At 68.4% G+C, this 113,916-nt stretch carries 102 protein-coding genes, 4 tRNA genes, 2 pseudogenes and 2 riboswitches (1 of these 110 only partly in view); of the genes and pseudogenes, 41 read left to right on the forward strand and 67 right to left on the reverse strand.

Going from position 1 to position 113,916, the window contains the following annotated elements:
* Positions 1-400: 400 nt before the first annotated feature.
* Positions 401-664, reverse strand: a complete 264-nt coding sequence (locus ACIN94_RS24515; RefSeq protein WP_400710187.1) for a hypothetical protein — start codon at positions 662-664, stop codon at positions 401-403.
* A 354-nt stretch (positions 665-1,018) separates the two neighbouring features.
* Here ACIN94_RS24515 and ACIN94_RS24520 point away from each other — a divergent pair, with 354 nt between their 5' ends.
* Both ACIN94_RS24520 and ACIN94_RS24525 read left to right on the forward strand, forming a co-directional pair.
* Positions 1,019-1,249 (forward strand): hypothetical protein, encoded by a 231-nt coding sequence (locus ACIN94_RS24520; RefSeq protein WP_400710190.1) that lies wholly within the window; start codon positions 1,019-1,021, stop codon positions 1,247-1,249.
* A 370-nt stretch (positions 1,250-1,619) separates the two neighbouring features.
* Positions 1,620-2,582, forward strand: a complete 963-nt coding sequence (locus tag ACIN94_RS24525; protein ID WP_400710600.1) for an IS110 family transposase — start codon at positions 1,620-1,622, stop codon at positions 2,580-2,582.
* Positions 2,583-2,834: 252 nt separating this feature from the next.
* On the opposite strand, the gene ACIN94_RS24530 is transcribed toward ACIN94_RS24525, so the two are convergent.
* Both ACIN94_RS24530 and ACIN94_RS24535 read right to left on the reverse strand, forming a co-directional pair.
* Complete coding sequence (locus ACIN94_RS24530) at positions 2,835-3,494, reverse strand: response regulator (protein WP_400710193.1); 660 nt, start codon at positions 3,492-3,494, stop codon at positions 2,835-2,837.
* Positions 3,491-4,636, reverse strand: coding sequence for a sensor histidine kinase (locus tag ACIN94_RS24535; protein ID WP_400710196.1), 1,146 nt, complete (start codon positions 4,634-4,636; stop codon positions 3,491-3,493). The genes ACIN94_RS24530 and ACIN94_RS24535 overlap by 4 nt, the downstream gene beginning before the upstream one ends.
* Before the next feature lie 180 nt (positions 4,637-4,816).
* Here ACIN94_RS24535 and ACIN94_RS24540 point away from each other — a divergent pair, with 180 nt between their 5' ends.
* Complete coding sequence (locus tag ACIN94_RS24540) at positions 4,817-5,404, forward strand: hypothetical protein (protein ID WP_400710199.1); 588 nt, start codon at positions 4,817-4,819, stop codon at positions 5,402-5,404.
* Between the two features lie 89 nt (positions 5,405-5,493).
* Here the strand turns inward: ACIN94_RS24540 and ACIN94_RS24545 are convergent, their stop codons facing one another.
* Complete coding sequence (locus ACIN94_RS24545; RefSeq protein ID WP_400710202.1) at positions 5,494-5,826, reverse strand: hypothetical protein; 333 nt, start codon at positions 5,824-5,826, stop codon at positions 5,494-5,496.
* A 26-nt stretch (positions 5,827-5,852) separates the two neighbouring features.
* Between ACIN94_RS24545 and ACIN94_RS24550 the strand changes: the two are divergent.
* Positions 5,853-7,191, forward strand: a pseudogene (locus ACIN94_RS24550) (ISKra4 family transposase).
* Entirely contained in the window at positions 7,188-7,574 is a 387-nt protein-coding gene (locus ACIN94_RS24555; RefSeq protein ID WP_400710205.1) for a hypothetical protein, read from the forward strand. The pseudogene ACIN94_RS24550 and the gene ACIN94_RS24555 overlap by 4 nt, the downstream one beginning before the upstream one ends.
* 88 nt (positions 7,575-7,662) lie before the next feature.
* On the opposite strand, the gene ACIN94_RS24560 is transcribed toward ACIN94_RS24555, so the two are convergent.
* From ACIN94_RS24560 to ACIN94_RS24575, 4 genes are all read right to left on the reverse strand, one after another.
* Positions 7,663-7,736 (reverse strand) — tRNA-Phe (locus ACIN94_RS24560).
* Between the two features lie 28 nt (positions 7,737-7,764).
* Positions 7,765-7,839 (reverse strand) — tRNA-Asp (locus ACIN94_RS24565).
* 107 nt (positions 7,840-7,946) lie between these two features.
* A tRNA-Glu gene (locus tag ACIN94_RS24570) sits at positions 7,947-8,019 on the reverse strand.
* A gap of 91 nt (positions 8,020-8,110) precedes the next feature.
* On the reverse strand, positions 8,111-9,610 hold the full coding sequence (locus ACIN94_RS24575; protein ID WP_400710208.1) for a metallophosphoesterase: 1,500 nt from the start codon (positions 9,608-9,610) through the stop codon (positions 8,111-8,113).
* 33 nt (positions 9,611-9,643) lie between these two features.
* On the opposite strand from ACIN94_RS24575, the gene ACIN94_RS24580 reads away from it, so the two are divergent.
* Together ACIN94_RS24580 and ACIN94_RS24585 are read left to right on the forward strand one after the other, a co-directional pair.
* The gene (locus tag ACIN94_RS24580; protein ID WP_400710211.1) at positions 9,644-9,994 is read left to right on the forward strand and encodes a metallopeptidase family protein; all 351 of its coding nucleotides are present in this window, start codon (positions 9,644-9,646) and stop codon (positions 9,992-9,994) included.
* Positions 9,995-10,163: 169 nt separating this feature from the next.
* Positions 10,164-11,459, forward strand: coding sequence for an MFS transporter (locus ACIN94_RS24585; RefSeq protein WP_400710214.1), 1,296 nt, complete (start codon positions 10,164-10,166; stop codon positions 11,457-11,459).
* A 1-nt stretch (position 11,460) separates the two neighbouring features.
* On the opposite strand, the gene ACIN94_RS24590 is transcribed toward ACIN94_RS24585, so the two are convergent.
* Positions 11,461-11,868, reverse strand: a complete 408-nt coding sequence (locus tag ACIN94_RS24590; RefSeq protein WP_400710217.1) for a PspC domain-containing protein — start codon at positions 11,866-11,868, stop codon at positions 11,461-11,463.
* Positions 11,869-11,989: 121 nt separating this feature from the next.
* Between ACIN94_RS24590 and ACIN94_RS24595 the strand changes: the two genes are divergently transcribed.
* Positions 11,990-13,147, forward strand: a complete 1,158-nt coding sequence (locus tag ACIN94_RS24595; RefSeq protein WP_400710220.1) for an acyl-CoA dehydrogenase family protein — start codon at positions 11,990-11,992, stop codon at positions 13,145-13,147.
* A gap of 52 nt (positions 13,148-13,199) precedes the next feature.
* Here the strand turns inward: ACIN94_RS24595 and ACIN94_RS24600 are convergent, their stop codons facing one another.
* On the reverse strand, positions 13,200-13,823 hold the full coding sequence (locus ACIN94_RS24600) for an exonuclease domain-containing protein (protein WP_400710223.1): 624 nt from the start codon (positions 13,821-13,823) through the stop codon (positions 13,200-13,202).
* 117 nt (positions 13,824-13,940) lie between these two features.
* On the opposite strand from ACIN94_RS24600, the gene ACIN94_RS24605 reads away from it, so the two are divergent.
* A tRNA-Lys gene (locus tag ACIN94_RS24605) sits at positions 13,941-14,016 on the forward strand.
* Positions 14,017-14,121: 105 nt separating this feature from the next.
* Here ACIN94_RS24605 and ACIN94_RS24610 read toward each other — a convergent pair.
* The 3 genes from ACIN94_RS24610 to ACIN94_RS24620 all read right to left on the reverse strand — a co-directional run bounded on the left by ACIN94_RS24610 (position 14,122) and on the right by ACIN94_RS24620 (position 16,487).
* Positions 14,122-15,108 (reverse strand): tyrosine-type recombinase/integrase, encoded by a 987-nt coding sequence (locus ACIN94_RS24610; protein ID WP_400710226.1) that lies wholly within the window; start codon positions 15,106-15,108, stop codon positions 14,122-14,124.
* A 35-nt stretch (positions 15,109-15,143) separates the two neighbouring features.
* Complete coding sequence (locus ACIN94_RS24615) at positions 15,144-15,404, reverse strand: hypothetical protein (RefSeq protein WP_400710229.1); 261 nt, start codon at positions 15,402-15,404, stop codon at positions 15,144-15,146.
* A 93-nt stretch (positions 15,405-15,497) separates the two neighbouring features.
* Positions 15,498-16,487 (reverse strand): NAD(P)H-dependent oxidoreductase, encoded by a 990-nt coding sequence (locus tag ACIN94_RS24620; protein ID WP_400710232.1) that lies wholly within the window; start codon positions 16,485-16,487, stop codon positions 15,498-15,500.
* 131 nt (positions 16,488-16,618) lie between these two features.
* On the opposite strand from ACIN94_RS24620, the gene sigJ reads away from it, so the two are divergent.
* Both sigJ and ACIN94_RS24630 read left to right on the forward strand, forming a co-directional pair.
* Complete coding sequence (sigJ, locus tag ACIN94_RS24625) at positions 16,619-17,587, forward strand: RNA polymerase sigma factor SigJ (protein WP_400710235.1); 969 nt, start codon at positions 16,619-16,621, stop codon at positions 17,585-17,587.
* A complete protein-coding gene (locus ACIN94_RS24630) occupies positions 17,584-17,955 on the forward strand; it encodes a hypothetical protein (RefSeq protein WP_400710238.1) in 372 nt (123 codons plus the stop codon). The genes sigJ and ACIN94_RS24630 overlap by 4 nt, the downstream gene beginning before the upstream one ends.
* A gap of 135 nt (positions 17,956-18,090) precedes the next feature.
* Here the strand turns inward: ACIN94_RS24630 and ACIN94_RS24635 are convergent, their stop codons facing one another.
* Entirely contained in the window at positions 18,091-19,032 is a 942-nt protein-coding gene (locus ACIN94_RS24635) for a DMT family transporter (RefSeq protein ID WP_400710241.1), read from the reverse strand.
* Positions 19,033-19,092: 60 nt separating this feature from the next.
* Between ACIN94_RS24635 and ACIN94_RS24640 the strand changes: the two genes are divergently transcribed.
* A complete protein-coding gene (locus ACIN94_RS24640; RefSeq protein WP_400710244.1) occupies positions 19,093-19,608 on the forward strand; it encodes a MarR family winged helix-turn-helix transcriptional regulator in 516 nt (171 codons plus the stop codon).
* Positions 19,609-19,941: 333 nt separating this feature from the next.
* On the opposite strand, the gene ACIN94_RS24645 is transcribed toward ACIN94_RS24640, so the two are convergent.
* Positions 19,942-20,226, reverse strand: coding sequence for a hypothetical protein (locus ACIN94_RS24645; RefSeq protein ID WP_400710246.1), 285 nt, complete (start codon positions 20,224-20,226; stop codon positions 19,942-19,944).
* Between the two features lie 83 nt (positions 20,227-20,309).
* Here ACIN94_RS24645 and ACIN94_RS24650 point away from each other — a divergent pair, with 83 nt between their 5' ends.
* On the forward strand, positions 20,310-20,813 hold the full coding sequence (locus ACIN94_RS24650; RefSeq protein WP_400710249.1) for a GNAT family N-acetyltransferase: 504 nt from the start codon (positions 20,310-20,312) through the stop codon (positions 20,811-20,813).
* Positions 20,814-21,126: 313 nt separating this feature from the next.
* Here ACIN94_RS24650 and ACIN94_RS24655 read toward each other — a convergent pair whose 3' ends face one another.
* Positions 21,127-21,321, reverse strand: coding sequence for a hypothetical protein (locus tag ACIN94_RS24655; RefSeq protein ID WP_400710252.1), 195 nt, complete (start codon positions 21,319-21,321; stop codon positions 21,127-21,129).
* A gap of 252 nt (positions 21,322-21,573) precedes the next feature.
* On the opposite strand from ACIN94_RS24655, the gene ACIN94_RS24660 reads away from it, so the two are divergent.
* From ACIN94_RS24660 to ACIN94_RS24675, 4 genes and pseudogenes are all read left to right on the forward strand, one after another.
* The gene (locus ACIN94_RS24660) at positions 21,574-22,050 is read left to right on the forward strand and encodes a hypothetical protein (RefSeq protein WP_400710255.1); all 477 of its coding nucleotides are present in this window, start codon (positions 21,574-21,576) and stop codon (positions 22,048-22,050) included.
* A gap of 246 nt (positions 22,051-22,296) precedes the next feature.
* Positions 22,297-22,842 carry a DUF2243 domain-containing protein gene (locus ACIN94_RS24665; RefSeq protein WP_400710258.1) on the forward strand — a complete coding sequence of 182 codons (546 nt, stop codon included), beginning with the start codon at positions 22,297-22,299 and terminating at the stop codon, positions 22,840-22,842.
* Positions 22,842-23,657 (forward strand): cytochrome c oxidase assembly protein, encoded by an 816-nt coding sequence (locus ACIN94_RS24670; protein ID WP_400710261.1) that lies wholly within the window; start codon positions 22,842-22,844, stop codon positions 23,655-23,657. Before ACIN94_RS24665 ends, ACIN94_RS24670 begins: the two co-directional genes overlap by 1 nt.
* Positions 23,658-23,673: 16 nt before the next feature.
* Positions 23,674-23,928 (forward strand): annotated as a pseudogene (locus ACIN94_RS24675) (SDR family oxidoreductase); the annotation flags it as partial.
* Between the two features lie 16 nt (positions 23,929-23,944).
* On the opposite strand, the gene ACIN94_RS24680 reads toward ACIN94_RS24675, so the two are convergent.
* The 3 genes from ACIN94_RS24680 to ACIN94_RS24690 all read right to left on the reverse strand — a co-directional run bounded on the left by ACIN94_RS24680 (position 23,945) and on the right by ACIN94_RS24690 (position 26,921).
* Complete coding sequence (locus tag ACIN94_RS24680; protein ID WP_400710264.1) at positions 23,945-24,508, reverse strand: hemerythrin domain-containing protein; 564 nt, start codon at positions 24,506-24,508, stop codon at positions 23,945-23,947.
* Between the two features lie 53 nt (positions 24,509-24,561).
* Entirely contained in the window at positions 24,562-24,972 is a 411-nt protein-coding gene (locus ACIN94_RS24685; RefSeq protein ID WP_400710267.1) for an integrase core domain-containing protein, read from the reverse strand.
* 593 nt (positions 24,973-25,565) lie between these two features.
* On the reverse strand, positions 25,566-26,921 hold the full coding sequence (locus ACIN94_RS24690) for a molybdopterin-dependent oxidoreductase (RefSeq protein ID WP_400710270.1): 1,356 nt from the start codon (positions 26,919-26,921) through the stop codon (positions 25,566-25,568).
* A gap of 664 nt (positions 26,922-27,585) precedes the next feature.
* On the opposite strand from ACIN94_RS24690, the gene ACIN94_RS24695 reads away from it, so the two are divergent.
* Positions 27,586-29,169 (forward strand): hypothetical protein, encoded by a 1,584-nt coding sequence (locus ACIN94_RS24695; RefSeq protein WP_400710273.1) that lies wholly within the window; start codon positions 27,586-27,588, stop codon positions 29,167-29,169.
* A 1,077-nt stretch (positions 29,170-30,246) separates the two neighbouring features.
* On the opposite strand, the gene ACIN94_RS24700 is transcribed toward ACIN94_RS24695, so the two are convergent.
* Positions 30,247-31,332: a hypothetical protein gene (locus tag ACIN94_RS24700; RefSeq protein ID WP_400710276.1), complete on the reverse strand. Its 1,086-nt coding sequence runs from the start codon at positions 31,330-31,332 to the stop codon at positions 30,247-30,249.
* Between ACIN94_RS24700 and ACIN94_RS24705 the strand changes: the two genes are divergently transcribed.
* Entirely contained in the window at positions 31,331-32,173 is an 843-nt protein-coding gene (locus ACIN94_RS24705) for a LysR substrate-binding domain-containing protein (protein ID WP_400710279.1), read from the forward strand. The genes ACIN94_RS24700 and ACIN94_RS24705 overlap by 2 nt on opposite strands.
* 205 nt (positions 32,174-32,378) lie before the next feature.
* Here ACIN94_RS24705 and ACIN94_RS24710 read toward each other — a convergent pair whose 3' ends face one another.
* From ACIN94_RS24710 to ACIN94_RS24725, 4 genes are all read right to left on the reverse strand, one after another.
* On the reverse strand, positions 32,379-32,645 hold the full coding sequence (locus tag ACIN94_RS24710; RefSeq protein ID WP_400710282.1) for a hypothetical protein: 267 nt from the start codon (positions 32,643-32,645) through the stop codon (positions 32,379-32,381).
* Between the two features lie 87 nt (positions 32,646-32,732).
* The gene (locus tag ACIN94_RS24715; protein ID WP_400710285.1) at positions 32,733-33,287 is read right to left on the reverse strand and encodes a DUF6529 family protein; all 555 of its coding nucleotides are present in this window, start codon (positions 33,285-33,287) and stop codon (positions 32,733-32,735) included.
* Between the two features lie 93 nt (positions 33,288-33,380).
* A complete protein-coding gene (locus tag ACIN94_RS24720) occupies positions 33,381-35,156 on the reverse strand; it encodes a phosphatase PAP2 family protein (RefSeq protein ID WP_400710288.1) in 1,776 nt (591 codons plus the stop codon).
* Positions 35,157-35,903: 747 nt separating this feature from the next.
* The gene (locus ACIN94_RS24725) at positions 35,904-36,386 is read right to left on the reverse strand and encodes an HIT family protein (protein ID WP_400710291.1); all 483 of its coding nucleotides are present in this window, start codon (positions 36,384-36,386) and stop codon (positions 35,904-35,906) included.
* A 158-nt stretch (positions 36,387-36,544) separates the two neighbouring features.
* Between ACIN94_RS24725 and ACIN94_RS24730 the strand changes: the two genes are divergently transcribed.
* A complete protein-coding gene (locus ACIN94_RS24730; protein WP_400710294.1) occupies positions 36,545-38,467 on the forward strand; it encodes a multicopper oxidase domain-containing protein in 1,923 nt (640 codons plus the stop codon).
* A gap of 44 nt (positions 38,468-38,511) precedes the next feature.
* On the opposite strand, the gene ACIN94_RS24735 is transcribed toward ACIN94_RS24730, so the two are convergent.
* From ACIN94_RS24735 to ACIN94_RS24750, 4 genes are all read right to left on the reverse strand, one after another.
* A complete protein-coding gene (locus tag ACIN94_RS24735) occupies positions 38,512-39,201 on the reverse strand; it encodes a hemerythrin domain-containing protein (protein WP_400710297.1) in 690 nt (229 codons plus the stop codon).
* Positions 39,202-39,341: 140 nt separating this feature from the next.
* Positions 39,342-40,100, reverse strand: a complete 759-nt coding sequence (locus ACIN94_RS24740; RefSeq protein ID WP_400710300.1) for a maleylpyruvate isomerase family mycothiol-dependent enzyme — start codon at positions 40,098-40,100, stop codon at positions 39,342-39,344.
* The gene (locus tag ACIN94_RS24745) at positions 40,100-40,705 is read right to left on the reverse strand and encodes a TetR/AcrR family transcriptional regulator (RefSeq protein WP_400710303.1); all 606 of its coding nucleotides are present in this window, start codon (positions 40,703-40,705) and stop codon (positions 40,100-40,102) included. Before ACIN94_RS24745 ends, ACIN94_RS24740 begins: the two co-directional genes overlap by 1 nt.
* A gap of 233 nt (positions 40,706-40,938) precedes the next feature.
* A complete protein-coding gene (locus tag ACIN94_RS24750) occupies positions 40,939-43,206 on the reverse strand; it encodes a bifunctional polysaccharide deacetylase/glycosyltransferase family 2 protein (protein WP_400710306.1) in 2,268 nt (755 codons plus the stop codon).
* A 63-nt stretch (positions 43,207-43,269) separates the two neighbouring features.
* Between ACIN94_RS24750 and ACIN94_RS24755 the strand changes: the two genes are divergently transcribed.
* On the forward strand, positions 43,270-43,719 hold the full coding sequence (locus tag ACIN94_RS24755) for a hypothetical protein (RefSeq protein WP_400710309.1): 450 nt from the start codon (positions 43,270-43,272) through the stop codon (positions 43,717-43,719).
* Positions 43,720-43,983: 264 nt separating this feature from the next.
* Here ACIN94_RS24755 and ACIN94_RS24760 read toward each other — a convergent pair whose 3' ends face one another.
* Together ACIN94_RS24760 and ACIN94_RS24765 are read right to left on the reverse strand one after the other, a co-directional pair.
* Positions 43,984-44,640: an alpha-lytic protease prodomain-containing protein gene (locus ACIN94_RS24760; protein ID WP_400710312.1), complete on the reverse strand. Its 657-nt coding sequence runs from the start codon at positions 44,638-44,640 to the stop codon at positions 43,984-43,986.
* A 545-nt stretch (positions 44,641-45,185) separates the two neighbouring features.
* The gene (locus tag ACIN94_RS24765) at positions 45,186-48,596 is read right to left on the reverse strand and encodes a discoidin domain-containing protein (RefSeq protein ID WP_400710315.1); all 3,411 of its coding nucleotides are present in this window, start codon (positions 48,594-48,596) and stop codon (positions 45,186-45,188) included.
* 368 nt (positions 48,597-48,964) lie between these two features.
* On the opposite strand from ACIN94_RS24765, the gene ACIN94_RS24770 reads away from it, so the two are divergent.
* The 4 genes from ACIN94_RS24770 to ACIN94_RS24785 all read left to right on the forward strand — a co-directional run bounded on the left by ACIN94_RS24770 (position 48,965) and on the right by ACIN94_RS24785 (position 55,849).
* Positions 48,965-50,314 carry a DUF1996 domain-containing protein gene (locus ACIN94_RS24770; RefSeq protein ID WP_400710318.1) on the forward strand — a complete coding sequence of 450 codons (1,350 nt, stop codon included), beginning with the start codon at positions 48,965-48,967 and terminating at the stop codon, positions 50,312-50,314.
* 90 nt (positions 50,315-50,404) lie between these two features.
* The gene (locus tag ACIN94_RS24775) at positions 50,405-50,992 is read left to right on the forward strand and encodes a DUF305 domain-containing protein (RefSeq protein ID WP_400710321.1); all 588 of its coding nucleotides are present in this window, start codon (positions 50,405-50,407) and stop codon (positions 50,990-50,992) included.
* Between the two features lie 137 nt (positions 50,993-51,129).
* Positions 51,130-53,592, forward strand: a complete 2,463-nt coding sequence (locus ACIN94_RS24780) for a glycoside hydrolase family 3 C-terminal domain-containing protein (protein WP_400710324.1) — start codon at positions 51,130-51,132, stop codon at positions 53,590-53,592.
* Positions 53,593-53,683: 91 nt separating this feature from the next.
* On the forward strand, positions 53,684-55,849 hold the full coding sequence (locus ACIN94_RS24785; RefSeq protein WP_400710327.1) for an ATP-dependent RecD-like DNA helicase: 2,166 nt from the start codon (positions 53,684-53,686) through the stop codon (positions 55,847-55,849).
* A gap of 23 nt (positions 55,850-55,872) precedes the next feature.
* Here ACIN94_RS24785 and ACIN94_RS24790 read toward each other — a convergent pair whose 3' ends face one another.
* From ACIN94_RS24790 to ACIN94_RS24800, 3 genes are all read right to left on the reverse strand, one after another.
* Positions 55,873-57,216 (reverse strand): hypothetical protein, encoded by a 1,344-nt coding sequence (locus tag ACIN94_RS24790; protein WP_400710330.1) that lies wholly within the window; start codon positions 57,214-57,216, stop codon positions 55,873-55,875.
* A 21-nt stretch (positions 57,217-57,237) separates the two neighbouring features.
* Entirely contained in the window at positions 57,238-57,636 is a 399-nt protein-coding gene (locus tag ACIN94_RS24795; RefSeq protein WP_400710333.1) for a hypothetical protein, read from the reverse strand.
* Between the two features lie 152 nt (positions 57,637-57,788).
* Positions 57,789-58,601 carry a class I SAM-dependent methyltransferase gene (locus ACIN94_RS24800; protein WP_400710336.1) on the reverse strand — a complete coding sequence of 271 codons (813 nt, stop codon included), beginning with the start codon at positions 58,599-58,601 and terminating at the stop codon, positions 57,789-57,791.
* A 208-nt stretch (positions 58,602-58,809) separates the two neighbouring features.
* Between ACIN94_RS24800 and ACIN94_RS24805 the strand changes: the two genes are divergently transcribed.
* Positions 58,810-60,543 (forward strand): pyruvate dehydrogenase, encoded by a 1,734-nt coding sequence (locus ACIN94_RS24805; RefSeq protein WP_400710339.1) that lies wholly within the window; start codon positions 58,810-58,812, stop codon positions 60,541-60,543.
* Between the two features lie 329 nt (positions 60,544-60,872).
* The gene (locus ACIN94_RS24810; RefSeq protein ID WP_400710342.1) at positions 60,873-61,502 is read left to right on the forward strand and encodes a hypothetical protein; all 630 of its coding nucleotides are present in this window, start codon (positions 60,873-60,875) and stop codon (positions 61,500-61,502) included.
* Positions 61,503-61,550: 48 nt separating this feature from the next.
* Here the strand turns inward: ACIN94_RS24810 and kynU are convergent, their stop codons facing one another.
* Positions 61,551-62,771 carry a kynureninase gene (gene kynU / locus ACIN94_RS24815; RefSeq protein WP_400710345.1) on the reverse strand — a complete coding sequence of 407 codons (1,221 nt, stop codon included), beginning with the start codon at positions 62,769-62,771 and terminating at the stop codon, positions 61,551-61,553.
* An 83-nt stretch (positions 62,772-62,854) separates the two neighbouring features.
* Complete coding sequence (locus tag ACIN94_RS24820; protein WP_400710348.1) at positions 62,855-64,033, reverse strand: low temperature requirement protein A; 1,179 nt, start codon at positions 64,031-64,033, stop codon at positions 62,855-62,857.
* A gap of 385 nt (positions 64,034-64,418) precedes the next feature.
* On the opposite strand from ACIN94_RS24820, the gene ACIN94_RS24825 reads away from it, so the two are divergent.
* Together ACIN94_RS24825 and ACIN94_RS24830 are read left to right on the forward strand one after the other, a co-directional pair.
* A complete protein-coding gene (locus tag ACIN94_RS24825) occupies positions 64,419-65,171 on the forward strand; it encodes a GntR family transcriptional regulator (protein WP_400710351.1) in 753 nt (250 codons plus the stop codon).
* A gap of 130 nt (positions 65,172-65,301) precedes the next feature.
* The gene (locus ACIN94_RS24830; RefSeq protein WP_400710354.1) at positions 65,302-65,523 is read left to right on the forward strand and encodes a hypothetical protein; all 222 of its coding nucleotides are present in this window, start codon (positions 65,302-65,304) and stop codon (positions 65,521-65,523) included.
* A 162-nt stretch (positions 65,524-65,685) separates the two neighbouring features.
* Here ACIN94_RS24830 and ACIN94_RS24835 read toward each other — a convergent pair whose 3' ends face one another.
* A complete protein-coding gene (locus ACIN94_RS24835; RefSeq protein ID WP_400710357.1) occupies positions 65,686-67,008 on the reverse strand; it encodes a hypothetical protein in 1,323 nt (440 codons plus the stop codon).
* A 140-nt stretch (positions 67,009-67,148) separates the two neighbouring features.
* Here ACIN94_RS24835 and ACIN94_RS24840 point away from each other — a divergent pair, with 140 nt between their 5' ends.
* The 3 genes from ACIN94_RS24840 to ACIN94_RS24850 all read left to right on the forward strand — a co-directional run bounded on the left by ACIN94_RS24840 (position 67,149) and on the right by ACIN94_RS24850 (position 69,464).
* On the forward strand, positions 67,149-67,703 hold the full coding sequence (locus tag ACIN94_RS24840; protein WP_400710360.1) for a gamma carbonic anhydrase family protein: 555 nt from the start codon (positions 67,149-67,151) through the stop codon (positions 67,701-67,703).
* Positions 67,704-67,726: 23 nt separating this feature from the next.
* A complete protein-coding gene (locus tag ACIN94_RS24845; protein WP_400710363.1) occupies positions 67,727-69,070 on the forward strand; it encodes a hypothetical protein in 1,344 nt (447 codons plus the stop codon).
* A gap of 205 nt (positions 69,071-69,275) precedes the next feature.
* Complete coding sequence (locus tag ACIN94_RS24850; protein WP_400710366.1) at positions 69,276-69,464, forward strand: hypothetical protein; 189 nt, start codon at positions 69,276-69,278, stop codon at positions 69,462-69,464.
* Positions 69,465-69,553: 89 nt separating this feature from the next.
* Here ACIN94_RS24850 and ACIN94_RS24855 read toward each other — a convergent pair whose 3' ends face one another.
* The 6 genes from ACIN94_RS24855 to ACIN94_RS24880 form a co-directional block, all read right to left on the reverse strand.
* A complete protein-coding gene (locus ACIN94_RS24855; RefSeq protein WP_400710369.1) occupies positions 69,554-69,835 on the reverse strand; it encodes a metal-sensitive transcriptional regulator in 282 nt (93 codons plus the stop codon).
* 24 nt (positions 69,836-69,859) lie between these two features.
* Positions 69,860-70,927, reverse strand: a complete 1,068-nt coding sequence (locus ACIN94_RS24860; RefSeq protein ID WP_400710376.1) for a glycosyltransferase — start codon at positions 70,925-70,927, stop codon at positions 69,860-69,862.
* Positions 70,924-71,718, reverse strand: coding sequence for a hypothetical protein (locus tag ACIN94_RS24865; protein WP_400710379.1), 795 nt, complete (start codon positions 71,716-71,718; stop codon positions 70,924-70,926). The genes ACIN94_RS24860 and ACIN94_RS24865 overlap by 4 nt, the downstream gene beginning before the upstream one ends.
* Positions 71,719-71,873: 155 nt before the next feature.
* Positions 71,874-74,024, reverse strand: coding sequence for a (Fe-S)-binding protein (locus ACIN94_RS24870; protein ID WP_400710382.1), 2,151 nt, complete (start codon positions 74,022-74,024; stop codon positions 71,874-71,876).
* A gap of 178 nt (positions 74,025-74,202) precedes the next feature.
* A complete protein-coding gene (locus tag ACIN94_RS24875) occupies positions 74,203-74,829 on the reverse strand; it encodes a TetR family transcriptional regulator (RefSeq protein ID WP_400710385.1) in 627 nt (208 codons plus the stop codon).
* A 51-nt stretch (positions 74,830-74,880) separates the two neighbouring features.
* Positions 74,881-75,693 (reverse strand): sugar phosphate isomerase/epimerase family protein, encoded by an 813-nt coding sequence (locus ACIN94_RS24880; protein ID WP_400710388.1) that lies wholly within the window; start codon positions 75,691-75,693, stop codon positions 74,881-74,883.
* 160 nt (positions 75,694-75,853) lie between these two features.
* On the opposite strand from ACIN94_RS24880, the gene ACIN94_RS24885 reads away from it, so the two are divergent.
* The 3 genes from ACIN94_RS24885 to disA all read left to right on the forward strand — a co-directional run bounded on the left by ACIN94_RS24885 (position 75,854) and on the right by disA (position 79,183).
* Positions 75,854-76,552 (forward strand): class I SAM-dependent methyltransferase, encoded by a 699-nt coding sequence (locus tag ACIN94_RS24885; RefSeq protein ID WP_400710391.1) that lies wholly within the window; start codon positions 75,854-75,856, stop codon positions 76,550-76,552.
* Positions 76,553-76,621: 69 nt separating this feature from the next.
* Positions 76,622-78,022 (forward strand): DNA repair protein RadA, encoded by a 1,401-nt coding sequence (gene radA, locus ACIN94_RS24890; protein WP_400710394.1) that lies wholly within the window; start codon positions 76,622-76,624, stop codon positions 78,020-78,022.
* 78 nt (positions 78,023-78,100) lie between these two features.
* On the forward strand, positions 78,101-79,183 hold the full coding sequence (gene disA / locus ACIN94_RS24895) for a DNA integrity scanning diadenylate cyclase DisA (protein ID WP_400710397.1): 1,083 nt from the start codon (positions 78,101-78,103) through the stop codon (positions 79,181-79,183).
* Between the two features lie 96 nt (positions 79,184-79,279).
* Here disA and ACIN94_RS24900 read toward each other — a convergent pair whose 3' ends face one another.
* A complete protein-coding gene (locus tag ACIN94_RS24900; protein ID WP_400710400.1) occupies positions 79,280-79,945 on the reverse strand; it encodes a hypothetical protein in 666 nt (221 codons plus the stop codon).
* Positions 79,946-80,057: 112 nt separating this feature from the next.
* On the opposite strand from ACIN94_RS24900, the gene ACIN94_RS24905 reads away from it, so the two are divergent.
* Positions 80,058-80,933 (forward strand): A/G-specific adenine glycosylase, encoded by an 876-nt coding sequence (locus ACIN94_RS24905; RefSeq protein ID WP_400710403.1) that lies wholly within the window; start codon positions 80,058-80,060, stop codon positions 80,931-80,933.
* Positions 80,934-80,938: 5 nt separating this feature from the next.
* Here ACIN94_RS24905 and ACIN94_RS24910 read toward each other — a convergent pair whose 3' ends face one another.
* From ACIN94_RS24910 to ACIN94_RS24930, 5 genes are all read right to left on the reverse strand, one after another.
* Complete coding sequence (locus ACIN94_RS24910; RefSeq protein ID WP_400710406.1) at positions 80,939-81,889, reverse strand: TIM barrel protein; 951 nt, start codon at positions 81,887-81,889, stop codon at positions 80,939-80,941.
* Between the two features lie 349 nt (positions 81,890-82,238).
* Positions 82,239-84,743 (reverse strand): ATP-dependent Clp protease ATP-binding subunit, encoded by a 2,505-nt coding sequence (locus ACIN94_RS24915; protein WP_400710409.1) that lies wholly within the window; start codon positions 84,741-84,743, stop codon positions 82,239-82,241.
* A 265-nt stretch (positions 84,744-85,008) separates the two neighbouring features.
* Complete coding sequence (locus ACIN94_RS24920; protein ID WP_400710412.1) at positions 85,009-85,341, reverse strand: Lsr2 family protein; 333 nt, start codon at positions 85,339-85,341, stop codon at positions 85,009-85,011.
* Between the two features lie 1,134 nt (positions 85,342-86,475).
* Complete coding sequence (locus ACIN94_RS24925) at positions 86,476-87,711, reverse strand: RDD family protein (protein ID WP_400710415.1); 1,236 nt, start codon at positions 87,709-87,711, stop codon at positions 86,476-86,478.
* 120 nt (positions 87,712-87,831) lie between these two features.
* Positions 87,832-88,476 (reverse strand): amino-acid N-acetyltransferase, encoded by a 645-nt coding sequence (locus tag ACIN94_RS24930; RefSeq protein WP_400710418.1) that lies wholly within the window; start codon positions 88,474-88,476, stop codon positions 87,832-87,834.
* A 339-nt stretch (positions 88,477-88,815) separates the two neighbouring features.
* Positions 88,816-88,963: riboswitch (cyclic di-AMP (ydaO/yuaA leader) on the forward strand.
* A 5-nt stretch (positions 88,964-88,968) separates the two neighbouring features.
* Here ACIN94_RS24930 and ACIN94_RS24935 point away from each other — a divergent pair.
* Positions 88,969-90,015 carry an NlpC/P60 family protein gene (locus ACIN94_RS24935; RefSeq protein WP_400710421.1) on the forward strand — a complete coding sequence of 349 codons (1,047 nt, stop codon included), beginning with the start codon at positions 88,969-88,971 and terminating at the stop codon, positions 90,013-90,015.
* 15 nt (positions 90,016-90,030) lie between these two features.
* Here ACIN94_RS24935 and ACIN94_RS24940 read toward each other — a convergent pair whose 3' ends face one another.
* The 6 genes from ACIN94_RS24940 to ACIN94_RS24965 form a co-directional block, all read right to left on the reverse strand.
* A complete protein-coding gene (locus ACIN94_RS24940; RefSeq protein ID WP_081453369.1) occupies positions 90,031-90,279 on the reverse strand; it encodes a LuxR C-terminal-related transcriptional regulator in 249 nt (82 codons plus the stop codon).
* 672 nt (positions 90,280-90,951) lie between these two features.
* Positions 90,952-92,454 carry a bifunctional lysylphosphatidylglycerol synthetase/lysine--tRNA ligase LysX gene (gene lysX / locus ACIN94_RS24945; protein ID WP_400710425.1) on the reverse strand — a complete coding sequence of 501 codons (1,503 nt, stop codon included), beginning with the start codon at positions 92,452-92,454 and terminating at the stop codon, positions 90,952-90,954.
* 24 nt (positions 92,455-92,478) lie between these two features.
* Positions 92,479-93,261: a type III pantothenate kinase gene (locus ACIN94_RS24950; RefSeq protein WP_400710428.1), complete on the reverse strand. Its 783-nt coding sequence runs from the start codon at positions 93,259-93,261 to the stop codon at positions 92,479-92,481.
* Entirely contained in the window at positions 93,261-95,870 is a 2,610-nt protein-coding gene (locus tag ACIN94_RS24955; protein ID WP_400710431.1) for an L-aspartate oxidase, read from the reverse strand. Before ACIN94_RS24955 ends, ACIN94_RS24950 begins: the two co-directional genes overlap by 1 nt.
* Before the next feature lie 179 nt (positions 95,871-96,049).
* On the reverse strand, positions 96,050-96,904 hold the full coding sequence (panC, locus tag ACIN94_RS24960; RefSeq protein ID WP_400710434.1) for a pantoate--beta-alanine ligase: 855 nt from the start codon (positions 96,902-96,904) through the stop codon (positions 96,050-96,052).
* Positions 96,895-97,785 (reverse strand): Rossmann-like and DUF2520 domain-containing protein, encoded by an 891-nt coding sequence (locus ACIN94_RS24965; protein ID WP_400710603.1) that lies wholly within the window; start codon positions 97,783-97,785, stop codon positions 96,895-96,897. Before ACIN94_RS24965 ends, panC begins: the two co-directional genes overlap by 10 nt.
* 166 nt (positions 97,786-97,951) lie before the next feature.
* On the opposite strand from ACIN94_RS24965, the gene ACIN94_RS24970 reads away from it, so the two are divergent.
* Positions 97,952-98,923: an SAM-dependent methyltransferase gene (locus tag ACIN94_RS24970; protein ID WP_400710437.1), complete on the forward strand. Its 972-nt coding sequence runs from the start codon at positions 97,952-97,954 to the stop codon at positions 98,921-98,923.
* A gap of 40 nt (positions 98,924-98,963) precedes the next feature.
* On the opposite strand, the gene ACIN94_RS24975 is transcribed toward ACIN94_RS24970, so the two are convergent.
* Entirely contained in the window at positions 98,964-100,163 is a 1,200-nt protein-coding gene (locus ACIN94_RS24975; protein ID WP_400710440.1) for a cytochrome P450, read from the reverse strand.
* A gap of 74 nt (positions 100,164-100,237) precedes the next feature.
* Positions 100,238-100,353, forward strand: a riboswitch (SAM riboswitch).
* Between the two features lie 52 nt (positions 100,354-100,405).
* On the opposite strand from ACIN94_RS24975, the gene ACIN94_RS24980 reads away from it, so the two are divergent.
* The gene (locus ACIN94_RS24980) at positions 100,406-101,692 is read left to right on the forward strand and encodes an aminotransferase class V-fold PLP-dependent enzyme (protein ID WP_400710443.1); all 1,287 of its coding nucleotides are present in this window, start codon (positions 100,406-100,408) and stop codon (positions 101,690-101,692) included.
* A 17-nt stretch (positions 101,693-101,709) separates the two neighbouring features.
* Positions 101,710-102,906, forward strand: coding sequence for an NADH-quinone oxidoreductase subunit D (locus tag ACIN94_RS24985; RefSeq protein WP_400710446.1), 1,197 nt, complete (start codon positions 101,710-101,712; stop codon positions 102,904-102,906).
* 15 nt (positions 102,907-102,921) lie between these two features.
* Here ACIN94_RS24985 and ACIN94_RS24990 read toward each other — a convergent pair whose 3' ends face one another.
* From ACIN94_RS24990 to dacB, 11 genes are all read right to left on the reverse strand, one after another.
* A complete protein-coding gene (locus ACIN94_RS24990; protein ID WP_400710449.1) occupies positions 102,922-103,377 on the reverse strand; it encodes a DUF3180 domain-containing protein in 456 nt (151 codons plus the stop codon).
* On the reverse strand, positions 103,374-103,871 hold the full coding sequence (gene folK / locus ACIN94_RS24995) for a 2-amino-4-hydroxy-6-hydroxymethyldihydropteridine diphosphokinase (RefSeq protein WP_400710453.1): 498 nt from the start codon (positions 103,869-103,871) through the stop codon (positions 103,374-103,376). The genes ACIN94_RS24990 and folK overlap by 4 nt, the downstream gene beginning before the upstream one ends.
* Positions 103,868-104,230, reverse strand: a complete 363-nt coding sequence (folB, locus tag ACIN94_RS25000) for a dihydroneopterin aldolase (protein ID WP_400710456.1) — start codon at positions 104,228-104,230, stop codon at positions 103,868-103,870. The genes folK and folB overlap by 4 nt, the downstream gene beginning before the upstream one ends.
* Positions 104,227-104,664, reverse strand: a complete 438-nt coding sequence (locus ACIN94_RS25005) for a nuclear transport factor 2 family protein (RefSeq protein WP_400710458.1) — start codon at positions 104,662-104,664, stop codon at positions 104,227-104,229. Before ACIN94_RS25005 ends, folB begins: the two co-directional genes overlap by 4 nt.
* Entirely contained in the window at positions 104,661-105,512 is an 852-nt protein-coding gene (gene folP / locus ACIN94_RS25010) for a dihydropteroate synthase (protein ID WP_400710460.1), read from the reverse strand. The genes ACIN94_RS25005 and folP overlap by 4 nt, the downstream gene beginning before the upstream one ends.
* A 271-nt stretch (positions 105,513-105,783) precedes the next feature.
* Positions 105,784-106,359, reverse strand: a complete 576-nt coding sequence (gene folE / locus ACIN94_RS25015; RefSeq protein ID WP_400710606.1) for a GTP cyclohydrolase I FolE — start codon at positions 106,357-106,359, stop codon at positions 105,784-105,786.
* Between the two features lie 8 nt (positions 106,360-106,367).
* Entirely contained in the window at positions 106,368-108,338 is a 1,971-nt protein-coding gene (gene ftsH, locus ACIN94_RS25020) for an ATP-dependent zinc metalloprotease FtsH (protein WP_400710463.1), read from the reverse strand.
* Positions 108,339-108,620: 282 nt separating this feature from the next.
* Positions 108,621-109,178 (reverse strand): hypoxanthine phosphoribosyltransferase, encoded by a 558-nt coding sequence (hpt, locus tag ACIN94_RS25025; protein ID WP_400710466.1) that lies wholly within the window; start codon positions 109,176-109,178, stop codon positions 108,621-108,623.
* Positions 109,179-109,189: 11 nt separating this feature from the next.
* Complete coding sequence (gene tilS, locus ACIN94_RS25030; RefSeq protein WP_400710469.1) at positions 109,190-110,203, reverse strand: tRNA lysidine(34) synthetase TilS; 1,014 nt, start codon at positions 110,201-110,203, stop codon at positions 109,190-109,192.
* Between the two features lie 22 nt (positions 110,204-110,225).
* The gene (locus ACIN94_RS25035) at positions 110,226-111,374 is read right to left on the reverse strand and encodes a zinc-dependent metalloprotease (protein WP_400710609.1); all 1,149 of its coding nucleotides are present in this window, start codon (positions 111,372-111,374) and stop codon (positions 110,226-110,228) included.
* Positions 111,375-111,426: 52 nt separating this feature from the next.
* Positions 111,427-112,809: a D-alanyl-D-alanine carboxypeptidase/D-alanyl-D-alanine-endopeptidase gene (gene dacB, locus ACIN94_RS25040; protein WP_400710472.1), complete on the reverse strand. Its 1,383-nt coding sequence runs from the start codon at positions 112,807-112,809 to the stop codon at positions 111,427-111,429.
* Positions 112,810-112,914: 105 nt separating this feature from the next.
* On the opposite strand from dacB, the gene ACIN94_RS25045 reads away from it, so the two are divergent.
* The gene (locus tag ACIN94_RS25045) at positions 112,915-113,403 is read left to right on the forward strand and encodes an inorganic diphosphatase (protein WP_400710475.1); all 489 of its coding nucleotides are present in this window, start codon (positions 112,915-112,917) and stop codon (positions 113,401-113,403) included.
* Between the two features lie 3 nt (positions 113,404-113,406).
* Here the strand turns inward: ACIN94_RS25045 and ACIN94_RS25050 are convergent, their stop codons facing one another.
* Positions 113,407-113,916: the 3' end of a C40 family peptidase gene (locus tag ACIN94_RS25050; protein WP_400710478.1), read on the reverse strand. Its footprint extends 765 nt past the window's final position; the window shows 510 of its 1,275 coding nt (coding positions 766-1,275); its start codon lies off the right edge, out of view; it ends in the stop codon at positions 113,407-113,409.

Here is a 113,916-nt window from a genome sequence, read left to right on the forward strand (position 1 = left end):
CCGCCTGACCCCAATTCCCACCCCGCAGACCCTGCCCCGACATCACTGGCCAGGGTTCGCTGCCGCCTGCCCACTAACTCACCGATTTTCGAGCCAGGCGGACCGACCGCCCTGCTCCGCTCAACGGACACGAGGTCAGGGGGCTGTGGACAACTATCGCCGTGCGCCTGTGGTGGCCGATGTTGTCGTCACCGTTGTCGTCAGCCCCATATCTCGTAGCCGGCGGTGCAGACTCGAAGCGTTCAGAGAACCCACGGCGTCAACACCAGCCTCCGCCGTCCAAGGAAGAGCTCACGTCGGTGGGTTTATCACCGCCGTCTTGCCGCCGACGTGGGCCGCAACGCCGCGCAGAAGACGTCGACATCGATGGCGGCGGTGCACCAACGCCTCGGCCTGAGGTTCAGCTATGCGTGGAAGCCACCACCGGGCCGACGGCACGGAAGACGATCGTGAAAGAGCCCACTGCCGCGTCGATTTGGTAGGCGTAACAGCCAGGAGTTCGTAATCGGGTCAAGGATGGGTAGTCTCGCCAGCCGCCGGGCAGTGCATCCTTGGTCGGATCGAGTAGGAGTTCTTCGACGGCTGGGTCGTCGAACCTGACGTCGCCAGGCCCGTCGAGTTGCCGGCCGCGGATCAGAACCGGTGTGGTCAGCGCGGGATTCACCGCCCACGCCACTTTCTGACCAGCCCAGGTAGGGTCTGCCCACCCGTCTGCGGGATCGGGTGCAAGGTAATCCAGGCGGCCGTCTCCCAGCCCTATCGGCCCGACCAGCCATCCGCCCTGAACCGGCCCCAGGGCCTTGTCCGGTCGCGTGGCATTGGTGGTGACCGGACATCGCGTTCCCGGTTGATGACGCTCAACCGTCCAAGGGCGACGTAGTTGCGCTACGGGATCCGGTCCGGCATTTCCATGCCTGCTTTCGGCCGGTGGAGCGGGACTTGCGCTGCAACTGACCATCACGAGAGCCAGCGCAACGACCAGGAAGGGGAGCCAATACCTCACGAATCCTCCTACACCATGGGGTCTCGGAAGGTTCCGGGTTCACAGCGTCGCCGCGGCTACCGCTGGGGACGGACCCACCTTGCACTCGCCGAGGCCGACCGCCTGGGCACCCTGGCCGAGGCCGCGCGCTTCCGGCTGCGGCTGGTGTCAGGCCAACCCGAGCCGCTCGCCGACGCCGCCTTCGCACACATGGACGCGCTGCGCGGCGCGACCGACCAGATCGCCCCGGCCACTTACGACGAGTAGCGAAGTCAGCGATCGTCACGGCCGTAACTCGAACACTTCATTACGAGTTAGAACACGACGGTCCAGGACTGTCCACGGCCGTCTTCCAGGCCTGGCCGGGCGGCCTCTGCGGAGTCCTTCAGTCCACGGTCGTCCAGGATTGTCCAGACCTGTTGTTAGTCCTCGATATCCCTGGCGGGATGCCCGTTCCGGGGTGAAAATCGGGTTGGTTGCTCGCCGACGTCGTAGGTGCTTGGTCTGGTTGAGGCCGTTTGTTAGTCGAACGCCGGGAGCCGCGCTGTGGGCCCTTCACTGTGCTTTGAGCACGCGGATTAGATTCGCTTCGTCCTTGCGGCTCTTGCGGGCAGCCTGTGCAGGGTGCTCGTAAGCTCTGCCCGGCCGTCCCAAGACCGACCGGCTGGACGCGGTCTGGCTGGCCAAGGTCGCCGAGCGGCAGATGCTGCGCGCCAGCTTCGTCCCCCCGCCGCAGATCCGCCGGCTCCGGGACCTGACCCGGTATCGGATCGACCTGGTCGGTGCACGGACCGCCGAAAAGCAGCGGGCGGAAAAGCTGCTGGAAGATGCGCAGATCAAACTGTCGGTGGTGGCCTCCGACATCTTCGGGGCCTCCGGGCGGGCGATGATGGCCGCCCTCATCGCCGGGGAACGCACCCCGGCGGCGCTGGCGCAGCTGGCCCGTACCAGCCTGCGCAAGAAGATTCCCCTGCTGGAAGAGGCCTTCACCGGTCACTTCACCGATCATCACGCCTTTTTGCTGGGCAAGATGCTGGGCCGGGTCGATGCGATCAGCAGCGACATTGCCGACCTCGACGCCAAGATCGAGGAGTTGGTGGCGCCCTTCGCCTCAGCGGCGGCACGGTTGGATGAGATTCCCGGCATCGGCCCCACCTCGGCCGCGGTAATCCTCGCCGAGATCGGCACCGATATGAGCCGCTTCCCCACCCCGGGGCATCTGGCCTCCTGGGCGCGCTTCGCCCCCGGGGTCAAGGAGTCAGCCGGACGCAAGAAGGGCCACGCCGGGACCGGGCACGGCAACCCCTACCTGGCGCGCATCCTGGGCGAGGCAGCGGTGATCGCCGGCAGAACCAACACCTTCCTCGGCGAACGCTATCGGCGCATCGCCCGCCGGCGCGGAAAGAAACGCGCGATCGTCGCGGTCGGTCGTTCCCTGCTGACCATCATCTGGCACCTGCTGTCCGACCCCGACGCCCACTTCATCAACCTGGGAGCCGACTACTACGCCAACCGCATCGGCCCGGAACGCAAAAAGCGCAACCACATCCGCCAGCTCGAAGCCCTCGGCTACCAGGTCATCCTCGAACCCACCGCCTGACCACCCGAGCCGATCACCAACCCCGACGCGTCCCGACGCCGGGGTTCGCTACCGCCTGCCCAGTGACGCTCCGATTTTCGGATTAGAGCCGGGATGCCGTCGGCTGTGGCGAATCGCCCAGAACCTGACCCGCCCGTGACAGATGATCACCCGCCATGATTACCGGGCACCAGCAGCACGAGTACACCCAACCGCGATCACACCAGACCCCTGACCTGCGGGTTCAAGTTGAAACGAGCCCAATGTGACGGGCTATGCGCCCCAGCCTCGGTCGCCGGCTTGGACGAGGCCTGATTCGTACGCGAGGACTGCGAGTTGCACGCGGTCGCGGAGGTTCAGCTTGGTCAGCAGACGGGAGACATAGGTCTTGACCGTGGCCTCGGTGAGGAACAGTGCGCTGGCGATCTCGGTGTTCGATCGACCTCGTGCGACCTGCCGCAGCACGGCCGCTTCTCGTTCGGTCACGTTGGGCAGCGGAGCTGGACTGGTGGAAGGCGCGGTGGCGAACCGGTCGAGTAACCGGCGGGTGAGTTTGGGAGCGAGCATCGCCTCGCCCCGGGCCACGACGCGCACCGCGTGTACCAGGTCATCGGGAGGGACGTCTTTGAGGAGGAACCCGCTGGCGCCCGCCCGCAGGGCGCCGTACACATACTCATCGAGATCGAAGGTGGTCAGCGCCATCACGCGGACGCCGGGCTGCTGCGTCACGATCCGCCGGGTGGCTTCGATGCCGTCCAGCCGGGGCATCCGTACGTCCATGAGGACGACGTCGGGGCGGTGTTCGGCGCAGGCGGTGATGGCTTCGATTCCGTCTCTGGCCTCGGCGACGACCTCCAGGCCGCTTCTTTCGAGGATGAGTCGGAAGCCTTCCCGTAGAAGCGCCTGGTCGTCGACGATCATCACGCGGGTCATGCCGGTTCCAGGGGAAGGACGGCGGCGACGGCGAACCCGCGGTCGGGTAGTGGGGCGGCTTGCAGCGTTCCGCCGTACAGCGCCGCGCGTTCCCGCATTCCGATCAGGCCGTGTCCGGTTCCAGCGGTGCCCGGGCGCCCGCAGCCGTCGTCACGTACATCGATGCGCAGCTTGTCGGTGCTGAATGTCACTCCCACGCTGACCTCGGTGGCGGCGTTGGCGTGGCGGCGCGCGTTGGTCAGCGCCTCCTGCACGATCCGGAATGCTGCGAGGTCGAGGCCGGCGGGCAGTGCCCGCGGCGCGCCGGCCACGGCGAACTCCACGGGGAGCCCGGATTTCCGAGCGTCGTCGACCAGTGTCTGCAGGCCCGACAGTCCGGGCTGGGGTGAGAGCAGGCCGACCTCGTCGGTGTCGCGAAGCATGGTGACTACCCGTCGCATTTCAGCGAGGGCGCTGTTGCCGGTGCGTCGGATAGTGGCGAGAGTACTGCGTACCCGGTCGGGGTCGTCGGTGACCATCTGTTCGGCCGCGCCCGCCTGTACCACCATCACGCTCATCGCGTGTGCGACGATATCGTGCAGCTCGCGGGCGATGCGGGTGCGTTCCTCGATGACGGCCTGTGCCGCCTGTTCGGCTGCGGCGACCTCGGCCGCCACCGCCCGCCGCTGGGAGGACTGGGCGTGGCGGGCCATGATGGACTGCCAGCGCCCGAAGGCGAAGCAGACGCCCACAACACCCCAGTGGTACAGCATTTCGTTGAACCCGCCGAGCAGCTCAATGAACAGGTCGGCGTAGATGAGGGCCGCGCTGGCCATAGCCGCACCGATCCACGGTTCGCGTCCCTTGCCATGGCGCGCCACCGAGAACACGGCGATCAGGAACGGCACGAACTGCCCGAAGAACAGCAGGAACCCAAGCTGGCCCGAGGCGCATAGCCCGGCAATCGTCACGGCGATCGTCGGGATCGGGTGGGTGCGTCGCCACCACAGCGAAGCCGCGACGACCAGCACCTGCACGCTCGTCGCGAGCGGATCCCCGTCGCCCTGCCGCGATTCGAGCGGAAGCCACACCTCGGTGAGGCCCGTGACCAGTACGGCCAAACACAGGCCGGCATCGACGGCCCGGCGCCACCACACGTCCATGGGGGTCAACTGTAGGGGACGGGGAGGTCGAAGACATCAGTCCGGAGTTGACATGTGCCGACCACTTTCGGCCGACTACAGCGACGGGCCGCTCAGACTTGACTGTTGCACATGACACGACACCTTCGATTTCTCGTAGCGGTCTGCCTCCTCGCGTTTGCCCTGCTCAGCGTTGGCTTCATGGCCTTGCAGCCCGAGCTGCCCGATGACCGGGCGCAGTGGCTCGCCACGATCGCTGACGCACGTGCGGGCGCGTCGGCCGCCGCCCAGATGTTCCTCTGGTCCCAACTGCCGTTCGCGGTCTCGGTCGTGGGGCTGGTCGCCTGGCTGCGGCCGAGGTTCCCGCGGCTCACGATCATCGGTGGCGTGTTCGGGGTGCTCGGCGCGTTCGGCCACACCGTAGCCGGCGGTTGGACGCTCACCCAGATCGTGATGGCCGACGAGCCTGCCCACCGTGACGCCTACTCCCAACTGATCGCCGCGCAGGAGCAGTCGGCCCTGATCCTCTCGTTCCTCATGATCGGTGTGGTCGGCACCGTGGTGGGCATCCTGCTGCTGTCGATCGCCCACTTCCGTTCGCACGTGCATCCGCGATGGGTCGGCCCGGTGCTGTGGGTGTGGCTCGTGGTGGAGTTCGTCGGCAGCGGCATCAGCCCGTGGGCGACGTACCTGTCCGGGCTGCTGCTCCTTGCCGGTTGCAGTGGGCTCGCGGCCGGCCTGCTCGCCGCACGCCAGGACGGGTGTAGGTCTTTTGCAGTGACTGGCTGAGCTGGGCGTTCGCTGTCCTGGCTGTTTGATCGTGAAACCGCCTTCTACTGTGGGTGCAGGCGCGCGAGGCGGTGGTGGCGATGGGGTCGTTACTGGAGGAACTGGCGCGGCGGCAAGCCGAAGCCCGCCAGCGGATCGAGGAGCTTGGCCAGCAGCTCGCCGAGGTGCAGGCGCGGCTGGAGGCCGAGGAAGAGGGGCTGTCTCGGCTGCTGATAGCCCACGAGGTGGCGGAGGAGATCCTGAGCGGGGAGGGCCGGCCCGCCACCGATGGACGAGCCCGGGCTGTTCGCCCTGGCCGAGCCGGTCCATCGGCAGGTCGCCCGGTAGCGGGTAGGGGCGGGCGGCGGCTCGTCACCGTGATGTGCCGGTGGTGGTGGTTGGCGGGGGCTCTTGCTTGCCGGAGGTTCGAAGGTGCGACCCAATCGAATCGACCGGCAAGGAAGAGCCGATGACACCGTACGACACCGCGGTCAGAGCTGACTGCTTTGCAATCTCGAGGAATCTGTTCGATTTCTTGCTCGCCGAACTGGCCGATCCGGTCACGGGCGAGCTGTCCCATGCCGAGCTGGAAGTTTTGTGTGAGGGGCGGGGCCGCCGGCTGGTACGGCAGCTGCTGCAGGATCATCTGGATCTGCGCGCGGAGCGGGAGGAGGCCCGCCTGGCGGCCGCACATCCGCCGGGACGACTGGAGAAGGGGCACCAGCGGCTACTGGCCACGGTGGTGGGCACAGTGACGGTGCGCCGCTGCGCGCTGCGCCTGCCGGGCCGGCGCAATCGGTATCCGGCCGATGACCTGCTGGCCTTACCCGCGGGCCGGCAGCCACGGGCTGGCACGGCTGGCCGTTGCCGAGGCGGTGCGCGGCTCGTTCGACGCCGCCCATGCCGCGATCACCGACCGGTGTGGGAATGTGATCGGCAAAAGACAGATCGAGGACCTGGTGGCCGCTGCCCGGCATCGCGGACGCTTCCGCACCCGCCTGACCTCCGGCGAGAAGCCGCATCGCAAACGCATGGCCACCCTGGCGGTGGTCTACGACGCGGTGCCCGCGCCCCGCCGCCCCCACGACGTGATCAGCCTCGGCGAGCGCAGCGGCGACCGCCAGGTGCGGACCGGGCCGCGCGCGTCCGGCAAGTGGGTCTACGCCTCGGTCATCGACTCTGCCGAGCAGGTGATCACCTTCATGTTCGACCAGGCCGAGGCCCGCGACAGCCTTCATGCGCGCACCTGGGTGGTGCTGGCCGACGGCGACCACCACCAGATCCACCTGCTGCAGGCCGAGGCCGAGCGCCGCCGCGTACCGATCCATATCGTCTGCGACCTGATCCACGTGCTGGAATACCTCTGGCGCGCGGCCCGCTGCCTGCACACCGCCGACGATCCGGCCGCTGAGCACCGCGTCGCCGGCTGGGCGCTCGCCCTGCTGGCCGGCCGCATCGAGGAGGTGATCGCCGATCTGCAGGCCCGGACGACCAGCCGAGGTGACGCTCTCACCGCCGCTGCCCGCTATCTGACCAGCCACCGGCCGTTCCTGCGCTATGACCAGGCGTTGGAGCAGGGCTGGCCGATCGCCACCGGCGTCGTGGAGGGAAGCGCCCGCTACCTGATCGGTGACCGTCTGGACATCACTGGAGCCCGGTGGGGACTGGCTGGAGCCGAGGCCATCTTGAAGCTCCGCGCCCTGATCGCCAACAACGATCTCGATCAGTACTGGACCTTCCACGTCGACCGCGAGAACCAGCGTGTCCACCACCGCCGCCACCAGGACGAATACATCCTCAGTGCTTGATCGAATCAGTCACTACGGAAGAGCTACACCCAAAGGATTTTGCTATGCCCCCTCAACTCCTCACAGACAGCCCGGATCGTGACGCACTAGTGAGGGCGCTGGTAGCCATCGGAAGTCACACCCATGGGAGACCACTCACATCTGACGATCTCCGACACAGCCAGGAAGAGACACTGGCAGGGATGCTCCTAGCAGCCGCAGAAGGCATCGTTGATCAAGGTCGCACAGGAAGCAGAGGCAAGAGCCGGGGCCACCTGGCCGTCAGGGGCTACATGAAGTACCTCGGCGTGGACAATCTAAGAGCCTTCTTCGCCGCCAGGGCCACCCGTCTCGGCGCCGACATGAACTCGTACGAGTCCATGTACACGAACCCCCACCGCTAGGGCACGTTGTCGTCAGCGTTGTCGTCAAGCACAACGAAGAACGCCCCGGCCGTGATCGGCTCGGGGCGTTTGTGCTGTTCAGCTGCTGTGGTCAGGGGCGGGGTCGAACCGCCGACCTTCCGCTTTTCAGGCGGACGCTCGTACCGACTGAGCTACCTGACCTCGGTGGTGGATCGAACACCTACCAGAGCGGTCCTGACGGGACTTGAACCCGCGACCTCCACCTTGACAGGGTGGCGAGCACTCCAAACTGCTCTACAGGACCTTGCTTTGGTCGGAAGTTTTTGCTTCCGCCGTTCTTGCCTTGCTTAGCTTACCAGTTCTTCGGAGGTCTGCGACCTGCCGTTTCCCCGGTGAGCATCTGCTCGACCGTGCCCCCAACGGGATTCGAACCCGTGTCGCCGCCTTGAAAGGGCGGTGTCCTAGGCCACTAGACGATGGGGGCTCGGAATTCTCATTCCGTTCCGTTGCCGTCCTCTGCTGGAGACCTCTGAAGCATAGGGGACTTTTGCCCCGATGCCAAAGCGGCTTTCCAGCTAAGGCGTCATGGTGCCATCGGCCGATCCCGTCGGAGACGGGGCGGTCGCTGGCCCAGGAGAAATTGTACGGCCAGGGTCGGTCTCAACGTGACGTTCGATCTGAACCGACTGCTCACCGAGGCCCCCGAGGGTGATGTCGTCCCAGGCCCGCAGGCGATGCGTCTTCCGATCGAAGTACAGAACCGAGGCCGCGACGGGGGTCGGTTCGTCGTGTTCCAGGGCACGCAGGCCGGCGCCGCCGGTGGAGCCCTGGACGAGGATGCGGGTCCCCGAGGGGAGCAGTTCGGTGGACCGTTCGTGGGTGTGGCCGGAGAGAATCATCGGCACCGTGCCGGAGAACTCCCTGGCGATCGACGGGTCGTGCACCGCCACCAGGTCAACCGGCTTGAACACCTGACCGAGCCGCGTGGCGTGGGCACGCCCCAGAGCGGCGAGGGACTCGGGGTCGGAGTCGACGGACACGGACTTGTCCGGGGTGAAGCGGGGATCGGCCAGGCCGTAGATGCGCAGCCCCGCCACCTTCTTCACGGAGTCATCGAGGACGACCGCGTTCTTCTGCTTGCTCACGGCACGCTGGGTGGCCTTGGAGTCATGGTTGCCCTTGACGAAGACGTACGGCACGTCAAAGCTGCCGATCTCCTGGACGAACCTGTCCTCGGGACCTGTCCCGTGGTCGGTCAGGTCGCCGGTGTCCACGATCACGTCGACCTTGAACTGCTTGGTGACCGAGTGCATGAGGTTCCACGCTATGGGGCTGAGGTGGATGTCGGAGACGTGCAGCACCCGGATCGACTCGGGATCGGAGTCGTAGACCGGCAGGGCGGAGACCGCGTCGTAGAGCTGGGAGACGTTGTTGACCAGCTTGGCGAGCTGGGCCCGGTAGGACTCGAACCTGGTCACGATCGACTCGGCGTCGCCCACCAGGGACGGCGCCCCGGCGAGCAGGCCGGTGTATTTCGGTTCCACCACCGAGTTCGGCCGGAACGTCAGGGCGACGGCGGCGCCCGTACCGGCGATCAGGACGGCGGCGCTCAGCAGGCCCGCCAGGGCGGGCCCGGGGCGGTGAAAGACGATCAGCGAGGTGAGCAGGGCTCCCGCCAGACCGCAGAGGACGGCACGCAGGATGAGTGTTTTGACCCCTTCGAGCAGTTCCTTCTCCAGCAGCGCGGGGATCTGGTCGGCGAACTTGGGGTCTTCCAGCAACATGCCGGCCCGGGCGGTGTTGATGTTCTGAAGGGTGATGCGCAGACCGACCGGGGCGTCGTGGGTGTCGAACAGCAGGGTGCCCAGCGGATGGGCGTCCACAACCGTCTCCCCCGTCCATGAGGGTTCCGCCGACATACCGACCTCAACGGGGCCGACGTTGGCGCGCACCGTACCGCCGAGCATGATGCCCAGCCAGGCTCCGCCCGTGGCGACGACGACGACCGCCAGCGCGCGGATGGTCCGCCCCGTCGCGAAGCGACGGAGCCTCTGGACCCAGGCAGTGATATCCATGCGGCTCCCCCCTACCCGAAAACACAGGGCACAATGGCAGGTGTGATCGAGGTCTCGAGAGAGAAGTTCGAAGAGCTCGTGGCCGACGCACTGGACACGATCCCTCCCCAGTTGACGAGAGTCATGGACAACGTGGTCGTGGTGGTCGTGGACGATCCGCCTGAGCCAGACCTTCTGGGTCTGTACACCGGAATACCGCTCACCGAGCGCGGCGATTGGTACGCGGGAGTGTTACCCGACCGGATCGAGATCTACCGCAACCCGATCTGTTCGATATGCGAAACCGAAGATGAAGTGGTGCAAGAGGTGCAGATCACCGTGGTTCACGAGATCGCCCATCATTTCGGCATCGACGATGACAAGCTGCACACCCTCGGCTGGTAGTCGGAGCGGCATTGCATATCGGCCCTTATCGCGCCCGATATTTCACAATTTGTGATTACAGCTTGCATGAGTTTGATTGCTTTCAGTTGCGCGCCGGCAATTCAACGGGCACCGTAGGTTACGCACCGAACACCCACAGTCAATATGCCTGTAAGCCCAGCGGAGTCCTATGGCGGCCACCAGGCCCGGCCGGCTACCCGGGCGGCACCGCCGCCCGGCTGAACGCCAAGCTACCTATGGCGAAGTCATCGCCATCAGGGAGTTCCGCGCGTTGTGGATCGGTCAGGCACTCTCTCTCCTCGGCGACCAGCTCTCGCGCGTGGCGCTGTCCGTACTCGTATTCGAGAGGACGGAATCACCACTGGCCACCGCGTCTGTATACGCGCTGACCTACCTGCCACCGATCATCGGCGGCCCGCTGCTCGCGGGTCTCGCCGACCGCTACGCCCGGCGGCACATCATGATCGTCTGCGACCTGCTCCGGGCCGGCCTGGTCGCGCTGATGGCCATCCCCGGGACCTCGTTCACCGTACTGTGCGCGCTGGTCTTCTGGGTGGTGCTGCTCAGCGCCCCGTTCTCGGCCGCCAGGGCGGCGCTGCTCCCCGAGCTCCTCCAGGGCGACCGCTACGTCGCGGGCTCTGCCCTGCAGAACATGACCAACCAGGGCGCGCAGATGCTGGGCTTCGCCGTCGGTGGCGCCTTGATCATGACAATGGGTCCCTACCGCGCGCTGGCGCTGGACGCGGCCACGTTCCTCGCCTCCGCACTGTTCCTGGTCTCCGGAGTACGGCGGCGCCCCGCCCCCCTCGGCACCGACAGCGACCGGCCCTCCATGTGGACCATGACCCGTGCCGGATCCAGAATCGTCTTCGGCGACTCCAGGCTGCGGACGCTGGTGCTCTTCGCCTGGCTGTGCGGCTTCTACGTGCTTCCCGAGGGGATCGCGACCCCCTACGCCGCCACCCTGACAGACGATCCACAGCAGATCTCGTTCGTCGCCGGTCTGCTGATGGGCGCCATGCCGACCGGGACGGTCATCGGCGCGTTCCTGTTCAGCCGGTATGTCACACCGTCAAGACGGCTCCGCGCGATGGGCCTGATGGCGATGCTGACCTGCGCGCCATTGATCCTGTGCGCGATGGAGCCGCCGCTCCCCCTGGTGCTGGTCCTGTGGTGCGTTTCAGGCGTCGGAGGCGCCTACCAGCTCGCCGCCAATGCCGCGTTCGTACAGTGCGTTCCCGCCGAGCGGCGGGGCCTGGCCTTCGGGCTCGTGCAGTCAGGCCTGCTGGCCTCTCAGGGCGTCGGCATCCTCATCGGCGGCGCCGTCGCCGACCGGATCGGCCCCGCACCCGTGGTGGCACTGGCCGGCGTGGCTGGGCTGTGTGTCGCAGCCACGCTGGCCATGTTCTGGGCCGGATCCTGTAAGGAGATCATCGAGAGGGTTCGCACCGAGGTGACCGTCTGAGTCACACCTGCGGCTTCGACTCGCCGTCGTGCCGCGGCGCCGGGTCCTGGTAGGTGGGGTACTGCGGAGCCCGGTCCTGGCTGGTTGCCCTGGACCAGCTCTGCTCGGCCTTGGCCCAGCCCTGCTCGGCCTTGGAGCGCGCGTCCTGCCAGACGGGGTTGTCCTTGTTCTTGTCGACCAGGTCCTGGACAATCGACCTGTCCTTGCCCTCGTCGGGCAGGAGCAGCCAGCCGATCGCGTAGATCCCCACACCGAGGCCACCGAACAAGGTGGCGATGGCGAGGGCCACGCGGATGATGTTGGGGTCGATTCCGATGTAGCGTCCGAGACCGGAGGCCACACCAGCGATGATGCGCCCGTCCCTGGTCCTGCGAAGCTGCCTGACACCCGAGAAGTCGTTTTCGTTCATGCCTTAAGACTGCCCGGTAAGAAGGCTCGATCACATCGGGATTTCCCCTGACGGCACCCTGACATCCCTCCCCGGAACACCAGCAATACCCTGACAGGATCCGATGAGAGAGGAACCTCCCATGAACGACCTTCTGCGCATCGACGATGAACTCTCCGAGGAGCAACGTCTCATCCGCGACACCGTGAAGGAGTTCGTGGCGGAGAGGATCCTCCCCCACGTGGGCGACTGGTTCGAGGAAGCCGCCTTCCCCGCCCGTGAGATCGCTCCGGTGCTCGGCTCGCTCGGCGTGCTGGGCATGCACCTTGAGGGGTACGGCTGCGCGGGGCTGGACGCCGTCTCGTACGGCGTCGCCTGCCGGGAACTGGAGGCCGGGGACTCGGGGCTGCGGTCGTTCGTCTCCGTGCAGGGCTCGCTGGCCATGTTCCCGATCTGGAAGTACGGCTCCGCCGAGCAGAAGGAGGAGTGGCTGCCCCGGATGGCCGCGGGAGAGGCGATCGGCTGCTTCGGTCTCACCGAGCCCGACCACGGCTCCGACCCCGCGAACATGCGCACCCACGCCAAGCAGGACTCGTCCGGCGACTGGATCCTCAACGGCGCCAAGATGTGGATCACCAACGGCTCCGTCGCCGACGTCGCGGTGGTCTGGGCCCAGACCGAGGACGGCATCCGCGGCTTCGTGGTCCCCACCGACACGCCCGGCTTCTCGGCGCCGGAGATTCACCGGAAGATGTCCCTGCGGGCCTCGGCGACCTCGTCGCTGTACTTCGACGACGTCCGTCTTCCCGCGTCAGCCGTACTGCCCGAGGTCCGTGGCCTGAAGGGCCCGCTGTCGTGCCTGTCCGAGGCCCGTTACGGCATCCTGTGGGGCGTCGTGGGCGCCGCCCGCGCCTGCCTGGAGTCGGCCATCGACTACTCCAGGACCCGTATCCAGTTCGACCGGCCCATCGGGGGCTTCCAGCTGACCCAGGAGAAGCTCGCCTGGATGTATGTGGGTCTTGGCCAGGCCCAGCTCACCGCCCTCCACCTGGGCCGCCTGAAGGACGCCGGAGCACTCACCCCGCAGCAGGTCAGCTTCGGCAAGCTCGCCAACGTCCGAGCCGCCCTCGACATCGCCCGCCAGTCGCGTTCGATCCTGGGCGCCAACGGCATCACGCTGGAGTATCCGGTGATCCGGCACATGAACAACCTGGAGTCCGTACTGACGTACGAGGGCACCGAAGAGATCCATCTCCTCACCCTGGGCAGGGCGCTCACCGGCCTGGACGCCTTCCACTGAGGCAGGCGCCCCCGCTACCGTCACCGGGGCCGCCGTTGGGGCAGGCGCCCCGCTACCGCTGCCGGGCCTGCCGCTGGGGCAGGCCCGAGGGGCGCCAGCCGGGGGCCAGCGCCGCTCTGTCGAGCTCGCTCTTCCAGGAGAGGCCACGGCGCAGGTAGAAGCGGAGCAGCTCGGCGGTGGCCTGGGCGTCGGCCAGCGCGGCGTGGGCGTTCGAGAGCGGAATGCCCGCGCGTTCGCAGCAGGCGCCGAGGGTCCACTTCCCGCCGGGGACGAAGTCGGGCGCGAGCCGCTGTGTGCACAGGGTCTCGGTCAGCCAGTGACTGCCCGGAAGCACTTTGAGGAAGCGCAGGTCGAAAGAGACGTTGTGAGCCACCAGGACCCGCCCGGCGATGCGCTGCCACACCTCGTCCAGCACCTCCTCGATCACCGGCGCGCCCGCGACCATCTCCTGGGTGATGCCGTGGACGTGCACAGCCCCGGTGCCCCGGCGAGGGTTGATCAGTGAGTGCCACTCGTCGACGGTCGAGCCGTCGGTGTCCAGGGAGACAAGCGCGATCTCACAGATCTGGTCCCCTTTCGCCGGTGAGAAGCCCGTGGTCTCCACATCGACCACGACATACCCCTGCCTCGCGGCCACGCGGGCACCGCCGGCGGGCTCAAGCCCCGAGCTCGTCATGATGGCCACTGTACGAGAGTCGGACCCCGTCCCGACTGCCATCAGACAGACAGGCAGTCGCCCCCAGGTCTGGCAACGGGCGTTAGTGGACACTATCCTCGGTACGCTGTCTTCATCGGGGCGTTAGCTCAATGGTTAGAGCTGCGGACTTTTAATCCGTAGGTTCTGGGTTCGAGTCCCAGGCGCCCTACCAGCAAAAACGGCGGTTATCGATCTTGTTCAAAAGGGCGATGACAGCCATCTTTGACAGCCAAGAGGCCGGATCCCGCCAGGAGTCCGGCCCTCACGCTCTCTCTGGTCACCCGAACAGCTTCTTCGCGACCGCGTCGACGGCCGCTCGTTCGATGTCCGGGAGCACGTGCGTGTACGTGTTCATGGTCAGCCCGATCTGACTGTGACCTAACGTCTTCATCACGGTCCGAGGTGAGGCCCCGGAGGCGAGCAGGAACGAGGCGCAGGCATGGCGGAGATCATGAAGCCTCAGCCAGTCGAGCCCCGCTCTCTTCCGAGTGGCCCGCCACCGGGTACTGAGATTGCCCGGTTCGATGGGCGTTCCGATCGTGGATGGGAAGACGAGCCCGAGGTTCTGCCACCGCTTGCCCGCGGCGAGCAGTCCGTTGGCGAAGTCGATGTCCTCCCAGCGGAGCCCGAGGAGTTCCCCGCGTCGCAGACCAAGCGTCAGCGCGCAGATCCAGAAGGCTTCGAGCCGATCATCTTTGATCACGGCGAGCAGCCGCTTGGCCTCCTCGATCGTGAGCACTTTGGCCTCCTCCCTGCGCAGGGCCGGGGGCTTGACGAGCTTGGCAACGTTCCGATGCATCAACTCTTCCCGCTCAGCATCGGCCAGTGCGTTCCGGATCAGCCCGTGGATCTGCTTGACGGTGGCAGCCGACAGCCCTGATTCGGCCTTGGCTTCGACGAGCCGGCGGACATCGGTGGGCGCGAGCTTGTCGAGCTGCTTGCGGCCGAGCGCAGGCTTGACGTGGTCCTTGATCAGTTGCCGATAGCCCCGGAGGGTCAACGGCCGAGCCCCCTGCCGCCGCTTCATCTCGATCCACTCGTCAAGGTGCCGGCGCTCCGCGCCGCCGCACGGCCCGCAGCCCGCCCGCCGTCCGGACGTGCGGCGTGGGCGCCGGTCCCGGCCGGCGGCGGGAACACGGGCCGCCCGCCGCACAAAGCACCCGCCGCACAAACGCACACCCGCCGCCCCAGGGCGCGCCGTCGCCGACCACACCACCCACACCACCGATCGAGATGTAGGTCCTTTGTCGATCAGACACGGCATAGCACGCCGTCCTGCGCACTCCCGTAGCGATTGGTCTACCAGATCCACAAAGCGTGTTGACGGCCCTCGGCAGCGTCTTCAGGGATCACGAGATGCGCGGCCTCTGGCCCTTTGCGGGAGCCAACGTCCAGTGGAACGGCAAACCGGTGCTCACCGGAGTCGACCGCAAGGAACTTATCGGGCAGCAGCTCGTATGCGTCGATCACCTTGTCGATGTACTGGTAGTCTCGGCGACGCGAAAAGAGGGGAACCGTGCCGCGCCGGGTGTAGGCGCGACGGACCACCTTGGTCGTCATCGCAAGCCGGAAGCTCACTTCCGAAGTCGCTGGGTCCGACTCGCCACAAGCAGCCATACTGGTCGGTCCTGGTTCCGCTGGGATCCGGCGCACTCAGGGTTCGAGGTCGGCGATAACCCGGCCGGTCAGCACGTCGACCGGCACCGAGGCCTGGTCGTGGACGATCAGCCACGCGCCGCCGACGCGCCGGAAGCAGAACGTCGCGCGCACCCACATCCCGTCGGTGGCGGCACCGGTCGCGAGCTTGCCGCTCAGCCGCCCGAAGGCGTGCCCGAACGCGATGTCGACGCCGACGGCGATGCTCAAATCGCGCAGTTCGTACGAGACGTCCTCGAAGACCGTGAACACCCGGGCCCAGTTCTTCAGCTTGGCGTCCACACCGATGTGCTGGAGTGGGGGCTCCACGTCGAAGGAGACGACGTCCGGCGCGTAGATCCGGCGCAGCGCGTCGAGGTCTTTGGCGTGGATGCCGTCGATGATCGCGGCGATCCGCGCGCGGATCTCGGCCTCGGCGCCCGGCCCGGAACGCAGCATCGACATCGCGGTGGACCAGGCGAGGACCTTGTCCAGCATCAGGTCCAGCGACGTGACGGCGGCCTTTCCGGGCCGGAGCGCCGCTTGACCCTCGAACTCGGTCGCGAACGGCAGGATGACCGGCGCGGCCACCACCGCCAGCTGCAGGGCCGTGCTGACCAGCTTCAGTTGCTCGACCGCCCGCACACCGCCGTTCACGCCGTACGAGACGAAGCCGGCTGCCTTGTCGTTCCATTCCACGTAGAGGTGGTCCAGGGCGTTCTTCAAGGCGCCGGGCATGGAGAGGTTGTGCTCCGAGGTCACGACCACGAACCCGTCGCAGGCGGCGATCGCGGCGCTGAAGGCCTGGGTGCGCTCGTCGTCGTACACGCCCCGGGCCGCCATCGCCGGTATCGGCGCGGTCAGGACCGGCAGCTGGTAGTCCTGCAGGTCGATCAGTTCGAACTCGGCGTCGGTCCGCTGCCCGGCGCGCTCCAGGACCCACTGCGCGACCTGGCCGCCGCGGCGGCCGGAGCGCACGCTGCCCAGGATGATCCCGATCTTGGTCATCGTCCACCTCTTCCATCGTGTCGTACTCGTGCCTGGAGGTGAGTCCTCCGATCGGTATGACGACGCGGCCCGGCAGAGTGTCAGGCGGGACGGCGGGCTGACATTTCGCGCGGTTGGATCGTCATACAGGTATGACTGATCCGACGGAACCTGCCGACGCCGCGGCCGCCGCCCTCGACGTGATCTCCGGCGAGCGCCGCCACCTGCTCAATCTCGGCTACTGGCTGCTGGGCTCGCTCGCCGAGGCGGAAGACGCGGTGCAGGAGACGTATGCGCGGTGGTACGCGATGTCCCGGGAGCAGCAGGACACGATCACCTCGCCGGCCGCGTGGCTGACCCGGGTGGCGGGGCGGATCTGTCTGGACTTGCTGGGGTCGGCGCGGGTGCGGCGGGAACGGTATGTGGGGGAATGGATTCCGGAGCCGGTGCCGGGCCCGGCCGAGTGGCTGACCGGCCGGGCAGGCCCGGGCGCGGCATCGGCCGAGACGGCGGACCCGGCGGACCGGGTCACCCTGGACGAGTCGGTCGGCGTGGCTTTCCTGGTCGCGCTGGAGGCGATGACCCCGGCGCAGCGGGTGGCGCTGATCCTGCACGACGTGTTCGAGTACCCGTTCGCCGAGGTGGCGGCGGTCACCGGCCGGACGCCCGCGGCCTGCCGGGAGCTGGCGTCCTCGGCCCGCCGGAGGGTACGGGCTGCCCGCCCAGGCGGCGCCGCCTTCGACTCTGCCGCCTCCGCCCCCGACCAGGCTGCCCTGGTCCGCGACTTCCAACGCGCCTGGCACACCCAGGACCTCAACGCCCTGCTGGCCCTCCTCGACCCCGCCGCCGTCTTCACTGCCGACGGCGGCGGCCTCGCGACCACCGCCCCGCACCCGATCCACGGCGCCGAGCAGATCGCGCGCTTCGTCATCGAGGTGACCCGGCAGATCCAGGCCACGGTGACGCTGCACGAACGGCTGGTCAACGGCCGGCCGGGACTGCTGGTACGGAAGGGGGGCGAGACGTCGGCGGTGTACGCGTTCGATGTGGCGGCCGGACGGATCACCCGGATCTGGGTGGTGCGGAATCCGGAGAAACTGCGGTTGTGGGGTGCCGGGTGAGCCAGTCGATCCGTCACCCAGGTCTCCACGGTTGGCTGGACAGGCCCGATCTGAGCGATGCCTGGACCGACGAAGTGGTGACGCATGCCCTTGCGGTCTCGGATGAGACGCTCGGCATCGGCACCGAGGTCAATATGTACGTCGAGGTGACGGTCGAGTTTCTCGACCAGACGCCGTCCTACACGTGCGACGCTGGCGAGGAGTTCGACCACGTTGTTGAGGCCGGCATCGAGGTGCCCGCTGGCCGCATCGCAATCCTGGGCTGCACCGACTACCTTCCGGATGCCGCACGGTACGAGGTCCCCAAGGGCTTCGTGCGCGTCCGCGCATCGCGCGCGAACCTGGCCCCATGTCCGCCAGCCGGGTGAAGAGGGGCGCGACTCGCGGCAGAAGAGGACGTACGGGACAGACATGGTGCAACCGTCAGGGCTTCTGATCCCTGTCAAGAGTTGTGAGCACCGGCACGGAGGTTCCGGCAAGTCGGCCTCGACACGGTGCATGGCTCATTGGCAATCAGGGATGGGCTCGACCAACCCGTGGTCGCGGTGCGTCGCGCCCGGGGCGGGTGCGTGCGATGTGTCTTGATCGGTCCGTGTGTATCGAAGGGGCGCGAGAAGTCGCGCCGTGACGGGTTGTCCGAGGAGGATTCCGAGGAAGACCAGTACAAGTCCACAGATTTGGTGCACCGCGAGCATTTCACCGGCGATCACGGTACCGAGCAGAACACCGGCTATCGGGTTGAGCAACCCGATGAGCCCCACTGTTCCGGTGCTCAGGTGTCGCAATCCGGTGAACCAGACGGCGAAGGCGAGAGCGGTCGCAACGACCGTGACATAGCCGAAGCCCACAATCGCGCGTCCGTCCAAGGTCGGCGGCGACCCCTCCATCACGACGGCGACGGGCGTCAGGATGGCTCCCCCAGCGATGAGCTGCCATGAGGTCAGCGAGAACACATCGACGTCCGCGCTCCACTTCTTGGCGAGCACATAGCCAAAGGAGGACATCACCATCGCCGTGATGGAGGCGAGTACGCCGGAGGCGTCGATGGCGACCGCGCCGTTGAACAGCATGAGAAAGACCCCGCCGATCCCGACACTGGCTCCGACCACGTGCGCCGCCTGCGGGCGATCGGCAAGCGCCGCCCAAGCGAGCAGCATCATCACAACTGGCGAGGTCGCCATGATCGTCGAGGCAATGCTCGTCGGAAGCGTCTGCGCCGCCAGGTAGACCAGTGCGAAGAACGCGCCCATGTTCAGGGTGCCGAGTACCAGCGATTTCCACCACCACGATCCGTGGGGAAGCTTCCTGCGCACGACGAGGAGCAGCAGGCCCGCGGGCAGCGCTCGGATGGCCGCCCCGTACAGCGGGTAGTCGGCCGGCAGGAACCGATGGGTAACGAAGTAGGTGGTACCCCACGCTACGGGCGCGATCGCGGTGATGGGCACCCACCGCAAAGTAGCTTCCACGGAAGCCATTATAGCTTCCACGGAAGATATAATGGGGGCATGAGTGAGCACCTCGACCATGTCGCCCGCATCCAGCAGGCATGGACCCGCGAACGACCGGACGTGGACGTGAGGCCGCAGGGCGTAATCGGACGGCTCCACCGCCTCGCCGACCACCTCACCGAACAACTCTGCACCGTCTACCGGCGATACGGGCTCGGGGAGGGGGAGTTCGACGTCCTCGCCGCCCTCCGGCGCGCCGGCGAACCCTTCGAACGTGCACCCGGACAACTCGCCGCGTTCACCATGGTCACCACTGGGGCTATGACGAAACGTATCGACCGGCTCGAACGCGATGGGCTGGTCACCCGTCGTCCCGACACGAACGACGGCCGAGGGCGGGTCGTCGCACTCACCAAAGCCGGCCGGGACCTGATCGACCAGGCATTCACCGAGCACATGCGCAATGAACGCCGTCTGCTCGACCACCTGACGCCGGAAGATGCCGCCCAGCTGGAATCGCTTCTCACCACCTGGCTCGCGTGCTTCGAAACTCCGCTTCAGACAGAGACCTGAGCGCCACCATCTGCCGGTGGCGATCGTCCAGCCCGACCAGTGACATCAGGTGCCGGCATGAACGTCGACTTGACAGCGACCGCCGGCCAGGCACCGCACACCAACGCACTCGGCCGTCGACTGTTGTCGGCGACGCGTGAGCACGCGGGACCGAGACGTTCCGAATCTTGCCAAGCGCCCGCCTGTCCGGCAGGTCCGCGTCGACGAGCGGCACCGAGGATGCGTGGCATTTGGCGTAAGGAGATCCGTCGAGCGCACCAGCATCCGCTATTCGGCAGAGTCGAGCACCTGTGCGTGCTCCCGCCCGATCAGCGGCAGATGAGGATGCCGTCGTCAGCGACCAACGTCGAATGCGGTTATTGCTCTGGCGACAGCGCGAGTGAGATCGGAATCGTCGAACCGAATCGGACCGGCGCCGCCCGCACCGCCCGAGATCACGACGGTGAAGACCGACGGGTTCACACCCTCTACCCTCTCGCCGTCCACCTTGATCAGCATTGACGAGCCTGTCGCCGCCACCGCATGAAGGAGCGGCTGCAGCTCCATCAGCGCCAACTCAACCCCGTCCATGTCGACTGATTGCCGCCATGCCGGTGTCGTAGCCTCTGAGTCGCCCATCGGTCGATCATGACGGTGCACGAGACCTCGTGTCACATCAGCTACACCCGAGCAGAGGCGCGCTCGACTAGTGGCATGAGCGGATGTTCGGCTACCGGTATGGTGTCGACTCACAGCGTGAGGTCTCGCCGGACATCCAGGAGAGGACGGGCATGGTCATCGTCGGCGCGCTCCGGCCGGAGGACCGCCCAGCCTGGCAGGAATTGTTTCAGGGCTATAACGCCTTCTATGAGCGCATCCTGCCCCCGGACATGTACGACCGGGCCTGGAGGGAGTTCCAAGAAGCTGACAGGATGCACGCGCTCGGCGCACGGCTCGATGGCCGCCTGGTCGGAATCACCCACTTCCTGGTGCACGCCAGCACCACCGCACCCGATGTCTGCTATCTCCAGGACCTTTTCACTGCGCCCGAGGCGCGCGGCAAAGGAGTGGGGCGCACCCTGATACGGGCGGTCGAAGACTGGGCCCGCGACCAAGGTTGCGCTCGACTGTACTGGCACACGCGGGAAGATAACCACACGGCCCGGCGGCTCTATGACCAGGTCGCCGAGAACCGGGGCTTCATCCAATACGTGCTTCCGCTGTAGCCCTCTCCTCGGCCGAGCGCGTGGCGGTGGCACGGTCTTGAGCACTGCGCAAGATCGCCCAGCAAGCGCGGACTGCGGCAGATGAGGACGTTTTCCGCCGCCCGGCCAAGGCTGTCGGGCTACGGCAAGTTCACACGGTGCCGACGCCCGAGCATTCCCGCTTGTGGAGTTGGGTCTCGTTGGCGGGCGCTTGCGTCACCGCCAGTTTCGTCATGGGGGGCTCCGCCACTAGAGACGCGGATGCCGTAGCGCCGGAGTAGCGCGACGCTACGCCTTTCCGTGCTCGTCCAGCACCCGCCAAAGCACCTGGTCCTCAGTCGTCGACATCGTCAGCGTCACCCTCGTAGAAACCCAGGCCTCCGCAGCCGGAACACTCGGCGCTGACGCTGGTGGACTCATCGAGTCCGTCTGGGACGTTTACGGCCCCCGCGCCCTCGCAGTCCTCGCACTCGAACCAGTACTCGTCCGGGTCGTCTCCCGGCCCGTCGACGTTGATGCGCTTGGCCACTAACCCTCCTTAGAATCTCGATCTGAATCTAGCGCCTGGCAGCGGAAGCACACCTACTCGGTCCCGCCATGACCCGATCTTGTCCCCTTGATCAAGCGCCGCCGTGCGCCCGCTCGAACAGCGGCATGAGAGCGCGTTGCGCTTGAGGGCGTTAGGCAATGCTCGGACGCTCGGCTCAAACGTCATGTCGTACTCACGATCGTGTCGCTTGGACCGTTCACGTCCAGGGAGATGGTGTTAGCCACCGCGGCCATGAGCGTTGTCATGCCGGCCGGTCGCCGGATCGGTGTTATGGAAGAGCATCCGCCCAAACACATCACCCGCGACCTGCTGCCGGGACCGGCACATCGTCCCAAGCCGGGCGAGAACGTGCTCAGTTTCCTGTCTCACTTCGGCTTCGGTGCCGTGGCCGGCAGCGCGTTCGCCGCGATGACCCGGGACCACCGGACGTCCGCGCCGATCGGCACGGCTTACGGGCTGGCGATCTGGCTGGCTAGCTACGGAGGCTGGGTGCCCTCGCTCGGCATCCTGCCACCGGTATCCCGCGATTATCCGGGCCCGCCAGCTGGTCATGGCGGGCAGCCACGTCGTCTACGGCACGACTCTCACCTACACGTTGAAACGCCCCAACACCCGGAAACCTTCTGGGCTGACCAGCGGTTCCCGGATCAGAGGCAAGAGCGGTACCTCTCGGCCGGCGCCTCCGACGGCGTCGCTAAGACATGGTGACGATCAGGTCTAACTCCGAGTAACCGGCGTCGCATGCCCGGCTTGTGGCACGTAGGTCCCTAGTCATCGCGAGGCCAAAGAACGTACCCGGCGGCGATTCGTCGAAATGGCGCCGTGTGTTCACCGAGATAGTGATCTTTGTTGACGGGGCGACCATCAGACAGGTGGCCCGATCCGTTTTCACTCGATTCCCGCGTCGGCGGCCGACTGGGGAACGATGCTCGGCCAGCGCGGGAGGGGACAAGCGTGACCGGATCGGCTCAGACGGACCGGGGATGGCGGTGGATCGCCGCGCCAGGCACGATCCTGGGTGTTGGGCTGGGCGGATTCGTCGACGGCATCCTGCTGCATCAGATTCTGCAATGGCATCACATGCTCTCCAGCACCGACAGCGACCACATCGGTGTGAAGTACTACCCGGCCGACACCCTTTCCGGGCTGCAGATGAACACGTTGTGGGACGGGTTCTTCCACGCCTTCACCTGGCTGGCGGTGCTGATCGGTCTCGGCCTGTTGTATTCGCGGGTCACCACCTCTCGCGGCCAGATGTGGCGATCGCGGGCGCTGTGGGGCTGGATCCTGGTCGGCTGGGGGGCGTTCAACCTCGTGGAAGGCGTCATCGATCACCATGTTCTGGCCATCCACCATGTGCTTGCCGGCCCCTACGAGCTCTGGTGGGACCTGGGCTTCCTGGCGCTGGGTGCGCTGCTGGTGGCCGGCGGATGGCTGCTCCAGAAGGACGCTCCCACCATCGACCTGTGCCGTGAACGTCTGGCGGGAGAAGGCCGCTGATGCACCACGACCACCATCACGGCGGGCTGCCCGGCTGGCTGCCGCTCGCTCTCCTGGCCGCGGTCGCGGGCGCGTACCTGCTGCTGGCGGCACGTCGCCGTCGTGAGGCCAAGGGCTGGAGCCAATGGCGGACGGCGAGTTTCGGCACGGGACTGGCGCTGCTCGCCGCCGGGCTGGTCGGACCGGTCGCCGCGCTGGCCGAGACCGATTTTCGCGGGCATATGGTGCAGCATCTGCTGATAGGGATGCTCGCGCCCCTGGCGCTGGTGCTTGGCGCACCGATCACCCTGCTCCTGCGCTCGCTGCCGCCGGCCCATCGGCGCCGCATCGGTGCCGCGCTGCGCAGCCGTGCCGTTCACCTGCTGGCCAATCCGTGGAGTGCGCTGGCCCTCAGTGTGGGCGGCATGGTCGCGCTCTACTGCACTCCCCTATATCGCCTCACTTCGGGCACCCCGGCGCACCACCTGGTGCACGCGCACTTCCTCCTGTCCGGCTACCTGTTCGCCTGGGTGATCGCCGGCCCCGATCCAGCTCCGCGCCGCCCCTCGGTGCCGCTTCGCCTGGTGGTCATGGCGGTGGCGGTCGCCGTACACGCCACCCTGTCTCAACTGATGTACGCCGGGCTCATCGTCGACGTGCCGATGCCCGTCATGCAACTCCGCGGCGCGGCCGAGATCATGTACTACGGCGGAGACCTCGCCGAACTGCTCCTGGTCTTCGCCCTGGTGAGCACTTGGCGGCCAGCGCGCCCCACCGTGCGAGGATCACGTGCTCCTGCCCCCGTCTCCGTCCGCGAAGTGACGGTCATTCGATGACGGACGCCGCGGTTACTCAATGGCCCAGAATCTTCTGGACCGGCGAATCCGTGTCAACGCCGTCGCGCCCGGGCCGGTGTGGACGCCGCTGATCCCGTCCACGTTTCCCGAGGAGAAGGTGGACGAGTTCGGAAAGCAGGCTCCGATGAAACGAGCCGCCGACCCCGACGAGATCGCTCCGTCGTATGTGTTCTTCGCGTCGGAGCGCATGTCGTCCTACTACACCGGCGAGATCCTCGCGCCCATCGGCGGTGAGACGCTGCCAGGCTGAGAGTCGATACAGCTGCTCATGATCCGGTCTTGCCCATCGCGGCGCGGATCGCGTCCCGGGTGCGGTCCATGATGGCGGCGGCCGGGCCCATCAGGATGTTCTTCTTGGCGGACTCCACGCCCGGGTGCGGATGCGTGGGAGCCATCGCCTCGATGGCCTTCACGGCCGTGGTCATGGCACGCAGTTTCCCCTCGCCGGTCTCCTCCTTGAGCTTGGGGAACTCCTCGCGCTCCTCGGCTTCGGCGTGCGCGAGCACGTCCGTGCGCAGTTCCTCGAAGAGCTTGGGGAATTCGGGGTGGTCGGTCCCCATCTCGTCGAGACGGCTCAGCAGCTCCTTGGCTGCGTTCTCCTCGCGTAGCCGGGCATCCACCACCTTGTCACCTCCGGCGAAGGCTCTGCGGGCGTACGGATGGACGAGTTCCTCCTCGGCGGTCTCGTGGACGGAGAGGGTACGGACCAGACGCTGGAAGACCTCCTCCCGGGCGGGACCGGAAACGTGGTCCATCTCCTGGAACAGAGTCCTGATCTCCTCATGCTGACGCAGCAGGAACGTGATGACATCGAGATCGTTATCCTTCATAACTCCTCCTCCTTTTGTTGTCGAGAGTCATGAATTGCCCGGCAATATCGTTCTCAACCGGAGTGGGAGCGCCACCACGACGGAATTGGTCTGCCGCTAGAAAGTTCGTATCTCCCGATGACGGCGTCTTGAGCAATCACGGCGGGAAGCGGCCCAAGCGAGATCTGCCCTTCCAACGGCACAACAGTCCGCTCATCCTGATCGGGTGGTTGTTGCCAACGGGACTGGTGCGGACGATGACCGTTGTAATGATCGGCATACTCGACTAGCACCGAGCGCAGATGCGGCTCGCCATAGATCAGCACGAGGTCGGTGCACTCAGCCCGCACGGTACGCACCCACCGCTCGGCGTAGCAGTTCGCCCGCAGTGTCCGGGGTGGCGTCTTCAGTACCGCGAGGTCCGTGAGCAGGTTGCGCGCCTGTTGAGCGACCCAGGTTCCGGTCGGATACGCCGTGACGCCCACAAGTGAACGGCGCGGGTGGCGTGCTCGATGAAGAACAGAACGTACAGCCACTTGAGGAAGACCGTATCCACGTGAAACAGATCGCACGCCCAGATGCTCTCGGCCTGAGCTTTTAGGAACTGGCCCCAACTCGGGCCGCCACGCCGAAGCTCCGGATCCAGTCCTGCTCGTTTGAGGATGTCACGCACAACACTGGGCGGCACCGTGATACCGGCGCCGGCCAGCTCGCCGCTGATGCGCTGATAGCCCCACGTGGGATTCTCCCGTGCCAGGCGCAACACCCTCCCGGAAGTCCGCGCGAGTAGAGGGACGACCCGGGCGCTTGGACGGGTAGGTCCACCGGCGCGTCACCAGGGCACGGTGCCAGCGCAGCAACGTCGCGGGGGTGACGAAGAAGACATTCCACGACGAGCGAGGGAGCAGCCGTGACAGGGCCGCGAGCACGACCCGATCCCCCGGCTGGAGATCGCTGCGCTCATGCCAGTCGGGCCACGCTGTACCAACGGCAACCCTTGCGCCGCCCCCAACGTCTGGAGCATCGCCGCAGGCACCGTCTACTGACAAGCCGGAGGAGATGTGTTCGGTGTGCGGGGTTAGGGCATGTCGCTGGCCGGGACCACGATCACTTCCAGCGGGTAGTGGCCGTTGTAGCCGAGCCCGTGCTGGTTCCACACGACGTCCTCGGGGCGAGGCTGAATGTTGCCGGCCTTGTCCTTCGCCCGGGACATCACGCGATACTGCCCCGGTTTCACCCCGTTCCACGGCACTTCGAAACGCACCCACATGAACGGTTCGGGGGTGCTGAGCAGTGTCGCCTGACGCCAGGACATCTCGGTGACCCATCGTCCGGGCGCGGCCAGCTTCTGGATTGATACATCGACCCGCTCGATCGCGCCGGATCCCGACCAGGCCCGCCCGTGCAGCGTGATGTCGCCGGGATAAAGCGTGATCTGCGGGTCGTGCTCGATCGCGCTGCGAATGGGGCCGACGCTCAGGGGGAGCGGCTTGGGATAGGCAGGTCCGGTGAGCACATGCCTCGTCTGAAACCCCGTCGGTGCGATGTGGTGCTTTGACACCTCAATCTCACCGAGCCACTTGACGTATGTGACCGCAGCCCACCCGGACAGCAGCAGGCGGAGCGGGTAGCCGTGGTCGACGGGCAGGTCCTCCCCGTTCATGCGGTACGCCAGCAGGGTGTCGTCCTTGAGCACCTTGTCGACGGGAGCGACCTGGGAGTAGTGGACCCTCCCGCCGGGGAAGCTCCGGTTGGCGATGACGTCCAGGCCGGTGAACTTCACATCCACCGGAGATTCGGCTCCGGCCGCCGCCAGCACGTCTTTGGCCCGTACCCCCGTCCATTCGGCGGCGCCCACCGCCCCGAAGTGCCACTGGGTGTAGCCGACCGGAAGCCAGCGGTTGTCGGCTCCGCCGGGTGGCAGCCTGGGAAAGAAGGCGGCGAAGTTGGCGCCGCAGTCGACCGTGCGCTTCAGCGTCACGGACGGCATCGCCAGCAACTCGTCGTAGGTGAACGACCGCGGGCGGGTGAGCGCGTCGCCGACGAGCTTCAGCCGCCATGTCCGGCGATCGATCTGGGGCGGGCGGGCCCTGTTGTGGATGTACATCCGATCATTGGGGATGAACTCGCCGTAGCCGGCGGGCTGACCGTCGAGGACTGCCCGGCCGACCGGGCCCCACTTCATCTCCTCCGAGCCGTTCTCACGGTGGACGAAGTACCAGGACGGAGTCGCCTGGACGACGAAGTCCGTCCTGGCCGCCGCTTCCGAGATGCCGGCTGCGGAAGCGGCGGGCGCCTGGCGAGCGATGAACGTCCCTGCCGCACCGGCCGCCGAGTAAACGAAGAACCGCCGCCGTGAGCATCCCTGCTGTGATCGGATTTCCTCGAGGCGATCCGCGTCGGCCCCGCTGCGCTCCGGTCGGTGCATCGCCATGAAAGCCTCCCCTACTGTCAAGTGCAGAATCAGGGGGGTTTTCCGTGTAGTCGGCTATACCCGGGCTTTCCGGAACGCAACCAAACGAACACATACCGTGAACATGGCGGCGCGGTGAAGCGTTCGCCGCCGAAGCCGAAAAGCTCCGAGCCAGCACGTCATCGTGCGGGCCGTGGCTTGCGGGTAGATCGAGGGGGTTCCACCGCACCCCGGCCGCGCCGAGGCGCAGGTAGGTGCCGCCGACGGCGTGGGCGAGGGGGCGTACTCGTCCTCGGGGTCCACGACGGCGACCTGCACCCCCTGATACGCACCACGGCGTTGAGGTCCAGGCCGAGCGCGCCGAGCTGGTCTTCCATGCTTTCTGCGGGTGTGCAGGTCCTGCCTGCGCGCGACCGGACGCAGGGTGTACTCGATCAACCCGATGGCAGTGGTCCGCAACCGGGAACGCCAGCGGGTCACCTGGTGAAAACGATCCCCGCGACGGAATTGGACCAGGAATCGATCACGCGAAATCAGCGGTGCATCCAGGCTCAATGATCACGCGAAATCACGCGGTGGATCCAGGCTCAGGATCTACGACTCAAGTAGAGGCTCATTTTTCACGAATCCTAATATTACGGACACATACCTCAAATGGCGACAGAACGAAGTGTTTGATTAGCCGATGACGTGGTACAACGCCAATATGACAGATAGTGACGAAACACACTCATCTGCGGCGGAGGATTATAAAACGCTGAGCAGACGGAGCGTACTCAGAGGAGGAACACTCGCCGCGGCCCTGGCTTCCCCTGGAATTTACGAGTTCGTCGACGCACTGGTCGGGCCACCCGAGCGGCCGATCGGGATGGCTCGACAGCCCTTACCGCCGGAACAATATGCCATCCCACACCCGCGGCTCATTATGGACGACGGCTCCGGAATCGCCAGCAGCAAGGGAACGATCCCAGTCCTGGTCCCGCCGCTCCACAATCATGTCGTCACAGCCAAGCTGAACGTTCCGGCGAGGGCGAAGCCTCTGCAGGAAGCGCAGCGACACCTGGAAAGCATGCTCCAACGCCTGGAACAGCAATTCCCGCCCCCGCCGAGCGGGGTGGGTATCGTGATTGCCTGGGGACTCCCTTATTTCGAGCATTACATCCCCAGACTCGAAAAGCGTTCGAGCCATTTCGACGCCGGCACGTCGTACCCGGCCTATTTGCCGGTCGACTTGATCACCTCAAAGCAGCGCGGCCGGACCATCTATGCACTGCAGGAGTCCAGGACATTTCCGAGTGATGAGCCACCTCCAGGCTTCGGGCCGGTTCGTCTGGAGCAGAATGACGTGGCCGTACTGCTGCGCAGCGACTCGCTCGCCAACATCATGGCCGCCACGAACGCCCTTTTCGGAACGGGAAACACCCAAGCGGGCAGTCTGTTCAAGGTAACCAGCATTCGCCGTGGCTTCACCGGTGGCGGCCACACCGGGGGGCAGGGACTGGCGAGCAAGCTGGCACTTGCGGCAGGTATTCCCGGCGCGAAGTTGATCCCCCAGAAATCACCGATCTTCCTCGGTTTCACAACCACACTCCAAGACGCGGAGAGCTCCATCCCGGTTTCCAACTTTGAGACGTTGCCCGGCTGGACCGACCAATGGCCCGACGGATACTTCAAGCACGGGACAATCATGCCTCTCTCGCACCTGTTCCAAGACCTCGTCGCCTGGTATTCCAAAATGTTTCCGACATTTGATGATCGCATCCACGCGATGTTTCGGCCGGGAGTTTCATTCGCGCCTGGAACAGTGACGGCGGACCCGCCCGAGGAAAATGAAGCTGACGTCCTACGCGACGTGCAGAAATACCGCGCGTATGGACATAATGGAAGCATGCAGCCGGTGAATCGCCTCCAGGCACAAACGACCAGCAACTACGGTCATGTCTATGCCGTTAATACGGCCATCACCAATCGCGGGGACTTCGCCACGCTGGACAATCCATTCCACTACACTTCAGATCCCGCCGGAGACCATTACAACAGCCAGAAGGCAGCCGGATTGCATTTCCTGCTCTTCGCTCCGACTACCGAGACCTTCAATCGCGTGCGCCTTGCCATGGACGGCGAGTTTCCCGATGGTAAGCGCGCCCCTTTCCCCCCGCGCGCCTCAAGTGCCGGCTTGAATTCTGTTGTGCACACGACGCACCGGCAGAATTTCCTGATTCCACCGCGCTCCCACCGGTCCTTTCCACTTGCCGAGTTCCTCGCCTGAACAGACCATCCCGCCCCGCCGTTTGAGCGGCGCCGAACCGGTTAACGGGCTGATCGTCGTGGAGCCGGGGAAGGTCTGACCGGTCCGGGTCCGAAACAACCGGCCATCCTCGGCGACCCCGTGCCTGTCGATGTGCTCGCGCAGGACGGCCACCAGCTCCGGAGGGATCGGCACCCGTCGTGTGGCTTTCTCGTCGCGGTGCTTGAGCCCTCGTTCGTCGTCGGACTCCCCCGAGTCGGTGTAACGCTTGTTACTCTCCGGTCGGGACTTCTCCAGCGCGAGCGTTCCCCACCCCGTCGAGGGGAGACCACAGTTCATTCCTCCGGCGGGGGTGCGACGAGGCAGACGGGAAGAACAGACAGGAGAGGTACACGCAGGTGCGCGGCTATAGACCCTTCACCCGTGTCTGCTTCGCGATCACACTCCCAACGACCCACAGAACGCCCTGATGGATGGCTACCCCGACGAAGGCGTTAAGCACCGCCAGTCCGGCCGCACCTACTAGGACCCAACTGGATCTCGTCACGTTGCCGGCCACGAGTACGACAGGCCAGAGAATGGCAGCGGCGAGGAGCGATGATCGCCACCAACGCCCGAAGACCAGGCCGAACAGGATCACCGTTGGTATCACGGTTCACGCCCTCCGGATGGTTCGCTGATACCTTCATCATGGCCTGGCTGTACAGCCACGGCTACAGCCAAGAGCGTGAACGACACCGGAACTCAGCGGACGTCCACGGACAATGTGCACTCAGGCCAGAGCCCCGGGCCTCGATCGAGTTGACTTCTTTTAATCCGTAGGTTCTGGGTTCGAGTCCCAGGCGTCCTACCCAAACGATCTGGGCAGACTCCCGATTTCATGATCGGAAAGCCTGTCCAGGGTTGCAACGGTTGCCGTCAGGATGCCGTCAGTCGCCCCACAGTGCCCGCCCCATCCGCGCCCGCCGCCCCGGTCGCCGGAGTCTCGGTGATGTGGGTGTAGCGCTTCGTCGTGGTGAGTTGGGAATGGCCGTTGGTGGAGGTGTCCACCAAACCGGGCCAACTCCAGTGTCACCGTGGGAGCGAACGCCTGAGCGATCATACTGCCACGCTCTCTCGACCTGCCGGCTGGCGAATGGAGCCGTCCCTCACCTGGGGAGCGGGTACTGGGATCACCCACGGCCCGGCGAGGAGCGCGACGGTGACTTGTGCGGCACCGGCGACGACCAGCATTGGCCCTGCGCCGACCAGGCCGATGATCGCTCCGCCGACGAGCAGGCCGAGTGACACTGCCCCGTCATGCACCAGGCTCTCGGCGGCGAAGGCCGCTCGCCGTTCCGCGCCATCAGTGCGGACGGTGATCAGCCGGTTCATCGATCCGATGCCAAGCGGCATGGCGAAGCCGCCGACTGCGGCCAGGCAAGCGATCAGCGCGAGCGACGAGGTCACTGCGGGCAGGGCGATGAAGGCCGCTCCGAGGACGATCCATCCGGTGGCCATGGTGCCCAGTGATGGCAGTCGGGGTACGACCGTCGGCGCCATGAGCGCGCCGATGAGGGAGCCCGCTCTATAACCGGTCATGCCGGCCGAGATGAGCAGCCCGGGCCGGCCGGTCTCGGCGCCGAGGATTGCCAGCCCGAGGGTGAAGGCGAACCAGACGAGGCCGCCGACGCCGGACATGGTCACGGCGCGGCGTACCTCCGGGTGACGGGCCAGTACGTGCCGGAGGGCCGGCGCGTCCGTCACCCCGCCGCCTGTGGTGGCCGTTGCATCGCCTCTTACCGTCAGCAGTACGGCCGCGCCGAGGCCGACGCCCGCCGCCTCCGCCCAGAGCAACTGGAACGGACCGCTGACGCTGATCGCCCAGCCAGCCAGCGGCGGCGCCAGGATCATCGTGCTCCGGTGGGCGAAGTCCTGCCAGGCGAGCATCCGGGCGGCGACGCCGGTACCCAGGCGGTCGCAGATGTCGGCGAGTAGTGCCCGCTGGGCCGGTGCGCTCACGGCGGTGGCGCAGCCGGTGATCAGTCCGGCAGCGGCCAGGTGGATCGGGCCGACGGTGCCGAGGACGGCGCCGATCGGGACGACGAGCAACCCCACCACCTGGGCGGCAAGTACGCCGGTGAGAGCGCGGCCGGTCGTCAGTCGTTGCCGTAGTCCTCGGGCCCACCAAGCCGATGTGAGCATGGGCAGTCCAACAGCCCCGCCGACCAATCCGGTGGTCCAGGCGGATCCGGTCTCGGCGAGCGCGAGCAATCGGCTGGCCGCGCTGGAGCGGCGGATCGGCGAACGGCTCTTCGACCGGGACACGACCGGAGCACGACCGACGCCGGCCGGGCGGGCGCTCGCCGCGGAGGCAGCCCACGTCCTCGAGCACTTGGAGGCGATCTTCGATCGGACCCGGGCGGCGGCTCGCGCAAGCACCCTCACCGTTGGCACGTTCGGCAGCCTCGCCCCGTGGCTGTTCCCAGCGTTGGAGGAACTGCTGGGCGACGTGACGGTGCACCAGGTCACCGACCACGGCGATCGGCTGGTCGAGTGGGTCAGCGAGGGTTCATTGGACGTGGCCTTCGTCGCGATCGCCAATCAGATGCGGTTGCCCAGTACGGTGAGGGCGTTGCCCGTGGCACGCGATCGGCTCGCCGTCCTCATCCCATCAGACGTGCCGCTCGGCTCCGGGCGCAAGCCGTTCGCAGGGCTCGATGTGGTCGCGTACACCTACGACGCGTCCACCGCCACGCTGCACCGGCGGCTCTCCGAGCTGGGTGCCCGACCCCGTGCGGCGGCCACGGCGGAAACGGCCGTACGGATGGGCCGCCTGCTTCGCTGCCCGATCGTCCTGCCCCGCGGGCTGGGCATCTCCTACGCCGAGCGGCAGGAGCAGGTCTCGACGGTGGCCGTTCCGGGCAGGCTCACCCTCTTCATGGTGACCCGTCGCCCTACACCGCCTCAGTTGATGGCCGCCGCTGGTAGCCTGCCAGCTCGCCTCGGTCTGGAGCCTGCGTCGGAGTCACCCGTTGACACCTAAACTCCCTGACAAACTTGGAGTGGAGCCGCCCCGTGGACCGGGGATGGCTCCGCTCAGGTCACCGGCGGCAGGATGACCAGGATCGCTGCGGAAGCGGCGAAGGCTTGTCTGTCTTCCTGCTCATTCGGATGATCACTCTGCTAGCCAGGCTGCGGCCCGGCCGCTGGGCGGTGGTCGCTCGGGTACGCCGAGGGAAGCGCGGCGGTCACGCACGAGAGTGGCGGGTGCCGCGGCCCCACACATCCGTGATGGCCCGGGTCGCGGTGATGTCCGTGGTGGGGTCGCCGTCGACGAGAACTCGGCATCCCGCATGGCTCCAATCGTGGGCAATGTCAAGGAGAGAACCCGTGATCACCAAGCGGACCGGCCCGATGCCGGCCGCCGCGTCCGCGCTGGCCGCGATCACCGCCATCCCGGTCGTGATCGACCACTCGCCTGCGGCCACCACCACGGCCCACGTGGACCGCGCCACCGTGGTCCGCTGGATTGAGCGCTATCTGAAGGCGTTGCACTTCCAGTTGCAGTCCAAAGCCGAAGCACAACTGGAGCGCACGAACTGCTACGGCTGGGCCAGCTGCCAGAGCGCCGCTGAGGACCACAGGACTGCGATGAGGGTGAACAGGGTGCCGCCAGCGAGTGGCAGCGCCCAGGCGGGTAGGCGCCGGCTGCGGACGAGGAGTACCTTCGCGGCGAATGCGCCGTAGAAGAAGCAGCCCGCGAGGGAGTGCAGGGCGACCCGGGTGCTGTGCGTCTCTACTCCGTAAGCGGTGATGCAGTGGTAGGCGATGGGTAGGGACAGCGCGAACAGCACGGCTCCGCCGATGCGGTGGGCGGGGGGTACCGGGCGGGGGGCGGCGCCGGCGCCGGGTAGCCGTCGGTACATCCACAGCGCCAGTATGAGCTGGTAGAGGGCCAGGCCCAGCAGGGCGGTGCCGACTTGCGCCTTCAGGAGGTTCGCGTCGTTGCCGCGGAGCCCGAACAGGCTGCTGGCGTAGTCCGGCGCGTGTATCCGGCCGAACGCGTACAGGGCCACCGTCACGGCGAGGGCGAGGGCGGCGGCTGCCGTCAGCCGCGGCCCGGCCAGGCGGGGTGACGTCCTCCTCGTTGCTCCCACTTTCGTCTGATCCCTTCGTGGTCTCGGCTGCCGGGACGGCCGCGACAGCCCGCCCGATGTTCCGCGTGTGGTGGCCGTTGCGGCCGACGTCGCTCAGCCCGTGTCGATCTTTCTGCCCTCCGGGTTGAGCACGTACCACTTGGCGCCGAAGGAGTCGACACCCTGCCCGGTGATGTCGCCGGGCTTGGTATCGCTGACGAAGTAGTACAGCGGGTGGCCGTTGTAGGTGACCTGGGTGGTGTGGTCGGTCCTGCTGGTGGTGCCGAGCAGGGCGGGTGATGCGCCACTGCCGGCCTGCGGCTTGCCCGTGGTGGTCAGAGGCGGCCAGGCGGTCGCGCACGCGCTGTAGCAGGTCGAGTTGGTGCCCTTGTCCGCTTCGAACAGGTACAGCGTGTCTCCTTTGCCGTCGACGAGGATCTTGCCGAGCTTGGAGTCTCGGACCGCGACGGTGGCGCTCGCGGGGGTGGCGCTGCCAGCCGGGGTCTTTCCGGTCGGCGAACCCGGCGCGGCTGGGACGGCTAGGGCGGCTGGGGCGGCTGGGGCGGCTGGGGCGAGCTTCAGTTGGCCGAGCGCGTAACGGGCGATGGCGGTGCCGAGTGCGGTACCGGACTGGTGGTCGAGCCGGGTGTGTACGCCCCCCCAGATGCGGCTGAGCCCGGCTTCGGTCGCGGTGGCGCTGAAGCTGGTGTAGGGCTTGGTGTAGGGCTGGGTGCCGCCGGGTGCGGTGAGGGTGAAGGTATTGCGGTCGCCGTAGAAGTGGCTGAGCACCATGGCGGCGGCCGCGCTGATCTCGCTGTGCATGCCCGGGTAGGACGGATCGGGAGGGGTGGGGACAAGCGGGGTCCATGCCGGGTCGCGTTTGATGTGCGGGTTGCCGACTGCGAGGCGGATGGCGGTGATCGGCCGCCAGAGCCGGTATGTGTACTTGGCGTTGTAGATGCCGATGGTGGCATCGGCGATGGTGAGGTTGAGCAGGGCGAACAGGTTCGCCGACTGGTCGAGGTCGCTGTGGCGCGCGAGGGCGACCTGTTGGGCGATGTCGTACCAGTAGTTCTGGACGGGGGCGCTCCAGAGCTTGGCGAGCGTGGTCTGTTCCGCCGTGCGCGTGGTGCTGTGGGCGGCGCCGATGGCCTTGACCTCGTTGATGGCGGCCGCGTAGGCAGGGCTGCTCAGTGTCGGGGGCGCGGCGGGGCGGAACTCGTGGCCGGTACGGAGCACGAATGGGGTGACGTTGCCCCAGTGGGTGAACTCCGGTTCATGGAAGGCAGGCGGGGTCGGCCGGTAGTCGCCGGGTTTGCCGGTGGTGGTGTAGGGCGGCGGGGTGGCGTCGGCGCCGTCATGCGCGCGCAGGGCGAGGATGGCTTGGGCCGCCTGGGCACCGACCTTGATGCCCTCCTGCTTGGCATGGCCGTCGGGAACGCGAGCGAGGTCGGTGGATAGCTGGTGGTTCAGGCTGGTCTTGCGCGCCGGGTACAGGGCGGTGAGGGTGTCGTGCGCGGCCACCGCAGCCGCGGCGGGCCGGGAGGCGTCCTGCGGTGCGGCGAGGCTGATGCCGTAGAGGGCGTGAGCGCGGCTGATCGCGTCGACCGCGTCATAGACGGCTGCGCTCATGATGGCAAAGCTGCGGGTGGGATGGATGGTGGCCGGCTGTGCGTGCGGATTCCGCACGATGTTGAGCAGGGTCCGGTTCCACTCGATCACCACGTTGCCTCGTGCCGGCTCCGCGGCGACGTTCGCGGCCGTGACCGGGACGGCATGGGCCGTGGGTACCGCGGCACCCTGAGCGCCGAGCGTCAAGACAGACACCCCGAGCGCGAGCACCCGCCATCGCGGGGATCTCCGCAGTTCTGGAAGTACCGATGCACTCATGAGCATCCTCCTGATCAGGTAGCGGGAGGAAAGGCGACAGACCGCTCCGTACGCTCACCAGCGCCGCCCGTGGCCGACACGCGACCGGGTGTGCTGAACCCAGTCGGGAGCGATTTCGCCCTGATATTGAGCGAAGCCACTGACAGCCCCGCTGGATGTGCGATGGTGCCATTCACACCACCGGAGATAGATACCTGGATAAAACTATTTAACGAATTTAGTTCATTATGTCCCATTAGCCTTGTCCAGCCGTGCCCGGCAATCGATCTCGCGAAACCGCAGAATGTCAGGCTTTGCTCTACTACGAACTCCGCGGGAATACTTTAATGAGAAATGCCCAGGGTTATCGCCCCGCTAGGTTTCCTCGCCCGTTGGTTCATGCGTCAGCGCCGACGCTGTCACCGCACTGGCCGCTACCCGGGCACTGTCCGCCGCGCGCATGGCCGAGGTCGGACCGGAACATCTGCGGGATCGCCGCATCGCGCGTGGTCCGTACAGGGGGAACAGGTCTATTCGCTCCGGCAGTGGCTGGATTACGTGAAAACCAGAGGGCTGGTGGCCCTGCTGGAGATCAAGCCCGAGACGGGTGATCACCGTATTTGATCTTTCCTGAGCTGGCGGCGGCGACGCTTCCTGCCACTCCTTGCCCGAAAGCTGACAACTGAGGCCCCCTGGGGCTACTGGACGCCTGTGGTCCTCGCGTTAACGCTGACCGCGATATGGTGACCGCCGAGCAGAGTGCTGATGTCAGGCAGGCAGATCACGCGTGGTGCCCGTGTCCGCTGTGGGTAATCCCAGCGCTGCCAAGCCGGACTGGACCGCCTTGGATTCCTGATCGAGCAGACTCCGCGCCCTGGTGCCCCAGTCGGCGTCTATTCGGAAGCTGTCTCCCTCGTACCTGGGGAAGACATGCAGGTGAAAGTGGAAGACCTCCTGAAACGCAGCTTTCCCGTCCGCGAGGAAAACGTTCACGCCTTCACAGCGCAGACCAGAGCGCCGCAGAGCCCGGCCCATCCGGTGGCCGACCCTCCATACATGCGCGCTCGTCTCCTCATCAAGGTCTTCCAACCCCACGGCATGGACGCGCGGAATCACGAGAAGGTGACCAGGAGTGACAGCCCCTATGTCCATGATTACCATTACGCGGTCGTCTGCGTAGGGAACACTCGCCTCGGCCTCGCCGCGAAGGATCGCACAGAAGACACAGTCTGATCTGCCGATATCTCCCATGCTCAACATGGTGACAGCGACCGACGTCCACAGCGAACACTTTTGACTCGCGCCAGCGATTCCCACCTCAACCCCGCTCCGGCCGGTGGACGCCCGGGTGACCGGCGGCGACGGGTATGAACAGAGGAATCGGGTCCCTTTGGCCACCAGGGGGGAACATGATCACGCGGCGGGAGTTCCTGAAGGCAGGCATGGCCGGAACCGGAGCGATACTCCTCGGGGGCGCCGCGGCATGGCGGCCCGGTGCGGTGCCGGACGGCATGATGGATCCAGCGTCGATCGACAAGTACGTCACGCCGCTGGCGGTCCCGCCCGTGATGCCCCCGGCCTCCCCGGCGGTCGGCGAGGTCGACCGTTACGTCATCGGCGTTCGGCAGTTCCGGCAGCAGATCCTGCCACCCGGCAGCCCGCCGACCACGGTCTGGGGGTACGGATCGGTACTTCATCCGGGGACCTTCGGCTCGCCGGGCCTCACCCTGGAAGCGAGGTCCGGCCACCCGGTGGAGGTCACCTGGGTGAACGAGCTGACCGACAGCAACGGCGACGCGCTGCCGCACCTGCTTCCGGTGGACCCGACGCTGCACTGGGCCAACCCCGCCGGCGGGGTCGCGGGGCGGGACTCGCGCCCGCCGTTCATCGCGACCCCGGACCGCTATCGCGGGCCGGTGCCGATCGTCACCCACCTCCACGGCGGGCACAACGCGGAGCACAGCGACGGTTTCCCCGAGGCCTGGTACCTGCCGGCGGCGCGCAACGTCCCGGCGGGTTACGCGACCGAGGGATCGAAGTACGCCGACTACGCGGGAATGTTCACCAGCGGGTACGGCGTCTCCTGGAGGCCGGGCGCCGCGGTGTTCCGCTACGAGAACGACCAGCGGGCCGCCACAATGTGGTACCACGACCACACCTTGGGAATCACGAGGCTCAACGTGTACGCGGGGCTGGCCGGCTTCTACCTGCTGCGCGGCGGCACCGACGACCTCCCGGCGGGCGTGCTGCCAGGTCCCGCGCCGGCGCTCGGCGACCCGGGCGGCACGAAGTACTACGAGATACCCATCGTCATCCAGGACCGATCGTTCGCCGCGGACGGTTCGCTCGTCTACCCGGGGGGCCGCGCGGCCTTCGACCACTTCGCCGGGCCGTACATCCCGGGCAGTGACGTGCCACCCATCTGGAATCCGGAGTTCTTCGGCATCACCATGACGGTGAACGGCCGGACCTGGCCGGTCCTCACGGTGGAGCCGCGCCGCTTCCGGTTGCGGTTCCTCAACGGCTGCAACTCCCGCTTCCTGAAGCTCAAGATCGTGACGGACCCCCGCGGGGGGCGCCCGGTGGCCGCGGCACTGCCTTTCTGGCAGATCGGAGGGGACGGTGGTTTCCTGCCGGCCCCTGTGGAACTTGGCATGCTGCTGCTGGCGCCGGCCGAGCGGGCCGACGTGATCGTCGACTTCACCGGCTCGCGGGAGGGCACAGAGCTCTACCTGATCAACGAGGCCCCCGACGGGGCCTTCAGCAGGAACTCCAGGGCCGCACCCGCCGACCCCGCCATCACGGGACAGGTGATGAAGTTCGTCGTAGGACCACTGGCCGGACGGGACACCACCGTGCCCCCCGGCCGGCTCACCCTCCCGGCGCTGCCGCCGATCGGCGCGGCCACCCGGACCCGGAAACTCGCCCTGCTCGAGCACATGTCGGCGGCCATCCCCGGCGGGGGATCATCGGCCGTGCTCCTCGGCACGGCCGATGGCACCGGCAGGGCGCAGATGTGGTCCGATCCCGTGACGGAGAACCCCGAGGTGGGCGCCACCGAGACGTGGGAGTTCCACAACTTCACCAAGGACGCGCATCCGATCCATGTCCACGAGGTGGAGTTCAAGGTTGTCGGCCGCCAGCCGTTCGGCGGCGCCCCACGTCCCGCGGAGCGCTGGGAGGCCGGACTGAAGGACACCGTCATCGCCTACCCAGACGAAATCACGCGGATCGTCGCCGCATTCGACCGGCCGGGCCTGTTCGTCTGGCACTGCCACATCCTGGAACACGAGGACAACGAGATGATGCGCCCGTACCGCGTCGGCCCCTGACCTCGGCGGACTGCTGCTCGCCTCGTGGTGATCCCTCGTCGTCATCAGCCGGCCCCGGCTCGCCGCGCCGGGACCTTTGGCTGCCACCGCGCCGCGGCCTGGCGCCGATAGCTACGCGCGAAGCCATGCAGCAGGATGAACCGTGGCACCGCCGGGACCTGCCGGACCACGACCTGGTAGCCCTCGCGGTCGATGCCGTCGAGCAGCCAGTGCCCCTCTATCCCGAGCTGGGCAAAGGACTTCGGTTTGATGTTGTACGTCTGATCCCACGCATGCCACTCGGCCTGCGTGATGCTCGCCGACACCACCGGCATGGCCTCTTCGACCTCGCGCTCCAGATGCGGCACCAACACGCCCATCAGCGCTTCCAGCGCCGCGACGAGCTCGGCGCGTGCCTCGTCGGTTGCCGTGGCCGCGTACCGCTCCCCAGCAGCCGTCAACGTCACGATCGCCGGGGCGATCCGGCGGTGATCGGCATCCAGCGAGTCGAGCAGCGGGCCCGCAGCCGGGTCGCGTTCGCGCACCAGCGGCCAGAGGCCCTCGTCCTCACCGGTGTGGTGCGCGTGCAGGAGCTCCATCATCCACACCACGTGCTCGCCGAGTGCTCGCCGCTGCCGGCCCTGCGGATACGGCTCCGTGGTCAGCGCCGCGTGTGTGCGGTCCAGGTCGCGACGGAGCGCGCCGTGCACGATCCGCATCATCCGCGTGTCCGCCCGGGCCGAACCGGTTCCCATCTCGCCTCCAGCTGGCATCTCTGAAAGAAGGTGAACGACAGTGTTGTCACCACAACCGTGGAGATCCGGTGCCGGTGGCGTCGGCTTGATGATCAGTGGGCGACAGAGACGGCTGGATGGGGGTGGTCATCGCCCGTCCGTCAGAAGGGCACCTGCTGGGCGAGCAGTCCGGTTCCGCTCCCGCGGCCCGAGAGGATGCGGCAGAACTCGACGGCGTCGAGGGTGGTCTCCTGGCCGTCATCACCGCCGCCACCGCTGAAGGTGCCTCCCGCGGGTCCGTGCAGGTGGAGCCGGAACGGCCGGCCATGGCGCCGTGCCCACTCGGCGACCGCATCCGACACGATCCGGCCGTCATGGTCGGGGGTGAGCACCAGGGGGCGGCCCGTCGCCCGGGTGATGTCGATGCGATGCATCCAGGTGTCCCGGGTGTGGATGACGTCGTACAGGTAGCCGAGCCGCCAGGTCTCCACGACGCCCTCGACCTCTACCTTGATCGGTATTCGGCGCAGCGGCACCGGCAGCCTGCGCCGGGCACGGGCGGCGCGAGGCGCCGCGGCGGTGAGTCGCTCGACAAGTTCGGACGTGCTCAGATGGGCGCGCTCGGCGACCTGGACCTCGGTCATGCCGTCGACGAGGGGGCGGTCACCCGCGGCCCTGTTTCCGGCTCGTTGCTGGTGGACCAGCTGTCGGATGGAGATCGTGAACTCCATCATGCCCAGGACGTGCGCGACCAGTGCCCGCACGTCCCAAGCCGGGCAGTCGGTCTGCTTGGTCCAGTCTTCCGTGCTCAGCGAGCGGACCACGTCGACGAAGCGTCCGTTCTCGGCCGCGGCCAGCACCGCGGCCTGCCGGCGATCGAGTAGGGGCAGCGATTCGACCGCCGTCGAGGTGCCGGGCATCAGTGCGTCCTCCCGTGCGTGCGGTTCCTGATGTGAGCGAAGAACATCTCCATGGCCTCGTCGACCAGCTTGAGCCAGCGGTCACCGCCCGGGTCGTTGGAGATCTGCTGGTCGGCCAGGCCAGTGGTGAGCGCGGTGAGCATGTCCATTGCCCCGGGGTCGGCGATGCCGATCTGCGCCAGCCGCGCGCCCGTCGTCTCCAGCGCCTGGACCGCCAGGGCGTAGGACTCGGCGGACGGCTCGAATCCGGGAATCGTCCGCTGGAACATCAACTGGTAGCGAGCCGGATCCTCGACGCAGAACCCGACGAACATCCGGCTGCCGGTCGTCAGGTCGCGCAGCGGGTCGCCGGTCAACGCGAGGCGGGTCCCGCGATCGAGGAACTCCCGGCAACCCTGGGCGTACATGGCGTCATAGATGGCGTGCTTGGAGTCGAAGTAGGAGTACACCGACGGGGGGCGCATCCCCACCTTGCGAGCCACGTCCCGCAGCGTCAGCCCGGCCAGACCCTCAGCGCGGGCGACCTCCCACGCCGCGTCGAGAATCTCGGCCTTCGTCCTCTCATGACGTTCGGCTCTTCTATCCCGAATCGGTTCTCCTAACATGATTTTGACTATCACATGGCGCCCGGACACCGTCAAGACATGACCTGCCGAAGAGGCTGAGAATGCATGGATGCGCACAGCCCGTGGATGGTCCTCACCAGTCCTCTACACCGACAGAGAAGAACCCGGACAGAGCATCAGCCGCCGCATAGCCATGTGCGACTGATCTCAAGTAACCCGGATCCGAGAGGGCCGCCCGTGAACCGGGGACCGGGTGACTCTCGAAGATCGCCTCAAGCCGCGAAAGTGCCCTCCCGGCGGATCGTCTGCCAGCGCAGACGCACCCCGAGCACCGCGGTCGCCACCGACTGGATCACCACCAGGTACATCAGCTGCCGGTAGACGAACTGCTGCAACGGCAGCACCCACAGCGCCGAGGCCCGCTCACGGTCCAGCCGCAGCGCGTACCAGCCGCTCAACGCCTGAACCAGCACGAATCCCGCCCAGACAGCCACCACAGGCAGCGGGTCTCCCACCGCCACGCTGTAGATGGCCATGATGTCCACGACCGGGGCGAGCAGCGGCAGCACCACCTGGAACAGCATCAGGTAGCCCAGGCAGCGGCGGCCGAACGGGCCCGGCTCCACGACCGCGCGGCGATGCTTCCACATCGCCTGCAGCGTGCCGTAGCACCACCGATAACGCTGACGCCACAGCTGCCCGAGCGAGGTTGGCGCCTCGGTCCAGGCCAACGCGTTCTCCTCGTAGACCACCCGCCAGCCGCCCCGACACATCGCCATGGTCAGGTCGGTGTCCTCGGCCAGGGTATCGACGCTGACCCCGCCGAGCTCCTGCAGCGCCGAGCGCCGGAAGGCACCGATCGCTCCCGGCACGGTGGGCATGCAGCCCAGCAGGTCAAAAACGCGGCGGTCGAGGTTGAAGCCGATCACGTACTCGATGTGCTGCCAGCGGCCGATCATGCCGCGCCGGTTGCCGACCTTGGTGTTGCCGCTGACCGCGCCCACGGCCGGGTCGGCGAGCGGCCGGACCAGGTGCCCGATGGTGGCGGGCTCGAAGACGGTGTCGCCGTCCACCATGATGAGGATGTCGTGCGAGGCGTGCGCGAGGCCGGTGTTGAATGCGGCGGGCTTGCCGCCGTTCTCCTGACGGATCACCCGTACCCCGGGCAGGCCGAGGGAGTCGGCGATGGCGGCGGTGCCGTCGGAGGAGCCGTCGTCCACGACGATCACCTCCAGCGCGCCGGGGTAGTCGGTGTTCACCAGCGAGCGTACGGTGGCCTCGATCCCGGCCTCCTCGTTGTAGGCCGGGACGATCACGGTGACGGCGGGCGGCGCGGGCCATGCCGGAGCACGGCCGACACGCCTCTTGCCGCCCCGTGCACGCCGGGCGTGCACCCAGGCCAGGATCAGGAAGAACAGCAGCCGCAGCAGGGTGAGCGCCCCGGCAACAACCAGGATCCACGACATCGCCGTGGTGAAACCGGTCGCTCCGCGCTGGGCGAGACTCAACCCGGTGCCGACGAAGCGGTCCAGATCTCCGGCCGGGGTATGGGCCGAGGGCATGCCGAGCGCGGAGGTGAGCGTCGTCGCCCGATACTTCTGCCTGGCGAGCTGGGTGAGCAGCCGGTCCACCGCGGCGACCGTCTGGCCGCGGTCGCCGCCGGAGTCATGCATCATGATCACCGCACCTCTGCCTCCGCGGGGAAGGGCGGCGCGGACGATCTGCTCGGTGCCGGGCCTGGCCCAGTCCTTGGTATCCAGGTCGGTGAGCGCGACGAGATACCCCTCCCTTCCCATGGCGTGCAGCGCCCGCAACTGGGTACCGGTGACGGCCGTCGGTGAGGAGGAGTACGGCGGGCGCGCCAGACGGGTGTGCATGCCCGCCACGCCGGCCAGTGCCTTCTGGGTCAGCGACAGCTCCAACCGCAACCGCCACTCCGGCACGGCGGTGAGATCGGCGTGGGCGTAGGTGTGGTTGCCGATCTCGTGCCCCTCGGCGATGATCCGCCGGGTCAGCTCGGGGTTCTTGGCGATCCGGGCGCCGACGGCGAAGAACGTCGCCTTGGCGCCGTACTTGGCGAGCACGTCGAGCACCTGCGGGGTCCAGCGTGGGTCGGGGCCGTCGTCGAAGGTGAGTGCCACCGTACGGGCCGGGAGCCGAGCGCTGTCCGGTTTGTCACCAGTGAGGTTGAGCACTGGCCCGCTGCGCCGTATCTGGTCGAGCTCCGCGGAGGGCTGGTCGGCCGGGGACGGTACGGCGTGCGTCTCTCCCACCGCGTTGACGGCATATCCGTTGAGCAGTAGCGCTCCGGCCATCAGCACGACGCCGACCGCAACCAGGAACCAGTGCCCTCGCGGGTCGGCCTGGCTCCGGCGGCGGCGCCGCCGGGGGGCAGGTTGCTTCTCCCCGCCCGAGGGCGGCTCGGGGAGGGGCACCGTCAGATCGGTGAGAGTCGTGGTGGCGGAGGCGGCGGGTCTCACCGTCTCCGCCGGGTTCGGCGGCGGCCATACCTGCGTCCCGAGGACGTCCTGCGGCCTCACTTCTTCGGACCTGTGCTCTTGTCCGGGTTATGGCCGGGCGGGATCTTAGTCTGACCCGGCGGCATGGTCCGTTCGGAAGTCGGCTCAGACGGCTGCTCAGGCGACTGCTCAGGCGCCGGATCGGGCGCCGTCGGCTCCTTCTCCGGTGGTGCGGAGGTGGTCGAGGAAGTGTCGCCGGGCAGCAGGCCCGGCTTCTCCGAACGCGCCGGTAGGGGAGTCACCCGAGACTGGGAGGACACCGTGGGCCGAGGTGCGGGGCGGGACGTCGGCGTCGAACCCTGCTGGACGGGAGCCACAGTGACCGTCGTGCTCGGCGTGGGACTGGCCGACATGGTGGGTTTGGGCGTAGTGGCGACGGGCACCGGCCGCGCGGGGGTGTCTCCAGGCCAGCCGACCACCGACAGCGGTGTTCCGGTGAACAGTCCGCCGACCACGGTCACCACCGACGCGAGCACCAGCGTGCCGACGACGACCCCGGTGATCTTCAGGAGTTGCCTGCGTTTGCCCGTCTGATCGACAAACACAGCGGTGCCGGTGGGGTTTTGCCTATCACTCACAGGCGGAAATCGTAGTGACACACGGTGCATATAGGGAACTCGACCACGATTGTGTCCGGCCGGACATCAGACCGTGAGTGTGACGCGAGAGAGCACTTGTGACGAGGGGTGAAATCCGGAACAACAGTTCTACGAAAAGAGCCCCTACTGTCCACCCTCCACCGCGTCACCTTTACTCACCGGGCCGGGAGACGTCTCCCGAAGGTCGCGCCCCGTCACGTCAGGGGACCCGGGGCCGCTCAGTGGAGTGCTCCACCACCTTCACCACAGCCGGGTCCGGCAGGGCGGAGACAGGCTGGGGCTGCTCGTTGGACTCCACCACCTTCACCACAGCCAGGTCCACACCGGCGACCCTAAGGGCCTCCTCCGTCGCCGAGGGATCCGCGGTGAGAACGACGATGACGTTGTTCTCCAGATCGATGTAGTGCACGCTCCACATACCTGGGCCCCTGGGCAGAGCCGCGTCGACCTCACGGAGGATCGCCTCGAGTTCCGCCAGCGACCGGCTGACGACCTTGCCCTGAGCGCCCGCGGCGGCGATCTCGGAAAGGTCGGCGGGGTCGACGGTGGCCACCACGAGAGTCTCAGCGACCTTTCCCGAGAGCCAGGAGCCACCGAAACGGTTACCGAGTACTTTCCGGAGCCGTTCCTCGACAGCTGCCAGACGGGTCTCATTGCACAGCCGGGTCTGGACCTCTTCCTTGGTGAGATGGAGGTCGCGCTCGAGCGCATTCAGCATGTCCGGCGGCAGCGGCTGCGGCTGGCAGGCGGTCGTAGCGGCTGCCGTCCCAGCGCGGGCTACGGCCAGAACAGCCGTCAGAGCCAGAGCGGTGATCGCCAGAACGCGTCCCGTGATAACGGCATGTCTGTGGGGCATCGGCATCTCCTCGACCTTGGTTTTCCAGGCAAGAGGGGGAGAACGCCTCATATCATGAGTTGATCATGCGATGAGGTAACACGACCCTAATCCAGCCACCGACCAAGATCACATAAGCCACACGCCACGCGGACCACGATTTCCAGTGAGGCTGGATCTGCGGACAGGGCGAGCCCCCTCCGACCTCTGGCCATTGACAATAAAACCCTATTTTCCCACTATATAAATTGATATTCAATGTCGGCGTTGAGCGCGTCCAGCCAGGCCACCGGCGAGCCTTGATCGTCATGTCATTGGCGTGTCACCAAGAGGGTGACGAGAGGTCGACCACGGTTACTCACGACCGGTCCGACGCCCAGGTCAGCGGCCCGTCCGTCCGCGTCTGTCAGGACCGGACCTGGAGAACACCGGACCGGGCCTGGAGAACAGTGGGACGGCCCCGGTAAATCCGAGTCCCGTGTCCCTTCCGGTCCCGATGCCGGGAGACGGCGGGGAGGCGGGCAGGAGACGGGGTGCCTCCTGCCCGCGGACGTGCCGGCGGGGCGCTAGCTGTAGATACCGAACTCCCAGAGCGAGTAGCCGTACGCCGTGCCGCGCTGGGTGAGGTTCAGGCGGACGTACCTGGCCGACGCGGTGAGGTCGATGGAGTCGAACCCGCCGTCGCCGGTCGTGGTCGAGTAGACGGTGGTCCAGGTCGAGCCGTTGGCCGAGGTCTGGATCTGGTACGCCTTGCCGTACGCGCTCTCCCAGGCGAGCTGGACGTGCTTGATGGCGGTGGTCGCGCCGAGGTCCACCTGAATCCACTGCGGGTCGGCCCACTCGCTGGCCCACCGGGATGTGAAATTGCCGTCGGTGGCCCGGCCGGGGTTGAACGGGCCGCCGTCGCCGGTGGCCTGGTAGGTGGAGGCGGTGGTCGGCTTGCCGAGCGCCACATTGGTCCCGGCGACCGTCGGCGGGACCACGCGGAACGACCGCTGCTCGATGCCGACGTTGCCCTGCCCGTCGAAGGCGTACACGTACACCTTCCACACGCCCATCTGCTCCGGTGCGGTCACCGAGAACTTGCCGGGACCGGTCTGGGTGAACCTGACGTGGTCGAAGCCGCGGTTGCCGTTGATGTGCTTGTTGCTGAACATCAGGTTGTAGCGGATCAGGTCGCCGTCCGGGTCGGAGGCGGCGACCTCGACGGTGAAGGGCTTGCCGGCCTGGACGGCGGTCTGCGAGCCGACGGTCATCGAGGTGATCTCCGGGGGCGTGTTCGCCGAGGGCTGTCCGGTGTAGGCCGCCTTGAGCGCGTGGTAACCGTGCCGGCGCCAGCCGCCGGTGGTGGTGTTGAGCCACACCCCGCCGAAGTCGTTCTCCAGGCCGTAGTGGAACTCGGTCGCGCCGAGCGCGACACCCGCGTGGCCCTTGATCGCGTTCCAGCTGGCGGTGTACTGGTCCCGCTTCTGCAGGTCGGTCGGCTCGCTGGGGACGCCGTTGACGTCGTTGGGCACCTCCCACTCACCGTCCGGTCCCGCCTCGGTGACGATGTACGGCTTGGTGTACCCACCGCTGATCCAGTCCTGCTTGACGGTCTTGATGGCGCCGTAGGAGTTGACCGCGAGCAGGTCCAGGGCCGGGGAGTGGGCCTTGTAGTAGGTCCAGGCGTAGGTGTAGGCGTCGGTGGAGGTGACCGGGTGGTTGGGGTCGGCGGCATGGATCGCCTGCGCCACCTCGTTGACGAACTTCGCGTACGCCACCCGCCGCTGCTCGACCACGTCGGCCGAGAGGCCGTAGTCCTGCATGGTGAGGATGACCTCGTTGCCGACGTCCCACATGAGCACGCCCTGGCGGCCCTTGAGGGCGTTGACCCGGGCGACGATCTCGTTCTTCACCGTGGTCTTGTACGCGGTGTCGTTGACGTAGTCGGCGCCCTGGTTGAGCCAGTGCCCGACGATGACCTTGATGCCCTGCTGGGCGGCCCGATCCAGCAGTGCCGGGGTGTTGGTGTCGTCGACACCCCAGGTGCGGATCGTGTTGACGCCCATGGCAGCCAGGTCGCGCATGTAGCCGTCTGCCGCGGCCTGTGGCGGCCCGTAGGTCAGGCCCTTGATCACCTGCGGCGAGCCGTTCACCTGGAGCTGCCAGTTGCCCTGCGAACCCGTCACCTTGACCGTGCTCGGCCCGGCGGGGGTCGCCGGGTCGGTCATGGCGGCGGGGACGGTGCCGGTCTGCCTGGAGACCGAGACCCAGTCCACGCTCAGCACGCCGCCGGAGGTGGTGGCGGCGGTCGGCGTCGTGGTGCCCGCGAGCGCGTTGGGCAGCGAGCCACCGACGGCCAGGTCGAGGCGGAGGTAGAAGCCGTGGTGCAGGGCGGCCTTCCAGGCGGCGACGCCGACCTGGCTCTCGCGCACGGTCCAGGTCTGCCGGCCGTCGAGGTAGAAACGGACCTCCTCGTCGGCCTTGGTCCGGTCGATGACCTGGCTGTACTCGTGGTAGCCGCTCTGGCAGCCCTCGCAGGTGGCGAAACCGCTGGTGCGGCCGTTGTACTCGTTACACACCCCGTCGGGGGCGGTGCCGCAGTGCAGGGTGTTGGCCAGCTGGTTGCGGCCGTTGACGTCGGTCATGATGTCGGTCTCGCCGACGGACGGCCAGTTGTTGTAGTTGCCCCGGTAGGCGGCGCCGGTCGCCCGGAAGCCCGGCCAGTAACCGAGGGCGCCTGCGACGTCGGGCTGCTTGAGCCGGGCGCTGAACCTGAGCATCTCGCCCGGCTTGGGCTCGAAGTCGGTGCGCTGGGTCTCGATCCGCCCCGAGGTCCAGTTGCCCGCGCCGTCCTTGATCGCCTTGATGTTCAGGTTGCCGGTGCCGTCGAGGGAGACGTTGGCGGTCGAGGCGCTCATGGTCTCGACCTCGCCGGTTCCCCAGTTCGCGGCGCCGCCGGGGTACTGGGTGCCGGTACGCAGGATCCAGTCGGCGGCGGAGGGGGAGGTGCCGGCCGCTCCGTTGAAGTCGTCCTTCCACACCTCGGTCCAGGTACCGGGGTCCTGGGGGTCGCCGCCGGTGCCGGTGCGCACCTGCATCTCCCAGAGGGAGTAGCCGTAGCCGGTGCCGCGGGCGGTGCCGTACATCCGCACGTACCGGCCGGTGCCGTTCACGTTGAGGGTCTGGGTGCCGCCGGTGCCGGTCGTGGTCGAGTAGATGTCCGTCCAGGACGTGCCGTTGCCGGAGACCTGGATCTTGAACGCCTTACCGTACGCGCTCTCCCAGACCAGCGTGACCTGGCAGATCGGCTGGGAGGAGCCGAGGTCGACCTGGAGCCACTGCGGGTCGCTGGCGGCGCTGGACCACCGGGTGCCTGTCAGGTTTCCGTCGAAGGCGGCCGAGGCGGGGGTTCCGGCGTTCTCGACCGACGAGGCCGACGCGGGCCTGCCCTGGGCGGCGTTCACGGTGGAGCAGTCCGGCTCCTGTGTACCACCCATGCTGCCGTAGATCTGGAACTCCCAGAGGGAGTAGCCGTAGCCGGTGCCGCGGGCGGTGCCGTACATCCGCACGTACCGGCCGGTGCCGTTCACGTTGAGGGTCTGGGTGCCGCCGGTGCCGGTCGTGGTCGAGTAGATGTCCGTCCAGGACGTGCCGTTGCCGGAGACCTGGATCTTGAACGCCTTACCGTACGCGCTCTCCCAGACCAGCACGGCCTGACTGATCGTCGCGGTGGCGCCCAGGTCGACCTGGAGCCACTGCGGGTCGCTGAACAAGCTGGCCCACCGGGTGCCCGTCAGGTTGCCGTCGACCGCCGCCGCCGCACTGTAGGCGGCGCCTTCCGACGACGAGGCCGTCGCCGTCTTGCCCTGTGACAGCAGACTGTCGGCCGCCGCCGCCGGGCTGACGAGTGCCAGCCCGGAAACGACCAGTCCCGCCAGAGCGGCGATGACCAGGCCTAACCGGAATCGGCCCGAACTACGAGCTGGATACACGATCTCTCCTCGAAAGGGGGATGCCTGCCGTAAGGACGACAGGGAGGGGAGAGCGCTCTCCGTAATCGAGGGTGCTACCGGAGATCGAGCGGTGTCAAGGCCCTCCCTTCAGGAGTTCGAAACGCGCCGCCCACGCACGAGAAACCTCAGCTTTATCGAGATATCCCTTCAAAGCCCACCTCTCCGCAGGCCTGGCCCCGCCCTCTCCCTCCCAGGAGCGAGGGGGGGTCCGCATCGGGGACGTGAACGGCAGGTTTCAGATTGGTCTGGCTACTGCCTTGACAACCCGTAACGGGGAGGATCAACCTCATAGGAGAGCGCTCTCCCTCTGCCGTTCCCAACGGTCATCCCCCACTGAAGGAGAGGCAATGCCCCCATCCCGAAGTCCGGTCAGATTACGCCTGGGACTGGTCGTCGCCACACTCGTCGCGCTGGTCGCGGCCGGTCTGGCGATCATCGCCCCTGCCACCGCGGCGGACGCCCTGCTCTCGCAGGGCCGGCCCGCGACCGCCTCCTCCACCGAGGGGGGCGGGTACGGCGCCGGGGCCGCCTTCGACGGCAACACCGGGACCCGGTGGTCCAGCGCCGCCAGTGACCCGCAGTGGCTCCAGGTCGACCTGGGCGCCACCGCGACGATCAGTCAGGCCGTGCTGGTCTGGGAGAGCGCGTACGGTAAGGCGTTCAAGATCCAGGTCTCCGGCAACGGCACGTCCTGGACGGACATCTACTCGACCACGACCGGCACCGGCGGCACCCAGACCCTCAACGTGAACGGCACCGGCCGGTACGTGCGGATGTACGGCACCGCCCGCGGCACCGGCTACGGCTACTCCCTCTGGGAGTTCAAGGTGTACGGCACCGGCGGCGGCGGAAGCACCCCGAGGCCGAAGCCGACGTTCACCGACGAGGTGACGCACCACGAGTTCCAGGCCAACTGCTCCTGGACGGCGAACCGGCCCGACGACCCGATCGTCTTCCCCGGCCTGCCCGGCGCCTCACACATGCACACCTTCGTCGGCAACAGAACGACCAACGCGGGCAGCACGACGGCGTCGCTCCTCGGCGGCGGCACCTCATGCACCAACCCGCACGACAGGTCGGCCTACTGGTTCCCGAGCTTCTACAAGGGCGACCAGCTGATCCAGCCGACCGGCGACCAGGTCATCTACTACAAGTCCGGCATCCTTGACTACTGGCAGGTGCAGCCCTTCCCGCAGGGCCTGCGCTTCGTCGTCGGCAGCCCGACCGCGACGCTCGCGGAGTTCCGCGACTCCCCCGGCACCGTCGAGGGCTTCGAGTGCGGCAACCTCTCCCGCAGCTGGGACATCCCGACGTCCTGCGTGGCGGGCAGCCAGGTGAACGTCCGCTATCAGTCTCCGAGCTGCTGGGACGGCGTCAACCTCGACAGCGCCAACCACAAGAGCCACATGTCCTACCCCGTCGACGGTTACTGCCCGCCCACCCATCCGGTGGCGGTGCCGATGCTGGAGTTCAAGATCGCCTTCCCCGCGAGCGGTGATCTGTCGCAGGCGCGGCTGTCCAGCGGTCGCGGCTACACCTGGCACTACGACTTCTTCAACGCGTGGGACAGCCCCGCCATCCTCGATGCCCTGGTTACCCACTGCATCAACGGTGGCCTCCAGTGCAACCCGCGCGGCTACGACCTGTACAAGCCGCACCGCGGCGCCGCCCTCACGGAGAACTTCGAGCTCCCCTGACCGTACGTGCCCGGCCTCCGGCCTCGGGTGTCCGGCTCCCGGCTCCCGGCCGGGAGCCGGGCGCGTGCCCCTCGAGACGAGAAGGTCCGCATGAGACGTGTCGGTGTGATCCTCACCCTGCTCCTGGTGTCCGGCCTGGCCATCGGCCTGGTCGCCGGCTGCGTCGCCCGCTCCGCGACGGCCACTCCGGGCCACCGTCACGGGCCCCTCGCCGCCGCGGCCACGGTGACGGGCGGCTTCAACGCCACTGACACCGCGTGGCTCCAGTTGATGATCCCGATGGACGAGCGGACGCTGCCCCTGCTCGACCTCGGCGCCGGACGCGGGCACGACCCGGCGGTCCGGCGGCTGGCCGCCCGGATCAGGGAGTCCCACCTGGCCGAGCTCGAACGTCTCAGGGAGACGCTGAGCCGTACCGGCCTGCCTCCGACGGACGTGCACCGAGGACACGACATGCCTGGCATGGTCACCGCCGCCGACCTGACGGCGCTGCGGGCTGCCACCGGCCCGTCCTTCGACCGGCTCTTCACCGATCGCCTGCGCGAGCACCTCGACCAGTCGGCCTCGGTCGCCCGCTCCGAGCAGACCGCCGGTGCCGACGGCGGCACCAGGGCACTGGCCGCCGCCGTCGAACGGGCCCGCGTCGCCCAGAGCGACCTGCTCGCCGGTATCCGGTGACCGGCCCGCAGGCCGGGCGGGTGCCGGGATCCCCGTGCCGGCCCCCGTGCCACGTTCCCGGGGCATTGACAGCGCCCATCCGGGCGGCGACGCTGAGACGCATCGGAGAGCGCTCTCCCACAGTGAAGGGAAACCGTGTGAGCATCGACGAGCTCGACCGTCTGGTGGAGAAGCTGGACCTGGAGCGGAAGGTACGGCTGCTCACCGGGGCGACCGTGTGGTCCACCCACGCCGAGCCGGGTATCGGGCTGCGGGCCATGGTCGCCTCCGACGGCCCGGTCGGCGTGCGCGGGGAGGGGTGGGACGAGCGGAGCCCCTCCCTGACCCTGCCCTCGACGACCGCGCTGGCCGCGACCTGGGATGAAGAGCTGGTAGGGCTGCTGGGCGGGCTGCTCGCCGCCGAGGCCCGGCGCAAGGGCGTGCACGTCCTGCTCGCCCCGACGCTCAACCTGCACCGCTCACCGCTCGGCGGGCGCCACTTCGAGTGCTACTCCGAGGATCCCCTGCTGACCGGCCGGATCGGCGCCGCCTGTATCCGCGGCATCCAGGCGGGCGGGGTGGCGGCCACCGCCAAGCACTACGTCGCCAACGACTCCGAGACCGAACGGCTCACCCTCGACGCCCGCGTCGACGAGCAGACCCTGCGCGAGCTGTATCTGGCGCCGTTCGAGGCCGCGGTGGAGGCGGGCGTCTGGGCCGTCATGTCCGCCTACAACGGGGTGAACGGGACCACGATGTCGGAGAGCCCTCTGCTCGCCGACCCGCTCAAGGCGGCGTGGGGGTTCGACGGGGTGGTCGTGTCGGACTGGGGAGGCGTCCGCTCCACCGGCCCCGCGGCCCGCGCCGCGCAGGATCTCGCGATGCCGGGACCGCAGGGCCCCTGGGGAGAGGCGCTGGTCGCCGCGGTACGCGCGGGCGAGGTGCCGGAGGCCGCGATCGACGACAAGGTCCGGCGCCTGCTCCGGCTGGCCTCCCGGGTCGGTTCGCTGGACCTCGGCCTCCCCTCCGACGGTCCCGCCACCTTCCCGGACCCCGCGGAGCGGGCAGATCACGGCCCCGCCCGCGCGCTGCTGCGCCGGGCCGTCGCCGCGAGCACCGTGCTCCTGCGCAACGAGGACGCGCTGCTCCCCCTGGATCCCTCGCGCCTGCACCGGGTCGCCGTGCTCGGGCCGAACGCCGCCACCGTCCGGATCCAGGGCGGCGGCAGCGCGGGCGTGTACCCCATGTCCGTCGTCTCTCCCCTCGACGGCATCCGCGACGCGCTGTCCGGCACGGCGGAGGTGGTCCACTCTCCCGGCGCGCACCTCGACGACCGGCCCACCCCGCTGAGCACGGACAACGCCCGCAACCCCCTGACCGGTGAACCCGGCGTCCTGGTCCGGCTGCTGGACGCCACCGGCGTGGAGGTCCACGCCGAGCACCGGCTGACCGGCCGCATCCTGGAACCGGCGCGGATCGACTCCGCCGCCACCGTCGAGATCCGCGCACTCCTGAGCCCGGAGGTGGACGGCCCCTGGGATCTGGCCGTCGCCGGATGGGGCCGCGTCCTCCTGGAGGCGGACGGCCGCGTCCTGGTCGACGAGGAGGTGGAACGGGACACCGACGACCCCGCCACCGTGCACCTGTCCCCGCCGTACCGGCGCGCCCGCCTCACGATGACCGCGGGCCGGGACGTGGAGCTCGTCTCCCGGCGGCGGCTCGACCCCGGCAGCGGAATCGCCTCGATCCTGGCCGCCGACCCGCCCCGGCGCGGCGACGAGGTGGAGCTGGCCGCCGCAGTCGAGCTCGCCCGGACCTGCGACGCCGTCATCGTCGTGGTCGGCACCACAGAGGAGATCGAGAGCGAGGGCGTCGACCGTGCGCACCTAAATCTGCCGGGGCGCCAGAACGAGCTGGTCCACGCGGTGGCCGCGGCCAACCCGGCCACCGTCGTGGTCGTCAACTCCGGCGGTCCCGTGGTCCTGCCGTGGCGCGAGGAGGTGCCGGCCGTACTCCTGAGCTGGTTCCCCGGGCAGGAGGCCGGACACGGCCTCGCCGACGTCCTGTTCGGCCGTACCGAGCCCGGCGGCCGGCTGCCCACCACCTGGGCCGACCGGGCGCTCGTCTCCACCGTCCCCGAGGACGGGATGCTCGCCTACGCCGAGGGCCTGGACATCGGCTACCGCGCCTGGCTGCGGCAGCCCTCGCCGCCCGCGTACTGGTTCGGGCACGGGCTCGGCTACACGTCCTGGTCCTACGAGAGCCTCTCCGTGCCCGGCGACGCCGTCCTCGACGGCCCGTTCTCCGTCCGGGTACGGCTGCGCAACACCGGCGGGCGCGCCGGGCGCGAAGTCGTCCAGGTCTATCTGTCCCGGCCGGAGACCGGCGTGGCCCGCCCCGCGCGCTGGCTGGCCGGCCACGCTCTGGCCGACGCGGGTCCGGGCGAGGTCGTCGACGTCACGGTGGACATTCCGGCACGGGCCTTCCACCACTGGTCGGCCGGGCATCACGCCTGGCGGGCCGAGGAGGGCGCCTTCACCGTACTCGCCGGACGCTCGGTCGCCGACCTGCCGTTGAGCGGCACGACACTTCTCGGCACGCGGGCGCCGACCCAGCCCTGACCCACCGGAGAACGCTCTCCAACTCGGACTGTCGCCACCGCCGGTTAGTGTCCTGTGATGAGGTATCGCACATGATCCCGGGGAGCGTACGGTGACCGTGCTCGCGCAGCCGTACCTGACGGACCTGGAAGCCTCCGTCGAGCAGCTGGTCTACGTCCGCGAGGACGAATACACGGTCGCGCGGATGAGCGCCGAGGGCATGACCGGGTTCGTCGCCTCGGGCCGCGCGCTGGCCGGGGTGCAGCCGGGCGAGACGCTGCGGCTGGACGGGGAGTGGGACGAGCACCCGCGCCACGGCAGCCGCCTGGTGGTCAGACGGTGCGAGCGGGTGGTCCCCTCCACCGTGCGCGCCATCACGCTGTACCTCGGCTCGGGCCTGATCCGCGGGATCGGGCCGCGGCTCGCCCACGCCGTCGTCAGCCATTTCGGCCAGGAGACGCTCACGGTCATCGACACCGAGCCGGAGCGCCTGCTGGAGGTCGTCAACATCGGCGCCGCGCGGCAGGCGCAGATCGTCCAGGCATGGGCGGAGCAGAAGGAGGTCGCCGCGCTGATGGTCGTCCTGCAGGGCTTCGGGATCAGCCCGCTGCTCGCGGCCAAGATCTACCAGGTGTACGGCGACGGCTCGCGCGACGTCCTGCTCTCCGATCCGTACCGGCTGATCGGCCAGGTCAGGGGGATCGCCTTCCACACCGCCGACCGGATCGCGCTGCGCTCGGGGGTGCCGGAGCACAGCCCGCAGCGGATCAGGGCGGCGATCCTGGACAGGCTGGAGGTGGCGGCGGCCCGCGACGGGCACTGCTTCCTGCCGCTGCCCGCCCTCGTCGCCGCGGCGGCGAGCCTGGTCGAGCAGGAGGAGGACCTGATCCGCCAGGCGGTCGACGCGCTGGCCGCCGAGCGCCGGGTGGTCGCCGAGGCATCGCCGGCCGACCCGGACCAGACGGTGGTGTACGCCAAGGAGCAGCACGGCCGCGAGGTCGCGCTGGCCGCGCACCTGGCCAGGCTCTGCCTGGCCCGCTCGACGCTGCCGCTGCGCGCGTTCGTGGAGGACGAGGGGCTGGACGAGGACCAGCGGGCGGCCGTGAACCTGGCGCTGACCAGCACCGTGTCCGTCCTGACCGGCGGTCCCGGCTGCGGCAAGAGCCACACGCTGAAGGTGATCGCGGCGACCGTGCGGGCGATGGGTGGCACCGTGACCCTGACCGCGCCGACGGGCAAGGCGGCCAAGCGCCTGTCGGAGCTCACCGGTCTGCCCGCGATGACCGTGCACCGGATGCTCGCCCAGCAGCCGGAGCCGGAGGAGGGCGCCCTGTTCCAGCAGTCTCCCGCGGAGGCGGACCTGGTCGTGGTGGACGAGGCGTCGATGCTGGACCTGCAGCTGGCCACCCGGCTGACGGCCGCGATCCCGGCGGGGAGCCACCTGCTGCTGGTCGGCGACAGTGACCAGCTCCCCAGCATCGGGCCCGGCAACGTGCTGGCCGACCTGCTGCGCGTGGAGGAGATCCCTCGTATCCGGCTGTCCCGCGTCTTCCGGCAGGCGCAGGACAGCGGGATCGTCCAGGCCGCCCACCGGATCCGGGCGGGTGAACTGCCCGCGCTGCCCGGCCGGGGCGGCTTCTGGTTCGAGGAGCTCGACGATCCCGACCAGGTGGCCGAACGGGTGGTCCACCTGGCCACGGAGGCGATCCCCCGCAAGCAGAACATCGGCGCGGACCAGGTCCAGGTGCTGTGCCCGATGCGTAAAGGCGCGGCGGGAACGGCGGAGCTCGGCCGCAGGCTGCAGGAGCGGCTGAACCCCGCGCGCGAGGGCGCGGCCGAGCACTGGTCGGGGCCCTCGGTCTTCAGGGCGGGCGACCGCGTCATGCCGATCCGCAACAACTACGACAAGGGCGTGTTCAACGGAGAGACCGCCACGGTCACGGCGGTGAACCCGCAGGACCGGCTGATCGAGATCCGCACCGACGACGGGCAGAGCGTGGAGTACACCTTCGGCGAGCTGGACGAGCTGACCCACGCCTACGCGATCAGCGTGCACCGCTCCCAGGGCAGCGAGTATCCGTTCGTGGTGGCGCCGATCGTGGCCGAGGCCGGAGGCGTGATGCTGCGCCGCAGGCTGCTGTACACGCTGGTCACCAGAGCGAAGGCGTGGGTGGTCCTCGTCGGCCGGCGCGAGGCGCTGGAACTGGCGGTGCACCGGCTCGGCCACCGCAGGAACACCGGCCTGGCCCTCCGGCTCACCCTGAGCCTGAAGGGCTGACAGGTGCCGGTCAGGGCTGGGCGCTATCCGATCCTGTCGTTGACGATGCCCTCGTAATCTCCGGCCCACACGTCGTCGTCCTCCTTCAGCCAGGTCTGGGTCTCCTGTTCCTGCCCGTCCTGGCCTGCGCCGCCGCCCCCCATGCCTCCCAGGGGGAAGGGCGTGCCGCCCATGCCGTTCGCCCCGGCGGCGCGCATGCCGACCGCATTGGCCGGGCCGCCGGTTCCCCCGGAACCGCCCATGGAGGAAGGCGACCCTGTCTGCGGTGTCGCGGTGGTCGTTGGAGCGCCGGTGGGGTTCGGCGTGGCCGTGGAGTACGGGCCAGCCGTGGAGTACGGGCCGGCCGTGCTGTCGAACGCGGAAGGCCGCTGGAGCTCGGCGAGATTGGTGGACCGCGGGTCGTCGACCCCGAGCCCCCCGGTGGGGTCCGTCAGGCTCTTGGCCGGGTCCGTCAGACCCCCGGCGGGATCCGTCGGACCAGCGGCGGGGCCCGTCAGACCCTTTGCCGGGTCCGTCAGGCTCCCGGTGGGGTCCGTCGGGCGCTTGGCCGGGTCCAGGACGTCCCGGGCAGGGTCCGTGCCGTCGGGGGCCGCCGGATTCCGCTGCCCAGGCAGGTCGTTCCCGGAGAGGTCCGGCTTCCCACCCCCCTGCGGGCCAGCGCCTGTAGGGGGGTGATCCGATCCGTTCAGATCGCCCACGTTCGGCCCGGCGTAAGGTCCCGCGCTCGGATGGCCTCCCGCACCGGAAGGCCCTCCGTAGGAGCCTCCGGTGGGAAAGTGCGTCGGCTTGAAGTTCATGTCCGGAGTGGCCGACGGATCAATTCGCGGAAGTTCCTTGCGCACCGTGTCGGGGAGCAGGTCGTGCCATTTCTTCACTTCCGCGTTGAAATTCTGAAGATGTTCCTTCGCGAGGTCGTTCTCCGACCCCCACCGCACGCCGTCGCTCTTGGTGTTGTAGAAGCCGGGGATATCGTCATCCCAGGTCACACCGCCGGTGTCCCACGACCACGCGCCACCGTAGTCCCTGAACTCAGGGATGACTTTGCCGAGCGACTCAAGGGGGCGTCCCATCTGGTTGCCCTTGTTCGACAGCTCGCGGACCGTCGCGTGGATGTATCTCAGCGCCGTCTGAGCCTCGACCGAGGCCCTGTCCCCCCAGCACAGAGCCATGGCACGGCTGACGTCCTCAATCGCCATCCTGCACTCCGCCAGCAGCGAACACGCGTCCAGATAAGCGTTTCCGGCCTTCTCGATCGCGCGAGCGTCCAGCCCCTCAATGATCCGCTTGACCCTGGCAACGGGCTGGGCACCATTGACGCTGAAATCGCCATCGACCTTGATGACGTGCGTTTCCTTGGAGATGTCCATGCCGACGCCCCTCCGGTAGGTCTACTTTCCGTCTCCGCCACCGTTGGCGACCGCGGCGCCGTCGTAAACACCAGCCCCGGCGTTGATCAGTGTGATCGCGGCCCTGAGCTTCTCAATGCTCTGCCCGTACACATGCGTGAATTTCGTGTGCCCGTTCTCCAGAGAACCGAAGAAGACCTCGCCCGCTTCCCAGTCCGCGACCGCGGCCCGCATCCCCGCGACATTGGTGCGGTTGGTCAGGTCGCTGAGGGAACCTTTCTCGACCCCTTCGAGCCGATCCAGGACGTTCTGAAGCTCCCGCGCGAGGTTCTTGAGCTTGTCGGTGTTGTGTTCGATCTCGTCCTTCTTGGGATCCAGCCCCGGCCATGAGGCCTCAAGCCAGTCGCTTCCCTCGGCAAGACGCGCATCGGGATCCGCCATAGTGCACCTCCACACGGCCACTCAGGCATACGCGGTATCGGCTCACGTCGCCCCCCTTACCGGCATCCTCGCGGGGCGCCCCAACGCCCAGGTTTCTGCGGCACCGATTGATCACGGAGCCTACTCGAACCGGGCTAAGCCGTACAGAACCGTCAGCCACCACCGGGTCTGCGAGCCAGGACCGAGTGGACGGTGAACGAGATCGCCCTGAACCCCGGGTCGGCCATGACCGCCCGGACGTCCCCGAGCTGGGGCCGGGTCATACCCGCTTCCAGGAAGTGCCTCTCCAGATGGAGGCTGTTGCTGGTGAGCAGGCCGATCCCGGCGGATCCGGGACCCCACACCTCGATCCGGCACACCGGGTCGACGTCGACCAGGCCCGCCTCGCTCATCGCCTGCGCGACGGATCCGCCCCAGGTCGGATCGCTGCCTGCGGCGCCCAGCACCCGGGCCATGGCGGCGATGTAGGTCTCGTACAGCTCACGTGCCCGCCGGTCGGAGGTGAGCAGCGGCGACCAGTGGCTGATGTCGACCTCGTCGATCTGGAGCCGGCCACCCGGCCGCAGCGCGGCACGCAGGCGCTCCAGCACCCGCTGCCGCTCGGGCAGATGACTCAGCACGAGCCGCGCGTGGATCAGGTCGAACGCGCCGGAGGGCAACGGGTCGTTCACGATGTCGTGCCTGGCGACGGTGAGTCCGGGGCGGGCCGGGATGAGGCCGGGCTTGATGTCGGTGGCCAGCACGCGGCCGGTCGGCGCCACCCGCTCGGCCAGCCACAGGGCCACGCTGCCGCCCCCGGCTCCGACCTCCAGACAGTTCCAGCCATCGGTGACGCCGGTCTGCCCAAGCCGTTCGAACGTGAGGGGATCGAGGAGTTCGGCCAGGTAGCGGTGCTGGTCAGCGGAGTGTGCCCCGTCATTGTCGAAGACATACTCGGACGTGATCGCAGAGTTCTGCCCGGTCACGCACTTCCTTCCATAGAAACGTACGGCTTGCCTTCGATGGTAAATGACTACCCTCCGAAATCAAGCGATTCCTCCAAGTGAGCTGGAGCCCCTACTCTGCCGGACCGGAGCCGGTGAGGTCTCCCGGGATCCGGTCGGCCACATGTCGAAGGAGTGACCCGGCCAAATCCGGTGAGGTACCTCATAGCCTGATGAAGGAGGGGGAACGATGGGTAGCGTCGCCGAACAGTTCATCGAGGTCCTGCGCCAGGCGGGGGTGGAGCGGGTCTACGGGGTGGTGGGTGACAGCCTGAATCCTGTCGTGGACGCGATCCGCAAGACCGCCGGCATCGAATGGGTTCACGTGCACAACGAGGAGGCCGGTGCGTTCGCCGCCGCGGCCGAGGCTCAGGTCACGGGCTCTCTGGCGGTCTGCGCGGGAAGCTGCGGCCCCGGCAACACCCATCTGGTCCAGGGACTGTACGACGCCAACCGCAGCGGCGCGCCGGTGCTCGCGCTGGCCTCGCACATCTCCAGCGCGCAGATCGGCACGGGATTCTTCCAGGAGACCCACCCCGAGCGCCTGTTCGTGGAGTGCAGCGACTTCTGCGAGATGATCAGTACGGCTGAGCAGATGCCCCGGGTGCTGCGTACCGCCGTCCAGCACGCGATCGGCCACAGCGGCGTCGCGGTCGTGGTGCTCCCCGGCGACGTGGCAGGCATGCCGACCAGACACGAGACGGGCACCCACGCGTTTCTCACCCGTCAGGGCACGGTCCAGCCCTCCGCCGAGCAGGTGACGGAGCTGGCCGCGGCGCTGAACGGCGCGGAGAAAGTCATGCTCTTCTGCGGCGCCGGGACGCGCGAGGCGCACGCGGAGGTCATGTCGCTGGCCGCGCGCACCCTGGCACCGGTCGGGCACGCGCTGCGCGGCAAGGAATGGATCCAGTACGACAACCCGTACGACGTGGGGATGAGCGGGCTGCTCGGATACGGCGCGTGCTACGAGGCCATGCGCCAGGCCGACCTGGTGGTGCTTCTCGGCACCGACTTCCCCTACGACGACTTCCTGCCGGGCAGCCACACGGTTCAGATCGACCACGACCCCGGGCGGCTGGGCCGCAGGACCCCGCTGGAGCTGGCCGTGCACGGCGATGTCCGCGAGACGCTGATCAGGGTGCTGCCCCAGGTCGCGCAGAAGGCGGACCGGCGCTATCTCGACAAGATGCTCTCCAGGCACGTGAAGGCGCTGGACAACGTCGTGAACGCCTACACCGGCGACATCGAGCACCACACGCCGATCCACCCGGAGTACGTGGCGAACATCGTGGACGAGCTCGCCGCCGACGACGCGGTGTTCACCGTGGACACCGGCATGTGCAACGTCTGGGCGGCGCGTTACATCACGCCCAATGGCCGGCGCCGGGTCGTCGGCTCCTTCAGGCATGGGAGCATGGCCAACGCCCTTCCGCACGCCATCGGCGCGCAGTCCGCCGATCCCGGGCGGCAGGTCGTGTCGCTCTCCGGCGACGGCGGCCTGGGCATGCTCCTCGGTGAGCTCCTCACCGTCCGGATGCACGACCTGCCCGTCAAGATCGTGGTGTTCAACAACTCCGCGCTCGGCATGGTGAAGCTGGAGATGCTGGTCGACGGGCTCCCCGACTTCGGCACCGACCTGGCCCGCGTCGACTACGCGGCGATCGCCGCCGCGATCGGGCTGGGCTCGGTCCGGGTTGAGCAGCCCTCGGACGTCCGCGAGGCGCTGACCGTGGCCTTCGCGTCGCCCGGGCCGTACCTGGTGGACGTGGTCACCGACTCCGATGTGCTCTCCATTCCGCCGCGCATCACCGCGAGGCAGATCAAGGGGTTCGCGCTGGGGGCGGGCAGAACCGTGCTGGCCGGCGGCGTGGGACGGATGATCGACATGGCCCGGGCGAACCTGCGGAACATCCCGCGCCCCTGACGCCTGCCGGGTACGGCGAGCCGTCTGGGTGAGCAGGCGGGAGCGCCGGTGGGACGATCTCCACCGCGACCGGGGGTAGACCTCTTTTTCACCCACGCTTTCCCCGCTAGGTGGATTCCGGAGCGGCGTGGCGTCATTGGACCACTTATCGCGACTGCGAGCATCTCTGCTGTCACATTGAGTCGATCAGCGGATGGGCGCGGGCCGCATTCCGGCCAGCGAGTCAGCTGTGGCTGCGGACCGCGTTCCAAAAGGACCGGTATTTCCATGTTCGCACCCAACACCCCAGTCACGCCCCCCGGCCGAAGAGGCGTTGGCCAGTGAACGGCATGACGACACTGACCCTGGTCGGCTCTCTCTCCGTCGCCCTCTCCTCGTCCGCTGTCGCATACCCGGCCGACAACGACTCGCCCAGCGCGGCGGTCGCCCCCGACGAGACACCGGCCAGCAGCGCCACCCCCACCCCGTCACTCCGGGAGGAGGCCGCCAAGATGTGCCGGCCCAAATTCTTTTTCCGGATCAATTCCTTCAAGCCAAGAAATTTCTTCGTTCCCCGTACGCATTTCATCGACGGCCCCGGCGGCACGATGACGGCAACGGTCAAACGGCAGCACCGTGTTTACTTCGAGATTGAATTAGAAAAGGAGAAGCAGATCGAGATCAGCAAGGACGCCCTGCTCCGCCGGCTGAAGAACAATTTCAACCCCCTGGTCGCGGAAGAGCTCATCGTCGAGACCGGGCACGACTACGCGCAGCAGATCACCCCCGGAATGTACGGCAACATGTGGTACCGCGTCTTCGGCTACAGGGTGGGCTTCTCCGCGTGGCGGAGGGTCAGCGACTGCGGCTCGCACAAGGTCACCACCGGGATAGCCAGCGTTCCCGCGCGGGTGGAGGGCTGGAAATACTGGGAGACCAAGCATCCGATGTACAAGGGCCGCCCACTGTCCAAGCGGTAGGGGACACCGATCCTCAGGTGCGGGTTCCATCGCGCGGGACGCCGAGTCTCAGGTGACGGCCAGGCGCTGCCGGTACCGCTCGTCGCGCCAGTGCTCCTTCTCCAGCACCTCGGTCAGGGTGGCGACCGCGTCGTAGACGTCGACGGAGCGGATGTAGAGCGGAGCGAAACCGAAACGCAGGATGTCCGGAGCCCGGAAGTCGCCGTGGACGCCACGGTCGATCAGGGCGCGCATGACCGGATAGCCCTCGGGGTGACGGAGACTGACCTGGCTGCCGCGGCGCTCCGGATCACGGGGAGTGACCAGTTCGAGGCCGTACGGCCCGTGGAGTTTCTCCACCAGATCAATGAAAAGTGAGGTCAGCGCCACGCTCTTGGCCCGGACCTGATCCAGGTCCGCCCGCTCCCAGATGTCCAGTGACGCGTTGAGCGGGGCGAAGGACAGCACGTGGGGGGTGCTGACGGTGAAACGCCGGATGCCCTCGGCGGGGCGGTAGCTCGGCTCGAACGCGAACGGCGCCGCGTGGCCGTGCCAGCCGGTCAGCATGTGCTCGGCCTCGGCGTGGTGACGCGGATGGACGTAGATGAACGCGGGGGATCCCGGGCCGGCGTTGAGGTATTTGTAGGTGCATCCGACCGCGAAGTCGGCCGCCGACATGTCGACCGGGAAGGCGCCGGCGCTGTGGCACAGGTCCCAGATCATCAGCGCGCCCGCCGCCTGGACCCGCGCGGTCACCGCGGCGGTGTCGTGGCGTTCGCCGGTCCGGTAGTCCACCTCCGACAGCAGCACGCACGCGACGTCGTCCGCCAGGGCCTCGTCGAGGACCCCGATGTCGCGGATCTCGTAACCGCCCAGTGCCCTGGCCAGGCCTTCGACCATGTAGCGGTCGGTCGGGAAGTTGGCCGTGTCAGAGATGATCACCCGGCGGTCCGGGCGGAGCCCCAGGGCGGCCGAGACGGCCTTGACGATCGCGATCGAGGTGGTCTCGCCCACCGCGACCTGACCCGGGCCCACGCCGATCAGCGGAGCCAGGCGGTCGCCGGTGGTCAGTGGCAGGTCGAACCAGCCGGCGGAGTTCCAGCCGCCGACCGCCTGGCGGCCCCACTCCTCCATGACCCGCGCCGTCGCGGCCGAGGCGGCTCTGGGCAGCGCTCCGAGCGAGTTTCCGACCAGATAGATCGTGTCGTCGGGCAGGACGAACTCGTCCCTGAGGTGCTTGAGGGGATCGCCCGCATCGAGGGCGAGGCAGTCCGCGCGGCTGATGGTCACGGATCATCTCCAGGTTAGGTCCTTACCGGTCCCCCCATCATCCGGCATCGGCACGGTCAGGTCACGGGCAGGCCGGGCGGACCTCAGATGTCGTCCTGGATGAGCTCGACGGTGAAGACGGCACCGATCATGATCAGGGCGGTCAGGACCAGCGGCACGAGAGTGAACAGGGTGAGCAGCACCAGCAGGGCCGCCAGCAGGTAGGTGGCACTGCGGGCGGAGCGGAGACAGCGGGGCCGGATGTGCAGGGCCCAGACGCTGAGCAGGAAGACGGTGACCGGAACCACGGCGGTCGCGCCGAGGAGCATCGTGCTGAGGTCCATCAGGCCGGGGAACCTGGAGCCGACGACCCGGTAGTCGACGATCACCGCGAGCCCGGCGCCGAAGGCGGCGATCGAGGAGAGGACAAAGTAGTAGCCGTAGCTCCAGAGAAAGACGGAGCGGTTGTCCTGCGGAAAACGGTGGGCGGGCCGGCCGTGGTAGAGCCACCACATCGAGCAGACGACAACGATGCCGCTTACGCAGCTGAGGACCAGACTGCGGACGGAGGCTCCCGGCACCATCACCGACTTGATCGTGATCGTCAAGGCGAGCACCGTCCCGCCCAGCACGATCATGGTGAAGAGCGCGTAACGCTCGGCGATGTGCTGCGGGTGCCAGGGGAGGGGCCGCCCGTGGACGGCCCACCACGGGATGGCGAGCTCCACCGCCGCGAGCACGACGAACGTGATCCAGCTCCACGGCGCGGGAATCGCGAGACGGGCGATCCAGAGGAGCTGCACGACGGTGACGCCCACGGCGAAACGCAGAGCCGCGGGGCGCACGTCAGGGTTGGCGACCGCCGCGCGGAGCCACTGGCCGACCATGGCGAAACGCATGATCGCGTAGCCGGTCACGGCGATGCCGACATGCCCCTCGAAGGCCTCCGACACCCCCACGGCGAGCACCAGTGCCCCGGCCATCTGCACAAAGGTGGAGATCCGGTAGATCGTGTCGTCGTTGTCGAAGGCGCTCGTGAACCACATCCAGTTGGCCCACGCCCACCAGATGGCAGAGAACACCGCCGCGTAACCCACCACACCCTGCGGCAGATGGCCGTCGATGATCGAGCGGTACAGGCTCGTCACCGCCTGCCCCACCGCGACCACGGAGACAAGGTCGAAGAGGAGTTCCAGCGAGGTGACGGAGCGGTGCTGCTCGTGGGGGTCCCGGATGGGCATCACGCTGAAGCGCCAGACATGACCGGTGGGCTGAACGCTCATGACATGAGCCCCCTGGAGACGTGCGGTGCTCGTAGCGATTTCCTCATGCAGGGCGCATGAGCCACCACTTCCGTAGTATAGAAATTCGCGCACCACGCCCGGGCAAGCCTTCCGCCTCGGTGCTTCGATCTCGACATCATCGCTCCATGCAAGATGCACGGCGCACATGGGAAATGTCGTCGTCACCCGTCGATGGTGGGCCGGGCGAATAGCGGCTGGGATCATCCCACAGTAACGGCCCGGGAAAACTCCCGAGGATCGCCACACAAGCACGATCCTCTCAAAATAAGCACGGGACCAACCTCTGCATCTGTGCGATCGTGGACAAGACGGGGCAAGTTCTCTGGAGACGCCAAACCCGGTTGGTGACAGAGGGTGATCAAACGTGCAGCAATCCCCGGTTCCTCCCGAGCCCCCGATCTATCGGCGCATAGCCGACGGGCTTCGCAGAGCGATCCTGTCCAGCGAGCTCCGAGACGGGGACCGGCTTCCGGGCGAGAACGCCCTGATGGCGCAGTACGGCATAGCCCGGGCGACCGCCAGACAGGCGCTGTCCGTACTCATCAACGAAGGACTGGCCGTGCCCAAACGCGGCTCGGGAGTCTACGTCCGGCAGTTCCGGCCGATCAGGCGGCACGGCTCGCGACGGCTCTCCCGGGAACAGTGGGGGCAGGGGCAGGCGATCTGGGAGTCGGACACCACAGGCCGCTCCTACACCGTGGACAACGTCACCATCGACAGGGAGATCGCAGGGGACCCCGTGGCCCGGGTCCTGAACAGCGCCGAGGTGTGGATACGACGCCGGCGCTACTCGGTGGACGGCAGGCCGGTCCAGCTGTCCGTCTCCCACTTCCCCGCCGTCCTGGTGGAGAACACCGCGATCACGCGACACGACACCGGGCCGGGGGGCGTCTACGCGCGCCTGGGCGACCTCGGTCACGCTCCCGCGCACTTCAGTGAGGAGATACGCGCCCGCATGCCCCATCCCCACGAGACCGTCCAGCTCGATCTTCCGGCCGGCACCCCGGTCATCGTGATCGGCCGGGTCGCCTATACCGAGGGCGGCGTCCCGGTGGAGGTCAACGAGATGATCCTCGACGCCGCATCTTATGTACTTCAGTACGACTTCGACTCATAGATCAAGCCCGTCCGTCAGCCGATAGGTTGACCTGTCCCTCACGATCATTGATTTCTCTAGAGAAGTGCCGCATCTTCGGAGGTGGAACGTCACACAGGCGGGTCTGGGCGCGGGGAAGGTGCATACGTAGATGTCATTCGACCGGCATCTGGCGGAAATCGCCCGGGAGTTCCCCGACTGGACGATCTGGCGGAGTGACGCGGGTCGATGGTGGGCCACCCGCCATCACCCGCTGACCATCGCCCAGCGTGAGGCCGGCTGCGCGATGACCATCGACGCGGACGAGCCGGAAGGACTGCGGGAGCAGTTACGTGACCAACAGGACCGTTCCGACCGGAGGGATTCCTGGTAGCCGCCCGGTGCCCGGGTCAGCGGATCTCACGCGGCTCCGGCACCGGGCCCCCAGTCGCGGAAGCCCTCGACCCTATCGGGGGCGGGGGCTTCCGCCTGCTTTCAGCCGCCGAGCCGCCTTGGCATGGCGTCCGGGTGACGCACCGGGCGACGGGCACCTCCGTCACTTGCGCACGGCGTACTCGCCGTCTTCCCTTTCCTCGTCGGGCCGGCCCCGGTTCATGCCAGCGTCGTCGACGACCTCGGCGCGGTGACCGCCGGAGAAGCGCGCGTTTCCGCCCTCGTCCTCGTCGTCCACGATCACACGGACGGCCTCGACATCGGCCTCGACGCCCGGCCCCGGGTAGGCGTCGGCCCTGACGCCCGGCTCGGCATAGGCGTCGGCCCCAGTACCCGGCCCGGCGTAGACATCGGGCCTGACGCCCGGCTCGGCGTAGACATCCGCCCCGGTGTCCGGCCTGGCGTAGACATCGGCCCCGGTAGCCGGCGCGGACTCGACACCGGACTCGGCGTCGAGCGCCGTCTCGGATCCGTGCTCGGGCCCGGCGGTCACGGAGGCCGGGACGACGGCTCCCGTGACGACGGCCGTGGGGGCGGGATCCGGCTGGGCGGGAGCCGGCGGGAGCACGGCGGCCTCGTCGATCAGCGCTCCGGCGGCGTTCTCGCGGTGGATCAGATCCCCCAGCACGGTGCCCATCTCGGTGAGACGGCGCATGACCTCGCGGTGGGTGTCGGTCAGGTAGGCGACCCTCCGGCCGGCCGTCTCGTCCAGGACCGTGGAACGCTGCTGGGCCGACGTCAGCATGGAGTGCGCCTCGGCGTTGGCCGAGGAGACGGTCGACTCGGCCTCGGCCCTGGCACTGCCCAGCGTGGCCGCGGCCTCCGTCCGGGCGCTCTCAAGCGTCCGCTCCGCCTCGTTCCTGGCCGAGGTGACCAGCCGGTCGGCCTCGGTGCGGGCGCCGCGCAGGGTCTCGTCGGACTCGATGCGGGCCGCGTTGAGGGTCTCCTCGGCATCATCACCGGCCTGGGCGAGCATCTGCTCGGCAGCGGCGGTGGCCTCGGCGACCCGGCGCTCGGCCTCCTGCTGGGCGGCGTTCATGATGCCCTCGGCCCGCTCCAGCGCGGAGTTGACGAGCCGCTGGGCCTCATCGGCGGCGTGTTCACGCAGCTTGCCGGCCTCGGCCTCGGCGACCTGCTTCTTGGAGGATGCCTCCTCCTCTCCCAGCTTCAGGATCTGGCTGAGCCGCTGGCCGAGCTCGTCATAGTCTTGCGGAGCGTCGGAAAGTCTCCGCCGGGCCTCGGCCAGCTCGATCCGGCTCTGCTCGACCTGCCCGATCGACCGCGCGAGCCGTTCCTCCAGATCGCGGATCTGGTTCCGGTTGCGGTTCATGTAGTCGTGAACCTGGCGACGGTTGTAACCGCGCATGACGACCTCGAACGAGTCTTCATGCATCAGATCGGGAAAGCTCTCGTGCTGGTTTGTCATGGCACTGCCCGTGGAGGTTGTGTGGCGGGAAAGGAGACGTCAGGACACGACTTTCCTGGTTACCGCCCAAGTCCGCAACCGGAACGCGTGACCTGCTTGCGGAAATATCGGACAACCTCACTCCCCGTAACATCAATCGCATGGACGCCATCCCCTATATCGCCGCCCTCGACGGGGGCGCGGTCCCCCAGATCCATCCCCAGGCCTACGTCGCCCCCGGCGCGGTGGTCGTCGGCCGGGTACGGCTCGGCCGTGCCGCGAACGTCTGGTACGGCGCGGTCCTGCGGGGAGACGACGAGATCATCGAGGTCGCCGAGGAGTGCAACATCCAGGACCTGTGCTGCCTGCACGCCGATCCCCGCGAGCCCGCCGTACTGGAACCCCGGGTCAGCCTGGGCCACAAGGCCATGGTGCACGGCGCCCATGTGGAGACCGGCGCGCTCATCGGCATCGGCGCCATCGTGCTCGGCGGGGCCCGGATCGGCGCGGGCTCGCTCGTCGCGGCCGGCGCCCTGGTGGGGCCGGGCAAGAAGATCCCGGCGGGGGTGCTCGTCGCGGGCGTTCCCGGGAAGGTGGTCCGCGAGCTGACCGACGACGACCGTGCCTCCTTCGCCCGCACCCCCGACAACTACATGGCCAAGGCCGAGCGGCACAGGGCCGCGACCGCCGTCCCCGAGGAGCCGACGGGCCGCTGACGCGCCGGGAGGCGGTGGGTAACATGACCGCCGTGCGGCAGTGGGACTGTTTCGACACCATGGAGAGCGATGTGCGCACCATGGTCGCCGACCATCGGTGGACGGCGCTCGCGCTGCCCGCGCGCGCGCAGGCCATCGCGCTGCGTACTCTCACCACCCCGGACGGCGGACGCTGGCTGTTCGGGGCGCGCGCCCGGTGGTACCGGCAGGATCCCGCCGACGGTCTCTGGTACCTGGCCGCCCCACCGGCCGATCCGGGCTTCCGCGCGGCGGCGCGCGTCGCCCACGCCACCTCGATGATCCCGATGAACCTGGTCCCGGCCGGTCCCGACTTCGCCGCGGACCGAGGGTCGGTGCAGGGGTTCGTCGGCCCGGACGTGCCCCCCGAGATCACCGAGCGGGTCCGTGAGCTGGTGATCGCCCAGCGGGGAAGGCACAGGGAGGACTTCCCGCTCACCGGGCCGTTCACCGGGCTCTTCGCCGGAGAGGTGGCCAGCCCGGTCGCCGCGATCTGGGGCACGCTCATGTGGTGCGCCTACGCCCCGGCCTTCGACGGCAACGAGGTGCTGCTGTCAATGTTCGGCGAGTTCCTGGCCCGCCCGCTGCCCGGTGACGACTGGGTCCGGTGGCTGCCCGCGGTCGCACTGGACGACCTGGTGGCGCTGTACGGCGAGCGGGTCAGGGCGGGTCATCCCGAGGCCGGTCTGCGGCTGGTCGCACTGATGGCCGACACCGCCGACGCGGTCCGCGCCGATCGGCGGTTCCGTCCCCGGGCCGACGCCCTGCTGGCCATGGTGGAGCCGGTGCTCCGCCGTACCGGTCCCGACCCCTCCGTCGCCCACCACGGTGACGACGCCGTACGGCGGGCGTGGCTGTCCCGATGCCCGGCCCATGTGACGCTGCCGGACTCCTCGCCGGCGGAGCACTTCCAGCACGTGGTCTACGACCTGGTGCAGGCCCTGGGGTTCCTCGTGCCGAAAGGCGCCGACCCCCGGGCGGTGGCGGCCTCGCTGCTCGCCGCCGACCTGACCGCCTCCGCCCCCAGGGCGGCCGACGCGCTCTACCCGTGGCTGGACCCGGAGCTGCGGCACATCCTCCACGTGGTGCTCATCGACCCGTCACACCCGCTGCGGGGATGCTGGCCGCGCTCCGGCGAGCTGCCCTACGCGCTGCATCCGCCGGACCGGGCCTCGGCGGCGGCCCTGTTGGGGGCCGCCTACGCCACCGGACTCGCATGGTGCCGCCTCAGCGGGACCACGGTGCCGGACCGGGGGTTCGCCACCGCTTCGGCGCTCGTGCGCTGTCTGGCGTACGAGCGCGACGACCCGGTCCCGGGCATATCAGGGGCCTTCCCCCGCCATTTCTGACACATATCGTCATGCCAAATACACAAATGAAGTTATCTTTCTTTACCGCCCCGGTACCTCGAAATCTTCTCAAGCATCAGGCGATTATCTGAATTGTGATCTCCGAATCAGGAAATGATCTTCCCGAGGGCGGGACAGTGCCATAAGGAATGGTCCCGATGGGCCATGGGCACGAAAGACCGCCCGCCGTAACCTCGAAGTGGGTGTGGGCTGCGGAAGGAAGGACGACGCGGTGGGGCACGACGAGCTGGACTCCAGGGTCCACGACCGTGTCGCGTTGGACGAGATCGCGCTCTATGCAGAGGTGCTTACCGCCGTCGCGATCAGCGAACGGCCGCTTACCTTGGCGGAGCTCGACAACGCGCTCGGATTGAGTGCTTCGGCGATCTGCTGAAGCCGATGAGGAAACCGTCCAAACGAGCTAGTCCCGGACTCCTCAACAGGGGTCCGGGACGTGGTTCGGAAAGAGGGTCCGGTGACTAGTCACGAACGGACAAGGCGGGCGATCGCCGCCGAGGCCTCCTTGACCTTCTCCTCCGCCTCGGGACCCCCGGTGTTGATGGCGTCGGTGACGCAGTGCCCGATGTGGTCCTCCAGCAGGCCGAGCGCCACCGCCTGAAGAGCACGCGTGGCGGCCGACACCTGTGTCAGCACATCGATGCAGTAGGCGTCCTCTTCGACCATCCGCTGCAGGCCCCTTATCTGTCCCTCGATCCGTCGCAGCCGGGTCAGATAGGCCTGCTTGTCTCCGCTGTACCCATGCATGTCACAACGGTACCCGTGTCAGGCTCAGCGGGAGGTGGCCACGATCAGTTTCTCCCACCGTTCGGCCACCGAAGGCGCCGCGTAGGCGGCCGCGGCCTCCAGCGCGCCGGCCGCGAGCTCCCGGCGCCGGCGCTCGTCGTCGATGAGCGCGAGCAGCGCGGAGGCGTACGCCTCGATCTCGCCCTCCCCCTCGGGGATCAGGACACCACTGCGGCCGTCGGTCACGAACTCGCCGGGCCCTCTCGGACTGTCGAACCCGATCACCGGCACCCCGCTGGCCATCGCCTCGATCACGGTCATCCCGAGCACCTCGGCCCGCGAGGTCACCGCGACGACCGAGGCCTTGGCGAACTCGCCGGTCAGATCGGAGGTCAGTCCCATGAAGTAGACGTGGTTGTGCAGGTTCAGGTCCTGGACCAGAGCACGCAGCCGCCTGTCCTCCGGGCCCCCGCCGTACAGGCGCAGCCTCCAGTCGGGCCGCTTGTCGGCGACGGTGGCGAACGCGCGGATCAGCCGGTCGTAGGCCTTCACCGGCACCCAGCGCCCACCCGCGGCGACGATGCGGTTGTCCATCCGCGAGCGCGGCCAGGGGTCGGTGGGGAGCGCGTCCGGGATCATCCTGACCTCGACGCCGCCCAGCAGCCGGTCCCATTCCCCACGGCTCGTCTCGGTGGCGGTGACGACCGCGTCCAGGCGCGGGTAGAACTTCCTGATCGGCCCGGGCACCAGCGGGCGGCCCCACTCGCGGGCGATCCGCACGATGTCGCGGGGCGCGTGCTTGGCCACCTGGACGCTCAGTCCCGGCCTGGTGCTGATGACCACGTCGGCCTTGAGCGCGCGCAGCCGCCGCCAGAGGGCGACCTCGGTGCGCATCTGCCCCTGCGGCAGCAGATGCCGCACGCCGGGCTGGACGTCGACCACCCAGGACAGCGCCACCCCCGGCTCCACGGGGAAGAACGGCCTCTCCTTGTGGCGGCGGAGGCTGAGGATCTCGACCTCGTGGCGTTCGGCCAGCTCTCCCGCCAGGTTGACGACCGACCGGACATCGCCCCGCATGCCGTAGGCGGAGGGAACGAGCAGGCAGATCCTCACCCTCCGACCTCGATCCTGAGCTCGTCGTCGGCGGTGTACCGGGGCCGGATCGGCACCCCGTCGATCTCCTCGGCCGGGTAGTGCAGGCGGCGGCGCTTACCGTCCACGTCGTCCAGCCGGGAACTCAGGCGGAGCGGCGTGGCCAGGCCGTCCACCTCCAGCGAGGGTTCCCAGGTGCCCGTCTGCTCGGGCGCGGCGGCGAGCACGTCGCACAGGGAGAGCGCGGCGTGGAAACGCACCCCCTGGACCGTCGCGCCCACGGTCAGCTCGGCGTCGGGGTGGTTGCGGCGCAGCGCGAGCCGCGCCCCGTGCCAGGACTCGTCGTCATCGAGGCCGGTGAAGGCCAGCAGGCCGGTGACCTCGAAGCGGCCCTCCCGGAACCAGACCGCGCGGACCTCGGCGACCGGTTCGGCCTCGTCGACCTTCAGCGCCAGGAAGCCGCTGCGCGTGCGGTAGGCCCGGTGGGCCAGCGTGCGGCGGCTCAGCGCGTAGGTGTCGAGGCGGTCGAGCGAGAAACCCGGATCGATGCTCCGCAGCCGGGTGCGGGTCCCCTCCTGCTCCAGATAGACGTCCCAGCGGCCGGGGGTGAGGGGCAGCGGTGCGAGCGAGACCGCGAGCGTCGCGTCGCGCGCCTCGGCGCCCGGGCTGCCCAGCACCACCGTGCGCTCCGCCGCGGTGACACGGTGCCGCAGGACGAGCCCGGTGCCGCTCGCCAGCGGTCCGTCGATGGACAGGCGGAGTGAGAGAACGTCGGTCAGTGTGACCTCGGCATCCGTGACGACGACATGCATCGCCAGCTCCCTCCCCGTCGAATGAGCTACGCGACGTTGAGGTTACCGTGATTTTTCCGTAATCGACAGAAAGACTTTTGGACCTAGTGTCGTTTTCTTGACATCTTTACCGGTTGTCAGGTAAAGCCCGCGAGGCGGGCCGTACCTGAGCCGGGTCAGACGGCCTCGACGGGCTTCCCCTTGATGGACTTGATCAGAAGCTGGGAGACGTCCACGACCTCCAGCGTCTCCTTGGCCTCGCCGGCGTTCTTCTTCTCGTTGATCGAGTCGCCCAGCATGACCAGGCAGAACGGGCAGGCGGTGGAGATGGTGTCCGGGTCGGTGGTCAGCGCCTCGTCCACGCGTTCGGTGTTGATGCGCTTACCGAGCCGCTCCTCCATCCACATCCGCGCGCCACCGGCGCCGCAGCAGAAGCCGCGCTCCTTGTGGCGGTGCATCTCCTGGGTCTGCACGCCCGGGACCTTGGCCATGATGTCGCGGGGCTGGGAGTAGACCTTGTTGTGGCGGCCGAGGAAGCACGGATCGTGGTAGGTGATCTTCTCCTCGATCGGCGTGACCGGGACCAGCTTGCCCTCGTCCACCAGCTTGGCCAGGAGCTGGGTGTGGTGGACGACCTCGTAGACCCCGCCGAGCTGCGGATACTCGTTGGCGAGGGTGTTGAAGCAGTGCGGGCAGGTCGCGACGATCTTCTTGACCCCGGCCTCGTTCAGCGTCTCGACGTTCTGCTTGGCCAGCATGTCGAAGAGGAACTCCATGCCCAGCCGGCGGGCCGGGTCACCGGTGCAGGCCTCCATCGGGCCGAGCACCGCGAACTTCACACCCGCGACGTGCAGCAGCTCCGCGACCGCCTTGGTGGTCTTCTTGGCCCGGTCCTCCAGGGCTCCGGCGCAACCGACCCAGAAAAGGTACTCGGTGTCCTCGGGCATCGTCTCGTCGATGAGCTGGACCTCGATCGGGTCGACGTCGCGGCTCGCGAGCTCCTCGATCCAGTCGGCCCGCTTCATCTCGGACATCCCCCACGGGTTGCCCTTGTTCTCGAGGTTCTTGACCATGACGCCGGCCTCGGACGGGAAGTTCGACTCCACCATCACCTGGTAGCGACGCATGTCGAGGATGTGGTCGATGTGCTCGATGTCCACCGGGCACTGCTCGACACAGGCGCCGCAGTTGGTGCAGGACCACAGCACGTCCGGGTGGATGACGCCGTCCTCGCCGACCAGGGGCTTCTCCAGCAGGGCGAGCACGTCCTCGTGCAGGTCGGCGCGCTGCTCCTGGGTGGCCATCAGGTACGGCGCGACCTTGAAGGCGTGGTCGCGCTGGTCCAGGATCAGCATCTTCGGCGACAGCGGCTTGTCGGTGTTCCAGGCCGGGCACTGCGACTGGCAGCGACCGCACTCGGTGCAGGTGTAGAAGTCGAGGAAGCCCTTCCAGGTGGTGTCCTCGATCTTGCCGCGGCCCAGCTTGTCACCGTCGAGGTCCTCGTCCTCGAAGTCGACGACCTTGCCGTCGATCCGCATCGGCTGGGCCGGGCCGTTGCCGTCCGGGCGGCGGGAGAACAGCACGTTCAGCGGGGCGGTGAAGATGTGCAGGTGCTTGGAGTTCACCACGATGATGAGGAACACCAGCATGACGCCGATGTGCAGGAGCAGCCCGACGTGCTCGATCGCCTCGTTGGCCGAGGCGCCCAGCGGGCGCAGCAGCGCGGCCGCTCCGTCGGAGGCGAACGCCCCGGACGCGTAGGGCAGGTTGCCGGTGTTGGCCGCCGCACCGCGGAAGAGGAACATCGTCCAGATCACGTTGAAGATCATGAAGAGGACGAGCCAGGCGCCGCCGAGATGCGAGCCGGAGAACCGGGATTCACGGCCGAGCTTCCTGGGCGAGTTCTTGATCCTGATGACCGCGAAGGCGATCAGGCCGAGCAGGGCCGCGACCGCGATGAAGTCCTGCAGGAAGCCCAGGACCGCCCAGGTCCCGATGATCGGGATGTGGAAGTCGGGCGTGCCGGTGATCGCGCCCTGGATCAGCGCTCCGTAGGCCTCCAGGTAGACGGTCGCGAGGATGAAGAACGCCCACATGACGAAGAAGTGCGCGGTGCCCGAAGCCGTCCACTTGAGCAGCTTCTTCTGACCGAAGACCTCAACGAGCTGCGCCTTGATCTCGTCGCCGATGTTGTTCTTCGCATATTCGATCCGCTCGGGCGCGGACGGCCCGATGGTGGCGAGCTTGTAGAGGAACAGCACGCGGCGCGCGGCAATCGCGACCGCGACGGCTGTCATGACCAGCCCGATGATCGCTACCCAGAGCACGGGTCCTCCCACAGACGACTTTGGCTGCCAGCGTACGACCGCCGGTCATCCACGGTGATGGCGGGTTGCCATAAATCCTACCGGTGAGTAACTTACTTCGCGGTATGGGCCACGGCAACCACACGGTCAACTCGACATACAGAACGATTATCTGCCCATATCGCCATACACACAGACGCTATCGAGGACCGTCGAGATAGCGCTGGATCGTGGGCGCGAGCAGCTCCACCAGCTCCTCGATGTCCACCGAGGCGAGCGGCTCCAGCTTGACCACATATCGCATCAGGACCACCCCGAAAAGCTGCGCGAAGGCCGCGTCCATCCGGAGCGGGGGGATCCGGAGGGCCTCCGCCACCCGGTCCAGGATCGCATGCGCGACGAACTCGCGGATCATCGTGGCCATCCGGTCGTTGGTCATCGCGGTGCGGGCCAGCGCCAGCACGGGCTGGCGGGCCTCCGCGGACGAGGTCATCGTCAGGACGAACCGGGTCAGCCGCTCGCCGACCTCCTCGCGCGGCCCAGATGTGATCATCGGGATGACGATGTCGGGGTTGACCGGCAGCTCCATGGCCGCGACGAACATCCCCTCCTTGCTCGCGAAGTAGTGGTGGACCAGCGCCGGGTCCACCCCCGCCTGCCGGGCGATGCTCCGGATGGTCGCCTTGTCGAACCCCTTCTCCGAGAAGGTCTCCCGCGCGGCCGCGAGGATCTGCCCCCGCGTGTCGGCCGAGCCGGGCCGCCGCCCGGCACGCCTCCTGCCGGCCGGCCCACTCTCGGGCTGCCCGCCCACAGGCCGTTCACTCACCGGTTGTCCCTCCGCGTCGTCCTCGGGCCCTGCGGTCGCGCGGTCGTCCGCTCACACATTGGAGGAGGTGGAGAGATGCAGCCGCGCGAAGGCCAGTGCCTCGGTGAGATCGGCGATCCGTTCCGTACGGCTCGCCACCTTACGCGTGTTGATCTCCAGCACGACCAGGCCGTCGTAGCCGTTGCCCGCCAGGCGCTCCAGGATCGGCGCGCACGGCTGGCCGCCCCGTCCGGGGACCAGGTGCTCGTCCTTGTTCGCCACCCCCACGCCGTCGGCCAGATGCAGGTGGGCGAGCCGGTCGCCGAGCTTGGTGAACATCTCCATCGCGTCGACCCCGGACACGGCCGTGTGCGACAGGTCGAGCGTCACCTGCGGGAAGGCGTGGTCGACCGGGTTCCAGTCCGGCGCGTAGGGCACGACCTCATTGCCCCTGGCCTTCAGCGGGAACATGTTCTCCACCGCGAAGACCACGTCGGTCTCCTCCCGCATCCTGGCCAGACCGATCTCGAAGTCACGCGCGTAGTCGCGCTGCCAGCGGAACGGCGGATGCACCACGACCGTCGTGGCCCCGACCCGCTCGGCGGCCCGCTGCGCCCGCTGGAGCTTGGCCCAGGGGTCCTTGCCCCACACCCGCTGGGTCACCAGCAGGCACGGCGCGTGGATGGCCAGGATCGGCAGCTCGTAGTGGTCCGACAGCCGCTCCAGGACGTCGATGTCCTGGCTCACGGGATCGGCGCCCACCATGATCTCGACACCGTCGTATCCCAGACGCGCCGCGAGCTCGAAGGCGTCAGGGGTGCGCTCCGGGTAGACGGACGCTGTGGACAGCGCGACCTTCGCCCTGCTTCCTCGGACAACGCTCATGCGGCTTCCTCGCCTCCGGCCGGAGTTCTCGTAAGCGAATGTCGCCGCGTCCGCAAACCCGCGCAGCTGTGCTCACTCACGATGCCAGCCTAAGCGCGGGCGTCGATGAGTGAGCCCGGCCGCGCTGATGTGACGGAGATCGCACGGCTACGGTGAGGGCATGCCGCGGTTCACGAAGGGCGCCATCCCCAGCCCCAACATCTGGAACACACCCCACATCTACGAGCTGGAGAACCGGGCGGTGGACCCCGAGGGCCGGGCCGAGGCCGCGATGGCCGCCATCCGGCCGTGGAACGGCGCCACGGTCCTCGACATCGGCTGCGGCACCGGCTACCACCTGCCGTCCCTGTCGGCCACCGCCGCCCGCGTGATCGGCGTCGAGCCGCACGACGACCTCGTCCAGCTGGCCAGGCGCCGCTGCGGCCGGCTGCCCAACGTCGAGATCCACCCGGCCACCGCCCAGGCCCTCCCGGTGCCCGACGCCTCGGTGGACGTGGCCATCGCCCGCTGGGCCTACTTCTTCGGCCCCGGCTGCGAGCCGGGCCTGGCAGAGCTCTCCCGGGTGGTACGGCGGGGCGGCGCGGCCTTCGTGATCGACATCGACGCCACCCGTGGCGCCTTCGGCCGCTGGTTCAGCCAGTCGATCCCCACCTACTCGGCCGGGGCAGTCGAGAGGTTCTGGACCCACCAGGGCTGGCAGACCCAGCGCCTCGACCTGCGCATGTCCTTCGAGCGCCGCGCCGACCTGGAGGCGGTGCTCCGTATCGAGTTCACCCCCGCGGTCGCCGACCAGGCCATCGCCGAGACCCCCGGCCTGGAGCTCGCCTACCCCAACGTCCTCCGCTGGAAGCGTTTCTGACCACCCGCCGGGCGCGTCCGCACGCCGTACCGGGTGAAAGTTGTCGGCCGGGACCGGTAACGTGCGGCCATGGCTAAGAAGGTCGGCTATCGCTGTGGTGAGTGCGGTTGGCAGACCGCCAAGTGGGTGGGTCGCTGTGGCGAGTGCCAGGCCTGGGGCACGGTGGAGGAGGAGACCGCCCGCGGGGGCGTGCATGTGGCCTCCGCCGGGGCGGTGTCGGCTCCGGCCGTCCCGATCGGTCAGGTCAAGGCCGAGGTGGCGCACGCGCGCAGCACCGGGGTGCCCGAGCTCGACCGGGTGCTCGGCGGCGGCCTGGTCCCCGGCGCCGTCGTGCTGCTGGCCGGGGAGCCCGGCATCGGCAAGTCCACGCTCCTGCTGGAGGCGGCGGCCAAGATCGCACGGAACCAGACCGTGCTCTACATCACGGGCGAGGAGTCGGCCGCCCAGGTACGGGTCAGGGCCGACCGGATCGGCGCGATCCAGGACCAGCTCTATCTCGCGGCCGAGACCGACCTGAGCGCGCTGGTGGCCCACGTGGAGAAGGTCCAGCCGGACCTGCTCATCGTCGACTCGGTGCAGACGGTCGGCTCGGCCCAGACGACCGGGGTGCCCGGCGGGGTCACCCAGGTCAGGGAGGTCGCCGGCAACCTGGTCCGGCTCGCCAAGGAGCGCGGCATGTCCACGGTGCTGGTCGGCCACGTCACCAAGGAGGGCTCGATCGCCGGTCCCCGGACGCTGGAGCACCTGGTCGACGTCGTGCTCCACTTCGAGGGCGACCGGCACTCCCGGCTCCGGATGGTCCGCGCGATCAAGAACCGGTACGGCCCCGTCGACGAGGTCGGCTGCTTCGACCTGCACGAGGGGGGCATCGAGGGCATCGCCGACGCCAGCGGCCTGTTCGTCTCCCACCGGGCCGAGCCCGTGCCCGGCACGTGCGTCACGGTCACCCTGGAGGGCACCCGGCCGCTGCCCGCCGAGGTGCAGGCCCTGGTCGCACGGACCGAGGCCCAGCAGCCGCGCCGCTCCTCCTCGGGGCTCGACACCTACCGAGTGACGATGGTGCTGGCGGTGCTGGAGCGGCGGCTCAATGCCAAACTCGGCGGCTGTGACGTGTTCACCGCGACCGTGGGAGGCATCAAGCTCAGCGATCCGGCGGTGGACCTGTCGGTGATGCTCGCCGTGGCCAGCGCCGCCGGGGACAAGGCACTGCCGTCCGGGCTGGTCGTGATGGGCGAGGTGGGTCTGGCCGGCGAGCTGCGCCAGGTGCGCGACGTCCGGCGCCGCCTGTCGGAGGCCGCACGGCTGGGATTCACCCGCGCCCTGGTCCCGACCGGTTCCCTCGACACGGGCGGAAAACGGGGCGGCGAAAACTCCCTGGTCCCGGTCGGCAGCCGGAACACCACCCTCATGCCGGGGTTCGACATCGTCGAAGCGGACAACGTCTGGGACGCGCTCAGCCACGTCACCTAGAGCTGATCATCTGCCTGTTCAGGCTCAGAAGAACCTCCGCCGCTAAGCTAAGGATGATACGCAGACCACGGGGGTCAGGTGCCAGCACACAGAGGGCTCGACGAACGCCGCAGAGCCGTCCTGGCCGCGGTGGCTCCGGGCACCGCGCTACGCGACGGCCTGGAGCGCATTCTTCGCGGTCATACAGGCGGCCTGATCGTGCTCGGCTACGACGACACGGTCGAGGAGATCTGCAGCGGCGGATTCGAACTGGACGTCGAGTTCTCCGCCACGCGGCTGCGCGAGCTCGCCAAGATGGACGGCGCCATCGTGCTGAACGCCGGCGATCTCAGGATCGTCCGCGCGGCCGTGCACCTGATGCCCGACCCGTCCATTCCCACCGACGAGTCCGGCACCCGGCACCGCACCGCCCAGCGGGTGGCCGTGCAGACGTCCCTGCCCGTCATCTCTCTCAGCAAGTCCATGCGGATCATCGCCCTCTACCTGGACGGCTTCCGCTACGTGCTGGAGGAGTCGGCGGCGATCCTCTCCCGGGCCAACCAGGCCCTGGCCACCCTTGAGCGCTACAAGATCCGCCTCGACGAGGTGTCCGGCACGCTGTCGGCGTTGGAGATCGAGGATCTGGTGACGGTCCGCGACGTCGCGGTGGTCACCCAGCGACTGGAGATGGTCCGGCGTATCTCCGAGGAGATCACCGGTTACGTGGTCGAGCTCGGCACCGACGGCCGCCTGCTGTCCCTGCAGTTCGACGAACTGGTGGCCGGGACCGAGACCGACCGCGAGCTGATCGTGCGTGACTACCTGCCCGTGACGGACCGCCGCCCGCGCACGTTCTCCAACGCCCTGCACGATCTCGACAAGCTGTCCCCCAGCGACCTGATCGACCTCTCCGTCGTCGCCCAGGTCCTGGGCTACTCGGGCAACGACGCCCTGGACGGCCCGGTGAGTCCTCGGGGCTACCGCCTGCTGGCCAAGGTTCCCCGCCTCCCAAACACGGTGGTCGACCGCCTGGTCGACCAGTTCGGCAGTCTGCAGAAGCTGCTGGCCGCCAGCATCGGCGACCTCCAGGAGGTGAGCGGGGTCGGCGCGGCCAGAGCCTGTCACATCCGCGAGGGCCTCTCCCGGCTGGCCGAGTCCTCCATTCTGGAACGTTACGTCTAGGTCCCGCACCGGACGCCGACCGGGACGTTCTCGGCGGGGAGCAAGCGTCTCAGCCCTGGAAACCCGGTCAAGGTCCGGAGACGCCCGCACCGCGCGCTAGCGGAGGTGGAAGACGCTCTTGTGGCTCTTCAGTCCGGGGCTGTGGACCACGGCCACGTAGGTGCCGGCCTGGACGCCGTCACGCTTGGCCGTGCAGTCGCCGCCGGACCGGCGGCGGTCCCACTCGATCTCCCGGACGTACGGGATGCCACGCTCAAGCCGGCGGATGTCATCGACGTCGCCGCTGACGCAGTCGGCCGAGGACCAGACGCGATCACTACCGGAGGTGATTCGGACCTCCATCGCCCGGGGCCCGACGTCGGCCGTGCACATCACCTTGCCGATGTTCACCAGTGTGAGGAGGAACCGGGGCCGGCTGCCCGGCCCGTAGACGTCTCCCCGGCCCTGCATGTTCAGCACCAGGTCGGGCGAGTCACAGGCGTCACCGGGCCGCTTGGCCCTGACGGTGGCCTTCGCCACCCGGTGGGTGGACGTCGGGCTCGGCGAGGGGGTGACCGTCACCGTGGGCAGGACGGTCACGATCGGATCCGGCGTGAGCGATCCGCTGAGCGGTGCCTGTACCTTCGACGTCTTCTCCGGCCCACTCGACGAGCAGGCCCAGACGACGACGGCGACCACCACGAGCACACCGATGAGCGCGGCCATCCGACGCCGCCAGTAGACGTCCACCCCTATGTCGCTACGGAACGTGTGCGGATCCATACGCACAGTATGAAGATTTCTCGCGAGTCCTGAGGAGCGACCCGCCGCTACCGGTTCCGTTTCGGCGAGGGGAGGTGGGGAAGTGGGACCTGTTCGGCACTATCGTCGGAAGGTGCCCGAGCCGAACCTCCTACTGGAACCCGTTCTCGACTGGTATGCCGAGAGCGCCCGCGATCTCCCCTGGCGCACCCCCGACGCCTCTCCCTGGGCGATCCTGGTCAGCGAGATCATGCTGCAGCAGACACCGGTGGTCCGGGTGCTGCCCGTCTGGACCGAGTGGATGGAGCGCTGGCCGACACCCGCCGCGCTCGCCAAGGAGACCCCCGGGGAGGCCGTACGCCACTGGGGACGGCTCGGCTACCCACGCCGGGCCCTCAACCTGCACGCCTGCGCCCGCGCGATCACCGACCGGCACGGCGGCGAGGTCCCCGCCGACCACGCCACCCTGCTGGCGCTCCCCGGCATCGGCGAGTACACCGCGGCCGCGGTGGCCAGCTTCGCCTTCAGAGGCCGGCACGCCGTTCTCGACACCAACGTCCGCCGGGTACTGGCCCGGGCCGTGCGCGGCGAGGAGTATCCCCCGAAGGCCACCACGTCCGCCGAACGACGGCTCGCCGAGTCGCTGCTGCCCGGCCCCGGCGACGCCCCCGTCTGGGCCGTCGCCGTCATGGAACTGGGCGCTCTGGTCTGTACGGCCCGCGCCCCCCGCTGCGCCGACTGCCCGATCAGCGGCCTGTGCGCCTGGCGCCTGGCCGGCAAGCCGGCCTACGACGGCCCCGCCCGCAAGGGCCAGACCTACGCGGGCACCGACCGTCAGTGCCGTGGACGCCTCCTCGCCGTCCTGCGCCAGGCTCACGGACCTGTCCCCAAGGACGCTCTCGACGTGGTCTGGGAGAGCGCCCCCCAGCGGGAGCGCGCTCTCGACGGCCTCGTAGCCGACGGCCTGGCCGAGGTCCTCGACGACGGCACCTACCGCCTCCCCGGATGACCGGTTCAGGCGGCCAGGCGCAGACCGAGCGCGGTGAGGTTGTTGCGGGTCCAGTCGAGCTCGTCGGCGAGCATGTTGACCAGGGCGCCGGGACCCTTGGCCCGTAGCGGCACGGCCTGGTTGTGGGTCTCGACCTCGATGTGGGCGGTGCCGTTCACCGCGCCGGAGATCATGGCGGTGAGGGTGTCCTCCAGGACCGAGCGGGTGCTCGGCAGCTCCTGGTGCGCCTCGCTCACATGGTTGTGGACGCGGCCGAGCTTCACCACGGGAGCGCCGGCGGCCGCGAGACCGCGCAGGGCGGCTCCGGGCTCCTCCCCGCCGGCGGCGAGGTGGCAGGCGTCCAGGCAGACCCCGAGATGCTCGGAGTCGATGCCGCCCACCCGCTCCAGTGCCTGCTCGGTGGTCTCCAGCACGCAGCCGGGCCACGGCTCGAAGCCGACCCTGATCGTCTTGCCGGTGACGCTGTAGATACCGCGCAGCTCGCGGGAGAGACGCTCCAGCCGGCGCGAGGCGATCGCGTGCAGGTCGGCGGGCCAGTCGCGGCGCCAGCCGATGGGGATGGTGGAGATGCTTCCGAAACGGACGTCCTCCGGCAGCAGGAAGGCCAGGATCTTGGCCAGTGCCATCGTGTAGCGGTAACGCTCGGGCTTGGCCCAGTCAGGACCGGGGGCCTCCTGGTTACGTCCGCCGGTGCCGTTGAGACTGACGACCTCCAGACCGCGCTCCTCAAGGGAACGGCGCAGGCGCACCAGCTCGATCCGGTCGGCGGTGAGGTGATCGGCGACGCTCGGGGCGAGCCAGAGGCCCACACCCATCCGCTCCACGCCGAGGCGCTTGCGCACCGGGACCGCGTACCGGGTCAGGTGCGCGATCAGGTTCTCCAGGTCCTCGGCGGGATGCACGCCCGCGTTGTAGGACAGATGAACGAGCGTCCCGCCCTCGTGTCGCAAACGCATCCGATGCCTCCCAGGAGTAATCCGTGTAAGTGAGGGCGATCGCCCTACGCCGACGGTTATGGCGTCAGAGCTACAAGGCCCTTCCCTGCCGGGAACTCGGCTCGGCCCGACGAGGATCCCGTACGGGCACCGATCTCCGCGTCACTCCTGGAGTTGATTCTTCGGTACGCCACCGGGCTGACCTCGGGACCGGCCTCACCACGATCCGTTGATCATTTGAGTGAGGCTAAACCCGATTCACTCTACAGAGTGTAGTACTACTTGTGGTGGCGGTGCACCTTATTAGGTAACAAATGAGCAGACCCCGCCACGGATCTCTCCGTGGCGGGGTCTGTCTCTGCTGGTGGAATCAGTGCTGGATCGGCTCCGCGATGGCGGCCGCCGAGTCCGGAACCTGGTCCGGGCCGGCCTCACCGACGAAGACGAACTTCGCGTTGTCGCCCTCACCCTCGATGCTGATCTTGACGATCTGACCGGGACGGAGCTCGCCGTACAGAATCTTCTCCGACAGCGAGTCCTCCAGCTCACGCTGGATCGTGCGGCGGAGCGGGCGGGCGCCCATCACCGGGTCGTAGCCACGGTCGGCCAGCAGCTGCTTGGCCTCCTGCGTGACCTCCAGACCCATGTCGCGGTCCTTCAGACGCTCACCGACCTGCGCGAGCATCAGGTCCACGATCTTGATGATCTCCTTCGGCGTGAGCTGGTGGAAGACCACGATGTCGTCGACGCGGTTGAGGAACTCGGGCCGGAAGTGCTGCTTGAGCTCCTCCTGGACCTTGGACTTCATCCGGTCGTAGTTCGACTCGGTGTCGTTGGACTTCGCGAACCCGACCCCCTGCCCCTTGGAGATGTCCCGGGTGCCGAGGTTGGTCGTCATGATGATGACGGTGTTCTTGAAGTCCACCACCCGGCCCTGGGCGTCGGTCAGGCGACCGTCTTCCAGGATCTGCAGCAGTGAGTTGAAGATGTCCGGGTGCGCCTTCTCGATCTCGTCGAAGAGGACCACGGAGAACGGCTTGCGCCGCACCTTCTCGGTGAGCTGGCCGCCCTCCTCGTATCCGACGTAGCCGGGAGGGGAGCCGAAGAGCCGGGAGACGGTGTGCTTCTCCATGAACTCGGACATGTCCAGCATGATCAGCGCGTCCTCGTCCCCGAACAGGAACTCGGCCAGCGCCTTGGACAGCTCGGTCTTACCGACACCGGACGGGCCGGCGAAGATGAACGAACCGCCCGGACGGCGCGGGTCCTTCAGACCGGCGCGCGTGCGGCGGATCGAGCGGGACAGACCCTTGATGGCGTCGTCCTGGCCGATGATCCGCCTGTGCAGCTCGTCCTCCATGCGGAGCAGTCGCTGGGACTCCTCCTCGGTGAGCTTGAAGACCGGGATGCCGGTGGCCGTGGCGAGGACCTCGGCGATGAGCTCCTCGGTGACCTCGGCGACGACGTCCATGTCGCCGGCCTTCCACTCCTTCTCACGGCGTTCCCGCTTGAGCTGGAGCTGCTTCTCCTGGTCGCGCAGCGCTGCGGCCTTCTCGAAGTCCTGCGCGTCGATCGCGGACTCCTTGTCGCGCCGCACGTTTGCGATCTTCTCGTCGTACTCACGCAGGTCCGGCGGCGCGGTCATGCGGCGGATGCGCATGCGCGAGCCGGCCTCGTCGATGAGGTCGATCGCCTTGTCCGGCAGGAACCGGTCGCTGATGTAACGGTCGGCGAGCTGGGCGGCGGCCACCAGGGCGCCGTCGGTGATGGAGACCCGGTGGTGTGCCTCGTAACGGTCGCGCAGGCCCTTGAGGATCTCGATCGTGTGGCTGAGGCTGGGCTCGGCCACCTGGATCGGCTGGAAGCGGCGCTCGAGCGCGGCGTCCTTCTCCAGGTGCTTGCGGTATTCGTCGAGGGTGGTGGCACCGATGGTCTGCAGCTCGCCGCGGGCCAGCATCGGCTTGAGAATGCTGGCGGCGTCGATCGCGCCCTCGGCCGCGCCCGCGCCGACGAGCGTGTGGAGCTCGTCGATGAACAGGATGATGTCGCCGCGGGTGCGGATCTCCTTGAGGACCTTCTTCAGGCGCTCCTCGAAGTCACCGCGGTAGCGGGAGCCCGCCACCAGTGCGCCCAGGTCCAGGGTGTAGAGCTGCTTGTCCTTGAGGGTCTCCGGGACCTCGCCCTTGACGATCTTCTGGGACAGCCCCTCGACGACGGCGGTCTTGCCGACGCCCGGCTCACCCACCAGGACAGGGTTGTTCTTGGTCCTCCGGGAGAGGACCTGCATGACCCGCTCGATCTCCTTCTCACGGCCGATGACCGGGTCGAGCTTGCCCTCGCGAGCGGCCTGGGTCAGGTTGCGGCCGAACTGGTCCAGCACGAGCGAGGTCGACGGCGCGGCCTCCTGCGGACCTCCTGCGGCGGCTGGCTCCTTGCCCTGGTAGCCGTGGAGCAGCTGGATGACCTGCTGTCGCACGCGGTTGAGATCTGCGCCCAGCTTCACCAGCACCTGGGCGGCGACGCCCTCGCCCTCACGGATGAGGCCGAGCAGGATGTGCTCGGTGCCGATGTAGTTGTGACCCAGTTGCAAGGCTTCGCGGAGCGACAGCTCAAGGACCTTCTTGGCGCGCGGGGTGAACGGGATGTGCCCCGACGGCGCAGACTGTCCCTGGCCGATGATCTCCTCGACCTGCTGACGCACACCTTCAAGACTGATGCCGAGGCTCTCCAGAGCCTTGGCGGCAACGCCTTCACCTTCGTGGATCAGACCAAGAAGGATGTGCTCCGTACCGATGTAGTTGTGGTTGAGCATCCGGGCCTCTTCTTGGGCCAGGACGACAACCCGCCGTGCGCGGTCGGTGAACCTCTCGAACATCTCGTCGCTCCTCACAGAGCGGTAAGGCAGGTCCGGGAGATCCGGGCCCTGTCATCCCGCATGGTAGCCCCGACCCGGCGACCGCTCTATGCAGAAGACGTTCCCCGAGAGCAGGGCGTTCACCCTCCATCCAACTACTTACGGGGGGTGAGATGTTCCCGATACGCCGCAAGCGAACGACGTTTGTCGGCCGCTCAAACGCATCATGCGGTCATGGCCGCCACCGGACCCCACCGTGGCCGCCATAACCGCATGATTCAACGGTCTAGTGAGCCGCTTCGTACTGCTCGACGATCTTGGAGGCGATTCGACCGCGCTCACTGACATTGAGGCCGTGCGACTTCGCCCACGCCCGGATGTCAGCGCTCTTCTCTCTCGTCAGTGCCCGAGTGCCACCTGCACGGCGGCGTCGGGGGGTCAGCGCGCCGGAACGGCGAGCGCTCTGCACGAAAGGCGACAGGGAGTCGCGGAGCTTCTTCGCGTTTACGTCACTCAGGTCAATCTCATAGCTGGTGCCGTCAATCGCGAAGGCGACAGTCTCATTGGCCTCGCCCCCATCGAGGTCGTCGATGAGAATCTCCTGGATCTGCTTGGCCATCTACGCAATCCTTTCGCGGAGTATTGTTTCATTCGCTAGCTAAACATATACCCGCAATCGGAGAGCGGCAATTCCAGGAGCCCGGCGATTCTCGCCGGGCACCCGGGCCGAGAGTTGATCAGCTGTTCTCCGACTCAGCCCGGTCCCGCTGTTTTGCCGGGCGGAGGCCGGCGGCTTCACTGCGAAGAAGCTTGACCACTCCGTAGATGAAGGCCCCGCCGACGACCACTGGAGGTATCAACGCGGACAATACGTCGCTCATTCGTCCTCGCTCCGTACCTGGGGTGACTTTCTAGGGACCATGGAATTTTTGGCGGCGGCATCCCCGGCCGTGCCGGGAGCTCGCTGGATCACGTCGGATCCGCCCACCGATGACCATAGCGTCACCGGCGGGCGGTGGACGTCACGGGGGCGGCCATGTCGGCCGTTCACTACCTTAATGCTTCTCTCCAGCCGTCTTACCGGTTGCACTCCGTAAAGCCGGGCGGAAAAATCGACGGAGCGATCACATGATGATCAACTTTGTCCCCACCGGGTGAGAACGCCCTGCTGAAGAGCCGCCCGCTCCATCTGGCCGGTAGCTCGCGGTGCGACACCATCGTACGTAAGAAGGCGGGCCTTCATCGTTTTCTTACCAAGAGTACGTCCGTCTCCGGCATGCGGGACATAGTCGTACCCCGTATAACCACCAAACGCGCTCAGAGGCGTCAACAACCCCGGCAACACCATGGGATCCATCCCTGGATCGGCGGAAGGTCTTGGTGTACCGACCGGAAGCTCGGAAGATGACCGAGAAGAGGGGGAGAGAATCCCGCAGAGCGTCACGGGGACGGAGCCGCCGACAGTGCGGGTGGACCGGCACTTCCACCATTTGGCCGCCGGTACCGGAACTTCCGGCGGCGGCAAGTGACCGCTCATTGGTTACTCATAGGAGCCCGCGATCGGCGGATCAACGATCGGCCATGATTGTCGGCGCCGAGGCACGGGGAGGCGACCATAACCTTCCTCCCGGTGGCACGTATAGCTCCGCACTTCCCGCGCGCCGCGACGGAAGATCGTCACCGCGCCCGTTTTTCCACTCACACGTAAAAATCGGGGCCGGCGGTTCATCCCGCCAACCCCGATATTCACGGACTACTTGGTCTTGACGACGACCGTCCCGCCCAGCTTGTCGTGCAGAGCCTGCTGCAGAGGCTTGTCCCACAGCGGCCACAGCACGTTCACCAGCGAGAAGCCTCCCGCCACCAGGATGAGCAGCGTGCCGATGAGGATTCCCAGCAGGTTGCTGAACGCGTAGATGACGTAGGTACCGAACAGCACGAGGGCTCGCTTGGCCGCGCTCGTCATGTCGAGGCCCCCGGCCAGCTGGCCCCCCAGCGGGACGACCTTGATGCCCATGACCTGCTTGCCGACGCTGGTGCCGTTGCGCATCAGCATGAAGATCTCATAGCCGATGAGGGCCAGCCCCATGATGAGCCCGGAGACCAGCGTCTGCAGAGCGAAGTCACCAGTCGCGGTGAAGGTCTTGGCGTCGAACGACGGCGCGAACGGCAGCGAGACCAGGGAGCCCACGATGCCCGCGGGGACGCCCACGATCAGCCCGTCGAGGATGCGGGCCAGCAGGCGCTGCCACCACTCCGCGAGGGGGGCGGGGACGCCGGGGGGTGTCACGCCCTGCGGCGCGTAGCCCTGGCCGTAAGCGGGCTGCTGGCCGTAGGGCTGCTGCTGGCCGTAGTCAGGCTGACCGTAGGGGCCGGTCCCCGGCGGCTGCCCGTAGCCCGGCTGCTGGCCGTACGGCTGCTGCTGGCCGTAGTCAGGCTGACCGTAGGGACCGGTCCCCGGCGGCTGCCCGTAGCCCGGCTGCTGACCGTACGGCTGCTGCTGGCCATAACCCTGCTGCCCGTAGCCCTGCGGCTGCCCGTAACCGGGCTGCTGTCCGTAGGGAGGCTGCTCCTGAGCGGGCTGCCCGTAGGCGGGCTGCTGACCGTAACCGGGCTGCTGGCCGTACGGCTGCTGCTGACCGTGGTCGGGCTGACCGTAGGGGCCGGTCCCGGGCGGCTGACCGTAGCCCGGCTGCTGTCCGTAGGGAGACTGCTCCTGAGCGGGCTGCCCGTAGGCGGGCTGCTGACCGTACGGCTGCTGCTGGCCGTAGCCGGGCTGCCCGTAGTCCTGCGGTTGCCCGTAACCGGGCTGGGCCTGCCCCGGACCGGTGTGCGGCTGCGAGGTTTCCGCTCGGTATCCCACAATTGTCACGTCGGGATCAGGTTCGCCGGGGTCCCGGCCCGCGTTGTACTGCCCGTATTCCGGCTGTCCCGACGGGGTGCGATCGCGGTCGGGATCGTCCTGATACGGCGGTTGTCCGGGGCTCACCGCGTCACCTCACTTCGACTGCGCATGCGGCATCCGTAAGACTCACATGCTTGCTGGAGCACAAGGTATCGACATAGGTATCGACAGTCACCTTTCTTATTGGTAATCGTCGAGGTCATGTCAGCCGCGGTCCCGCGCCAGATGGAGCAGCATTCGCGTGTTTCCCAAGGTGTTCGGCTTGACGTGCTCCAGATCGAGGAACTCCGCCACACCCTCGTCATAGGAGGCGAGAAGTTCGGCGTAGACCTCCGGAGAGACGGGGGTGCCCTGAATCTCCTGGAATCCATACCGGGCGAAGAAGTCGACCTCGAAAGTGAGACAGAAGACCCGGCGCAGCCCGAGTTCGCCGGCGGTGCGGAGAAGTTCCGAGACGATCCGGTGGCCGATGCCCAGCCCTCGGCAGCCGGGGTCGACGGCGACGGTACGGATCTCCGCGAGGTCCTCCCAAAGCACGTGGAGCGCCCCGCAGCCGACGACGGTGCCCGCCTGTTCGGCCACCCAGAACTCCTGGACGTCCTCGTACAGGGTGACCGTGGCCTTCTCCAGGAGGCGCCGGCCGACTCCCCCGTAGGTGTCGACGAGCCGCCGGATGACGCGCACGTCCCGGGTGCGGGCACGCCGTACCACGATCGCGGCCGCGTCCGCCTCAGCGCCCGGCCGACCCCGCTCCGCATCCACGCTCTCGCCCCCGGCCTCCGTCCGCCGGCCCGCGGGTCCGGTGTCCTGCCCGGCCGGCGTGAGGGAATGCTCCGCAACCTGCTCCATGACCGATCAGCGTACGTCCTCGACGGTCGTGAATTACGGCCCACCCTTAACTCCAGACCCACATACACCAGATAACCCGCGGTAACTCAACGATCACATCGGGTCAATGATGCCGGCACCAGGCCGGCGCCCGCCTTTCGCGCGACCCCGGACCTGCGAAGACCTCCGCCCCGCGCGCCCCGAAAGGCTGATAAAACCAGGGTAATGCGCATGTTGATCATGAAGGTATGTGATCTTCCCGTGACATGTCAGTTGCGAAAGCTCTACCGAGTTTGTAGTTCTGGTTGAGCATGAACCTCCAATTGCACTAATGTCCCTCCTCGATGTCAGCGATGGTAAAGAGCTGACCCGCCGAATCCCCGATCCGGGGAACCGGGGACCCACCCTCACGTCCCTGGGGTGAATCCGGGGTGCTACCGGCACTCCGGTAGGGCTGTCTCCGGCCCGAACCCGTCAGCTAACCCGGTAGGCGGCCGAGAGAGGAGCCTGTTGGTGAAGCGCACGCGCAACCCGGAGGGAGAGCGCGGAGGCAGACATGCCCGCCGAGGACACGCCTCGCGTGGACGCACCTGCCGGATGGCGGTCATCGGACTGGCCTTCGCCTCCCTGACACTCGGCACCCCTCTGGTCACGGCCACCGCCGATCCGCAGCCCAGCCTCCAGGAGCGCGCCAAAGAGGTCGAGAAACTGCACGTCGAGATCGAAACGCTGACCGAGCAGTACAACGGCGGGCGGGTCAAGCTCAAGCAGGCTCAGCGCGCGGCCGAGGTCGCCAAGAAGATCCTCTCCGTCAGAGAGTCCGAGCTCGCGTCCCGGCGCACCAAGGCCTCCCTTCTGGCGCAGAGCGCCTACATGTCGGGGGGGCTGAGCTCCGCTCTTGTCTTCACCCAGTCGGCCGACCCCGACGCCTTCCTCGACCAGGCCACCACGAACTACGCCCTCCAGCAGCAGCAGAGCGAGGAGGTCGCCCAGGTCGCCCGGGCGATCAAGAGCGCCGAACGGGCGCAGGCCGGCGCCAAGGCCCGGACCAGCGAGGTCAGGCAACTCCTCGCGGAGATCGACACCAAGCGCACCAAGATCGAGCGGCTGGTCGCCAGGGTCGAGAGCAGCCTGTTCAGCGAGGTGCGCAGCCGGGTCAAGAGCGCCGCGGGCAGCCGGGTGAGGCTCAGCGTGCCGATCGTCGGCAGCGGCAAGGCCGCCGAGGCCGCCCGCTGGGCACTCACCCAGCAGCTCAAGCCGTATGTCTGGGGCGCCGAAGGCCCCAACTCCTTCGACTGCTCCGGCCTGGTCATGTGGGCCTACCAGAGGGTGGGCATCAGCCTGCCGCACTACACCGGGAACCAGTGGACGGCGGGCACCCACGTTTCCAGAGGCGAGTTGCGCCCCGGGGACCTGGTCTTCTTCTACAGCGACCTGCACCACGTCGGGATCTACATCGGCGCGGGCCTGATGGTCCATGCCCCCCGGACGGGTGACGTCATCCACATCGCCTCGATCGACAACCGCCCCTTCGCCGGCGGCGTGCGGATCGCCGACTGAGGCAGCCGGCCGGGTCTAGATCAGACGACGGCGGGCGGCCCAGGCCACGGCTTCGATCGCGGTGGCCACGCCGATGCGGTCGCAGATCCCGCGGAGCCTGCGCCGGACGGTCCGGCCACTGATGTCGAGACGACGCCCCACCCGGTCCACGGTGACGCCCTTGGCAAGTTCTGCCAGGAGCACGAGATCTTCGTCACTGAGACCGATCTCGCCCATGCCCAGGAGGCTGTCGCCACGACGGGAATCCACTTCCGGATATGCCATCTAGAGTCGCTCCCCCCGCACTGGAACTCAGGCGTGAGTATGTTGTTGGAATCAAGGCCGCCCGTCAGGAACGGTAAACGCCTTGTTCAAAGGTCGTCAAGTTCTCTTCTCCATAGAGGTGGCAAGCGCTATTGACATGGCGATCATCACATGAACTACTTGTGATATGTCAGCGTCTTGGCGGTTAAGTTGGAGTAGAGCCAAGACCCGCACCCGTCGCCACCCGCCGGCCGCTACGACCGGAGTCTTCGCAGAACAAGGTTTCGCCGGAGCCTCCGTCGACGAGACCGCCTCCAGGCAGGCCACCCGGTCGGCGCCGTCCACTCCCATTGCGCCGGGAAAGAGGCGCTCTCCCCCACACTCTCCGACGAGTAGATCGTCCACCCCTCTGATGGCGTCGGGAAAATCGCCTCTCAATGCGAGGAGGACAAGACCACCTTTTCAGTATTTGGGGAGTATCTGGTCGGTGTAGCCGATCATCCCCGATATGGGGCATGCAGAAAATGGAGTTTCTGCGCTACACGCCGACCCGGCCGGAATTGCTCGGCCGTCTGGCCCTCTGACCGTACGGGAGGAGCCGAGCCGCAGGCCCTCACGACGGCGGCGCCGGACACGGCCCTCTGGCCGCATCCGGCGCCGCCGGTGTGCGGAACGGTCACACTCCCGTCAGGCTCAGCCCGCCGGCTTGACCAGGGGGAACAGGATCGTCTCGCGGATGTTCTTACCGGTGAAGGCCATGACAAGCCGGTCCACGCCAAGACCCATACCGCCGGTGGGCGGCATCGCGTATTCCAGGGCGGTGAGGAAGTCCTCGTCAAGCTGCATGGCCTCGAGGTCGCCGCCCGCGGCGAGCAGGGACTGCTCGGTGAGACGGCGGCGCTGCTCGACCGGGTCGACCAGCTCCGAGTAGGCGGTGCCGAGCTCGGTGCCGAACCCGATCAGGTCCCACTTCTCGGTGAGGAGCGGGTTGTCCCGGTGCTGGCGGGTCAGCGGGGAGGTCTCCAGCGGGTAGTCCATGACGAACGTGGGCTGGATGAGAGTGTGCTCGACGAGCTCCTCGAAGATCTCCTGAACGAGCTTGCCCTGGCCCCACTTCGGGTCCCAGCGGATCTCGTGCGCGTCGGCGTGCTTGCGGACCTGCTCCAGCGGTGTCTCGGTGGTGATCTCCTCGCCCAGCGCCTCCGACACCGCCCCGTAGAGGGTGATCCTCGGCCACTCGGGCAGGCCCAGGTCGATCTCCTGGCCCTCGTGGGTCACCACGGAGTGGCCGAGCGCGGCCACGACCGCACGCTGGATCATCCGCTGGGTCAGGTCGGCCATGTCGTTGTAGTCGAGATACGTCCCGTAGGCCTCGAGCATGGTGAACTCGGGGTTGTGGGTGGCGTCCGCACCCTCGTTGCGGAAGTTGCGGTTGATCTCGAAGACCTTCTCGATGCCGCCCACCACGAGCCGCTTCAGGTAGAGCTCGATCGCGATGCGGAGGTAGAGCTCCATGCTGTAGGCGTTGATGTGGGTCTTGAACGGCCGGGCCGTCGCACCGCCGTGGATCCGCTGGAGCATCGGCGTCTCGACCTCGAGGTAGCCCTCGCCGTGCCAGAAGTCACGCATCGCCCGCACGACGGCGCTACGGGTGTAGGCCATCTCCCGTGCCTCGTCGTTGACGATGAGGTCGAGGTAACGCTGGCGGACACGCGCCTCGGGGTCGGTGAGCCCGGCGTGCTTCTCCGGCAGGGGGCGCAGGCACTTTGAAGTGATCGCCCAGCGGTCGGCGAGGATGGACAGCTCGCCCCGGCGGGAGGTGATGACCTCGCCCTCGATGCCGACGTGGTCACCGAGGTCGACGTCGCGCTTCCACGCGGCCAGGGACTCGTCGCCCACCTTGTCCAGGGAGATCATGATCTGGAGATCGGCGGAACCATCGCGGATGGTGGCGAAGCAGAGCTTGCCTCCGGTCCGGGAGAGCATGACCCGCCCAGTAACGCCCACTTTGTCGCCGGTCGCGGTGTCAGCGGTGAGATCGGCATATTTTTCACGGATCTCGGCGTTGGTCGCGGTGCGCGGGAAGTTCACCGGGTAGGGGTCGACGCCTTCGGAACGGAGGCGGTCGAGCTTCTCCCGGCGCACGCGCATCTGCTCGGGCAGATCCTCGGCTGGGTTCGTCACGTCATCGGTCACAGGGCAAGGTTACCGATGTCCGTGCTAGGCGGTGTTGCGGTGATAGATCAACCGGAGACCGATCAGCGTGAGCCACGGCTCGTGCACGTCGATCGAGCGCGCCTCGCTGACCACGAGCGGCGCCGCACTGCCGGTGGCGACGACGGTGACGTCGTCCGGGTCCTGGGCCAGCTCGGCCGCCATGCGCTCGACGATCCCGTCCACCTGACCGGCGAAACCGTAGATGATGCCCGACTGGAGCGCCTCGACAGTGTTCTTGGCGATCACCGAGCGCGGCCGGATCAGCTCCACCTTGTGGAGCTGCGCCCCGGCCGAGGCCAGCGCGTCCACCGAGATCTCGATGCCGGGAGCGGTCACCGCGCCGACGTACTCCCCCTTGGCGGAGACCGCGTCGAAGGAGGTCGCGGTGCCGAAGTCGACGATGATGCACGGCCCGCCGTACAGCTGGATGGCCGCCAGCGCGTTGACGATCCGGTCGCTGCCGACCTCCTTCGGGTTGTCCATCCTGACCGGCACCCCGGTGCGGATGCCGGGCTCGACGATCACCGCGGTGACGTCGCCGTAGTAGCGGCGGCACATCTCGCGCATCTCGTTGAGCACCGACGGCACCGTGGAGCAGAGCGCGATGCCGTCGACGTCGGTGCCCTTGAGCAGCGGCGACTGCCCGAGCAGTCCCTGCAGCACGACGGCTATCTCGTCGGCCGTGCGCCGGGCGTCGGTGGCGATCCGCCAGTGCTCGATGACCTCGTCGCCTTCGAACAGGCCGAGAACGGTGTGCGTGTTACCGACGTCGATGGCAAGCAGCATCAATTCCCCCGAAGGTCCAATGCGATGTCAAGGGCCGGCGCCGAGTGGGTGAGCGCCCCCACGGCAAGGTAGTCAACACCTGTTTCGGCCACGTCACGGGCCGATTCCAAGGTCAATCCCCCACTTGACTCCAGCCGCGCCCTGCCGTCCACCAGCCGTACGGCCAGCGCCAGCTCGTCCACGGTGAAATTATCCAGCAGGATCTCCTCGGCCCCCTCGGCGAGCACCGGCTCGATCTGGTCGATCCGGTCGACCTCCACCTCGATCGGCAGACCGGGGTAGGCATCCCGCACCGCACGGAACGCCTCGGCCACTCCACCCGCGGCCACCACGTGATTGTCCTTGATCAGCGCGGCGTCCGAAAGCGACATGCGGTGATTGACTCCGCCCCCGCACCGGACGGCGTACTTCTCCAGTGCCCGCAGCCCGGGCAGCGTCTTCCGGCTGTCCCTGATCCGCGCGCCCGTTCCCCGCACGGCCCGGACCCAGCGTTCGGTGAGGCTCGCGATGCCGGACAGGTGGGTGAGCAGGTTGAGCGCGGTCCGCTCGGCGGTCAGCAGGTCCCGCGTGGGACCGGTGACGGTCATCAGCACGTCGCCCCGCGCGACGTGCTCGCCGTCCTTGACCCGGCGCCCGACCGTGAGACGGCCCTCGCTCAGGTAGGAGAACACGCCCTCGGCGACGGCCAGCCCGCAGACCACCCCGTCCGCGCGGGCCACCACGTCGGCGGTGTCGGTCTGTCCCGCCGGGATGGTGGCGAGGCTGGTGACGTCACCCGGGGCCTGGACGTCTTCGTCCGCAGCGGCTCTGAAGAGCGCCGTCACCGCGGCCGGGTCGAGACCCGCCTCGATCAGGTCCGCCTCCACCTGGGGCGGCAGCACGGTCGTGCGCTGCCCGTGCGGCACGTACGTCATGGTCATTCCCTCCGCTGTCAGGGTCACATCGAGGTGGCCCAGCCACCACGCATCGTTCCGTTCGGGGAAGTCCTCACGCCAGTGTGACCCGCGGGTCTCCTCGCGATTACGTGCGGCCGCCACCAGCGCCGACGCGACCGTCAGCAGGTTGGTGGCCTCCCACGACTCGGTGCACGGCTCCACCGCCACCGGGGTCCACCGGGTGCTCACCAGGGCCTTGGCGACCTCGGTCAGGGACTCCTGGCTGCGCAGCACGCTCGCGCCCCGGCTCATGTGTCCCTGGATCCTGGGCCTGGCCCTGGGGTCGACCAGGCCGGTGGGCCGGTCGTCGGGCACCGGCTCACCGGATGCGGGCCGCACGCCGGCCGTGGCCACGCCTTTCCCACCCTCTCGCGGGTCCCGTTCCACGCCGGAACCCGTGGCACCGGCTCGCCGCTCCGCGTGGATGTCCTCGGCGATCCGCCCGGCGAAGACCAGACCCTCGAGCAGCGAGTTGGAGGCCAGCCGGTTGGCGCCGTGCACGCCCGTGCAGGCCACCTCGCCGCAGGCGTACAGGCCCGGCACGCTGGTACGGCCGTGCAGGTCGACGAGGACGCCGCCGCTGGCGTAGTGGGCTGCCGGGGCGACCGGGATGGGCTGGACGACCGGGTCGATGCCGTGTTCCAGGCAGACCGCGTGAATGGTCGGGAAGCGGGTGCGCCACTTCTCCTCGCCGAAGTGCCGGGCGTCGAGGTACATGTGGTCGGCACCGGTCTCACGCATCCGCCGCATGATCGCCTTTGCCACGACGTCGCGGGGCGCGAGGTCGGCGAGTTCGTGGACGTCCTTCATGAAGCGGGTGCCTTCGGCGTCGACCAGCACCGCGCCCTCGCCCCGGACCGCCTCGGAGATCAGCGGCTGCTGGCCGGTCGCCTCCTCACCGAGCCAGAGCACGGTCGGATGGAACTGGACGAACTCCAGGTCCCTGACCACGGCGCCGGCCCGCAGCGCCAGTGCCACCCCGTCGCCGGTGGAGACGACGGGGTTGGTGGTGGCGGCGTAGACCTGGCCCATGCCGCCGGTGGCCAGCACCACGGCCCCGGCCCTGACCGCTCCCACGCCGTCGCGTTCGCCCTCGCCCATGACGTGCAGGGTGACCCCCGCGGTCCGGCCGTCGGCGTCCTTGAGCAGGTCGAGCACGAGCGCGTGCTCGATCACCTCGATCGCCGACTCCCTGACGGCCTGGACGAGCGCCCGCTGCACCTCCGCCCCGGTGGCGTCGCCGCCCGCGTGCACGATGCGGTTGCGCCGGTGGCCGCCCTCGCGGGTGAGCTGGAGCTCGCCCGAGTCGTCGGTGTCGAACCGGGCGCCCATCGCGATCAGTCCGCGCAGCGCGGCGGGGCCCTCGGTCACCAGTACCCGGACGGCCTCTGAGTCGCAGAGCCCGACGCCCGCGATGAGGGTGTCGGACAGGTGCTCGGCGGGGGTGTCCTGCGGGTCGAGCACGGCGGCGATCCCGCCCTGCGCCCAGCGGGTGGACCCCGACGACAGCACGTCCTTGGTGACGACCAGGACCTTCGCCCGGGGGGCGAGACCGGCATACCGCAGCGCCAGGGTCAGCCCCGCGATACCGGAGCCCACCACGACCACGTCGGCCTCGACCGTCCAGCCCGGAGCGGGCGCGGTCAACCTCTGGGGAATGGCGGGGATCGCCATAACCGCCTCCTCGCGGGGGTGTTTAGCGGCTCTTCATTTCGTCAATGTGACGATAACGCGCGCCGCACAGTGTTTCTTCCCCGGGGTGTCCCTAACGACCGGGACCGTTGACCGGTTGATGGAGCGGGAAATGGGAGCCGCCCGGATCGAGTGTGGCCGTGGTGCCGGGGATGGCTCCGTCAGAGGGTGATGGTCACGTTGTCGATCAGCCGGGTGGATCCCACCCTGGCGGCCACGGCGAGGATCGCCTCACCCGTGTGGTCCTCGCGGACCTCGGCGAAGGTCGCCGGGTTCACCAGGACCAGATAGTCGACGGCCACCGCGGGCTCCGCCGCCAGCACGGCACACGCGGCCCGGCGGATCTCCTCCGGCGTCCGCTGCGCGGCCCCCGCGAACAGGGCCCGGGACAGGGCCAGCGCCGCCCCGCGGTCCTCAGGGGACAGGTAGCGGTTGCGGCTGGACAGCGCCATGCCGTCCGCCTCCCGGACCGTGGGCCCCCCGACGATGGAGATCGGCAGGTCGAGGTCGGCGACCATCCGGCGGACCATCGCGAGCTGCTGGGCGTCCTTCTGCCCGAACACGGCCACGTCCGGCCGGACCAGGTTGAACAGCTTGAGCACGACGGTCAGCATGCCGTCCAGGTGTCCCGGGCGGAACGCCCCCTCGACGACCGTGCCCATCTCCCCGGCCGAGACGCCGACCTGCCGGTCCGGCAGGTACATCTTCTCCACGGAGGGGGCGAACACCATGCTCACGCCCTCTGCCGCGCAGACCTCCAGATCGGCGTCGAATGTCCGGGGATAGCGGGAAAAATCCTCGTTAGGGCCGAACTGCAGCGGGTTCACGAAGATGCTCACGGCCACGTGTTCGGCCCTCTCCCGGGCCAGCCGCATGAGCGAGCGGTGCCCCTCGTGCAGAGCGCCCATGGTCGGCACCAGCGCCAGGGACGCCTCCGCCGGGGGTGTCCCGCCGATCCCCAGTGCCCGCCTCGCCTCGGCCAGCTCTGCGCGGTCGCCCGCCACGATCACGTCCATGTGTTGCCTCCCAGGGCATCCAGAAGGCGCTCTGCGGCCTCGGGCTTGAGCAGCCCGGCCGCCAGCGCCCGGTCCGCCGTGAGCCTAGCGAGGGCCACGTAGGCGTCCGCGGCCTCGGGTGCCGCCACGATCAGCGCGTCCACGTGCTTGCGGACCGTCCCCGCGTCTCCACGCACCACCGGGCCGGTCAGCCCGGCGATGCCGAGCCGCAGCACGTTGTCCAGAGCCGCGCCCAGCAGCGGGCCGAGCATCCGGTCCGGCTGGTCCACGCCGATCTTCCTGAGCAGCTCGGAGGACTCCGCGACCAGGGTCACCATGTGGTTGGCCGCGCTCGCCAGGGCCGCGTGGTAGAGCGGCCGGTCCTCGTCCTCGATCCAGACCGGCTCGCCCTCCATCTCGATGACCAGTGCCTCGGCCACCGGGCGGAGCGGCTCGGGTGCGGTGACACCGTAGGAGATGCCGACGAGCCGGCGGAGGTCATCGTCCTTGCCGGTGAAGGTCATCACCGGGTGGAGCGCCAGCGGAAGCGCCCCTGCCTTGATGGCCGGGTTCAGCACCGCCAGGCCGTACGCGCCGCTGGTGTGCACCACCAGCTTGCCCCGCAGGTCGGCACCCGTCTCGGCCAGGCCGGAGACCAGTCCGGGCAGCACGTCGTCGGGGACCGTCAGAAGGATGAGATCCGACCGGGCCACCACGTCCTCCGGCGTGATGGGTGCCAGGCCGAGCCGTTCGGCCGCCCGATCCCTGGAGGAGTCGGAGACCCCGCTGGCGGCGACGACTTGATGGCCCGCCCGGGCGAGCGCGGCGCCGAGCGCCGAGCCGACCCGGCCCGCCCCGACCACTCCGACGGCCAGCCGTGCCGGGCGATCACCTGCGTACATGACGTCCCGTCCTTCGACCACGTGGGGCTCCATGCCCAGTTGACAAGGGTAATGCGCCTGACTACCGCAACCGGGTAAAGTCCCGTGTCCGAAAACGGCAGCCGACTGTGAAGCCCGCCCCGCCGGAGGATCCGCGCCGCCCGACGGCCAGAAGGTTGTAGCGTCTGTGGACGTGTGGCTCACCTGGCGCGCCGCGATGGAGCAGGCGCTCTACGGCGAGAACGGCTTCTACCTGCGCGAGCGCCCCTCGGGGCACTTCCGGACCTCGGTCGGCGCCTCCTCCGTCTTCGCCGAGGCCGTGCTGCGCGAGCTCGTCGCGGTGGACACCGCGCTCGGCAACCCGTCGGCGGTCGACCTGGTGGACATCGGCGCGGGCGAGGGCGGGCTGGCGGCCGGGGTGCTCGCCGTCGCCCCGCCCTCTTTGCGTTCCCGGTTGCGGGTGACCGGGGTGGACCTGGCTCCCCGGCCCGCCCGGCTGCCCGAGGAGATCGGCTGGGCCGCGGCCGTGCCGGACGGGATCGGCGGACTCGTGGTCGCCAACGAGTGGCTGGACAACGTGCCCGTGGACATCGCCGAGCAGACGGCGGACGGCCCCCGCCTGGTCCTGGTCGACCCCGCCTGCGGCGCGGAACGGCTCGGGGACAGGCCGCAGGAGGCCGACCTGGCCTGGCTGGCCCGCTGGTGGCCGATGCGGGCGGTGGGCGAGCGGGCCGAGATCGGCAGGCCCCGCGACGAGGCCTGGGCGTCGGTGATCGTACGGCTGGCCCGCGGGCGGGCGATCGCGATCGACTACGCACACCCTGTGGACGGCCGCCCGCCGTACGGAACACTGGCCGGTTACCGCGACGGGGCACTCGTCGCGCCCGTGCCGGACGGCTCGTGCGACATCACCGCCCACGTGGCCCTGGACGCCTGCGCGGCCGCCGGAGAGCGCGCAGGGGCCGTCACGACGGCCCTGACCACCCAGCGGCAGGCACTACGCGCCCTCGGCGTCACCGGCTCCCGCCCGCCCGTCGACCGCGCCCGCAGCGACCCCCGCGGCTACCTCCACGCCCTGGCCAGGTCCTCGGAGGAGGCGGAGCTGATCGCCCCCGAAGGGCTCGGCGCCTTCGGCTGGCTCACCCAGGACCGCCTCTGAAGACGGAGCCCGCAGACAGATCGGCACCGGGCGGGGTGGGTCAGACGCGGACCTGGAGGGACTCCAGGCCTCGGATGACGTAGCCGGGGCCCCAGGTGGGCTCGGCGGTCAGTTCGAGCTTCGGCGCCTTGCGCAGCAGCGCGCCGAACGACTCGACCAGCTCGATCCTGGCCAGCGGCGCGCCCAGGCAGAAGTGGATGCCCGCGCCGAAGGAGATGTGTGGGTTGTCCACCCGGCCGACGTCCAGGCGGTCGGGGTCGGCGAACACCTCGGGGTCGCGGTTGGCCGAGCCGAACAGCAGCGCCACCTCGGTACCTCGCGGGATGTCCACCCCGCCCACCGTGATGTCCTCCAGGACCCAGCGCTCGAACATCTGCAGCGGGGTGTCCCACCGCATCAGCTCCTCGATCGCCGTGGGCAGCAGGCCGTGGTCGGCGCGGAGGCGCTCCAGCTCGGCCGGGTTGCGGAACAGCGACCACCAGCCGTTGCCGGTGACGTTGACGGTGGCCTCGTGCCCGGCGTTGAGCAGCAGCACGCAGGTGCCGACCAGCTCCTCCTCGGTGAGCTTGTCACCCTCGTCCGCCACCAGGGCCAGCGCGCTGATCAGGTCGTCACCGGGGTCCGCCCGGCGGGCACGGGCCAGCTCGACGAGGTAGGCCGAGAACTCCTCCGCCGCGCGCACCGCGGTGTGCTGGGCCTCGACCGAGGGGCTGAGCTCGTACATCCCGCAGATGTCGGCGGACCAGGGCCGCAGCAGGTGCCGGTCGGCCTCGGGAACGCCGAGCATCTCGGCGATCACGGTCACCGGGAGGGGTTCGGCCACCTCGGCGATCAGGTCACCGCCGCCGCGCTCGACGAACCCGTCCACCAGCTCGCCGGCGATCCGGGCGACCTTGGGACGGAGCGCCTCGACCATGCGCGGGGTGAACGCCTTGGACACCAGCCGCCGCAGCCGGGTGTGGACCGGCGGCTCGACGTCCAGCATCCCGGCCCTGACCACCCGCCAGAACGGGTCCTGGAACTCGGGGTCGTCCGGCCTGCCGAACTCGGCGTGCGTGGCCACGTGCAGGTAGGAGCGGCCGAGCCTGCGGTCGCGCAGCAGCGCGTTGACGTCGGCGTGCCGGGCGATCAGCCACTGGCCGGTCGGCTCGAAGAAGCTGACCGGGCGCTGCCGCCTCAGCTCGTCGTAGACCTCGTAGGGATGGGCGACGAATTCCGGATTCCAAGGATCAAAGCGCACGTAAGCATCCTAATGTTGACTTAAGACTCAGTCTGCTTGTCCGGCCCGTGGCGTCGGTTATAGTTCCCCCCATAGGTCATGAGTGCCAGTGACAAGCCCCGGCTCGCTGGCCGGCAACCCTCGCGTCCGCGGCGGGGTGCCCCGGGTGAGGACCTGGTCCGGCACGAGGTGTGCCGGGCAAGCGCGGGCTCCACGCACCAACGCCATGGGTTGGGGTCCGATGACCTCCAAGGAGCCTTGGCGTGTCCGCACTGACGATCTCCACCACCGCCGCAGCCGTCCCCTCGACCCGCGTCTCCGACGATCGGCGGATCCCCAGGGTTCTCGGCTCGGACCTTGAGGTCCCCGCCAAGGGCGGCAGGCTCGTCCCCTACGCCAACCTCGACTACGCCGCCAGCGCGCCCTGTCTGGAGCCGGTGAGCGCCGCCGTCACCGCCGCGCTCCCGGCCTACTCCAGTGTCCACCGCGGCGCCGGATACGCCTCCCAGCTCACCACGGCCCGCTACGAGCAGGCCCGGAACACGGTCCGCTCCTTCATCGGCACGCGCCCCGGCGACGCGGTGATCTTCACGCGGAACACCACCGACGCGACCAACCTGCTGGCCCGCAGCCTGCCCGAGGGGACCACCGTCGTGGTCTTCGACACCGAGCACCACGCCTCGCTCCTGCCCTGGGCCGACACCGTACGGCTCGCGCCTCCCGCCCTCCCCGGCGAGGCGGTCCGCGCCGTCGACGAGGTACTGGCCGGGATCGACGGCCCCACGCTGCTGGTCGTGACCGCGGCCTCCAACGTCACGGGCGAGCTCTGGCCGATCGCCGCCCTGGCCCATATCGCCCACCGGCACGGCGCCCGCATCCTCGTCGACGCCGCCCAGCTCGTCCCGCACCGCCCTCTCAACCTGACCGCGCTGGACCTGGACTACGTGGTCTTCTCCGGCCACAAGCTCTACGCCCCGTTCGGCGCGGGCGCCCTGATCGGCCGCGCCGACTGGCTGTCGGAGGCGGAGCCGTACCTGCGGGGCGGCGGCGCGGTGAAGGCCGTCGACGACGACGGGACCGAGTGGCACACCGACCCCGAGGCCCGCCACGAGGCCGGCACCCCCAACGTCCTGGGCGCCATCGCCCTGGCCGCCGCCTGCGACGCGCTGACCGCCACCGGCTGGAGCGCGCTGCTCCGGGAGGAGGAGCGCCTGATCGGACGCCTCCGCGCCGGCCTCGCCGCCGTCGAGGGCGTCCACGAGCTCTCCCTGTGGGGACCCGGCCACCCCCGCGTCGGCATCGTCTCCTTCGTGGTGGACGGCTTCACCGCCCGCGAGGTCGCCGAGGTCCTGTCCGGTGAGTACGGCATCGGCGTGCGCGACGGCAAGTTCTGCGCCCACCCCTTCGTCCGGCACCTCCTCGGAGCCAAGGACGGTGGCTGCGACGACGTCACCGCCTCCGCCGTCCGTGCCTCGATCGGGATCGGCACCACCGAGGAGCACGTCGACCGTCTGGTCGCCGCCCTGCGGGAGCTTGTCTCGCGGGACTGACGTGGCAGCATGGTCCTATGACTGAGCGTCGCGCCGGAGACGGGCCCCGGGAGATCAGCGTGGGGATGGGCGCCGGAGCGAGCGCCGTGCAGGGAGCGCGGGGCAAGGAGCTGGCGACCGAGGACATGGTCCTCAACATCGGACCGCAGCATCCGTCCACACACGGGGTGCTGCGGTTGCGGCTCACGCTGGACGGAGAGCGGATCAGCGCGGCCGAACCGATCGTGGGCTACATGCACCGCGGCGCGGAGAAGCTGTTCGAGGTGCGTGACTACCGGCAGATCATCGTGCTGGCCAACCGGCACGACTGGCTGTCGGCGTTCTCCAACGAGCTGGGCGTCGTGCTCGCGGTGGAGCGGATGCTCGGCATGGAGGTGCCGGTCCGGGCGGTCTGGACGCGCACCCTGCTGGCCGAGCTCAACCGGGTGCTCAGCCACCTGATGTTCCTCGGGTCCTACCCGCTGGAGCTCGGCGCGATCACCCCGGTCTTCTACGCGTTCCGGGAGCGCGAGACCCTCCAGGCCGTGATGGAGGAGATCTCCGGCGGGCGGATGCACTACATGTTCAACCGGGTCGGCGGCCTCAAGGAGGACCTGCCGGAGGGGTGGACGGACCGGACCTCGCGCGCCGTCGCGGACGTGCGGCGGCGGCTGCCCGACATCGAGAACCTGATCGCCGGGAACGAGATCTTCCTGGCCCGCACGGTCGGGGTGGGCGTGCTGGACCGTGAAACGATCATGCAGTACGGCGTGAGCGGCCCGATCGCCCGTGCCTCCGGGGTGGACATGGACCTGCGCAGGGACGAGCCCTACCTCGCCTACGGCGAGCTGCCGGTGAAGGTCGTCACCCGGTCGGCCGGAGACTGCCACGCCCGGTTCGAGGTGCTGCTGGAGCAGGTGAAGGTCTCCCTGGACCTGGCCGACGCCTGCCTGGAACGGCTCCGGGAGCTGCCGCAGGGGCCGATCAACCAGCGCCTGCCCAAGGTGCTCAAGGTCCCCGAGGGCCACACCTACGCCTGGACCGAGAACCCGCTCGGCATCAACGGCTACTACCTGGTCTCCCGCGGCGAGAAGACCCCGTGGCGGCTGAAGCTCCGCTCGGCCTCCTACAACAACGTCCAGGTGCTGCGCGAGATGCTCCCGGGCCATCTGCTGGCCGACATGGTCGCCATCCTCGGATCGATGTTCTTCGTCGTGGGCGACATCGACAAGTGACGGGCGGGCGGCCGGCTAGCGGTTGTCCTCCTCCGAGGAGTCCTTCGGCACCCTGCAGCAGTACTCCAGGTAGAGCGCGGCGCAGACCAGCACCACGCAGCCGGCGAACGAGCCTGCGGCGATGAGGAAGTCGCGCTGGGGCACGCTCTGCTCCAGCAGAGCGGCGGTGTAGAGGGCGAACCCGGCGAAGACGCCGCCGAAGACCGCCCCGCCGTACGCGGAGGCCTTGGCGAGGGCCGCGAGCCGGGCCACGGCCAGCGGCTCGATGGGCTCGGTGCCGCCCCTGCGCTCGATCCTGGCCTTTGTCATCCACCCGCTGTAGACCTCGCCGATCGCCAGCAGGAGCACCGTGGGGATCGCGGTCCACGGCACGGTCGGCAGAGACGAGTAGAGCGGCTTCAGGAACGCCCATGTGATGATCGCGAATACGATGATGAGACCGACGAGCACAGCGGGACGGGTCGGCTTCAAATGGGCCTCTGCAACGTCAGATCGGTGCGGAGCCGTACGTAGTCCTGGTCGAGCCCGGTCAGGAGGTCGGCGACCCTCCGCCCGGACAGCACCGCGTCCGGGTCGACCCGCAACCACGGCACCAGCACGAACGCGCGCTCGTGCGCCCTGGGGTGCGGCAGCGTCAGTCTGGGGTCGTCCGAGACGACGTCCCCCACCATGATCAGATCGACGTCCAGGGTGCGTGCTCCCCAGCGCTCCGTCCGGACCCGGCCGAAGGCGTCCTCCTCACCCTGAGCGCGTTCGAGGAGCGTCCAGGGGTCCAGGGTGGTCTGCGCGATCACCACCGCGTTGAGGTACGGCCCCTGCTCGGGACCGCCGACCGGGTCGGTCTCGTAGACCGGTGACACGGCCACGAAGTCGAGTCCGGGCGCGTCGAAGAGGGAGTCGAGCGCGCCCTGCAGCGTCTCGAACCGGTCACCCAGATTGCTGCCGAGCGCCAGCACGACCTTCATGCCCGGCTCCGCGTGATCGTCACGATCACATCGTCGAACGGCAGCGGGATCGGGGCGGCCGGCTTGTGCACGCTCACCTCCGCGGACAGTACCTGCTCGCGGGCCAGGCAGACATCCGCCAGCCGCTGGGCCAGCGTCTCGATCAGGTTGACCGGCTCACCCTCCACGACCTTCACCAGGTCCTGGGCCAGCTCGCCGTAGTGCACGGTCCTGGTGAGGTCGTCCCCGGCCGCCGCGGGCGCCGTGTCGAGGAAGAGCGTGGCGTCGACGACGAACTCCTGGCCGAGCTCACGCTCCGCGGCCAGCACGCCGTGCCGTCCCCGGGCCCGCAGGCCCTTCACCTTGATCCGGTCCGTCACGCGGCCTCCTCCTCGTCTTCCTCGTCGCCCTGCAGCACCGGTGAGCCGTGGTGCAGCCAGAGCCGCCATCCCGCCGGTGTCTTGATGAAGGTGTTGCTCGCCACCACCTTGCCCGCGGCGAAACTGGAGTCGCCCTCGTCACCCGCGGTGAGGATGTTCTCCTCGCAGGTGAGGACTGCCACATCCCCCAGAACCATGACGCGGACGTCGGTCAGCACGAACTGGATGTAGGGGGTGTTGGCCATGATGAGCGCCCAGGAGCGCAGCACCTCCTGCCGGCCGTTCACGATCGGCCACCCCGGATGCACGCAGCCCACCTGCTCGCCGTCGGTCTCCTCGGCCCAGATCTCGGTCATCTGGTCGAGGTCGGCGTTCTCGATCGCGGTGTAGAACGCCTGGTTGACCGTCTCGACGGCGGTGGTGTCGACGCTCATGCTCCTGCTCCCTGAACTGCGGCAGCCACGCGGACGGCGTCCGCGTTCGGGCCTACGTTGTGCACCCGCACGCACCATGCCCCTGCTCTTGCGACAAGGGTGGTCACGGCGAGCGTGGCGTCGTCACTGCGGCTGAAAGGACGCGGCGTACCGTCCGGGTCTGCGAGCAGCCGGCCCAGGAAACGCTTCCGCGAGGCCCCGATGAGCAGCGGGTAGCCCAGCTCGGCGAGTCGGTCGAGCCCCGCGAGCAGTGCCCAGTTGTGTTCGGAGTTCTTGGAGAATCCCAGCCCCGGGTCCAGCACGATCTGGCTCTCGGCCACTCCCTCGGCGAGCACGGAGGCGACCCGCTTGGAGATCTCCTCCCGCACCTCGGTCACGACGTCGCCGTAGACCGCCTCGCTGTTCATGGCGTGGCTGTGCCCCCGCCAGTGCATCACCACGTACGGCACCCCGGACGCGGCGACGACCCGCGGCATCGCCGGATCGGCCAGTCCGCCGCTGACGTCGTTGACCAGTTTCGCCCCTGCCGCCACGGCCGCCTGCGCGACCTCGGCCCGCATGGTGTCCACGCTGACCGTGACACCTTCCTGGCTCAGCTCCCGGATGACCGGCACGACCCTGGCCAGCTCCTCGTCGAGCGACACCCGTGCCGCCCCCGGCCTGGTGGACTCCCCGCCCACATCGATGATGTCGGCGCCCTGCTCGACCAGCTCCAGGCCGTGCCGTACGGCTGTCGCCGGGTCGAACCACCGTCCACCGTCGGAGAACGAGTCGGGGGTCACGTTGACCACGCCCATCACCAGGCATCGGCCCTCGTCGGGCATGCCCGGCACCTTCCACGTAGTCATGCGGACAAGCCTAGGCGTTGTGCGCTCTTCGCCCATCTCACGGGTCCAGCTTGTGCCATATCGAATGTGCCCGCCCCTATTTGTCCTGGTCAGTTGATCGAAGAGCGTTCGGATCATGCCGGACCTCGGCAAGTGTGGAGATATTAGCCCGAGCGCGGCGGGGTTGGAGGGCTTTCGAACCGTGGCATAACGCAGAAACCCCGCCCGGGACGCCGTAGCGGCCCGGACGAGGCGAGATGTCCGTGGACAATGACTCAGCTCGGATTCAGCTTCAGCGGAGGATGAGCGCCATCGCTTCGGCGCGGGTCTTGTCGCTCTCGCGGAAAACACCGCGCACAGCCGAGGTGCTGGTCTTGGCGCCGGGCTTGCGGACACCACGCATGGTCATGCAGAGGTGTTCGCACTCGACCACGACGATGACCCCGCGAGGCTCCAGCACCCTCATGAGCGCGTCGGCGACCTGGGAGGTCATCCGCTCCTGCACCTGGGGACGGCGGGCGTACACGTCGATGAGGCGGGCCAGCTTGGACAGGCCGGTGACCTGGCCCTTCTCGTTCGGGATGTAGCCGACGTGGGCGACGCCGTGGAACGGCACCAGATGGTGCTCGCAGGTGGAGTAGACCTCGATGTCGCGGACGAGCACCATCTCGTCATGGTCGACGTCGAAGACCGTGGTCAGCACGTCCTCCGGGGAGTGTCCCAGCCCGGCGAACTGCTCCGCGTAGGCGCGGGCGACGCGGGCCGGGGTGTCCAGCAGGCCGTCCCGGTCCGGATCCTCACCGATCGCGATCAGAATCTCGCGGACGGCGCTCTCGATCCTCGCCGAGTCGACCTGCAAGGGCTTCATGCTCACGCTCAGTTACCATCCCTGGACACGTAATCCGGGTAGCCCGTACCCGCGGGAAGCGCACCGTTGCCGGCCTGCTCCTTCGGGGTCAGGATCGGCGGGCGGTCCGAGGGGAGCCGCTTGCCGTAGCCGGAGTAGGAGGGGCGCTTCTCCCTGACGACCACCGGCGCGAAGATCTGCAGCACCTGGTCCCGGGAGAGCGTCTCCTTCTCCATGAGCTCAAGCACGAGGTTGTCGAGAACATCACGGTATTCGACGAGGATCTCCCAAGCCTGGTCGTGACCGGCCTCGATCAGGCGGCGCACCTCCTCGTCGATCGTGGAGGCGACCTTCTCGGAGTAGTCACGCTCGTGACCCATCTCGCGGCCGAGGAAGACCTCGCCGTTGCCGGAGCCGAACTTGCGGGCGCCGAGCTGCTCGCTCATGCCGTACTCGGTGACCATGCGACGGGCGATGGAGGTGGCCTTCTCGATGTCGTTGGAGGCGCCGGTGGTGGGCTCGTGGAACACGAGCTCCTCCGCCGTGCGGCCGCCCAGCAGCATCGCGAGCTGGTCCAGCATCTCCGAGCGGGTCGCCAGGAACTTGTCCTCCATCGGCAGCGTCATCGTGTAACCGAGGGCGCGTCCGCGGGACAGGATCGTGATCTTGTGGACCGGGTCGGAGTTGGGCAGCGCGTGCGCGACCAGGGCGTGACCACCCTCGTGGTACGCGATGATCTTCTTTTCCTGGTCCGACATGACGCGGGACTTGCGCTCCGGACCGGCCATCACGCGGTCGATGGACTCCTCGAGGAGCTCCATCGTGATCAGTTTCTGGTCGGCGCGCGCGGTGAGCAGCGCGGCCTCGTTGATCACGTTGGCCAGGTCGGCACCGGTGAAACCGGGCGTCCGGCGGGCGATGATGTCGAGCTCGACGCCCTCGGCGAACGGCTTGCCGCGACCGTGCACCTGGAGAATGCCCTTGCGGCCCTCCAGGTCGGGGCGGTCGACGGTGACCTGGCGGTCGAAACGGCCGGGGCGGAGCAGTGCCGGGTCCAGGATGTCGGGCCGGTTGGTCGCGGCGATCAGGATCACGCCGCCCTTGACGTCGAAGCCGTCCATCTCGACGAGGAGCTGGTTCAGCGTCTGCTCGCGCTCGTCGTGGCCGCCGCCGAGACCGGCGCCGCGGTGACGGCCCACCGCGTCGATCTCGTCGATGAAGATGATCGCCGGCGCGTTCGCCTTGGCCTGCTCGAACAGGTCACGGACGCGCGAGGCGCCGACACCGACGAACATCTCGACGAAGTCGGAACCGGAGATCGAGTAGAACGGCACGCCGGCCTCGCCCGCGACGGCCCTGGCGAGCAGGGTCTTGCCGGTTCCGGGCGGGCCGTAGAGCAGAACGCCCTTGGGAATCTTGGCACCGATCGCCTGGAACTTGGCCGGGGCCTGCAGGAACTCCTTGATCTCCTGGAGCTCCTCGATGGCCTCGTCGGCGCCCGCGACGTCGGCGAAGGTGGTCTTCGGGGTGTCCTTGGTGATGAGCTTGGCCTTCGACTTTCCGAAGTTCATCACCCGGGAGCCGCCGCCCTGCATCTGGTTCATGATGAACAGGAAGAGCAGCACGATGATGACGATCGGCAGGAAGCTCAGCAGGAGGCCGAGGAGGAAGTTCTCCTTCGGCACGTCGACGGTGTAGCCCTTGTCCAGCTTCTGCGCCTTGGCTGCGGCCTGGAGCTGGTCGGCGAGCTGAACGCCCTGACCGGTCACCCACGAGGCGGTGTAGCGCTTACCGTCGGTCGTGGTGACCTCGATGCGCTGATCCTTGTCGATGATCTTGGCGTTGGAGACCTTACCTTCGTCGATCCAGCTGACGACCTTCGAGGTATCGGTCTTCTCGTAGTTGCTGTCGCCGCCCCACACCGTGTTGAGGAGCAGGAACAGCACAACGATGCCCAGGATCCACAGCAGTGGCCCACGTGTAAATCGCTTGAGATCCATCCGATGCGGAACCCCGGCGGGCCCGTCCCTTCCTGACCAAGGCCTGGCACCCCGGGCGAACCCGGGGTTCGCGGTATCCCTAACCGCTCCAACTGACTCCTCAGAGACGCCTTGGAAGGTCATCTCTCTGGTGTCTGAAGGTACACCGGCAGGCCGTGCAGAGTAACTGCCCGGGCGTTACCGGCTTTGCCCTACCAACGTACGTCAAGTAGGTCGGTGTTCCCCGCCGCTATGAGCAATGTTGCCCTCCACGGAGGGCACGCTTCGCGCAGGGCGTACTTTTCAGCTCGCTCCATACACGTGCGGGGCAAGGGTGCCGATGAAAGGAAGGTTGCGATATCGCTCTGCGTAGTCGAGGCCGTAACCGATGACGAACTCGTTGGGAATGTCGAAACCGATGTATTTCACATCGATCGGCACCTTGACCGCGTCCGGCTTCCGCAGGGCGGCGCAGATCTCGACGGAGGCGGGGTTGCGCGACTTCAGGTTGTGCACCAGCCACGACAGGGTCAGGCCGGAGTCGATGATGTCCTCGACGACCAGCACGTGACGGCCGGCGATGTCGGTGTCCAGGTCCTTGAGCACGCGCACGACGCCCGAGGACTTGGTGCCCGCGCCGTAGGACGAGACGGCCATCCAGTCCATCTGGACCGGCAGGTGCAGCGCCCTGGCCAGGTCGGCCATGACCATGACCGCCCCCTTGAGAACGCCCACGATCAGCAGGTCCTTGCCCGCGTAATCCTCGTCGATCCGGCCCGCGATCTCCTTGATCTTGGCCTGGAGCTCTTCCTCCGGGATGAGGACCTTCGAGAGGTCCTTGCCCATGTCGGCTGCGTCCACCTGGGATTTCCTTACGAGACGGGGCTGACTGACTGTCTGGCGAGTATCAGGGTGCCATACCGGCGGACCGCTCCAACCCCCCCGGGGACCTCTACGCGCCGCTGTCCGTGCCAATCGGTGATCAGCCGGTCCAACTGGAGGACGTGCGACGCGGCGAGCGTACCCGGCGGGGCTCCGGCTTCGATCGCCGCCCGGCGCAGCACCCGCCGCCGCACCGCGGCGGGCAGATCCGCCAGTTCCGGTACGGCCAGCGCAACCGCCCCGATATCGCTTAGAGCTGAATCGGAGACGACCGCTCGCCCGTAGGCGTCGTCGGCCCAGCCGTCGAGAGCGTCGGCGTCGTCCCGGCACAGGGCCGCGGTCCGGGCGAGCGCCTCGGCGACCCCGGGACCGAGCTCCTCCTCGAAGGCGGGCAGCAGCCGATCGCGGACCCGGACACGGGCGTAGCGGGAGTCGAGGTTGTGCGGGTCCTCCCACGGGGAGAGCCCGAGCGCCGCGCAGGCCGCCACGGTCGTCCTGCGGTCGATCTCCAGCAGCGGGCGCCGGTAGAGCCCCGCCCGCGCGGGCATCCCCGCCAGCGACCGCGTCCCGCTCCCCCTGGCCAGCCGGAGGAGCACGGTCTCGGCCTGGTCGTCCCTGGTGTGCCCGAGGAGGACGGCCGCCGCCCCGAGCCGCCCCGCGGCCTCTGAGAGCGCCGCGTATCGGGCCTCCCTGGCCGCCGCCTCGGGGCCGCCGGAGGTCCCGACGGAGACGCTCAGCGCTTCGGCGGGGTCGAGCTCCAGGACGGCCGCGAGCCGTACGACGTCGGCGGCCTGACCGGAGGAGCCCGCCTGAAGACCGTGATCGACCGTCAGCAGGCCGGCACGGAGCCCGGCACGGGGCGCCACGAATCCCAGCCCGGCCGCGAGCGCCAGGGAGTCGGCGCCGCCGCTGCACGCGACCAGGACGAGGTCGCCGGGCTCCACATCGTCCAGGACGTTCCGTACGGCACGGCGGATATCGGCGACGACCGGAGGCGGACCCATGCCGCCATTGTCCGGCCTCCGGTCAGCCCGTGGTGCCGTCGGCCGTGCTGCCGGTCGCACCGTCGGCCGTGCTGCCGGCAGCGCTGTCGGTCGCGGTCGCGGGAATGGCCGGGCTGCCGATCACCCTGGCGATCCAGCGGTCGGGGCTGCTGATCTCGTCCTGAACGGGGAGCGTCTCCGGGGAGGTCCAGACCTTGTTGAAGCCGTCCATGCCCACGCGGTCGACGACGGTGCGGACGAAGACGGATCCCTCGGCGTACTGCTTCATCTTGAGGTCGATGCCGAGCAGCTTGCGGACCGTACGGTCGAGACGGGATCCCCCCTCCCGACGGTGGTGGAACTTGGCCCGGATGTCGGCGACCGAGGGGACCACCGAGGGGCCGACCGCGTCCATGACGTAGTCGCCATGGCCCTCGACCAGGGTCATCACCGCGGTGATCCGGTCGAGGATCTCCTTCTGCTCGGGGGTCTGGATCGCGTCGATCAGGTTGCCCTCACCCCCCCGGACGGCGTCGGCGACCGCGTCGGCGGCCGAACGGAGCCGGCCCAGCAGCACGGGCAGGTCCACGTCGGAGGCGAGGAGGAACTCGGTCATCTGGGAGCGGACGTAGTCGCGCAGCCAGGGGACGCCGGTGAACTGCACCCGGTGGGTCTCCTCGTGCAGGCAGACCCAGAGGCGGAAGTCGCGCGGATGGACGTTGAGCTCCTGCTCGGCGTGGACGATGTTCGGCGCGACCAGGGTGAGACGGCCGACGGCCGCCTGGCCCGAGGGGTCGGGCGGGAGGAACAGCTCGTACTGCCCGAGGACGCGGGAGGCGAGGAACGCCAGCACCGCGCCGACCTCGACCCCGGTGATGCGTGAGCCCACCGCGGCCACGATCGCCGGCGTCTGGTCCCTGCGCGCGGCCATCCGCTCGGTCAGTGGCTCCAGGACCACCCGGAAGCCCTCGATGTTGGCCTTGATCCAGCCGGGCCGGTCGACGATGGTGGCGGGCTGCGGCGCGGTCTCGATGTCGATCCGGGTGAACTCGCGGACGAACCCCTCAGCCTCACGGGAGAGTTGCCGCAGTTCCACGACCGCCTGCCTGGCCTCCTCTCGGCTCACTTGCGGCCCGGGGCGCACCAGGCGCGTTCCGGTCGCTACGGCAAGATCCCAGTCGATCACCTGCATACCGTCCACCGTACGTGGTCTCCTTCCGGGTCGCGCGCCCCGAGTGCGCCGATCAGCTCGCGGCGACGACGGCGGCGAGCCTGTCGAGGGCCGCCTCCGCCTTGCCCCAGCCGGGGGGGACGTCATCCGCCATGAAGGCGAACGTCACCAGCCGGCCGTCGCGCGTGGTCGTCATGCCGGCCAGCGTGCTGACCCCGTCGAGGGTGCCGGTCTTGGCGCGGATCAGACCGTGGGCCGAGCCGTTCTTGCCGAACCGGTGGCCGAGGGTGCCGCTGAACCCGGCGACGGGCATGCCGCTGACGATCGGGTGCAGGTGAGGGTTCGCCGGGGAGGCCGCCACCGCCACCAGGCGGGCCAGGCCCGCGGGGGCGATGCGGTTCTTGGGCGACAGGCCGCTGCCGTCGAAGACCTGCACGCCCTGGGCCGCCTTCAGCCGCGTCAGCACCTGGCCGACGGCCTCGGCCGCTCCCTCGAAGGAGGCGGGCCTGCCCTCCTTGAGGGCCACCTGCCTGGCCAGGGCCTCCGACAGGTCGTTGTCGCTGAGTGTCAGCGCCCGCTCGGCCAGGGCGTAGACGGGGGCGGAGTCGACCCTGGCGATCTCCTTGGCGGCGGCGGGCGCCCGGGACCGGCCGCCGGACTTGGCGACCGAGACGCCGTACTTCGACAGCAGCGAGACGAAGGCGTCGTACGCCACGCGGGAGGGGTCGGAGACCCGCTGGCGGCTGCCGGGGGCGACCCTGCCCTCGTCGACCATGAGCGCCGTGACGGGGGCGGCCTCGCCATCGGGCACGTAGTTGGGCTTCCATGTGGGGGCGATGCGCGGCCCGGTGTAGAGGCCGTCGTCGTAGGCCGCCGTGACCTTGGTGATCCCGGCCGCCTTGAGCGCCCTGGCCGTGCGCTGGGCGAGGGAGGCGAGCGAGGCCGGCTGCGGGTAGACGGTGACAGCGGACGGACTGAGGGCCGTCAGGGTGGGGTCACCCCCACCGACCAGGACGATCGAGCCGGGTGAGGGGCCTTGGACCACGCGGGTGCTCAGCCGGGCATCCGGCCCCAGGGAGGCGAGCGAGGCGACCGTCGTGACGATCTTGGTGGTGGAGGCCGGGGTGATACCGGTGTCGGCGTCGCTGCCGAACAGCATGACGCCGGTCTCGGCGTCGAGGACCGCGGCGCCCACGTGGCCGCCCAGTGCGGGGTCCCCCAACGCCTCGGTGAGCCTCCCCGCCAAAGTACCCTTGGCGGGGAGAGGTCCGTTCCCCCCCGCGACCAGCACCGGACTCGCGGTGACGACCGGGACGGGAGGCGGTTCCGCCGAGGCGGCCGATTCTGGCGCCTTCTCCACCAGCAGATCGCTGGTGAGGAGGTGGGCACCGGCCGCGACGACGAAAAGCTGCAGCAAGACGAGAGTGACCAAGGCCACCCACCGCTCGCGCAGCATGATGTCGTCGACCTCTCATCAATCGGTATTCCAACAGGTATTAACGCTTACGAGACACTAATGCCCAGCCGGGGTCCCCGGGGGGGCTTGAGCGGAGGAACAGCGGTGGAGTTCGACGTTCTCGTTGAGATTCCCAAGGGGCAACGGAACAAGTATGAGGTGGACCACGAGACCGGGCGGATCAGGCTCGACCGGATGCTCTTCACCTCCACGCAGTACCCCGCCGACTACGGCTTCATTGAGAACACCCTCGGTGAGGACGGCGACCCCCTCGACGCCCTGGTGCTGCTTCAGGAGCCGACCTTCCCCGGCTGCCTGATCAAGTGCCGCGCGGTCGGCATGTTCCGCATGACCGACGAGAAGGGCGGCGACGACAAGGTCCTGTGCGTCCCCGCCACGGACCCCCGGATGGAGCACATCCGCGACATCCACCACGTGGCGGAGTTCGACCGGCTGGAGATCCAGCACTTCTTCGAGGTCTACAAGGACCTGGAGCCCGGTAAGTCCGTCGAGGGCGCCAACTGGGTGGGCCGGGTCGAGGCCGAGGAGGAGATCGTCCGCTCCGTCGATCGCGCCAAGGAAACCGAGCACTGACCATCAGACCGGACGGGTCGCGCCGACGAGGTCTCTGCGCCATATCGGCGCGACCCGCACCACGTCCCCTGTCTGCGGGGCGTGCACCATCAGGCCCCTGCCGATGTAGATCCCCACGTGGGAGATGTCGCCCAGGTTCCGGGTGCCCCTGCCGAAGAACAGCAGGTCGCCGCGGCGGAGCTGGGTGAGCCGCACATGCTGCCCCGAGGTCCACTGGGTGCCCGTCCAGTGGTCGATCCTGACCCCGGCGCGGGCCCACGCCTGCATGGTCAGGCCTGAGCAGTCATAGCTGAGCGGCCCCGCCGCCGCCCACACGTACGGCTTGTCGAGCTGGGTGAGCGCCCAGTCGGCGGCGATGTCGCCCCGGGCGGCCTGCCAGGTCGAGTTGAGCGGCCAGTCCGGCCCGGTCCCCTTGCGCGTCGCCACGAACCGGGCCCTCTTCCGGGCGACCGCCGCGCTCCGCCGCTTCCCCTGCCGGGAGCGCTCCCTGGCGATCCGGGTCCACTTGCGTAC

It is taken from the genome of Streptosporangium sp. NPDC087985 (assembly GCF_044741965.1).
In the GTDB taxonomy this organism is placed as follows: Bacteria; Actinomycetota; Actinomycetes; order Streptosporangiales; family Streptosporangiaceae; genus Streptosporangium.

Excerpts from the sequence above, each read along its gene's own strand:
- ACIN94_RS24810 (WP_400710342.1), top strand. The coding sequence starts at position 60,873 with ATGACGACACTGACCCTGGTCGGCTCTCTCTCCGTCGCCCTCTCCTCG.
- ACIN94_RS24840 (WP_400710360.1), top strand. The coding sequence starts at position 67,149 with ATGGACGCCATCCCCTATATCGCCGCCCTCGACGGGGGCGCGGTCCCC.
- ACIN94_RS24615 (WP_400710229.1), bottom strand. The coding sequence starts at position 15,404 with ATGACGACCAAGGTGGTCCGTCGCGCCTACACCCGGCGCGGCACGGTT.
- ACIN94_RS24620 (WP_400710232.1), bottom strand. The coding sequence starts at position 16,487 with ATGACCAAGATCGGGATCATCCTGGGCAGCGTGCGCTCCGGCCGCCGC.
- ACIN94_RS24530 (WP_400710193.1), bottom strand. The coding sequence starts at position 3,494 with ATGACCCGCGTGATGATCGTCGACGACCAGGCGCTTCTACGGGAAGGC.
- tilS (WP_400710469.1), bottom strand. The coding sequence starts at position 110,203 with ATGGGTCCGCCTCCGGTCGTCGCCGATATCCGCCGTGCCGTACGGAAC.
- ACIN94_RS24575 (WP_400710208.1), bottom strand. The coding sequence starts at position 9,610 with ATGGATATCACTGCCTGGGTCCAGAGGCTCCGTCGCTTCGCGACGGGG.
- ACIN94_RS24770 (WP_400710318.1), top strand. The coding sequence starts at position 48,965 with ATGCCCCCATCCCGAAGTCCGGTCAGATTACGCCTGGGACTGGTCGTC.
- ACIN94_RS24645 (WP_400710246.1), bottom strand. The coding sequence starts at position 20,226 with ATGGGCGACTCAGAGGCTACGACACCGGCATGGCGGCAATCAGTCGAC.
- ACIN94_RS24760 (WP_400710312.1), bottom strand. The coding sequence starts at position 44,640 with ATGCCCCACAGACATGCCGTTATCACGGGACGCGTTCTGGCGATCACC.
- ACIN94_RS24965 (WP_400710603.1), bottom strand. The coding sequence starts at position 97,785 with ATGTACGCAGGTGATCGCCCGGCACGGCTGGCCGTCGGAGTGGTCGGG.
- ACIN94_RS24820 (WP_400710348.1), bottom strand. The coding sequence starts at position 64,033 with ATGAGCGTTCAGCCCACCGGTCATGTCTGGCGCTTCAGCGTGATGCCC.
- ACIN94_RS24775 (WP_400710321.1), top strand. The coding sequence starts at position 50,405 with ATGAGACGTGTCGGTGTGATCCTCACCCTGCTCCTGGTGTCCGGCCTG.
- ACIN94_RS24855 (WP_400710369.1), bottom strand. The coding sequence starts at position 69,835 with ATGCATGGGTACAGCGGAGACAAGCAGGCCTATCTGACCCGGCTGCGA.
- ACIN94_RS24915 (WP_400710409.1), bottom strand. The coding sequence starts at position 84,743 with ATGTTCGAGAGGTTCACCGACCGCGCACGGCGGGTTGTCGTCCTGGCC.
- ACIN94_RS24740 (WP_400710300.1), bottom strand. The coding sequence starts at position 40,100 with ATGCCCGGCACCTCGACGGCGGTCGAATCGCTGCCCCTACTCGATCGC.
- ACIN94_RS24580 (WP_400710211.1), top strand. The coding sequence starts at position 9,644 with ATGGCAGGTGTGATCGAGGTCTCGAGAGAGAAGTTCGAAGAGCTCGTG.
- ACIN94_RS24790 (WP_400710330.1), bottom strand. The coding sequence starts at position 57,216 with ATGGACATCTCCAAGGAAACGCACGTCATCAAGGTCGATGGCGATTTC.
- ACIN94_RS24885 (WP_400710391.1), top strand. The coding sequence starts at position 75,854 with ATGCCGCGGTTCACGAAGGGCGCCATCCCCAGCCCCAACATCTGGAAC.
- ACIN94_RS24585 (WP_400710214.1), top strand. The coding sequence starts at position 10,164 with ATGGCGGCCACCAGGCCCGGCCGGCTACCCGGGCGGCACCGCCGCCCG.
- ACIN94_RS24940 (WP_081453369.1), bottom strand. The coding sequence starts at position 90,279 with ATGGCATATCCGGAAGTGGATTCCCGTCGTGGCGACAGCCTCCTGGGC.
- ACIN94_RS24640 (WP_400710244.1), top strand. The coding sequence starts at position 19,093 with ATGAGTGAGCACCTCGACCATGTCGCCCGCATCCAGCAGGCATGGACC.
- ftsH (WP_400710463.1), bottom strand. The coding sequence starts at position 108,338 with ATGGATCTCAAGCGATTTACACGTGGGCCACTGCTGTGGATCCTGGGC.
- ACIN94_RS24700 (WP_400710276.1), bottom strand. The coding sequence starts at position 31,332 with ATGCTCACATCGGCTTGGTGGGCCCGAGGACTACGGCAACGACTGACG.
- ACIN94_RS24680 (WP_400710264.1), bottom strand. The coding sequence starts at position 24,508 with ATGAAGGATAACGATCTCGATGTCATCACGTTCCTGCTGCGTCAGCAT.
- ACIN94_RS24755 (WP_400710309.1), top strand. The coding sequence starts at position 43,270 with ATGGTCCGTTCGGAAGTCGGCTCAGACGGCTGCTCAGGCGACTGCTCA.
- ACIN94_RS24745 (WP_400710303.1), bottom strand. The coding sequence starts at position 40,705 with ATGTTAGGAGAACCGATTCGGGATAGAAGAGCCGAACGTCATGAGAGG.
- ACIN94_RS24950 (WP_400710428.1), bottom strand. The coding sequence starts at position 93,261 with ATGCTGCTTGCCATCGACGTCGGTAACACGCACACCGTTCTCGGCCTG.
- ACIN94_RS24720 (WP_400710288.1), bottom strand. The coding sequence starts at position 35,156 with ATGAGTGCATCGGTACTTCCAGAACTGCGGAGATCCCCGCGATGGCGG.
- ACIN94_RS24735 (WP_400710297.1), bottom strand. The coding sequence starts at position 39,201 with ATGGGAACCGGTTCGGCCCGGGCGGACACGCGGATGATGCGGATCGTG.
- ACIN94_RS24805 (WP_400710339.1), top strand. The coding sequence starts at position 58,810 with ATGGGTAGCGTCGCCGAACAGTTCATCGAGGTCCTGCGCCAGGCGGGG.
- ACIN94_RS24535 (WP_400710196.1), bottom strand. The coding sequence starts at position 4,636 with ATGGACGTGTGGTGGCGCCGGGCCGTCGATGCCGGCCTGTGTTTGGCC.
- folK (WP_400710453.1), bottom strand. The coding sequence starts at position 103,871 with ATGAAGGTCGTGCTGGCGCTCGGCAGCAATCTGGGTGACCGGTTCGAG.
- ACIN94_RS24955 (WP_400710431.1), bottom strand. The coding sequence starts at position 95,870 with ATGGCGATCCCCGCCATTCCCCAGAGGTTGACCGCGCCCGCTCCGGGC.
- ACIN94_RS24880 (WP_400710388.1), bottom strand. The coding sequence starts at position 75,693 with ATGAGCGTTGTCCGAGGAAGCAGGGCGAAGGTCGCGCTGTCCACAGCG.
- panC (WP_400710434.1), bottom strand. The coding sequence starts at position 96,904 with ATGGACGTGATCGTGGCGGGCGACCGCGCAGAGCTGGCCGAGGCGAGG.
- ACIN94_RS24590 (WP_400710217.1), bottom strand. The coding sequence starts at position 11,868 with ATGAACGAAAACGACTTCTCGGGTGTCAGGCAGCTTCGCAGGACCAGG.
- ACIN94_RS24910 (WP_400710406.1), bottom strand. The coding sequence starts at position 81,889 with ATGCGTTTGCGACACGAGGGCGGGACGCTCGTTCATCTGTCCTACAAC.
- ACIN94_RS24595 (WP_400710220.1), top strand. The coding sequence starts at position 11,990 with ATGAACGACCTTCTGCGCATCGACGATGAACTCTCCGAGGAGCAACGT.
- ACIN94_RS24725 (WP_400710291.1), bottom strand. The coding sequence starts at position 36,386 with ATGGGAGATATCGGCAGATCAGACTGTGTCTTCTGTGCGATCCTTCGC.
- ACIN94_RS24830 (WP_400710354.1), top strand. The coding sequence starts at position 65,302 with ATGTCATTCGACCGGCATCTGGCGGAAATCGCCCGGGAGTTCCCCGAC.
- ACIN94_RS24730 (WP_400710294.1), top strand. The coding sequence starts at position 36,545 with ATGATCACGCGGCGGGAGTTCCTGAAGGCAGGCATGGCCGGAACCGGA.
- ACIN94_RS24900 (WP_400710400.1), bottom strand. The coding sequence starts at position 79,945 with ATGGATCCGCACACGTTCCGTAGCGACATAGGGGTGGACGTCTACTGG.
- ACIN94_RS25005 (WP_400710458.1), bottom strand. The coding sequence starts at position 104,664 with ATGAGCGTCGACACCACCGCCGTCGAGACGGTCAACCAGGCGTTCTAC.
- ACIN94_RS24795 (WP_400710333.1), bottom strand. The coding sequence starts at position 57,636 with ATGGCGGATCCCGATGCGCGTCTTGCCGAGGGAAGCGACTGGCTTGAG.
- ACIN94_RS24670 (WP_400710261.1), top strand. The coding sequence starts at position 22,842 with ATGCACCACGACCACCATCACGGCGGGCTGCCCGGCTGGCTGCCGCTC.
- ACIN94_RS24845 (WP_400710363.1), top strand. The coding sequence starts at position 67,727 with ATGACCGCCGTGCGGCAGTGGGACTGTTTCGACACCATGGAGAGCGAT.
- folP (WP_400710460.1), bottom strand. The coding sequence starts at position 105,512 with ATGACTACGTGGAAGGTGCCGGGCATGCCCGACGAGGGCCGATGCCTG.
- ACIN94_RS24600 (WP_400710223.1), bottom strand. The coding sequence starts at position 13,823 with ATGACGAGCTCGGGGCTTGAGCCCGCCGGCGGTGCCCGCGTGGCCGCG.
- ACIN94_RS24835 (WP_400710357.1), bottom strand. The coding sequence starts at position 67,008 with ATGACAAACCAGCACGAGAGCTTTCCCGATCTGATGCATGAAGACTCG.
- sigJ (WP_400710235.1), top strand. The coding sequence starts at position 16,619 with ATGACTGATCCGACGGAACCTGCCGACGCCGCGGCCGCCGCCCTCGAC.
- radA (WP_400710394.1), top strand. The coding sequence starts at position 76,622 with ATGGCTAAGAAGGTCGGCTATCGCTGTGGTGAGTGCGGTTGGCAGACC.
- ACIN94_RS24865 (WP_400710379.1), bottom strand. The coding sequence starts at position 71,718 with ATGCATGTCGTCGTCACGGATGCCGAGGTCACACTGACCGACGTTCTC.
- ACIN94_RS24610 (WP_400710226.1), bottom strand. The coding sequence starts at position 15,108 with ATGCCGTGTCTGATCGACAAAGGACCTACATCTCGATCGGTGGTGTGG.
- ACIN94_RS24695 (WP_400710273.1), top strand. The coding sequence starts at position 27,586 with ATGACGTGGTACAACGCCAATATGACAGATAGTGACGAAACACACTCA.
- ACIN94_RS24690 (WP_400710270.1), bottom strand. The coding sequence starts at position 26,921 with ATGGCGATGCACCGACCGGAGCGCAGCGGGGCCGACGCGGATCGCCTC.
- ACIN94_RS24705 (WP_400710279.1), top strand. The coding sequence starts at position 31,331 with ATGGGCAGTCCAACAGCCCCGCCGACCAATCCGGTGGTCCAGGCGGAT.
- ACIN94_RS24985 (WP_400710446.1), top strand. The coding sequence starts at position 101,710 with ATGACTGAGCGTCGCGCCGGAGACGGGCCCCGGGAGATCAGCGTGGGG.
- ACIN94_RS24930 (WP_400710418.1), bottom strand. The coding sequence starts at position 88,476 with ATGGAGCAGGTTGCGGAGCATTCCCTCACGCCGGCCGGGCAGGACACC.
- ACIN94_RS24540 (WP_400710199.1), top strand. The coding sequence starts at position 4,817 with ATGGCCTTGCAGCCCGAGCTGCCCGATGACCGGGCGCAGTGGCTCGCC.
- ACIN94_RS24920 (WP_400710412.1), bottom strand. The coding sequence starts at position 85,341 with ATGGCCAAGCAGATCCAGGAGATTCTCATCGACGACCTCGATGGGGGC.
- dacB (WP_400710472.1), bottom strand. The coding sequence starts at position 112,809 with ATGCTGCGCGAGCGGTGGGTGGCCTTGGTCACTCTCGTCTTGCTGCAG.
- ACIN94_RS24650 (WP_400710249.1), top strand. The coding sequence starts at position 20,310 with ATGTTCGGCTACCGGTATGGTGTCGACTCACAGCGTGAGGTCTCGCCG.
- folE (WP_400710606.1), bottom strand. The coding sequence starts at position 106,359 with ATGAAGCCCTTGCAGGTCGACTCGGCGAGGATCGAGAGCGCCGTCCGC.
- ACIN94_RS25035 (WP_400710609.1), bottom strand. The coding sequence starts at position 111,374 with ATGCAGGTGATCGACTGGGATCTTGCCGTAGCGACCGGAACGCGCCTG.
- ACIN94_RS24660 (WP_400710255.1), top strand. The coding sequence starts at position 21,574 with ATGAGCGTTGTCATGCCGGCCGGTCGCCGGATCGGTGTTATGGAAGAG.
- ACIN94_RS24520 (WP_400710190.1), top strand. The coding sequence starts at position 1,019 with ATGGGGTCTCGGAAGGTTCCGGGTTCACAGCGTCGCCGCGGCTACCGC.